Raw genomic sequence first — 114,417 nt, forward strand, 5'->3', positions numbered from 1 at the left:
GGTGTTCGGCACGGCGAGACCATGGGCAGCCCGGTCGCGGTCATGGTCGGCAACACCGAGTGGCCGAAGTGGGAGCAGGTCATGTCGGCCGACCCGGTCGACCCCGAGGTGCTGGCCGGCCTGGCCCGCAACGAGGCGCTCACCCGCCCTCGCCCCGGCCACGCCGACCTGGCCGGCATGCAGAAGTACTCGATCGACGAGGCCCGCCCGATCCTGGAGCGCGCCAGCGCCCGCGAGACGGCCGCCCGGGTCGCGCTCGGCGCCGTCGCCCGCGCGTACCTGAAGGAGACCTGCGGGATCGAGATCGTCAGCCACGTGGTCGAGCTGGCCGCCGCCAAGGCGCCGGCCGGCGTGCTGCCGCTGCCCTCGGACGAGGCGAAGCTGGACGCCGACCCGGTCCGCTGCCTGGACGCGGACGCCTCGAAGGCGATGGTCGCCGAGATCGACCAGGCCCACAAGGACGGCGACACCCTCGGCGGTGTGGTCGAGGTGCTGGCGTACGGCGTGCCGGTGGGCCTCGGCTCGCACGTGCACTGGGACCGCCGGCTGGACGCCCGGCTGGCCGCCGCGCTGATGGGCATCCAGGCGATCAAGGGCGTCGAGGTCGGCGACGGCTTCGAGCTGGCCCGGGTGCCCGGATCCAAGGCGCACGACGAGATCGTCCCGACCCCCGAGGGCGTCAAGCGCACCTCCGGCCGCTCCGGCGGCACCGAGGGCGGGCTGTCCACCGGCGAGGTGCTGCGGGTGCGTGCGGCGATGAAGCCGATCGCCACCGTGCCGCGGGCGCTGCAGACCCTGGACGTGCGCACCGGCGAGCCGGCCAAGGCGCACCACCAGCGCTCGGACGTCTGCGCCGTGCCGGCCGCGGGGATCGTCGCCGAGGCGATGGTCGCGCTGGTGCTGGCCGACGCGGTGAACGAGAAGTTCGGCGGTGACCACGTCTCCGAGACCCGCCGCAACGTGCAGAACTACCTCGACAACCTGATCATCCGATGACTGTTCCGGTCGTTGTGCTGGTCGGTCCGCCCGGCAGTGGCAAGTCCACCGTCGGGCGGGCCCTGGCCGAGCGCCTGGGCGTCGCCTTCCGGGACACCGACGCCGACATCGAGGCGCTGGCCGGCAAGCCCATCCCGGAGATCTTCATCGACGAGGGCGAGCCGCACTTCCGCGAGCTGGAGGTCCGGGCCGTGCGCGCGGGCGCCACGGAGCACGGCGGCGTCCTGGCGCTCGGCGGCGGCGCGGTGATGGCCGAGGCCACCCGCGCGCTGCTGCGCGAGCTGCCGGTGGTCTTCCTGGAGGTCCCGCTGGCGGACGCGGTCAAGCGGGTCGGCCTGGACGCCCCGCGCCCGCTGCTGGCCGTCAACCCGCGGGCCCGCTGGCGCGAGCTGATGGAGGCCCGCCGCCCCCTCTACCTGGAGGTGGCCACCGCCGTCGTCGACACCGCCGGCCGCACCCCGGAGCAGGTCGCGGACGCCGTACTGGAAGCACTGGAGCTGAAGACCCCCCATGACTGACCCCATCGTCAGGATTCACGTCGGCGGCAGCGCCGGCCACGACCCGTACGACGTGCTGATCGGGCACCAGCTGCTCGGCGAGCTGGCGCCGCTCATCGGCACTCGCGCCAAGCGGGTCGCGATCATCCACCCCGAGGCGCTGGCCGCCACCGCCGACGCCATCCGCGAGGACCTGCTCGGCGAGGGCTACGAGGCGATCGCCCTCCAGGTGCCCAACGCCGAGGACGCCAAGAGCGCCGAGGTCGCCGCGTACTGCTGGTCGGTGCTCGGGCAGACCGGGTTCACCCGCAGCGACGTCATCGTCGGCCTGGGCGGCGGCGCCACCACCGACCTGGCCGGCTTCGTGGCCGCCACCTGGCTGCGCGGCGTGCGCTGGATCTCCATGCCCACCACGCTGCTCGGCATGGTCGACGCGGCCGTCGGCGGCAAGACCGGCATCAACATCGCCGAGGGCAAGAACATGGTCGGCGCCTTCCACCCGCCGGTGGGCGTGCTGGCCGACCTCGACACCCTGGCGACCGTGCCCAAGCACGACTACGTCTCCGGCCTCGCCGAGGTCATCAAGTGCGGCTTCATCGCCGACCCGGCCATCCTCGACCTGATCGAGGCCGACCCGGAGGGCGCCAAGACGCCGGACGGCCCGCACACCGTCGAGCTGATCCGCCGCGCCATCCAGGTCAAGGCCGACGTGGTCTCCGGGGACCTCAAGGAATCCGGCCGACGCGAGATCCTCAACTACGGCCACACCCTCGGCCACGCCATCGAGCGCAACGAGCGCTACAAGTGGCGGCACGGCGCCGCGATCTCCATCGGCATGGTCTTCGCCGCTGAACTCGGCCGCCTGGCCGGTCGGTTGGACGACGAGACGGCCGACCGGCACCGCACCGTGCTGGCCTCCGTCGGCCTGCCGCTGCGGTACCAGGCGGACGCCTGGCCGAAGCTGCTGGACGCCATGAAGATCGACAAGAAGTCGCGCGGCGACCTGATCCGCTTCATCGTCCTGGACGGCCTCGGCAAGACCTCCGTCCTGGAGGGCCCCGACCCGTCCCTGCTGGTCGCCGCCTACGCGGAGGTCTCGGCGTGACCCGGGTGATGGTGCTCAACGGCCCCAACCTCGGGCGGCTCGGCAGCCGCGAGCCGGACGTCTACGGCGCCACGTCCTACGCCGGGCTGGTCGAGCGTTGCACCGCGCTCGGCAAGGAGTTCGGCTTCGAGGTCGAGGTCCACGAGACCAACTCCGAGCAGCAGATGGTGGAGTGGCTGCACGAGGCGGCCGACGGCAAGGTGCCCGTGGTGATCAACCCGGGCGCGTTCACGCACTACTCGTACGCCATGCGGGACGCCGCCGCGCAGCGCACCGCGCCGCTGATCGAGGTGCACATCTCCAACCCGTACGCGCGGGAGACCTTCCGGCACACCTCGGTGATCGCCGCGGTGGCCTCCGGCACCATCGCCGGGTTCGGGCTCGGCTCGTACGAGCTGGCCCTGCGCGCCCTGGCCGAACAGCTCACCACGCGCTGACGCCTGGTCAGCGGCCCGGCGGCGGACTGTGCCCGCCGCCGGGCCGCCGTGTAGTGTCCCCGCTGAGAGGTGTCGGGAGGTGACCGTGACGCAGTACGCCGGGGGTGGGCAGATCCCGCCGCGTCCCGTCGCTCCGCCGGGGCCGCAGCCGTCGGGGAGCCGGTCGTCAGGGGCGCAGTCGTCGAGGGTGGTCGGTCCGCCGCCGGCGTCCGCTCCGGTCGCTCCGGCCCCGGTGCCGGCAGCACCGGCGCCCGCTCCGCCCGTGCCCGCGCCGCCCGCGCCCGTCCCTCCGGCCCCCGCGCCGAGCGCGCCCGTCCCCGCCGGGGCCACCGGGCACTTCGTGCTGCCCTCCGGCATGCCCGTCCAGCTCCCCACCCACCCGCCCCAGCGGCACGCGCCCTCCGGACCGATCGCCGTCCTGCTGATCGGACCTGCCGGAGCCGGCAAGACCACCGTCGCCCGGTACTGGGCCGAGCGCCGGCCCACCCCGACCGCGCACATCAGCCTGGACGACGTCCGCGAGTGGGTGCAGTCCGGCTTCGCCAACCCGCAGTCCGGCTGGAACAACGCCTCCGAGGCGCAGTACCGGCTGGCCCGCCGCACCTGCGGCTTCGCCTGCCGCAACTACCTCGCCAACGGCATCTCCTGCATCATCGACGACGCGGTCTTCCCGGACCGCCCGGCGATCGGCCTCGGCGGCTGGAAGCGGCACATCGGCCCCGGCATGATCCCGGTCGTGCTGCTGCCCAGCCTGGACTCCGTGCTGCGCCGCAACGCCCGGCGCGGCGGCACCCGGCGGCTCGGCGACGAGGAGGTGGCGCGGATCCACGGCCGGATGGCCGGCTGGTACAACTCCGGGCTGCCGATCATCGACAACTCCTCCCTGGACGTCGCCGGCACCGCCGCCGAGCTGGACCGCGTCATCCTGGCCCGGCTGATGGGCATGCCGGTCCGCTGACCCGGGGGTGTGTCGGTCCCGGCTGCGATGATGGACGAGTCCTTGGACCCGTCCTGTCGAACCACCCCGGGGGAGCTGACGCCCGTGCCGGAAGGCCACATCATCCACCGCCTCGCCGCCGAGAACCGGAAGGCCTTCGGCGGCCGCCCGGTCGAGGTGTCCAGCCCGCAGGGCCGGTTCGCCGACGAGGCCAAGGTGATCGACGGGCAACTGCTCACCGGAGCCGAGGCCACCGGCAAGCACCTGTTCCTCGGCTTCGAGGAGGGCGCCTGGGTGCACGTCCACCTCGGCCTCTACGGCGGCTTCACCTTCGGCACCGGTCCCACGCCCGAGCCGGTCGGCCTGGTCCGGCTGCGGCTGGCCAACGACGACGGCTACGCCGACCTGCGCGGCCCGAACACCTGCGCGCTGGTGACCGGCGCCGAGAAGGCCGCCGTCGCCGCCCGCCTCGGGCCCGACCCGCTGCGCGCCGACGCCGATCCGGAGGCCGCCTGGCGGCGGATATCGGGGAGTCGGACGACCGTCGCCGCGCTGCTCATGGACCAGAAGGTGCTGGCCGGGGTGGGCAACGTCTACCGGGCCGAGGTGCTGTTCCGGCACGGGATCAACCCGCACCGGGCCGGCCGGGACCTGACCCGGGGCGAGTGGGACGCGATCTGGGCCGACCTGGTCGCCCTGATGCACGAGGGCGTCGGCGCGGGCCGGATCGACACCGTACGCCCCGAGCACACCCCCGAGGCGATGGGCCGCCCACCGCGGGTCGACGACCACGGCGGCGAGGTCTACGTCTACCGCCGCGCCGCGATGCCCTGCCTGGTCTGCGGCACCGACGTCCGCACCGAGCAGCACGCCGCGCGCAACCTCTTCTGGTGCCCGCGCTGCCAGGCGGCCTGAGGCCCTGATCCGCCCTCCGGCCCGGCGCCCAGCCCGTAGGCTGGGGCCGACCGGCCGGAGGGAGCAGACAAGATGGAGCATCACCGGGTGGCCAACACCGTGTCAGGGACGGTGGGCGGCCATGTGGTGCAGGCCGAGAACATCGGGTCGGTGCACATCCACCAGTCCGAGGCGCCGCCGAGACCGCATCAGATCCGCCCGCCGCACGGCCCCTTCGTCAACCGTGAGCCGGAACTCGCCGCACTCCTCTCGGCCTTGGGCCAGGTCGAGGCGGGAGGACTGGGGATCGTGGTGTTCACCGGCCTCGGCGGAGTCGGGAAGACCGAGCTGATCGCCAAGTTCACCGAGGAGCACCGGGCGCGCTTCCCGGGTGGGGATCTCTACGCGGACCTCCAGGCGTACCGGCACCAGGGCGGGGTGGACCTTCCCGAACTGCTGGCCGGCTTCCTGCGCGCCCTCGGTACGGAGCCCCCGGCGGTGGAGGCGGAGCGGTTCACGACGTTCCGGACGGTCACCGCCGAGCGTCGGTGCCTGTTCTTCCTGGACAACGTCGAGCACGCCGCCGAGGTCCGTGCGCTGCTCCCGTCCTGCGGGCTGGTGGTGGTCGCGAGCCGGCGGCGGCTGCCCGCGCTGCGGATGGACGGCGCCGAGGTGCGGCAGCTCGGACCGCTGAGCGCGACGGCCGGTGCCGATCTGGTTCGGGCCTGGCTGGGCTCCGAGCGGGGCACCGACGGGGAGTTGGCGGAGCTGGTCGAGCTGTGCGGCGGGTTGCCGCTCGCGCTCAACGCGGTCGGGAGCCAGCTGCTGGACCGCGACAGCCTGCCGATCGGCCGGGTGGTGGCCGAACTGCACGACCGGGAGGGCAGGTTGGCCGTGCTGCACGACGAGGGGAGCGATCTCGGCCCGACCTACGACCTGGTCTACGAGCGGCTGTCGCCGCAGGGCCGGGCGCTCTACCACCTCGTCGGCGTGCACCCCGGCCCCTTCGTGTCCGCCGAACTGGCGTGCGCGACGGGCGTCGAGCAGGCCGGGACGGCGCTGAAGGAACTGCGCGCCGTCCACCTGCTGGACGAGGTGGTGGACGACGACGGCCTGGAGGCGCGCTTCCGCGCCCACGACGTGGTGCGGCTGCACGCCTACAGCCGCACCCGCGAGCTGCCCGGTCGGCTCGAACTCCTCGCCCGCGTGGTGGCCTACTTCCGGGGCCGGGCCTCGCTGGCCGACCGCGCGATGGGGCCGAGGCTGCGCCTGCAGGAGGCCGGTGGTGCGGGGCTGCCCGGCTTCTCCTCCGGTGCGGCGGCCCTGGAGTGGCTGCACGCCGAACGGGCCAACCTGCGCGCGGTGGTGGAGGAGGCGGCCGGGCGGCAGTGGCACGGTGAGGTGTGGCGGCTCTGCGAGTCGCTCTGGCCGCTGTACCACGGCCGCAAGCTCTACCAGGACTGGATCGCCACCCACCGGCTCGGCGTCGAATCGGCCCAGTGGGACAACCAGCCGGCCGCGGTGGTCCGGATGCGCAACCAGCTCGCCCGCGCCCACTTCGAGCGGAAGGAGTACCCGCTCGCCGCCGAGCAGTTGGCGCTCGCCGCGGAGCAGGTGCCGCTGGTGACCGACCGGCGCGTCGTGGGTGTGCTGTACGAGACGGACGGCCTGCTGTGCCTGGCCGACGGCCGGCCGGGGCGGGCGGTGGAGCGGTTCACGCTGGCCCGGGAGGCCAACCGGGGCGACGCGCACGGCGAGATCGTGCAGGCCTACAACGTGGCGCAGGCGCTCATCGCGGACGCCCGCCCGGAGCAGGCGCTGGCCGTCCTGGACGAGGCCACGGCGCAGGCCGGGCGCACCGGGGACGACGACATGCTGATGAAGCTGCCGTTGGTCCGCGCCCGGGCCCACCGCGCCCTCGGGCAGCTCGACCTCGCCGTCGCCCACGCGAAGGACTGCGCCCGGCGGGCCGAGGAGCGGAAGCAGTACGCGAAGGAGACGCAGGCCCACACCCTGCTCGCCGCCCTCGCGGAGGAGCTGGGCGACTTGGAGCTGGCGGAGCACAGCCGCGAGCGGCTGCGGGAACTACGGGCTTGAGGCCCGGCACGGCCCGGTGGTGAAGGACACCCGGGTGCGGTGGTCGCCGGTGCGGAGGGTGAGGCCGTGCTCGGGGAGGGTGGCCGGGTCGCCGCCGTCGGCGATCCAGCAGGCCACGGCGGAGCCGAGCAGCAGCGGGTCGAGGCTGGGCTCGGGGCAGCTCCAGTCCCGTTCGGCGCAGGCCTCCAACAGCAGGCCGGTGCGCAGCCGGAGCAGGTGGCGGGCCGGGCCGAGGGCGGCCACCGCGACGGCGAGGCCGGGGAGTTCGGCGGCGGAGTCGGCGAGCCAGCGTGCGGCCGGGCGTTCGGCGTGGACCTCGGTCCGGGCCAGCACCTCGGCGGTGTAGCGCAGGGCGTCGCCCGGGTGTTCGTCGGTGAGCGCGTGGAAGCCGCGCGGCGTGTGATCGTCCGGTTCGAAGGGGTAGCGCCGCAGGCTGACCTCGGTGCCCTCGCTCTCGGCCTCGACGTCGTAGGCCGTGGGCCCGTCGGTGGTTCCGGGGCGTGGGACGGGCTTGGGGTAGGGCGGCAGGACCGGTTCGTTCCCGGGTTCGTCCAGCTGCTCCAGGAAGGAGTAGAGCAAAGGGCGCAGCAGCTCGGCGGAGCGGCCGCGCCGGCCGAGTGAGCGGTCGGCGATCCGGCGCAGCGCGGTCGGGTCCTGCTTCCGCAGGATCTGGTCGAGCTGGGCGGCGAGGTCGCCGTCGGGGTCGAGTACGGGCGCGGCCTGGCCGAAGGCGTAGCTGGGGGAGCGCGGGTCGAGTTCGGCGGCGCCGGTGGCGACGAGCGCGGTGGGCCGCTCCAGCGCGGCGCCGTAGACGGACACCGAGCCGTGGTCGCCGATCTGGCAGTCGGCGGCGACCAGGGCGGCCTGCCAGCCCTGGTGGGGCGGGATCAGGCGCAGGCCCATCCGGCGGGCGCTGTCGAGCAGGGCCTCGGGGTCGTGCCGGCTCCAGATGTTGGGGTGCAGGACGACGGCCACCGTGTACTCGTCGGCGGGCAGTCGGCGGACCAGGTGCAGGGGCAGGTCGGGGCGGCAGCCGAATAACGAGTGCTCGCTCCAGGTGGAGTTGACGACGACGAGCCGCCGGCCGTCGACGGCGCCGCGGTAGCCGTCGCGGGAGCGGAGGCTGCGGAGCATCCGGTCGAAGCAGGGGTCGCCGACCACGTGGGCGACGTCCAGCGCCTCCGGGCAGGAGACCCGCAGGCGGTCCAGCTGCTCGGGGTGGGAGAGGCCGAGGACGTCGACGAACACCCGGCCGTGGTGGGTGAGTTCGTTGCGGGAGAGGCCGGCGGAGCTGACCGTGTCGCCGGTGGACTCGGTCACCAGGCGGTTGTAGCCGGCGCCGTGCGGGAGGACGACGAGCCGGGCGTCCAGGCGGTGCATGGAGGCGTGGACGGCGCAGGCGACAGCCAGGTCGAAGTGGCGTCGGACGGCGTCCTCCCAGTCCAGCACGGTGATGCCGGGCAGGTCGTGCAGGTACTCGTCCAGGGCGCGGTCGGCGAAGGCGGATCCGGGGTTGACGGTGAAGTACCGTTCGAGGCCGTCCGGGTGCAGCAGGGTGAGGACGTCCAGGACCCGGGTGGCCGAGGTGAGGGTGCGGGCGACCGCCAGCACGCGGGCCTTGACCGGTCGGGTGTTCCAGCGGTCGGCGGGCCAGGCGTGGGGGTGGGACGGCACACCATGATCGTACTCACCCCCGGTGCCGCTCCGGGGCCGTTTCCCGAGTGTCGGTCAGCCCGAGAGCCGGTCAGCCGGTCGCCGCGGTGGGCTCGTGGTGCTCGGCGGCGGCGCACTCGTCGAGGAGGGGGCGCAGGGTGTCGTCCACGAGCCGGTAGCGCACGACGCGGCCGTCCTTGTCGCCGGTGACGACGCCGGCCGTCCGGAGCAGCCGCAGGGCCTGGGAGACGGCGGGGTCGCGCATGCCGGTGGCGACGGCGAGGTCGGTCACGGCGAGCGGGCCGGCCCGGTGGAGGGCGAGCAGGAGGGCGAGCCGTCCGGGGTCGGCGAGCAGGGAGAACCGCTCGGCCCAGGAGCGGACGTGCGCGGTGTCGCCGATCGCGGCGATGGCCTCGCAGACCCGGTGTCCGTCGATGGTGCGGTGGCCCGCGCGGTCGGCCGGTACGAGATGCATGCGCTCATTGTCGCAGGCGGGGGCGTGTGATCCTGGACACCTGCGCAGGTGCGCAGCCTTGCAAGGGTGGGGCCTGGCCCCTACGGTGTTCCCCGCCGTGGTGCTCGGGAAGACCGGTGACGGATCCTCAGGGGTCCCAGCCCGGAGCGGCCCTCGCCACTGTGATCGGGCCATCGCGATCGTCGTCGATGGAGAGTCGTCCGTACCCACGACGCCACTGGGAGCCTCGCGCGCCTGGGAAGGCGGGTACGGAATCCCCGTAAGCCAGGAGACCGGCCACGGCATCTCACGAACTGTTTCCACGAGGTGCTGGAGCGTGACCCGAAGATGACCGTGCCCGAAACCGCCGCCGCCGAGCCGACGGCGACACCGCCCGCGCTGCCCACGTTCCGCTGGAGGCGCGAGGACACCATCCGTACGGCCGGGCTGATGGGGGTGATCGTGGCCATGCACGTGGTGGCCTTCGGGACGCTCGTCTTCCTGGTGGCGCCGCACAAGTACGAGGTCGGTACCCAGGTCTTCGGGGTGGGCCTGGGGATCACCGCGTACACCCTCGGGATGCGGCACGCCTTCGACGCCGACCACATCGCGGTGATCGACAACACCACCCGCAAGCTGATGGCGGACGGCAAGCGGCCGGTCTCGGTCGGCTTCTGGTTCGCCCTCGGGCACTCCTCGATGGTGGTGATCATGGCGGCCCTGGTGGCGGGCGGCGCGCAGCTGGCCAACACCCTGATGGACGACGAGTCGACCACCCACAAGTGGCTCGGGGTGGTCGGGACGACGGCCTCCGGCGCGTTCCTCTACCTGATCGGCGCGCTCAACCTGGCCGCGCTGCTCGGCATCCTCAAGGTGTTCCGGTCGATGCGGGCCGGGTCGTACGACGAGGCGCAGCTGGAGGAGCACCTCAACTCGCGGGGGTTCATGGCCCGGGTGCTGAACCGGGCGACCCGGTCGATCACCCGGCCCGGGCAGATGTTCCCGGTGGGCATGGTGCTGGGGCTCGGCTTCGACACCGCGACCGAGGTCACCCTGATGGTGATGGCCGGGTCGGGCGCGGCGGCCGGGCTGCCCTGGTACGCGATCGTCTGCCTGCCGCTGCTGTTCGCGGCCGGGATGAGCCTGTTCGACACGCTGGACGGGACGTTCATGAACTTCGCGTACCAGTGGGCCTTCGCCAACCCGGTCCGGAAGGTGTACTACAACCTGACGATCACCGGGCTGTCGATCGCGGTGGCGTTCGTCATCGGCACCATCGAGCTGGTCGGCGTGCTGCACGAGAAGCTCGACCTGACCGACCCGGTCACCGGCTGGATCGCGGACATCTCGCTGGACAACGTCGGCTACGCGATCGCCGGGCTGTTCGTGGTGGTCTGGGCCGCGGCGATCGCGTACTGGAAGCTGGCCCGGGTGGAGAAGCGCTGGGTGGCGGCCGAGTAGGGGCCACCGGTGGTCCGACGGCGCCTCCCCCGCAGGTTCGGGGGGAGGCGCCGTCGCGTTGCCGCGGGTCAGTGCCGGTCGCCGTAGCGCTGACGGAAGCGCTCGACCCGGCCGGCGGTGTCCAGGACGCGCGACTGACCGGTGTAGAAGGGGTGGCTGGCCGAGGAGATCTCGACGTCGATCACCGGATAGGTGGTGCCGTCCTCCCACTCGATCGTGCGGTCGCCGGTGACCGTCGAGCGGGTGAGGAAGGCGAGGCCGCCGACCTTGTCGCGGAAGACGACCGGGCGGTAGGCGGGGTGGATGCCGGGCTTCATGGGTGGGCTCCTTCTCGGACGGGCGGGGGTCAGCGCTCTTCGCGGAAGTCGACGTGCCGGCCCGCGACCGGGTCGTACTTGCGCAGGACCATCCGGTCCGGGTCGTTGCGGCGGTTCTTGCGGGTCACGTACGTGTAGCCGGTGCCGGCGGTGGAGCGGAGCTTGATGACGGGGCGCAGTTCGCTGCGGGCCATGGGTGTCCTCCCGGGTGGGCGGGGTGTTCGGAATCGGGGTGTTCGGGGCCGGGGCGAAACCGTACACCGAAATGGAAGTCATTTTCATCTGGTGTAACGTGAGCTCCGTCCCGCCCATTCCCGGACGCCAGGGAGCATCCATGTCCGCCCACTGCCAACTCACCGGCCGTCGACCCGGCTTCGGCAACGCGATCTCGCACTCGCACCGCCGCACCCGCCGCCGCTTCGACCCCAACATCCAGCACAAGCGCTACTGGCTGCCCGGCGAGGGTCGGTACGTCCGGCTCACGCTCAGTGCCAAGGGCATCCGCACCATCGACACGATCGGCATCGAGGCCGCCGTCGCCCGCATCCGCGCCCGAGGGGGGAAGGTCTGATGGCCAAGCGGAGCAAGATCGCCAGGAACGAGCAGCGGCGCGCCGTCGTGGCGCGCTACGCCGAGCGCCGCGCCGAACTCAAGCGGATCATCGCCCACCCCGGCACCGCCCCCGCCGAGCGAGACGCCGCGCAGGCCGAACTCGCCCGCCAGCCCCGTGACGCCAGCGCCACCCGGATCCGCAACCGCGACGCCGTCGACGGCCGCCCGCGCGGCTACCTGCGCGCCTTCGGCCTCTCCCGGATCAACCTCCGCGCCCACGCCCACGCCGGCCACCTGCCCGGCGTCCGGAAGGCCAGCTGGTGAGCGGCGTCGACGGGCCGGACCGCCTGGCCGGAATCGGCGGCCTGGACGGGATCAAGCTGCCGGTGGTGGTGGTCGCCGGGCTCCACGGCGCCGAACGCCGCCTGGCGGTGAACGAGTTGATGCACGGCGCGGTGGACGCGGTGGTCCTCCACCACGACCTGCGGGAGTCCTCGCACGGCCTCGTCCACCGCGAGCTGCGCGACGGGGGAGGCGGGTTCGACGTCGCCGACGTCCCGCTGGTGAACGACTGCCCCTGCTGCGCCCTGCGCGAGGACCTGTTGCCCCGGCTGGTGCGGATCGCCGACGAAGGCCGGTACGGGCTCGCGATCGTCGAACTGTGGGGCGGCAGCGACCCGCACCCGGCCGTCGAGGTGATCGCCGGGGGAGAGGCGGACGGCCGCCACCTGGGGGACGTCGTCGAACTCGCCGGCGTGGTCACCGCCGTCGACCCGGACCGGCTGATCGGCGAACTCTCGGTGTCCGACGACCTGGTGGAGCACGGCGAGCACACCGCCGCCCAGGACGAGCGGACCCGCGCGGAGGCGCTCGCCCACCAGGTCGAGTACGCCACCACCCTGGCGGTGCCGCGCGCGACGGCGCACGCGCCCGGGCTCGCACTGCTCCGCCAGCTCCACCCCACCGCCCGGGTCGTCCGGCTCGGCACCGGCGCGCTGACCCGGGCCGCCCTCGGCGGCTTCGACGTCGCGGCCGCCCGCGACCGGGTCAACCCGGCGATGGCGCTGCTCCCGCAGGAGAGCGACGAGGCCGGCGTCACCACGCTGGTCTGGGAGCGCCGCCGGCCGCTGCACCCCGAGCGGCTGCACCAGGCGCTGGAACTGCTCGTCCCCGCCGCACAGCGCAGCCGCGGCCGCTTCTGGCTGGCGAACCGGCCCGACCTGATGCTCGCCTGGGACGCGGCCGGGGCCAACCTCGCCGTCGAGGAGTGTGAGCCCTGGCTCACCTCCCTGCCGGACGCCGCCTGGGACCTCTACCCGCCCGCCCGCCGGGCCGCCGCCGCCCTCGACTGGCACCCGCTGCACGGCGACCGGGTGCAGCAGCTCTGTTTCACCGCGGAGGGCCTGGACGTCGACGGCGTCACCGGGCTGCTCGATTCCTGCCTGCTCACCGATGCCGAGCTCGCCGCCGGCGAACCCGGCTGGAAGGCCCTGCCGGACGCCTTCCAGGACCTGCTCGACCCCGTTCACTGAGGAACCATCACTGTGCGTAAACGACCGAACGTGCCCAAGGCCCGGCCCAACCCGCTGCTGGCCGCCGGCATCGAGTACATCGACTACAAGGACACCGACCTGCTGCGGCGGTTCGTCTCCGACCGCGGCAAGATCCGAAGCCGCCGCGTCACCCGCCTCACCGTCCAGCAGCAGCGGGCCACGGCCCGGGCGATCAAGAACGCCCGCGAGATGGCCCTGCTCCCGTACGCCTCCGGCACCACCCGATAGGAGCCCCCGATGGCCGTCCCCAAGCGCAGGACCTCCCGCAGCAACACGCGCCACCGTCGAGCCCGGTGGAAGGCCGAGGCCCCGAAGCTGGTCCCGATCACCCTGAACGGCCGCGAGCTGCTGGTCCCGCAGAACCTGGTCCCCGCCTACCGCCGCGGCTTGCTCGCCCCGGAGGGGGAGTAGGCGCCTCCGGGGGCGGCCGAGCCGAGGGGCGCAGGCGTCGGCTTGGGGCGTGCGAGGGTGCGGGCGCGCCCCGTCGGGGGTGCTCGGCGGGCGGATCGGGGTGCGGGTTCGTAGGCTCGACGCATGTCTGATGCGTACGCGGGTCGGCGGGAGCGGGTGAGGGAGCACTGCAGTGCGGCCGGGGCCGATGCGGCGCTGATCACCCGGGCGGCGAACGTGCGGTATCTGACGGGCTGCGCGCCCTGCGGGGCGACGCTGCTGCTGACCCGGGAGCGGACGTTGCTGGCGCTGCCGGACGACCTGCCGCCGGACGACACCGGGGAGCACCTGATCGCCGCGGACGTCCCCCAGGCGCCGGTGGCGGCCGGGGCGGACACCGCCCTGGCGGCCGCGGCCGCCGCCGCCCGGATGGGGGTGGCGGACCTGGCGGTGGAGGAGCACGACCTGACCGTCGCCCGGCACCGGGCGGTGGCGAGCCTGGCGGAGGGGGCCCGGCTGGCCGACCTGGGGCAGGTGGTCGAGCGGCTGCGGGTGGTCAAGGACGAGCACGAGATCGCCGACCTGCGGATCGCCGCCGAGATCGCCGACCAGGCGCTCGGCGAGCTGCTGGAGTCGATCCTGGTCGGCCGTACCGAGCGGCACCTGGCGATGGAGCTGGAGCGCCGGATGATCGACCACGGCGCGGACCGGGCGGCCTACCCGGTGTCGGTCGGCACCGGCAGTCACTCCGGCCGGCCCGCCCACCAGCCGACCGACCGCCGGGTGGAGGAGGGCGACTTCCTCACCGTGGTGATGGGCGCCCAGTACCGCGGCTACGGCGTCTCCACCGCCCGGACCTTCGTGATCGGCGCCACCCCCGCGCCCTGGCAGGTGGAGCTGCACCGGCTGGTCTTTCGGGCGCAGCGGGCCGGCCGGGAGGCGCTCGGGCCGGGCGTGGAGCAGTACGTGCCCGACCGGGCCGCGCGGCAGATCCTGGAGGCGGCCGGCCACGGCGAGGCGTCCCCGCACCCGGTGGGCCACGGCATCGGGCTGGAGATCCGGGAGGCGCCGCGACTCGGTCCGTCGGACATGGGTAAACTGGACAGCCGCGTGCCGGTCACCGTCGGCCCGGGGGTCCACCTCCCGGGCAAGGGCGGCGTCCGGATCGAGGACACGCTCGTCGTTCGCCCCCTTGAGGAGGGCGGGCCCGAGCTGCTCACCATCACCACCAAGGAGCTCCTCGCCCTGTGACCGCGGCCTATCGACGGCCGTCGGCGACGGGACGCAAGCCTTGGTTCCTTGACAGCTATATCCAGGAGTAAGTGCGCCCGTGGCTTCCACGAACGATCTCAAGAACGGCATGGTCCTCAAGCTGGAGGGCGGCAAGCTCTGGTCCGTCGTCGAGTTCCAGCACGTCAAGCCCGGCAAGGGCCCGGCCTTCGTGCGCACGAAGCTCAAGGAGGTCTTGACGGGCAAGGTCGTCGACAAGACCTTCAACGCCGGCACCAAGGTCGAGACCGCCAACGTCGACAAGCGCGGCATGCAGTTCTCGTACAAGGACGGCGAGAACTTCGTGTTCATGGACACGGACACCTACGACCAGGTGACCGTCGAGCCCGCCGTCGTCGGCGACGCCGCCAAGTACCTGCTGGAGGGCTTCGACGCCCTGGTCGCCATGTACGAGGGCGCCCCGCTGTACATCGAGCTCCCGGCCTCGGTCGAGCTGGAGATCTCCCACACCGAGCCGGGCGTCCAGGGCGACCGTTCCACCGGTGGCTCCAAGCCGGCCACGCTGGAGACCGGCGCCGAGATCGCCGTCCCGCTGTTCATCGTGACCGGCGAGAAGATCAAGGTCGACACCCGCGACGGCAGCTACCTCGGCCGGGTGAAGTAAGTCCGTGTCGGCCGCACGTAGCAAGGCCCGTACCCGGGCCTTCCAGATCCTCTTCGAGGCCGACCACCGCGGGGTCGACCCGCAGGCCGTCCTCGCCGACTGGGTGGCCCGCGCCCGCGAGCCGAAGCCCGACGAGGGCACCCCGCAGGTCGGCGAGTACACCATGGAGCTGATCGAGGGATACGTCCAGCACGCTCGCCGGATCGACGACCTGATCTCGCAGTACGCGGTGGGCTGGACGCTCGACCGGATGCCGATCGTGGACCGCAACGTCCTGCGGCTCGGCGCGTACGAGCTGATCTGGGAGGACGGCGTCCCGGACGCGGTCGTCCTGGACGAGGCCGTCGAGATCGCCAAGGAGTTCTCCACGGACGACTCCCCGGCCTTCGTCAACGGTCTGCTCGCCCGTTTCCTGGAGCTGAAGCCCAGCATCCGCCGGTAGGTCCTGTTCCGCCGGCGGGGTGGCACCCCGCAGAACGGCCGCCGAACCCGGATCCCGGGTCCGGCGGCCGTCGCGCGTTTCACCCGGTCGGCGTAAGGTGGTGCCCTACTCGCCGGTAACTTGGCGTTCGGAACCCCCGCAGTGAAGGGCAGGCCACCCCCCATGACCACCGCGACCCGCAGCGAGTTCGACCAGGGCATCGCCCTGACCAGGCACCCTGACGAGCCCGGCCGCTACGAGGCCGAACTCGGCACCGGCTGGCAGATCGGCGGCGGGGTCAACGGCGGGCTGCTGCTCGCCGTCGCCGGACACGCGCTGTCGCTGGAGCACGGCGACCACCCCGACCCGGTGTCGATCAGTGGTTATTACCTGTCCGCCTCCACCCCAGGCCCGGCCACCGTCCGCACCGAGGTGCTGCGCACCGGCCGCGGGCTCTCCACCGGCACCGCCTCGCTCAGCCAGGACGGCGTGGAGCGGCTGCGCGTGGTGGCCAGCCACGGCGACCTCGCCACCGCGGACGGCGAGGTGCGCACCAGCGCCGAGCCGCCGCGGCTGCCGCCGCCGGACCAGTGCATCGGCGTCGAGCACGCCCCCAGGGAGCTGATCGCCCAGGCCGAGCTGCTGGAGCGCTTCGACCTGCGGCTCGACCCGGCCACCATCGGCTGGGCGCTCGGGCAGCCGTCCGGCAACGGCCGGATCCAGGGCTGGTTCCGGCTCGCCGACGGCCGCGAGCCCGACCCGCTGCTGCTCCTGCTGGTCGCCGACGCGCTGCCGCCGGTCACCTTCGACCTGGGCATGCCCGGCTGGGCCCCGACCGTCGAGCTGACCGTCCACCTGCGGGCGAAGCCGGTCCCGGGCTGGCTGCGGGTCACCCACGCCACCCGCAACCTGGCCGGCGGGTACTTCGAGGAGGACGCCGAGGTCTGGGACGAGGCCGGCCGCCTGGTCGCGCAGTCCCGCCAGCTGGCGCGGGTGCCGCGCGGGGCCTGAAACCAGACGATTTACCGTCGGTTGCATTCCTGTGACACGCCGTACGTGTGCGGCGCGCGGTGTTGGGGAGGAAGACGGTCAGCGGCGAGCCCGCCGCTGACCGTCACCCGCCGATGCCAGGAGCCACGCGTGAGCGAGCGCAGCGAGCGAACCGTCGAAGTGTGGGCGAACGCCCCTGCCGAGCGTGTCGAGGTGGGCGCATGAGTCGACACGGCCGCGCCCGCCGCAACTCCGACTGCACCGCCGGCGGCCCGCGACCCACGGTGCGGGCGCCGCATCAGCGGCAGCGGGTCGAGGGGGCCGAGCAGGCCTTCGTCATCGGTATCCTGACCAGCGCGGCGGACTTCGCCCGGGCCCGCGCCTGGGGCGTGTCGAACGCCGCCGACTTCGAGAGCTACCTGGCCGACACCGCCGAGCTGCTGGCCGACGCGGCGGAGCGCTTCGACGTCGTGCGGGCCCGGATGTTCCACCCGCAGGACTTCGAGGAGTTCTGCGTCCTGCACGGGCTGGACCCGGCCGAGCCGGCCGCCCGCGACCGCTACCTGGTCAACCCGCCGCTGCGGACCCAGCTGTTGGCCTATCAGGGCGAGGAGCTGGCCGGGGACTTCGTGCCGCGCCTGGTCCGGGCCCGGGAGAACGGGCTGACGCTCTGCCACGCCGACCTGCTGCTGGACGGCGGCCTGTACGGGGGCGCGGGCGGGGCCGACGAGGACCACACCCGGTGGGTGCGCGCCGCCCACCAGCGCGGCGGCGAGGTGTTCCGCCGGATGCTGGTCGGTGCGGGTGCCGGGGTGTACGAGCTGCGGCTGCGGGTGGACGCGCCGGGCGGGCGGCTGGCCGCCGCGGCCCGGGTGCTGCAGTGGGAGGACGGCGTCGTACGGATCAACGACGAGGACCTGGAGCTGGTCTGCGCGGTGCTGTGCGCCGGGCTGGCGCTGGAGCTGCCGGGCGTGGCGGTGCTGCACGGCTCGCAGGGCTCGGCGGCGGCCGGCGGGGCCCGCGGCGGAGCCGCCGACGAGCACTTCCGGCCGGCCTCCTGGGCCTGGTCGAGCAGCGGGCAGGACTGGGCGCCGGCGGCCCGGCCGGTACGGCTGGACGGCGTGGCGGCGCAGCCCGGCTACAGCCTGGGGACGGTCTGCTGAGGCGCGCCCTTCGGCACGGCGGTGGTCACCGCACGCGAAACGGCACGGCCCCCGGGATGCGGGGTGCCGCGCCGTGACGTTTCTGCTTGGCCCGGAAGGCGGACCGAGCCGGCGGGGGCCGGTGCGGCGAGCGTCAGCTCGCCTCCTCCTCGCGCACCGCGCGGCGCGCGTCGGGGTTCAGCACGCCCCAGGAGATCAGCTGCTCGGTGAGGATCGACGGCGACTGGTCGTAGATGACCGCCAGGGTGCGCAGGTCGTCCTGGCGGATCGACAGCACCTTGCCGTTGTAGTCGCCGCGCTGGCTCTGGATCGTCGCAGCGTAGCGCTGCAGCGGGCCGGCCTTCTCGGACGGGACCTGGGTCAGTCTCTCCAGGTCGAGGACCAGTCGCGGCGGCGGCTCGGCCGCGCCACCGGGGGTGCCGCCGGGCAGCAGCTCCTGCACCGGGACGCCGTAGAACTCCGCCAGCTCGGCCAGCCGCTGCACGGTGACCGCACGGTCACCGCGCTCGTACGAGCCGACGACGACTGCCTTCCAGCGCCCCTGGGACTTCTCCTCGACACCGTGCAGGGAGAGACCCTGCTGAGTGCGGATCGCTCGGAGCTTGCCTCCGAGTTGCTTCGCGTAGTCGCTGGACATTGATCTCCCCGGACGAGATTGCTTCGCGTTCAGTGGTGGGTTACGGGCGATGGCCGACGCCGTTACCGGTGGGTTCGACGTCCGTCTCGTAACTCACTGTGAGGTTACGTAGAGTGAGGTAGCTGCGTCAAGCCGAATGGGGCAGTCGTGCGAATGGCCCGCATCGGTGACGCGTCCGGGGCGTTAACCCGGTGAAGCGGAATGGTGGGCGTCCGTTTACCTCCCGGCCCGCTGATAGGATGACCCGAAGCCCACGCCAGGTGGCGGGGCTGTCCCAGACATCCTTTAAGACCCGTCCTGTGAGGCGGGGAAGGAGGTCCGCTTCGGCATGACCACACACCAAGATTCGACGCCGCGACCGCCGCACCAGGTGCTGGACGGCACGGACATCGCCCGGGTCGTCACCCGGATAGCGCACGAGATCGTCGAGCGCGCCAAGGGCGCGGAGGACGTCGTGCTGCTCGGCATCCACACCAGGGGCGTCCACCTCGCCCGCCGCCTGCACGGCCGGCTGGCCCAGATCACCGGGCGCGAGATCCCGCTGGGCACCCTGGACATCACCATGTACCGGGACGACCTGCGGCTCAAGCCCGCCCGCGCCCTGGAGCACACCGAGATCCCGCCCGGCGGCATCGACGGCAAGCTCGTCATCCTGGTCGACGACGTGCTCTTCTCCGGCCGCACCATCCGCGCCGCGCTCGACGCGCTGAACGACATCGGCCGCCCGCGCGCCGTCCAGCTCGCCGTCCTGGTCGACCGCGGCCACCGCGAGCTGCCGATCCGGGCCGACTACGTGGGCAAGAACCTCCCCACCTCGCTGCGCGAGGCCGTGCAGGTGCGCCTGTCCGACAGCGACGGCGTGGACGCCGTGCTGGTCGGCGACCGCGACTACACCGCGCGCTCCTCCCAGGCCCTGGCCTCCCGGCCGTCCGAACCGCACCTCCCGGAGTAACCCGCGTGAAGCGCCACCTCGTCTCCGCCGCCGATCTCACCCGCGACGACGCGCTGCTGATCCTGGACACCGCCGAGGAGCTGGCCCAGCTCTCCGGACGGGCCGTGAAGAAGCTGCCCACGCTGCGCGGCCGCACCGTCGTCAACCTCTTCTTCGAGGACTCGACCCGTACCAAGACCTCCTTCGAGGTCGCCGAGAAGCGGCTCTCCGCCGACGTCATCAACTTCTCCGCCAAGGGCTCCTCGGTCTCCAAGGGCGAGAGCCTCAAGGACACCGCGCTCACCCTGCAGGCGATGGGCGCCGACGCGGTCGTCATCCGGCACCACGCCTCGGGCGCGCCGGCCCGCCTCGCCCAGTCCGACTGGCTGCACGGCAGCGTGATCAACGCCGGTGACGGCACCCACGAGCACCCCACCCAGGCGCTGCTCGACGCCTTCACCATGCGCCGCCACCTCAACCCCGGCCTCGGGCAGGACCTGGAGGGCCGCCGGGTGACCATCGTCGGCGACGTCCTGCACAGCCGGGTCGCCCGCTCCAACGTCCACCTGCTGACCACCCTCGGCGCCCAGGTCACCTTCGTCGCCCCGCCGACGCTGCTGCCGATCGGCATCGAGAACTGGCCCTGCGAGATCAGCTACTCCCTGGACAGCGTGCTGCCCAAGACGGACGCGCTGATGATGCTGCGGGTGCAGCGCGAGCGGATGAACGCCGCGTTCTTCCCGACCGAGCGTGAGTACAGCCGCCGCTACGGCCTGGACGGCACCCGGATGGCCCAGCTGCCCGGCCACGCCATCGTGATGCACCCCGGCCCGATGGTGCGCGGCATGGAGATCACCGCCGAGGTCGCGGACTCGCCGCGCTGCACCGTGGTCGAGCAGGTCGCCAACGGCGTCTCGGTCCGGATGGCCGTCCTGTACCTGCTGCTCGGGGGAGCCACCCTCAACGACGCCCGCACCGACTCCGTGGAGACCGCTCAGTGACCACCTACCTGATCCGCAACGCCCAGATCCTCGGCGGTGCCCCGCAGGACCTCCACCTCGCCGACGGCGTGATCAAGGCGATCGGCACCGACCTGGCGGTCGAGGCGGACATCGAGATCGACGCCCGCGGCCTGATCGCGCTGCCCGGCCTGGTCGACCTGCACACCCACCTGCGCGAGCCCGGCCGCGAGGACGCCGAGACCGTGCTCACCGGCACCCAGGCCGCCGCGATGGGCGGCTTCACCGCCGTGCACGCGATGGCCAACACCACCCCGGTGGCCGACACCGCCGGCGTGGTCGAGCAGGTCTGGCGGCTCGGCCAGGAGGCCGGCTACTGCGACGTGCAGCCGGTCGGCGCCGTCACCATCGGCCTGGGCGGCAAGAAGCTCGCCGAGCTGGGCGCGATGCACGAGTCCGCCGCGAACGTGCGGGTCTTCTCCGACGACGGCAAGTGCGTGGACGACGCGGTGCTGATGCGCCGCGCCCTGGAGTACGTCAAGGCCTTCGACGGCGTCGTCGCCCAGCACGCCCAGGAGCCGCGGCTCACCGAGGGCGCCCAGATGAACGAGGGCCAGGTCTCCGGCGAGCTCGGGCTCGGCGGCTGGCCGGCCGTCGCCGAGGAGTCGATCATCGCCCGGGACGTGCTGCTCGCCGCGCACGTCGGCTCCCGGCTGCACGTCTGCCACGTCTCCACCGCCGGATCGGTCGAGATCATCCGCTGGGCCAAGGCCAAGGGCTGGGACGTCACCGCCGAGGTCACCCCGCACCACCTGCTGCTCACCGACGAGCTGGTCCGCTCCTACGACCCGGTGTACAAGGTGAACCCGCCGCTGCGCACCGCCGAGGACGTCCAGGCGCTGCGCAAGGCGCTGGCGGACGGCACCATCGACGCCGTCGCCACCGACCACGCGCCGCACCCGGACGAGGACAAGGACTGCGAGTGGGCCGTCGCCGCGATGGGCATGGTCGGCCTGGAGACCGCGCTGTCGGTCGTGCAGCAGACCATGGTCGACACCGGCCTGCTGAACTGGGAGGGCGTCGCGGACCGGATGTCGCACCGCCCGGCCCGGATCGGCCGTCTCGCCGGACAGGGCCGGCCCGTCTCGGTCGGTGAGCCGGCCAACCTGGTGCTGTTCGATCCCGCGTACCGTGGTGCCGTGAACCCGGACAGCTTCGCCACCCGCAGCCGCAACACTCCCTACAAGGGCCTTGACCTGCCCGGACGGGTGCACGCCACCTTCCTGCGCGGGCGCGCCACCGTGCTGGCCGGCGAGCTCGCCGAGCAGGGCGGCGTGGCGTGACCGGCCTGGCCCGACTCGCCCAGCAACAGGCGAAGGTCACCAACTGGCCCGGGTACATCGGCTGGGCCGTCGGCCTGCTGATCGTGATCGGCCTCGTCTACTGGCTGATGCGGCAGGGCTGGAACTGGCGGCGCACCCTCCAGTCCGGCATCCCGCCGCTGCCCGCCGTGCCGGCCGGCGCCGGACGGAAGATCCTGGAGACCAGCGGGCGGTACCACGGCACCACCACGGCCGGGAACTGGCTCGACCGGGTCGTCGCGCACGGCCTGGGCACCCGCAGCCGCGCCGACCTCACCCTCGGCGAGGACGGCCTGCTGGTGCAGCGCCCCGGCGACGTCGACCTCTGGATCCCGGCCGGGCACCTGACCGGTGCCCGCACCGACTCCGGGATCGCCGGAAAGGTCGTCCCGGCCGGACTGCTCGTCGTCACCTGGGCGCACGAGGGCACCGAGCTGGACTCGGGCTTCCGGGCCGACCACCCCGACGAGCACGCCGCCTGGGTCGAGGCGATCGCTCAACTCGCAACACGTACGAAGACGAAGACGGAAGAGGCCGCTCAATGACCGCACCTGCCCCCACCACGCAGCGCCAACGGCGGGAGCGCATGCCCGCTGTGCTCGTCCTGGAGGACGGCCGGACCTTCCGCGGCCAGGCCTACGGCGCGATCGGCGAGACCTTCGGCGAGGCGGTCTTCAACACCGGCATGTCCGGCTACCAGGAGACCCTGACCGACCCGTCGTACCACCGCCAGGTGGTCGTGATGACCGCCCCGCAGATCGGCAACACCGGCTGGAACGACGAGGACGACGAGTCCAAGCAGATCTGGGTCGCCGGCTACGTCGTGCGCGACCCCGCCCGGGTGGCGTCCAACTGGCGCTCCACCCGCTCGCTGGACGAGGAGCTCGTCCGCCAGGGCGTCGTCGGCATCAGCGGCATCGACACCCGGGCGCTCACCCGGCACCTGCGCGAGCGCGGCGCGATGCGCTGCGGCATCTTCTCCGGCCAGGAGCTGGCCGACCCGGCCACCCTGCTCACCCGGGTGCAGCAGTCGCCCGAGATGAAGGGCGCCGACCTGTGCGCCGAGGTGGCCACCACCGAGGCGTACGTCGTGCCCGCGATCGGCACGAAGCGGTTCACCGTCGCCGCGCTGGACCTCGGTATCAAGGGGATGACCCCGCAGCGGATGGCCGAGCGCGGCATCGAGGTGCACGTGCTGCCGGCCAACTCCACCCTGGAGGACCTCTACGCGGTCAACCCGGACGGCGTCTTCTTCTCCAACGGCCCGGGCGACCCGGCCACCGCTGACCACCAGGTCGCCGTCGCGCAGGGCGTGCTGGAGCGCAGGACCCCGTTCTTCGGGATCTGCTTCGGCAACCAGATCCTCGGCCGCGCGCTGGGCTTCGGCACCTACAAGCTCAAGTACGGCCACCGCGGCATCAACCAGCCGGTGCAGGACCGCACCACCGGCAAGGTCGAGGTGACCGCGCACAACCACGGCTTCGCCGTGAACGCACCGCTGGACAAGGTGAGCGACACCCCCTACGGCCGGGTCCAGGTCTCCCACGTCTGCCTCAACGACGACGTGGTCGAGGGCCTCCAGGCGCTGGACGTCCCCGCCTTCAGCGTGCAGTACCACCCCGAAGCGGCTGCCGGCCCGCACGACGCGGCCTACCTCTTCGACCGTTTCGTTGAGCTCATGGAGGGCAAGCGTGCCTAAGCGCACTGACATCAAGTCCGTCCTGGTGATCGGGTCCGGCCCGATCGTGATCGGCCAGGCCGCCGAGTTCGACTACTCGGGCACGCAGGCCTGCCGCGTCCTCAAGGCAGAGGGCCTGCGGGTCGTCCTGGTCAACTCCAACCCGGCCACGATCATGACCGACCCGGAGATCGCCGACGCCACCTACGTCGAGCCGATCACCCCGGAGTTCGTCGAGCGGATCATCGCCAAGGAGCGCCCCGACGCGCTGCTGCCGACCCTCGGCGGGCAGACCGCGCTCAACACCGCGATCTCGCTGGACGCCAACGGCGTGCTCGCCAAGTACAACGTCGAACTCATCGGCGCCAAGGTCGAGTCGATCCACAAGGGCGAGGACCGCGAGCTCTTCAAGGGCGTCGTCGAGGCCGTCAACGCCAAGATCGGCCACGGCGAGTCCGCCCGCTCGGTCATCTGCCACACCATGGACGAGGTGCTGGCCGGCGTCGACACGCTCGGCGGCTACCCGGTCGTCGTCCGCCCCTCCTTCACCATGGGCGGCGCCGGCTCCGGCTTCGCCCACGACGAGGAGGACCTGCGCCGCATCGCCGGCCAGGGCCTGGCGCTCTCGCCGACCACCGAGGTGCTCCTGGAGGAGTCCATCCTCGGCTGGAAGGAGTACGAGCTGGAGCTGATGCGCGACAAGAGCGACAACGTCGTGGTCGTCTGCTCCATCGAGAACTTCGACCCGATGGGCGTGCACACCGGTGACTCGATCACCGTCGCCCCGGCGATGACGCTCACCGACCGCGAGTACCAGATCCTGCGCGACATCGGCATCGCCGTGATCCGCGAGGTCGGCGTCGACACCGGCGGCTGCAACATCCAGTTCGCCGTCAACCCCGACGACGGCCGGGTCATCGTCATCGAGATGAACCCGCGCGTCTCCCGCTCCTCGGCGCTCGCCTCGAAGGCCACCGGTTTCCCGATCGCCAAGATCGCCGCCAAGCTGGCCGTCGGGTACACCCTGGACGAGATCCCCAACGACATCACCGAGCAGACCCCGGCCTCCTTCGAGCCGACCCTCGACTACGTCGTGGTCAAGGTCCCGCGCTTCGCGTTCGAGAAGTTCCCGAGCGCCGACGCCACGCTGACCACCACCATGAAGTCGGTCGGCGAGGCCATGGCCATGGGCCGCAACTTCCCCGAGGCGCTGCAGAAGGCGCTGCGCTCGCTGGAGAAGAAGGGCTCCCAGTTCTCCTGGACCGGCCCGGTCGGGGACAAGGCCGAGCTGCTGGTCAAGGCGGTCGTGCCGACCGACGGCCGGATCAACACCGTGATGCAGGCCATCCGGGCCGGCGCCACCCCGGAGGAGGTGTTCGAGGCCACCAAGATCGACCCGTGGTTCGTCGACCAGCTCTTCCTGCTCGACGAGATCGCCGGCGAGCTGACCGAGGCCGCCGAGCTCACCCCCGAGCTGCTGCGCCACGCCAAGCGGCACGGCTTCTCCGACCAGCAGATCGGTGAGATCCGCGGCCTGAAGCCGGACGTCGTCCGGGAGGTCCGGCACGCGCTCGGCATCCGCCCGGTGTTCAAGACCGTCGACACCTGCGCCGCCGAGTTCGCCGCCAAGACCCCGTACTTCTACTCGTCCTACGACGAGGAGAACGAGGTCGCCCCGCGCACCAAGCCGGCCGTGATCATCCTCGGCTCCGGCCCGAACCGCATCGGTCAGGGCATCGAGTTCGACTACTCCTGCGTGCACGCCTCCTTCGCGCTGGCCGACGCCGGGTACGAGACCGTGATGGTCAACTGCAACCCGGAGACCGTCTCCACCGACTACGACACCTCCGACCGGCTCTACTTCGAGCCGCTCACCCTGGAGGACGTGCTGGAGATCGTCCACGCCGAGCAGCAGGCCGGCCCGCTCGCCGGCGTGATCGTCCAGCTCGGCGGCCAGACCCCGCTCGGCCTGGCCCAGTCGCTCAAGGACAACGGCGTGCCGATCGTCGGCACCCAGCCCGAGGCGATCGACCTCGCCGAGGAGCGCGGCGCCTTCGGCCGCGTGCTGCGCGACGCCGGCCTGCCCGCCCCCAAGCACGGCACCGCGTTCTCCTTCGCGGAGGCCAAGGCGATCGCCGACGAGATCGGCTACCCGGTGCTCGCCCGCCCGTCGTACGTGCTCGGCGGCCGCGGCATGGAGATCGTCTACGACGAGGCCTCGCTCGCCTCCTACCTGGAGCGCCACGCCGGCCTGATCTCCGAGCACCCGGTGCTCATCGACCGCTTCCTCGACGACGCGGTGGAGATCGACGTCGACGCGCTGTACGACGGCACCGAGCTCTACCTCGGCGGCGTCATGGAGCACATCGAGGAGGCCGGCATCCACTCCGGCGACTCCGCCTGCGCGCTGCCCCCGATCACCCTCGGCGGCTTCGACATCAAGCGTCTGCGCACCTCCACCGAGGCCATCGCGCGCGGTGTCGGCGTCCGCGGCCTGATCAACATCCAGTTCGCGCTGGCCGGGGACATCCTGTACGTGCTGGAGGCCAACCCGCGCGCCTCCCGCACCGTGCCGTTCACCTCCAAGGCGACCGCGGTGCCGCTGGCCAAGGCCGCCGCCCGGATCTCGCTCGGCGCCACCATCGCCGAACTGCGCGCCGAGGGCCTGCTCCCGGCCGAGGGCGACGGCGGCACGCTGCCCGCCGACTGCCCGATCTCGGTCAAGGAGGCCGTGATGCCGTGGAGCCGCTTCCGCGACGTCCACGGCCGCGGCGTGGACACCGTGCTCGGCCCGGAGATGCGCTCGACCGGTGAGGTCATGGGCATCGACAAGGTCTTCGGCACCGCCTACGCGAAGGCCCAGGCCGGTGCGTACGGCGCGCTGCCGACCAGGGGCAAGGTCTTCGTCTCGGTCGCCAACCGGGACAAGCGCAACCTGGTCTTCCCGGCCCGCGCGCTGGTCAGCCTCGGCTTCGAGGTGCTCGCCACCGCCGGCACCGCCGAGGTGCTGCACCGCGGCGGCATCCCGTCCACGCTGGTGCGCAAGCACAGCGAGGGTGAGGGCCCGAACGGCGAGCGGACCATCGTCCAGCTGATCCACGACGGCGAGGTCGACCTCATCATCAACACGCCGTACGGCACCGGCGGGCGCCTCGACGGCTACGAGATCCGCACCGCCGCCGTGTCCCGCGGCGTGCCCTGCCTGACCACCGTCCAGGCGATGGGCGCGGCCGTCCAGGGCATGGACGCGCTGCTGCGCGACGAGGTCGGCGTGATGTCGCTCCAGGAGCACGCCGAACTGATCAACGCCGGCCGCAAGTAGCACCACCGCAGTGGGGGGCACCGACGCCAGACGGGTGCCCCCCACTTCCATGCCCTGGTCCGGGTGCTCACGCTCAGATCCGGGCCCTGATCCGGGAGTTGGGTTTTGTACAAGCTGCTGTTCGATCTCGTCTTCAAGAAGCTGGACCCGGAGAAGGCCCACCACCTCGCCTTCTTCTGGATCCGGCTGGCCTCCTCGGTGCCCGGCCTGCGCACGCTGGTGCGGCTGGTGCTCGCCCCGCGCGACCGGGCGCTGCGCACCAGCGCCCTCGGCCTCGACCTGCCCGGCCCGTTCGGCCTGGCCGCGGGCTTCGACAAGAACGGCGTCGGCATCGACGGCCTGGCGATGCTCGGCTTCGACTACGTCGAGATCGGCACCATCACGGGCGAGCCCCAGCCGGGCAACCCGGCGCCCCGGCTGTTCCGCCTGGTCGAGGACCGCGCGCTGATCAACCGGATGGGCTTCAACAACCAGGGCTCGGCCCGGGTCGCCGCGCGCCTCGCCGCCCGCCCGCACACCAGCTCCACCCCGGTGATCGGCGTCAACATCGGCAAGACCAAGGTGGTCGAGGAGGCGGACGCGGTCGCCGACTACGTCAAGTCCACCGAGCGGCTGGCCAAGTACGCCGACTACCTGGTCGTCAACGTCAGCTCGCCGAACACCCCCGGGCTGCGCAACCTGCAGGCCGTGGACCACCTGCGTCCGCTGCTGGCCGCCGTCCGCGAGGCCGCCGACCGCACCACCGCGCACCGGGTCCCGCTGCTGGTCAAGATCGCCCCCGACCTGGCCGACGAGGACGTCGACGCGGTCGCCGACCTCGCCCTGGAGCTGGGCCTGGACGGCATCATCGCCACCAACACCACGATCGGCCGCGACGGCCTGCTCGCCGACCCCGCCCGGGTCGAGGAGATCGGCATGGGCGGCCTGTCCGGCGCCCCGCTCAAGGCCCGCGCCCTGGAGGTGCTGCAGCGCCTGCGCGCCCGCACCGAGGGCCGGCTGACGCTGGTCTCGGTCGGCGGCGTGGAGACCGCCGAGGACGCCTGGCAGCGGATCATCCACGGCGCGGACCTCGTGCAGGGCTACAGCGCCTTCATCTACGAGGGCCCGTTCTGGTGCCGCCGGATCCACAGGGGCCTCTCCGCCCGGGTCCGGGCCGCGGGCTTCCGCAACCTGGCCGCGGCCGTCGGCAGCGCCGTCGGTGGCACCAGGGCCGCCTCCTGAACCTCCCATCCCACGACCCTTCGGAAAGGACGACATGACCCTCGCCCCGTTCGGCGCCCGGCTGCGCCAGGCCCTCGACACCCGCGGCCAGCTCTGCGTCGGCATCGACCCGCACGCCTCCCTGCTCGCCGCCTGGGGGCTCGGCGACGACCTCGCCGGCCTGGAGACCTTCAGCCGCACCGTCGTCGAGGCGCTGGCCGACCGGGTGGCCGTGCTCAAGCCGCAGGCCGCCTTCTTCGAGCGCTTCGGCAGCAAGGGCGTCGCGGTGCTGGAGAAGTCCGTCGAGGAGGCCCGGGCGGCCGGTGCGCTGGTCCTGATGGACGCCAAGCGCGGCGACATCGGCTCCACCATGGCCGCCTACGCCGAGGCCTTCCTGTCGCCCGGCAGCCCGCTGTTCTCGGACGCCCTCACGGTCAGCCCGTACCTGGGCTTCGGCTCGCTGCGCCCGGCCCTCGACCTGGCCCGCGCGCAGGGCTGCGGCGTGTTCGCGCTGGCGCTCACCTCCAACCCGGAGGGCGGCGAGGTGCAGCGCGCGGTCGGCCCGGACGGCGAATCGGTCGCGGCGGCGGTGCTGCGGCAGCTGGCGGCGGAGAACGCCGATGCCGAGCCGCTGGGCTCCTTCGGTGCGGTCGTCGGCGCGACGCTGGCCGACGCGGGCGTGGAACTGGCCGTCAACGGCCCGCTGCTGGCCCCCGGGATCGGCGCCCAGGGCGCGACCATGGCCGACCTGCCGCGGGTGTTCGGCGCCTCGGTGATCAACGTGGTGCCGAGCGTGAGCCGCGACGTGCTCAAGCACGGCCCCTCGGTGGCGGCCCTGCGCTCGGCGGCCGAGCGGTTCGCCGGCGAGTACGCGGACGCGGTGAAGTAGCGGCGATCGCGGGCGTGAACGCGTAGCGGGGCGATGACCCTGCGCAGTGTGCGCAGCCCGGTGCGGCCTCACCGAGACTCACCGGAGTTGACGTGAGCGCCGTCACATCGGCGGTGTCAAAGTCTCGCAATCGCGGTCATTTTGCCCTGGAAAGTCCTGGTCGGCCTTGGCTGACCAGGACTTTTCGTGTTCTTTTCCTGACGCGGCGCCGCAATCCGGGTAGTGTCCGGCGATAGGTCATCGGCGAGCCGCGAATCTCGTAGCTCCCGCAGGTCAAGGGCCCTGTGGTTCTCCTTGCGGACGGTGTCCTGGGAACCAAACCAGTCATAGCTCAATCCCTTCCTTCCACACCCTGAGGTGAACGGCGTGGCTCTTCCGCCCCTTACCCCTGAACAGCGCACCGCCGCGCTCGCCAAGGCCGCCGAGGCTCGCCGGGAGCGCGCCGAGGTCAAGAACCGGCTCAAGCACTCCGGCGCCTCCCTGCACGAGGTGATCAAGGCCGGAAAGGCCGACAACGACGTCATCGGCAAGATGAAGGTCTCCGCCCTGCTGGAGTCCCTTCCGGGCGTCGGCAAGGTCCGTGCCAAGCAGATCATGGAGCGCCTCGGCATCAGCGAGAGCCGGCGCGTCCGCGGCCTCGGTACGAACCAGATCGCCTCCCTGGAGCGGGAGTTCGGCGGCGGTGCCGCCTGACCGTGCCCCGTGGTCCCGGGATCGTCCGCGATCCGGGATAATCGGTGCATGAGTGAGCGTCCGCGGCTGACCGTGCTCTCCGGCCCTTCGGGGGTCGGCAAGAGCACGGTCGTCGCTCATATGAGGAAGCAGCACCCCGAGGTCTGGCTCTCGGTGTCGGCGACGACCCGCCACCCGAGGCCGGGCGAGCAGAACGGGGTCCAGTACCACTTCGTCGACAACGACGAGTTCGACAAGCTGATCGCCAACGGCGAGTTGCTGGAGTGGGCCGTCTTCGCCGGCAACCGCTACGGCACCCCGCGCTCGGCGGTGCTGGAGAAGCTGGACCGTGGCGAGCCCGTCCTGCTGGAGATCGACCTGCAGGGCGCCCGCCAGGTGCGCGAGTCGATGCCCGAGGCGCAGCTGGTCTTCCTGGCTCCGCCGAGCTGGGACGAGCTGGTCCGCCGGCTGACCGGCCGGGGCACCGAGCCGCAGGACGTGATCGAGAAGCGGCTGGAGGCGGCCAAGGTCGAGCTCGCGGCCGAGACCGAGTTCGACACGACCCTTGTCAACACCTCGGTCGAGCAGGTAGCGGCCGAACTGCTAGCCTTGCTCGGTGTAGCCTGACCTGTCTGTCTTTTCCACCCTTTCGGAAGGTTTTCGCGTGTCCTCTTCCATGACCGCGCCCGAGGGCATCATCAACCCGCCGATCGATGAGCTGCTCGAGGCCACCGACTCCAAGTACAGCCTCGTGATCTACGCCGCCAAGCGCGCGCGCCAGATCAACGCGTACTACTCCCAGCTCGGTGAGGGTCTGCTGGAGTACGTCGGCCCGCTGGTCGACACCCACGTGCACGAGAAGCCGCTGTCGATCGCGCTGCGCGAGATCAACGCCGGCATGCTGACCGCCGAGGCGATCGAGGCCGCCTGAGGCGGTGCGCTGAGATTTCCCGTGGAAGGGCCTGGTGGAATCGTTTCCGCCGGGCCCTTCGGCGTACCCGGGGGCTGTGGGCGCGACCACGGTGCGCGCGACGGCTGAGGGGCCGTAGGGTGTGCACGTCCCAGACGTGGAGGAGAGCGGGAGTATGAGCGCGACTTCGGACCGGAGCGGGGTCGACGCGCCGCGCGTCGCCCTCGGCGTCAGCGGCGGCATCGCCGCCTACAAGGCCTGCGAGCTGCTCCGCCGGTTCACCGAGTCCGGCCACCAGGTCACCGTGGTGCCCACCGCCGCCGCGCTGCACTTCGTCGGCGAGGCCACCTGGGCCGCGCTCTCCGGCCGCCCGGCCGCCACCGAGACCTGGGAGCGCGTGCACGAGGTGCCGCACGTGCGGATCGGCCAGCAGGCCGACCTGGTCGTGGTCGCCCCCGCCACCGCCGACCTGATCGCCAAGGCCGCCCACGGCCTCGCCGACGACCTGCTCACCAACACCCTGCTCACCGCCCGCTGCCCGGTCGTCCTGGCGCCCGCCATGCACACCGAGATGTGGGAGCACCCGGCCACCCGGGACAACGTCGCCACGCTGCGCCGCCGGGGCGTGATCGTGCTGGAGCCGGCCGTCGGGCGGCTCACCGGCAAGGACACCGGCAAGGGGCGGCTGCCCGAGCCGTCCACGATCTTCGACGCCTGTCGGGCCGTGCTGCGCCGGGGCGGGGCCGTGCCGACCGACCTGGCCGGTCGGCACGTGGTGGTCTCGGCCGGCGGCACCCGCGAGCCGCTGGACCCGGTGCGCTTCCTCGGCAACCGTTCCTCCGGCAAGCAGGGCTACGCGCTCGCCGTGACGGCCGCGGCCCGTGGGGCGCGCGTGACGTTGGTCTCGGCCAACGCGGAGCTCGCCGACCCGGCCGGGGTCGACGTGGTGCACGTCTCGACGGCGCTGGAGCTGCGCGAGGCGGCGCTGAAGGCGGCCGAGGACGCGGACGCCGTGGTCATGGCCGCGGCCGTGGCGGACTTCCGGCCCGCCGAGTACGCCACCGGCAAGATCAAGAAGGTCGAGGGGATCGAGCCGGCGCCGGTCGCCCTGGTCCGCAACCCCGACATCCTGGCCGAGCTGTCGGCCCACCGCCCCCGTTCGGGTCAACTCGTCGTGGGTTTCGCGGCGGAGACCGACGACGTGCTCGCCAACGGCCGCGCCAAGCTCGTCCGCAAGGGCTGCGACCTGCTGGTCGTCAACGAGGTGGGCAACGGCAAGGCCTTCGGGACGGACGTCAACGAGGCCGTGGTACTGGGCTCGGACGGCACGGAGACGGCCGTTCCGGTGGGCCCCAAGGAGGCGCTCGCCGACGTGGTCTGGGACTTGGTCGCGAAGCGGCTGGAAACGATCGGTAACTGATCAAGCCCTGCTGGAGAACGGTCGTGATTTCCGGAAGCGGGTGACGCTCGGCGGAAGCAGACCGTTAGACTCCAGGAATCAAGTCTTTCCGGATGTCCCCGGTTCGCCGGGGGCCTTCAGTCAGCAGCCGCTGCAACCCCAGGGAGCGCTGTGTCTCGCCGCCTGTTCACCTCGGAGTCCGTGACCGAGGGTCACCCCGACAAGATCGCTGACCAGATCAGCGACACCATCCTTGACGCTCTCCTGCGAGAGGACCCGACCTCCCGGGTCGCCGTGGAGACGCTCATCACCACCGGCCAGGTGCACGTGGCCGGCGAGGTGACCACCAAGGCGTACGCGCCGATCGCCCAGCTCGTCCGGGACAAGATCCTGGAGATCGGCTACGACAGCTCCAAGAAGGGCTTCGACGGCGCCTCCTGCGGCGTGTCGGTGTCCATCGGCGCGCAGTCGCCCGACATCGCCCAGGGCGTCGACACCGCGTACGAGGCTCGGGTCGAGGGCGACGAGGACGACCTGGACAAGCAGGGTGCCGGCGACCAGGGCCTGATGTTCGGCTACGCGTCCGACGAGACGCCCGAGCTGATGCCGCTGCCGATCACCCTGGCGCACCGCCTCTCCCGGCGCCTGACCGAGGTCCGCAAGAACGGGACCATCCCGTACCTGCGCCCCGACGGCAAGACCCAGGTCACCATCGAGTACGACGGCGACAAGGCCGTCCGCCTCGACACCGTGGTGGTCTCCACCCAGCACGCCAGTGACATCGACCTGGAGTCGCTGCTCACCCCGGACATCCGCGAGTTCGTGGTCGAGCCCGAGCTGAAGGCGCTCGCCGACCAGGGCATCAAGCTGGTCACCGAGGGTTACCGCCTGCTGGTCAACCCGACCGGCCGTTTCGAGATCGGCGGCCCGATGGGCGACGCCGGCCTCACCGGCCGCAAGATCATCATCGACACCTACGGCGGCATGGCCCGCCACGGTGGCGGCGCCTTCTCCGGCAAGGACCCGTCCAAGGTCGACCGCTCGGCCGCGTACGCGATGCGCTGGGTGGCGAAGAACATCGTCGCCGCCGGCCTCGCCCGCCGCGCCGAGGTGCAGGTCGCGTACGCGATCGGCAAGGCCGAGCCGGTCGGCCTCTTCGTGGAGACCTTCGGCACCGAGACCGTTCCGGTGCTGGCCATCCAGAAGGCCGTCACCGACGTCTTCGACCTGCGCCCGGCCGCGATCATCCGCGACCTGGACCTGCTGCGCCCGATCTACTCCCAGACCGCGGCGTACGGCCACTTCGGCCGTGAGCTGCCCGACTTCACCTGGGAGCGCACCGACCGGGTGGAGCAGCTGAAGGCGGCCGTGCAGGACTGACCCCCGCACACGTGCAGGCGGCGCCCGTCCCCGGTGGGGCGGGCGCCGCTCTGTGCGTGGTGTCGGTGTGACCTGGTAGTACTTGGGAGCGATGAGCAGCACAGGGGAGAACGGGGCCGAGCCGGAGCAGCTGGCGTTCATCCGGGACACGGTCAAGCGGGCCAAGCCCCGGACGTGGCGCGGCGCCAAGCGGGCCGAGCACCTGCCGGTGGCCCGGGTCGTGGTGGACAAGGGCGTGCTCACCATCGACAAGTTCTTCGACTACGAGGTGCCGGCCGCGATGGCCGAGGAGGCCCGGCCGGGGGCCCGGGTGCGGGTGCGCTTCGGGGCGCGCGTGGTGAAGGGCCAGCGCGAGGGCGGGGAGCTGCACGACGGGTTCATCGTCGCCAGGCTGGAGAAGAGCGACTTCCCCGGCCCGCTCGCCCCGCTCGCCCAGGTGCTCTCACCCGAGCCCGTGCTCACCCCCCAGCTGCTCCGGCTCTGCCGGACCGTCGCCGACCGCTACGCCGGCACCCTCGCGGACGTCCTCCAGCTGGCCGTACCGCCCCGGCACGCCAAGGCCGAGGCCGAGCCCTCGCCGCCACCGCTCCCGCGCCCGCCGGCCCCCGCTCCCGGCGGCTGGCAGCGCTACCCGGCCGGGCCAGACTTCCTCGCCGCGCTGGCCGGTGGCGGCTCGCCGCGCGCCGTCTGGGCGGCGCTGCCCGGCCCCGGCTGGCCGTACGAGATCGCGCGGGCCGTCGCCGCCACGCTGGCGGGCGGGCGCGGCGCGCTCGTCGTGCTGCCCGAGGGGCGGTCGGTGGCGAGGGTCGACCAGGCGCTGACCGAACTGCTCGGTGCGGGGCTGCACGTCGCCCTGGAGGCCGACCTCGGCCCGCGCGAGCGCTACCGGCACTGGCTGGCGGTGAGTCGCGGTTCGGTGCACGCCGCGATCGGCACCCGCGCCGCCATGTTCGCGCCGGTGCGCGACCTCGGGCTGGTCGTCGTCTGGTCCGACGGCGACAACAGCCACAGCGACCCGCGCGCCCCGCACCCGCACGTGCGCGAGGTCGCGCTGCTGCGCGCCGCCGAGGAGGGCACGGCGGTGCTGCTCGGGGGGCATGCGGTGACGGTGGAGGGCGCGCAACTGGTCAGCACCGGGTGGGCGCGCCCGCTGACCGCCGACCGGGAGACCGTACGACGGGTCGCGCCGAGGGTGCGGACCGTCACCGACCAGGACCAGCACCGCGACGGCGCCGCACAGGCCGCCCGGCTGCCCTCGGTGGCCTGGGAGGCCGCCCGGGAGTCGCTGGCCGCCGGACACCCGGTGCTCATCCAGGTGCCCCGGCGCGGCTACGTGCCCCGGCTGGCCTGCGGGCGCTGCCGGACCCCGGCCCGGTGCCGGCGCTGCGAGGGGCCGCTGGAGGCGCCCTCGGCGGACGCCCTGCTGTGCTGCGGCTGGTGCGGGGAGGCGGAGGCGGACTGGCACTGCCCCGAGTGCGGCTCGTTCCGGCTGCGGGCGCAGGTGGTCGGTGCCCGGCGCACGGCGGAGGAGCTGGGCAAGGCCTTCCCGCGGATCCCGGTGCGGACCTCGGGGCGGGACGCGGTGCTGACCACCGTCCCGGACGAGCCCTCGCTGGTGATCTCCACGCCCGGGGCGGAGCCGGTGGTGGAGGGCGGCTCCGGGTACGGGGCCGCGCTGCTGCTGGACGGCTGGGCGCTGCTCGGCCGGCCGGACCTGCGGGCCGGGGAGGAGACGCTGCGGCTGTGGCTGGCCGCCGCCGCCCTGGTCCGGTCCGCGGAGGAGGGCGGGACGGTGGTCGTGGTCGCCGAGCCCTCGGCGCGCCCGGTGCAGGCGCTGGTCCGCTGGGACCCGCTGGGCCACGCCGGGCTGGAGCGCGACGAGCGGGCGCAGCTGCACTTCCCGCCGGTGTCGCGGATGGCCTCGGTGAGCGGGAGTCCGGCGGCGGTGGCCGACCTGCTGGGGCTGATCCGGCTGCCGGCGGAGGCGGACGTGCTCGGGCCGGTGCCGGCGCCCGCCCTGCGCGGGGAGGAGCAGGAACGGGCGCTGCTGCGGGTGCCGCCCGGGCAGGGGGCGGCGCTGGCGGCGGCGCTCAAGGCGGCGCAGATCGCGCGGATCGCGCTGCGGACGCCGGAGGCGGTGCGGGTACGGATGGATCCGACGGACATCGGGTGAGGTCGGCGGTCGGGTGGAACCGGGGTGGGGTGGGACCGGGGGTCGGGTGACGCCGGTGCGTGCGGCGGGGGCGGGGTGAGTGGGCCACCCCGCCCCGGGGGGCCCGCGACGGTGCTGCGCGGAATCGGCTTCCCTGGTCGGGAGGGCGGTCAGCCGCGCAGCGGGATGCCGGTGCGGTCGACCGGGGTGCGCTCGGAGGTGCCGCGCTCCAGGGTGTTGCGGTCGACCGCGCCGCGCTCCAGGCTGGTGCGTTCGAGGGCGTTGCGCTCCAGGCTGGTGCGGTCCAGGCCGCCCTGGCGGGCCGGCGGGACGGTCGCCGCCAGGCCGCCGGACGGCGCGGCGGGCAGCTCCTCGGAGCGGTCCGGGCGGCTCGGGCCCGGGACGGCGCCGCTGGCGGCGAGGAGTTCGCTGGTCGGGCGGCGCATCCCGTACCGGCGGTGCACCGCCTGCTTGGTGACCCCGAGGGCCGAGCCCACCGAGTCCCAGGAGAAGCCCAGCGCCCGGTCGAACTCGACCGCCGCCGCCACCAGGGTCTCCACGCTCTCCCGCAGCTCCTGCGCCAGGCGCACGGTCGGCGCGGGCGCCCGCCCGTACACCACGAAGCCGGCCGAGGTACTGGGGCGGCGCGGTCGGTAGACGTTGCCCAACTGGGCGGTGAGCGTCCGCAGCGCGTCGACCTGCCGCCTCACCCGCTCGATGTCCCGCACCAGCAGGTGAAGGCTCGCCCGCGCCCGGGCGTCGTGGTTGATCTGCTCGGCCATGGCCTACGTGCCACCTTCCGTACGGTTCAGCTCGGCCGGGGCGCGGTGTCCCGTGCGCCCGGCCCCGGTCAATCTCACTTGACCAACGCCGAAGCGGGGGCCGGGGTAACGCCGCTCGGCAGACTCGGGATTTGCCGGCAGCCGGTGCCGGGCGTGGGGGAGGGGCTTTTCGCCCGGGTGAGGGCATGGGTGAGGGCATGGTCGGTGGCCTCGGTGCGTTGCATAGACTTGCGGGGAAACCAGTAGCCGCCCGCAGCCCCGCACCTTCGACGGACAGGAGCCCGTACCCCGTGGCGATCCAGCCGATCCGGCTCTTCGGAGACCCCGTCCTGCGGTCCACCGCCCGGCCGGTGACCACGTTCGACAAGGAACTGCGCACCCTGGTCCGGGACCTCACCGACACCATGCTCGACGCCCCCGGCGCCGGCCTGGCCGCGCCTCAACTCGGCATCTCGCTGCGGGTGTTCACCTACCACGTGGACGGCGTCACCGGGCACCTGATCAACCCGGACCTGTCGCTGACCGAGGAGGAGCAGGAAGGCCCCGAGGGCTGCCTCTCGCTGCCCGGCCTGCGCTACGACACGAAGCGCGCCTACGGCGTGGTCGCCAAGGGATTCAACATGTACGGGGACCCGGTCACCCTGGAGGGCACCCAGCTGCTCGCCCGCTGCATCCAGCACGAGACCGACCACCTCGACGGCATCATCTTCATCGACCGGCTCGACCGCGAGCAGCGCAAGGCCGCGCTCAAGGCGATCCGCGACACCGACTGGGGCGGCGCGCCCGCGCCGGTCGTCAAGGTCTCGCCGCACAGCACCTTCGGCGCCGCACGCTGACTCTCCCGCTCCCCGACATCCCTCCACCGAAAGGCACTTGATGCGCCTCGTGTTCGCCGGCACCCCCGAGGTCGCCGTTCCCGCCCTGGACGCCCTGCTCGCCTCCGACCGGCACGAGGTCGTCGCGGTGGTCACCCGCCCCGACGCCCCGGCCGGGCGCGGGCGCAAGCTGGTCGCCAGCCCCGTCGCCCAGCGCGCCGAGGAGGCCGGGATCGAGGTCCTCAAGCCGGCGAAGCCCAGCGACCCGGATTTCGTCGCCCGGCTCACCGAACTCGCCCCCGACTGCTGCCCGGTGGTCGCCTACGGCGCGCTGCTGCGCCCCGGCACCCTGGAGATCCCCAAGCACGGCTGGGTGAACCTGCACTTCTCGCTGCTGCCCGCCTGGCGCGGCGCGGCCCCGGTCCAGCACGCGGTGCTGGCCGGCGACGAGGTCACCGGCGCGGCCACCTTCCTGATCGAGCAGGGCCTGGACTCCGGCCCGGTCTACGGCGTGATCACCGAGGAGGTCCGCCCGACCGACACCAGCGGCGAACTGCTCACCCGCCTCTCGGTGTCCGGCGCGCGGCTGCTCGCGGCCACCATGGACGGCATCGAGGACGGCTCCCTGCACGCCGTCCCGCAGCCGGCCGAGGGCGTCACGCTCGCGCCGAAGATCACCGTCGAGGACGCGCGGATCGAGTGGAGCCACCCCGCGCTGCGGATCGACCGCGTGGTGCGCGGCTGCGCCCCGGCTCCGGGCGCGTGGACCGAGTTCCGCGGCGAGCGGCTGAAGATCACCGGGCCCGTGAAGCTGCTGGCCGGGGAGGCCGCACTGGCGCCCGGGGAACTGGCCGTGGTCGGGAAGAACAGCGTGCGGGTCGGCACGGGCAGCCACGAGATCGAACTCGGGGAGGTCCGCCCGCAGGGGAAGAAGGAGATGCGGGCGGCCGACTGGGCGCGCGGGGCGCGGCTGGAGACCGGGGAGCGCTTCGGCTCCACAGGCTGAGACCCGGGGTTGGCGTTACTGTTCGTTTGCATCGTTACTGTTCGTCTGCACTGTTCGTCTGATAACCACCGCAGCACCTTGAGGCACCTGTGACCACCCCCAGCGCCAAGCGCGCCCCCCGCCCGCACCGCCGTCCGAAGAAGGACCCGGCCCGGATCGTCGCGTTCCGGGCGCTGCGCGCCGTCGACGAGCGCGACGCGTACGCCAACCTGATCCTGCCGTCGCTGCTCCGCGAGGCCGAGCAGAAGGGCATGGACCGGCGCGACGCCGCCCTCGCCACCGAACTGGTCTACGGCACCCTGCGCCTGCAGGGCACCTACGACGCGATCATCGCGGCCTGCATCGACCGACCGCTCAGCAAGGTCGACCCGCCGGTGCTGGACGTGCTCTCGCTCGGCGCCCACCAGCTGCTCACCACCCGCATCCCCAGTCACGCGGCCGTCTCGGCGACCGTCGAGCTGGCCCGGGTGGTGCTCGGCGACGGCAAGGCCAAGTTCGTCAACGCCGTCCTGCGCCGGATCAGCGCGCACGACCTGGACGGCTGGATCGAACAGGTCGCCCCGCCGTACGAGAAGGACGCCGAGGACCACCTCGCCGTCGTCCACTCGCACCCGCGCTGGGTCGTCTCCGCGCTCTGGGACTCGCTCGGCCGCTGGCAGCCCGACGCCTCCGGGCGCAGCGCCGTCGAGGACCTGCTGCGCGCCGACAACGCGCGGCCCGAGGTGACCCTCGTCGCGCGCCCCGGCCGGGTCACCGTCGGCGAACTGGCCGACGCGCTGCCCGAGGCCGAGTCCGGCCGGTGGTCCCCGTTCGCGCTGCGGCTCGCCGAAGGCGGCGACCCGGGCTCGCTGGAAGCGGTGCGGGACAACCGGGCGGGCGTGCAGGACGAGGGCAGCCAGCTGGTCGCCCTCGCCCTGGCCGCCGCGCCGCTGGACGGCCCGGACCGGCTCTGGCTGGACGGCTGCGCCGGCCCCGGCGGCAAGGCCGCGCTGCTCGGTGCGCTGGCCGCCGGGCGCGGCGCGGCGCTGGTCGCGAGCGAGAAGCAGCCGCACCGCGCTCGGCTGGTGGCCCGGGCGCTGGAGGGCAACCCCGGCCCGTACACGGTGATCGCCGCCGACGGCACCCGCCCGGCCTGGCGCTCCGGGGGCTTCGACCGGGTGCTGGTCGACGTGCCGTGCTCCGGCCTGGGCGCGCTGCGTCGCCGTCCGGAGGCGCGCTGGCGCCGCCGCCCGGCCGACGTCGCGGCCTTCGGCCCGCTCCAGCGGGACCTGCTGCGGTCGGCGATCGAGGCCACCCGGGTCGGCGGGGTGGTCGGGTACGCGACCTGCTCGCCGCACCTCGCGGAGACCCGGGCCGTGGTGGACGACGTGCTGCGGGCCGAGGGTGGCCGGGTCGAGTGGATCGACGCGCGCCCGCTGCTGCCCGGAGTCCCGGCGCTCGGGGACGGGCCGGACGTGCAGCTCTGGCCGCACCTGCACGGGACGGACGCGATGTACCTGGCGCTGCTGCGGCGGACGGCCTGACCTTCGTGCCGTCGGCCTTGCATCTCCCGTAGGGGGAGACGCCAGGGTGGTGGGCATGAACGGCGATACGCACTCCTGTGATCCGCTCGGCTCGGAACTGCTCGGCTCGGAACTGCTCGGCTCGGAACCGCTCGGGTCCGAACCGCTCGGGTCCGAACCGCTCTACACGATCGGTGAGCTGGCGCGGCGGAGCGGGCTGACGGTCAAGACCGTCCGGTTCTACTCGGACCAGGGGATCGTGTCGCCGGCCGACCGCAACCCGGCCGGCCACCGGCGGTACGGCGTCGACGCGGTCGCGCGCCTGGAGCTGGTACGTACCCTGCGCGAGCTCGGGCTCGGGCTGCCCGCCATCCGGCAGGTGGTGGACCGCGAGCTCGCGCTGCCCGCCGTCGCGGCGGCGCACGCCGAGGCGCTGGACGTCCAGATCCGGGTGCTGCGGCTGCGGCGGGCGGTGCTGGGGACGGTGGCCAGGCGCGGGTCGACACCCGAGGAGCTGACTCTCGTGCACCAGCTGGCCCGCCTGTCGGAGGACGAACGGTACCGCCTGATCGGGGAGTTCCTGGCCGGGGCGTTCGGCGGTCTGCGGGCCGACGGGCGGTTCGCCGCCGTCGTGCGCTCGCTGACGCCGGAGCCGACGGACGACCTGGAACCGGAACAGGTCGAGGCGTGGGTGGAGTTGGCGGAGCTGGCGGCCGACGACGGGTTCCGCGGCCTGCTGCGGCAGCTGGCGGAGGACGAGGCTGCGGAGGCCGGCGCGGACTGGCCGTGCCCCGGACTCGCGTCAGCCGTACGGGAGTCGGCCGGTCCGGCGGTCGCGGCGGGGACGGCTCCGGAGTCGGCCGGGGCGGCCGGGGTGGCGGGTGCGCTGATGGCGCGCTACGCGGGCATGGCGGGTGTCGACGGGGACGCCGCGCTGGTGCGCGAGCGGTTGCTGGAACGGTTGACGGCGATGGCGGATCCACGGCGGGAGCGGTACCTGGCGCTGCTGGCGGTGGTCAACGGGTGGTCGGCGCCGGAGAGTTCGGCGGCGGTGCTGGACTGGGCGGTGCGGGCGGTGCGGGCGGTGCCCGTGGTGGGGGGCGCGGGCTCCGCCGGGTGAGGGGGTTCTCAGGGCTGCGGGGGTGTGGCGCCGGGGAGGTTGGTGAGGAAGGCGTGGGCCTGGGCGCGGAGTCGGTCGACCGGCGGGTCCTCGCAGACCACCTCCAGGCCGAGTCCGGTGGCCTGACCCCGGTGGTAGTAGGACTGGTAGGCGAGGTAGGGGCGGTGGCCGTCGGTGGGGTCGAGCCCGACGGCGAACGTCGCGAAGTGGGTGCGCTCGTTCTCGGTGCGCTCGAACTCCGTCCGGGAGAGCCGCCATTCGAACTCGTACGGCTCGGGATCGGCGGGCAGGTCCAGCAGGGCCTGGGCGAGCCGGCGGACGTCCTCGGGCCCGGCGAACGGGAGCGATTCGGACCAGCGGGGTGCGGCGGCGAGCAGTTCCCAGCGGCCGCCGTTGCGGCTGACGGTCAGTGCCCACTCGCCGTCCTGGTCCTGCCAGCGGCAGCTGAGGATCGGATCCATGGTGGTCAACCTCCCTGTGGTGCTTGGCCGTTCGGCTCCCTTCATCGTGGCACACCGGGCTGCCGAAGGGGGCCGGGCCCGGCCTGGCGCCAAGCCGGGTGGAGCGGCCGGTGGCCGAGCACGGTGACGTCGTGCTCGGGGAGCGGCTCGCGGGCCTCGGGGGAGGTGAGGGACTCGTGGTCGGCTCGGTCGGGCCGGGCCGCAGCGGCGTCGATGCCGGGCGGTGGCGGCGTGGCCGGCGGCGCCGCGTGGTCAGTCGGAGGTCGGGGCGGGGTGCCAGGGCCGGTCGGCGCGGGTCGGGCGGGCGGTGGCGGTGAGGCGCAGGGCGTACACCTCGCGGTCGGTGGCCGGGTGCGGGACCGGGCCGAGGTAGTCGTGACCGGTCAGGTGGCACCAGGCGGGCAGGTCGAGCGGGGCGGCGGGGTCGGTGGTGTGGATGTGCACCACCGCGCCGGCCGGGAGGTCGGCGATCCGGGCGCGCAGGCGCAGCAACAGCTGGACGCAGAGCAGGCCGGTGCCGTCGACGGTCAGGTCGGGGGCGGCCTCGGGGGAGGTGGTCTCGGGGGAGGTGCTCATGGGTGCTGCCCTTCGCGGTGGTGCGGCGGTGCGGTGGTGCGGGCCTCAGCCTAGGCCGTGGGCCGGGGCCGGGGGCTGGGAGGGGGCGGGAACACCGGATGGTGGGCGCGACGGCGTTCGGTAGCTAGGCGCTTGCTGCCGGCCCGTCGGCCGCGGCCTGCGGCCGGCCGGGCCGCTGGTCGGGGGCCGTGCCGCCGAGGCGGGTGAGCAGGGCCCCGAGGCGGCCGAGGTCGTCGGTGCCCCACTGGTCGGCGGCGAAGAGGTCGTCGGCTACCTGCCGGGCCGTGTACAGCATCTCGGCGAGCCGTTCGCGGCCGGTCGGCGTCAGGGTCGCATAGGCGACCCTGGCGTCGCGGGCCGCCGCCTCGCGGTTCACCAGGCCGATCCGTTCCAGGGGTGCCAGCCCACGGGTCACGCCGGAGGCGGTGAGGCCGAGTGCCTCGGCGAGGTCGACCCGGCGCATCCGGCCGCCGGGGGCGTGGCCGAGGTGGAGCAACAGGGTGAAGTCGGACAGGCTCACGCCGTGCAGGCCGCTGAGGCTCGCGTCGAACCGCTTGACCACGGCCGTCTGGGCGCGGACCAGCCGTAGGGCGGTGTCCAGCGGGTCCGGGCGGGGTGGGGCGGCGCGCGGGTCGGAGTGGTGTGCGTCGGGCTTCGGGGCGGGCTGCGGGGATGTCATTGCTACCTCCTTGACTACTCAAGCATATCCGTGCGGCGAGCCGTCAAGGAGGTAGCGGAGGGGGAGGGGGCTAGCCGGCGTTGGCGGCGCGGCGCTGCCGCTTGCCGAGCGGCGCCTGCGAGAGGTCCTCGGCCTGGGAGCGCAGGTTCTTGTAGCCGTAGCCGCGCTCGGCCAGCCAGCCACGCGCCGCCTGCTCGGCCCGCTCGGCGGCCGTCAGGATGTCCTCCTCCGCCTCGCCCGAGTCGAGGAAGCGGAAGGTGAAGGCGGCGCGCGCGGTGAGGTCGTAGCTGAGGTGGCCCTCGGGGGTGAAGGCCGCGCGCAGCACGTCGTGCTCGGCTGCGCGGGCGAGGAGTTCGGCGTGCTGTTCGGCGCTGAGGCCGTCGAAGACGCCGCGCACCATGATGCGGAAGGTTCGAGTGGTCATCCCCCGACGATAGGCAGGACGGGGCATCGACCGCCAACCCGATTTCGGGCGGCGCGGCGCGGTGCCGCGCGGACCGCGGCGGTGGCCGGGGTCCGATGGTGAAGGCCTCGATGGCGGCGGCGATGCCGGGAAGGCCACTCCGCGCGGGGGCCCGAAGGGGTCCCCGCGCGTGAGGTGACGGGCCCGCCGGCTACGGGCGGGTGGTCGGGAGGCGGGTGCAGACGGCGCCGGCCGCCAGGGCGGCGGGTTCGGCGTCGAGGGTGGCGAGGGTGAAGGCGGTGGTGAGCGCGCTGATGTCGCCCGCCTGCCGGATGAGGTAGTGGTTGGCGCCGGGCGCTTCGTAGCGGGCGAGGTCGGGGACGACCGCGCGGGCCCGGAGCGCGTATTCGAGGGACTGGGTGGCGCTGGCGGCGCTGCGGTCGCCGGTGCCGTGGACGATCAGGACGCGCCGCCCGGCGAGGTGGTCGACCGCGTCGCCGCTGGGCAGCCAGGGGGCGATGCCGGCGACGCCGACGACGTTCGGGTGCCCGGCGCACCAGAACGCGGCGCGCCCGCCGAGCGAGTTGCCGATCAGGACGACGGGCACGGGGCCGTAGCGGCGGGCGAGTTCGTCGAGGGCCCAGCGGGTGTCGACGGCGGTGTCGGCGTCGGCGCCGTTCCAGCCGCTGTAGCGGTAGCGCAGCAGGTGCACGGCGACGCCGTGCGGGCGGCCGCGGGCGGTGAGTTCGGCGGCGAGGTCGCGCAGGCCCAGTTCGGCGACCTTCACCGGGCCGCGCCGGCTGCGCAGGAATCCGCCGGGCAGGAGCAGGGCGACGCCCTTGACCTGGTCCGCCCCGCCGTCGCCGGTCCACGGGGTCAGTTGTGCGGTGCGCGGCCGCTGCGCTTGGAACACGCGAAATCCCTCCCTGGGTGCCTACCTGCGGATTCTACGGTTCCGGGGGAGGTTCGCGGTGCGCGAGCAGGGACCACGGGATCCAGCCGGTGACGCGGGTGCGGGCGACCATGACCTTGGCCCAGCGGGCTCCGAGTGGCGAGGTCCAGGTGACGACGACCTCGACGACGTCGCCGGACCGGGCGAGCGCGGTCGGGCGAGCGGCGGTGCGAGCCGGCGGACGGCAGGGGCGGCAACAGCCCTTGGTGGCACAGGAGTTGGGGTCAGGAGCGGCGGCGGCCCGGCTCGTCGCTCTCGGTGGCGCCCCGGTTCCGGCCGGAGAGCAGGTCCTGCATGCTCGGGAGCTTCCGGCGCTGCGAGCCGGCCGTCGAGCCCGTGGTCGGGCCGGTGATCGAGCCCGTCGGGGTGCCGGTGGGCGTGCCGCCGGGCGGGGCGATCTGGCGCCGGGTCTCGGGGGCCGGGCCGAGGCCGGCCTTGGCGGCCGCGTCGGCGAGGAAGTCCGAGGCCTGACGGCGGGCGTTGTCCACCGTGCGGCGCAGACTCTCGGCGTCGCTGCGCAGCTTGTCGGTCTGGCGGCGCAGCAGGTCGGTGCGCTGCTCGGCCTCGGAGAGCTGCCGGAGGCTGGCGGCGGCCCGGGCGGCGGCCTCCCGTTCGATCTCCTCGCCGCGCTGCTGGGCCTCGGCGACGATCTGCTGCGCCCGGGCTTCGGCGTGGGCCCGCCGGTCGGCGAGGTCCTGTTCGAGCTGGCGGCGCCGCTGGGCGATGCTGGTCTCGAACTGCAGCGCGACCTGGGCGGCCTGGTCGCGGGTGCGCTGGAACAGCGCGTCCGCCTCCTGGCGGCGCGCGAGTACGTACGGGTCCTCCTCGGCGGCCGGAACGTCCCGGACGGTGGCGTGGTAGCCGGCCGGGGGCCGCTCGGTCTGCTCGGCGAGGTGGAGCAGACGGTCCGCGACCTGGTCGGCGTGCGGCGGGCGCCGGTTCGGGTCCTTGGCGAGCAGTTCGAGGACGAGGGCGTCGACCTCGGCGGGCAGGCCGGGTCGCAGGGTGCCGGGGGCCGCCGGGTGGACCTCGCCGTGCTGGCGGATGAGTTCGTAGAGGCTGCCGCGGAAGGGGGTGCGGCCAGTGAGGAGTTCGTACAGGAGGCAGCCGAAGGCGTAGAGGTCGGAGCGGGCGTCGAGGCCGCCGCTGTCGAAGCGTTCGGGGGCCATGTAGGCGGGGGTGCCGACGATGACGTTGGTGCTGGTGATGCCGTCGTCGGCGGTGCCGATCCGGGCGATGCCGAAGTCGACGACCTTGACCGCGCCGGAGGACTGGATCATCACGTTGGCCGGTTTGACGTCCCGGTGGACGACGCCGGCCCGGTGGGCGGTGGCGAGGGCCTGGGAGATCTGGACGGCCCAGGTGAGGGCCTGGCGCAGCGGCAGCGGCCCGTCGCCGAGGTGGTGGTTGAGCGGGGCGCCGTCGAGCAGTTCCATGACCAGGAAGTACAGCGGTCGGCCGGCCTCGTCGTGCTGGCCGAAGTCGTGCACGGTGACGATGGACGGGTGGTTGAGCGCGCCCGCGGTGGCCACCTCGCGGACGAACCGGGCGGCGTCCTTGGGGGTGTTGTTGCCGCTCGGGAGCATCACCTTGACGGCGACGAGCCGTTGGATCCGCGCGTCGCGGGCCTTCCAGACCGCGCCGAACGCGCCCTCGCCGATCTGCTCGACCAGCTCGTACCGTCCGTCGAGTATGTCGCCCGGCTGCATCCCCGCCCCTTTCGCGCCCCGGGTGCCGCGCCCCGGCCCCGGTTCAACCTACCCTCCGCGCCGGGCGGTCGGTCACCTGCTCCATCGGGGCTGACCGGTGTGGTGGAGCGGGACGTCGGGCGTGCCGACTTCCCGCTCCACCGGGGCCCGGGGCCAGGGCCGGGGCTACGCGGGCGGTTGGGCGGCGTCCCAGCGGGCGCGGTGGTCGAGGATGGCGTCGTGGTGCTGGAGCGACCAGTCGGCGAGGGTGCGCACCAGGTGGGCGAGGCTGCGCCCGAGGTCGGTCAGCTCGTAGTCGACCCGGGGCGGGACGGTCGGGTGGACGGTCCGCGAGACCATGCCGTCGCGCTCCAGACGGCGGACGGTGAGGGTCAGCATCCGCTGCGAGATGCCGCCCGGCAGGGCCCGTTGCAGCTCGCGGAACCTCCTGACCCCGCGGCTCAGCTCGACCACCACCTGCACCGACCACTTGTCGCCGAGCCGGTCCAGCACGTCGCGGATGCCGCAGTCCTCCCCGCTCTCCGCGAGGTCGAACAGCGCCGTCGTGGTTACCCCGGTGTGCCCGAGTGACATGAAACTGCCTCCTTACCCGATCCGGGTCGATTGTCGAGGATGGACACCGCCCCCCTCGTGAACAGCAAAGGAGCGTCAGATGATCCTCGTCACCGGTGTGTCCGGAGTCCTCGGCGGCCTGGTCCACCGCCGGCTTGCCGACGCCGGCCTGCCCGTGCTGGCCGGCTCGCGGACCCCGCAGGACGGCGGGCGGCGGGTCGACTTCGACGAACCCGCAGGCCTGGCCGGGGCGTTCGCCGGGGTCGAGGTGCTGGTGCTGGTCTCGGCCGGCTACGCGGAGGACGACGTGGTCACCGCCCGGCACGGTGCCGTGGTCGAGGCGGCGGTCCGGGCGGGCGTGCGACATGTGGTCTACACCAGCCTGGCCGTCTCGGGTGAGCGGATGACCATCGCCCCGCCGCACCGCTGGACGGAACGGGCCCTGGCGGCGTCCCCGCTCGGCTGGACCGTCCTGCGCAACGGCCTGTACGCGGAGCTCGCCGGGGGCCTGGCCGCGGCCGGCGCCGAACGCGCCGCGGCGGAGGGCGTGTTCCGGCTGCCGTGGGGAGGCGGGACGCTTCCGGTGGTCGCCCGCGAGGACCTGGCCGACGTCGCGGCGACGGTTGCCCGCGAGGTGCGGGAGGCGCTCGCCGCCGGCCGGCCCGTCCCGCACCTCGGGCGGACGTACGAGCTGGAGGGGGACGCCGTGGTCGGGGGCGCGGAGCTGGCGGGCGCGCTGGCGCGGGCGCTGGGCCGGGAGGTCCGGTACGAGCCGTCGCCGTTGGGGGAGGTCTGGGACGCCCTCCGGGAGGGTGCGGCGCCGTACCAGGTCGGGCACGCCGTCTCGCTGCACTCGAACGTCGCCTCGGGCTTCGCGGTGGCGGGCCCGTCCGACCTGCCCGGGCTGCTGGCGGCCGAGCCGCGTCCGGCGCGGGAGCTGGTCGAGGCGGTGGTACGGGAGTCGGTGCGGCGGGAGGCCGTGGCGGGCTGACGGCGGCCCTAGCGGGGCTGGTCCGGGCGGTCGGGTGACCGCCTGTCGACCGGACCCGCCGCCGGGGCGGGGGCGCGCGGGCCGACGTACGCGGGCCGGCTGCCCGTCCCCGCGACGCGGGCGTAGCCCGGGGCCTCAGGCGTCGCCGGTTCCTCCGGTTCCTCCAGCGCCTCCGGCATCGGGAGGGTGAGGACGTCGTCGGCCAGCGGGAGGAACGCCGGGTCGTGGGTGATCAGGACCGTGGTGCGGCCGGCCATCAGGCGGCGCAGCGGGGGGATGAGCTGCCGGACGGTGCGCGGGTCCAGCCCGGTGGTGGGTTCGTCCAGGACGAGGACCGGGGTGTCGCGCAGGAAGGCGCGGGCGATGGCGACGCGCTGGCTCTGCCCGCCGGAGAGCTGGAAGCCGTCGGCTCCGATGACGGTGCCGTAGCCGTCCGGCAGTGCGGTGATGAAGTCGTGGGCGCCCGCGCTCCGGGCGGCGCGTTCGATGTCGTCCTGGGGGGCGTCGGGCCTGCCGTAGGCGATGTTGTCCCGGATGGTCGCGTGGAAGAGCGGTGCCTGCTGGGGCAGGAGGGTGATCGCCCGGCGCAGCGAGGCGATGGTCAGCTCCCGGATGTCGTCGCCGTCGAGGCGGACGGTGCCGCCCTGGGGGTCCAGGAAGCGGACCAGGAGCTTGCCGAGCGTGGACTTGCCGCTGCCGCTGGGGCCGATGACGGCCAGGACCTTGCCGGGGCTGACGTCGAAGCTGACGTCGGACAGCACCGGGGCGTCGTGGCTGCCGGGGTAGACGGCGCTGACGCCGTCGAAGGAGACCCGGCCACGGACGGCGTCGGTGTCGCGGGCGGTGGGGCTCTCGTGGACCGGGCTGGTCAGGTCGTGGAGTTCCAGGACGCGTTCGCCCGAGGCGCAGGCGGCGCCGGCGAGCGGGATGATCGCGGCGAGCTGCTGGACCGGTTCGAACAGCTGGGCCATGAAGGCCGCGAAGGCGAGCAGACCGCCCAGGGTCAGTCCGCCGTGGATGACCTCCAGTGCGCCGACGCCCACCACGACCAGTCCGGCGAGCATCTGCAGGACGTTGAGGAGCGGCTGGTAGAGGTCCGCCATCCGGGCGGAGGCGAGTTCGGCGTCGAGCAGGGCCTTGCCCTCCCGGTGCACCCGTGCGACGTCGCGGGCCTCCTGGCCGCAGGTGCGGGTGACGACCGCGTTGCGCAGCGACTCCTCCAGCAGGGCCGTGACGCCGCCGGCGCGGCGCTGGACCTGTCTCTCCCGGGTGCGGATGCGCCGCCCGAAGAAGCTGGTGGTGACGATGAACAGCGGCGCGGCGAGGAGCGCGGCCAGGGTGAGGGGCCAGCTCAGGTAGAAGGCCGCGCCGGCGAACAGCACCAGGCTGACCGCGGCCACCGCGCCCTCGACGAGACCGGTCGCGATCATCTGTTCGATCGTCGCGATGTCGGCGGTCATCCGGGCGACCAGGTCACCGCGCCAGCGGGTCTCCAGCGTGTCGGGCGGCAGGCTGTGCAGGTGGGCGAGGGTCCCGGTACGGAGCCGCAGCATGAACCGCTCGGCGGTCCTGGTGCCGGTGTAGGTGCCCGCGAAGATGAGCAGCGCCGCCACCACGGCCGCGCCGAGCATGGTGCCGGCGAGCGGCCAGAAGTCGGCGAAGCGCCGCGGGACGAGGACGTTGTCGATCAGGTCCTTGAACAGCCAGACCGAGACCACCTCGCCGAAGGCGCCGAGGACGAGCAGGGTCGCGCTCAGTGGCAGCCAGCGCGCGTCCGGGCGGACCCAGGGCCAGAACCGCCGGAACAGCTGACGCAGCGTGATGGCGGGCGAGTCGGCCACCGGCCCCTGGTAGGGAGCCTGGTCGGCGGCCCGACCCTGCTGTGCGGGCTGCTCCGCAGCCTGGCCGGTCGGGCCCCCCAAGGGCGTCGCACCGTGCATGGAGGTACCCCGATCAGGATCAAGGGGCCGGCGGTTTTCACCGCCGACCCCACAGATGGTGTTATGCCGGACTGCTCAGGGCAGTCCACACCGTCTTGGCTGTCACCTCTTGACTGTCACCACCAGCCGTAACGACGGCGGCGGTTGCGACCACCACCACGACGGCGGCGATCGCGGTCGCGTCCGTAGCCACGGTCTCTGCGGTTGAAGTAACTCATGACGGCCTTCTTTCGTCGCATTGGCTCACCGCGTAACCGCGATCCGCGCCCAGTGCGCTGATCGGAGGGTTTGCGGCACAGACTGCCGTTGCCGTGGGACAGCCCGAACGACAGGCCAGTCGCGGACCGTTGCCGCGATCCCGTCCCACTCCTCCAGTATCCGCACACCTGCGCCGCGCGCAGCTCAGGAGCCGGAGCGCTCATCCACGCCGGGTGCGGCTCCGGGGTCGGATCCGTGAACGGACCTGGGCGGCCGCAGGGCCGCGGGGCGGGTCCGGGCACCCGGAGCGCGAGGGCTCGGAGCCCTTCCCTGGTGGGCCGTACATGCCTGCACTACAGGTGAGTTGACGATCAGTCAGGATGTGCGCGAGCAGGCGCCGACGGTGGGTGCGGAGGGTGGCCCGGTCCGGGGTGCCGAGGGGGTCCGGCGGGTTTTCCGTTGTCTTTGTTCAGGATGAAGCGAGGCTCTGCGATCATCCGATGATCGTCGCTCGTGCGGTGGGCGACGCTCGATGGGGGAGTGACCGACATGGCCGAGGTGCCCGCGGACAGCGTTACCGGGGCCGGGCGGCCCGGTAGGTCCGTACGGATCGCCATCGACAAGGAGACGCGGATGGTGGTCCTCGGCGGGGTCCTGGGGGCGATGTTCGCGAGCATGGGGCTGGCGGTGCTGATCGGGCGCTCCCACGGGTACGGCGGCGAGAGCCTCGGTTCCATGGGCCTCATCAGCATCCTCGGCCTGATGCCCTGCGGCGCCGGCCTGCTCTGGGCCCTCCTCCACCCCCGGCGCGGATTCCCCTCCGTCGCCGCCGGAATCCTGATCGGGATTGGTCTGTTCGTGTCCTTCGCCGGGACGGGCCTCAACGACGCCTGGGCTGCGCCGCTGGACCGGCCGTCCAGCATCCGCGCGGTCGGCAGCTGGACGAGCGGGGACGTGGTGGTGCGGGTCCGGCCCGACCAGGTGGTCGCGTACCGCGTCGCCACCGGGCAGGTGGCGTGGCGGTGGACGCCGCCGGGGGAGGACTCCGTCTGCGCCATGAGCCGTGGGGTCGGCCGCGGACTCGGACTGCTCGGTCACTCCGAGCACGACCGGCCGTGCGCGGCGGTGACGGCACTGAACCTCGCGAGCGGCACGGTTGCTTGGACCGCCGCCGTGGACGCGCCCGCCCGGGTGGGTGACACGGCGGCGCCCGACCTGCTCGCCGTCGCCGGGGACGAGGCCGTCCTGCAGGAGCGGACCGGCTGGCGCGCGGTGCACCTCGCGGACGGCGGTGCGGCCTGGCGCGGCGACGCGGACGCCGGCTGCTCGCCGTTGCAGGTGGCGGGCGGTGCGACGGAGGCGGTGACGGTCGCGCAGTGCGGCGACGCCGCGCCGGTGCTGCGGTCGCTGGCCCCGGCGGACGGGCGGGAGCGGACGCGCGTGGCCCTCCCGGTCACGGGCGGGTTGAAGGACCTGGCGGTGGTGTCCACCGAGCCGCTGGCGGTCTGGGTCGACGCGCAGGGCGAGCGCGGGACGCACGCCGTGCTCAGCTTCGACGGGGCAGGGCGGCAGCGGGCGTCGATCCCGGTCGCGGGTGACGAGTACGACCTGGACGTGATGCTGGGCGGCGCCCACGCCTACGACGCCTTCGCGGCCCGACCGCTGTTCGGCGGGGTGGTCGTCGGCGACCTGCTGATCATCCCGGGGGAGAAGCCGGACGACGTCCGGATCAGTGGGGGCAAGAACCCCAGCCGCATCGCCACCGGGCGCCTGGTCGCCTACTCGCTCGCCGACGGCGGAAAGCGGTGGACCTCCGGGTTGGACGACCAGGTGACGGGGCTGCTGGTGGACGGGACGTCGGTGTGGGCGCTGACCCGGGACAAGCTGACCCGGGTCGACGCCGCCACCGGGCGCCAGAGCGCCGAACTGGACGTCAACGACACGGAGTCCGTCCACCCGGTGGACCTGTCGGTCTCCGGGCGGAACCGGTTCACGGTGGTCGCGGAGGACGGCACGCGGGACGAGCCACCGGTTCGGGGCATGGGCTGAGGCCGGTGCCGGGTACGAGCGGAAGCAGGGCCGTTCGGGTGAGGCACAGTCGGTCGGGGCTGTCCGGCTGGGTCTGTCCGACCCCCAGCGGCCCGTATCTCGTCACGCCCGGTGACGGCGGGCGCCGAGACGAGCGCACCGATCCGACCGTGCTGAGCGTTCCGAGCGCCTGTGTCAGGCTGGTGGGGGAGCACCGCCGAGATCGGGAGGCTCGTGATGGCCGAGATCAGGGTGAACGGGGTGTCGCTGCACTACGAGGCCCAAGGGGAGGGGCCGGGCGTCGTCCTGGTGCACGGCTCGTGGACCGACGGCGACAGCTGGGCGCGGGTGATGCCGGGCCTGGCCGAGTTCACCACCGTCGTCGCCTACGACCGGCGGGGCCACAGCCGCAGCGAGGACCTGCTCACCCAGGGTTCGGTGTACGAGGACGCGGCCGACCTGGCCGGGCTGATCGACGCGCTCGGACTGGCACCGGCCTACGTCTGCGGGAACTCGTACGGGTCGTTGATCACGCTGCGACTCGCCTCCGCCCGGCCCGACCTGCTGCGGGGGATCGCCGTGCACGAGCCGCCCGGTGCCGGCGTCCTGCTCGCCGATCCCGGGCTCCGGCCGGTCGCCACCGAGCTCGCCGGCCGGATCACCGCCGTCCGGGAGCTGCTGGAACAGGCGGAGTCGGCCGCGGCGGCGGAGCTGTTCGTGGAGACGGTCGCCTTCGGTCCGGGGGCCTGGGCGCAGCTGCCCGCGCCGGTGCGGCACACCTACGTGCGCAACGCGCCGACCTACCTGGACGAGCTGCGCGACCCGGACGCCCTGGACCTCGACCTGACCGCGCTGGCCGGCTTCACCGAGCCCGCCCTGCTCACACAGAGCGACGACAGCCCGTCGATGTACGGCGAGGTGCTGGACATCATCGACCTCACCCTGCCGAGGGTGGAGCGGCACCTGTACAAGGGCGCCGGTCATGCTCCGCATCTGTCGGAGCCGGAGGAGTGGGTGCGGGTGGTGCTGCCGCGCACCTTGGCGTCGTGAGTCGCGGCGCGAAGCCTGTGGCCGGCCCGTTCCGCTGAAACCCGGGGTTCGAGCGTCGAAGATGAACGGGCCGACGGCACAGGTCAGTTGGGCGCCGCACCCCAGCCGTCGTCCGGGAGACCGCGGTCCGGCTCCGGGCAGTCGGTGTGGTCGTAGCCCCACAGCAGGGCCTTGTTCAACACCCAGTCGTCCAGTGGCGGCGCGTCGCGGTCCTCGCGGTCGGTGAGGACGAACGCCACCCGGATCTCCTCGGCCACCGTCACCTCCAGGGTGCGCTGGTCGGGCAGGTTCTCGTACGTCACCGTCTCCCAGCCGCAGCCGGCGGCGGTCAGCGCGGCGACCAGGGCCGACTCGGTGACGTGCGTGTCCAACGTCCGCAACCCGCCACCGGCCAGCGGGAGTTCGAGTTCGCCGTGCCACACGGGCAGCGAGAGCGACTGGAGCCGGCGGCAGTGGCAGAACACCGTCTGCACGTCGCCCCAGCCGAAGCCGTGCGGCCAGCGGGACGTGCGGTGGATGCGTCCGCCGTCCCAGGGGTCGCCGTAGCGGGCGGCGAGTTCGGGCAGCGAAGCGTTGTAGCGCAGGGCGTCCAGGCCGCCGGTGGTCGCCAGCTCGGTGAGCCGCGCGAGGAAGTCCGTCACCCCAGGCACCCGCGCACCGCGTCGATCAGCCGGGTGGCACGGGCGTCGCCGTGGCCGATCATCCGGTTGGCGACGTAGCCGAAGCCGACGCCGAACTCGTCGTCCCCGAAGGCGAACTGGCCGCCCGCGCCGTCGTTGCCGAAGCTGCGCGCGCCCAGCAGTGGGCGGAAGGCGGGGGAGTCGAGCAGCAGGCCCGAGCCCCAGCGGGCGCCCATGTCGAAGCCCAGGAAGCCCGCGCCGGAGGAGACTTCGCGCACCGCATCGGTGACGGTCTCGTGCGAGAGCAGGCGCTCGCCGCCGTCCAGGCCGGTGGCGGCCGCCGCGTACAGCCCCGCCAGCCCGGTGGCGGAGGCGACCGCGCCCGCGCCGGGCAGCTCGATCGCGTGCAGGGCCGGGTCGTTCCAGCCGTGCGGCACGTCCAGGCCGGGGAAGACCAGGGCGCCGTTCATCGTCACGATCCGGGTCAGCAGGTGCTCCGGGCCGGGCAACGGGCGGCGGCCCTCCGCCTCCACCAGCCGGGCCAGATACGGGAGTTCGCTCTCCGGCAGGCCGATCCAGACCGGCAGGCCGAGCGGCTCGGCGATCTCCTTGCGGAGGAACGCGCCCGGCGTGAGCCCGGTGATCCGGCGGATCACCTCGCCGACCGCGAAGCCGAGGACATGGCCGTGGTACTCGTAGGTCGTGCCGGGCTCCCAGAGCGGCTCCTGCTCCTCGATCGCGCGGACGACGGGCGTCCAGGCGGCGATCTCCTCGAAGGAGAGCACCGCGTCCAGGACCGGGATGCCCGCGCGGTGGCCGAGCACCATCCGGGTGGTGATGTCCTGCTTGCCGTGGCGGGCGAACTCGGGCCAGTAGCGCGCGATCGGCGCGTCGAGGTCGAGCCGGCCCTGCTGGGCGAGCAGGTGGGCGCTGATGCTCACCGGGCCCTTGGCGCAGGAGAAGACCGGGACGACGGTGTCCTGCGTCCAGGCCCGCCCGGTGCGTTCGTCGGCCGTCCCGCCCCACAGTTCGACCACCTTGTGGCCGCCGGCGAACACCGTGACGGCGGCGCCGAGTTCGGGGAACTCGGCGAAGTTGCGGGCGAAGACGTCCGCGACGGCCCCGAACCGCTCGTCGGCCCAACCCTGGTACTGCTGCATGGTGTCCAGCCCCGTTCTCTGGTCCTCGTGGAGCCAGCCCTCGTGGAGTCGCTGCCCCAAGATCGTCGACCGGACCACGGTACGGGGTCGGAGCGCTCGGCACGACCCGGTTTCCCACCCGGGCCGGGGCGGCCCTCGTCGGGCGGGGAGCGGGCGTCGGGCATGATGGTCGCCGAGTGAGGGGGGATCGGAGTGGATCGTGAAGCACTGGACGCGCTGACCGCGCTGTGGTCGCAGCGGTGGCCCGGCGGTCCTCCGGTCGGCCATGAGATCGGCGACGCGCACAGAGATGTGTGGGTGCGCTTCCACAGCCTGCCGGAGTCCAAGCGCTACCCCGACGACGAGGGCGAGTACGTCGTCGTGCTGGAGCGTCACAACACGGTCCTGGGCGAGCTGTTCGCCGGTTCGGACGTCTACGTGATCACGCCGACGTGGACGAGCGGGCCGGACGTCCCCGCCGAGCGCCCGGCCGGCGTGCACTGGCAGACCCGGCTGCAGACGGACGACCCGGATCCGGAGTTCCGCACCTACTGCCACGTCTTCGTCGACCGCCGGACGTGGCGGCCCGGCAGCCTCGACGAGCTGCTGCGCCGCGTCGCCGACGAGGAGGTGGCCGGCGTCATCGTCGCGGACACCGCCATGCGTCGGCTCTACCACCCGTACGACGGCGGCGCCGACGTCTACCTCACCTCCTCCGAGGAGCGGGACCGGCTGCGGGAGCGTCACGCCGACTGGCTGTCCCGGCACCCGCAGGGGTGGTGAGTCCCGGCCGGAAGCCCGGCGGCCGGTAGGTCGGGGGCGGCACCACGGGCCTCCCGTGGTGCCGCCGCCCGGGCGGCGGTCGGCCACCCGCCGTCAGCCGCGGCCGGTGACGTAGAGGGGCTTCATGTCGACGACCGTCGTGGTGACGGTGTGTCCCAGGCCCTCGCGGGCGGCGTTGGTGAGCAGGCCGGGGTCGGCCTCGGCGTGCTCGGCGAACAGGCCGCCGAGGCCGCGGGCGCGGGCGTACTCGGCCTTGGCGCGGACGGAGCGCGGGGTGTCGAGGGAGAGGAAGACGCCGGTGGCCGGGTTGTGGAGGTAGTCGGCGTCGGCGGAGATGTCCGTGTGCAGCTCGAAGCCGTTGCGGCCCTCGCCGTTCTCCAGGTCGAGGTAGTTGCGCAGCACGTCGGCGTAGGTGCTCGTGCCGGGCGCGAAGGAGCCGACCGTCTGGCCCGAAGCGGCGTCGTACGTGCCGCGCAGGGGCGAGCTGCGGGTGAGCCGGCACCGCTTGGCGTTGCGGGTGGTCGTGGCGTAGCCGAGGTGGATGCGGTGGGGGTCCACGCCGGTGCGCTCGATCAGGTGGGTGACGGCGCCGTCGACGCAGTCCGTCTGGCTGCTGCTCGGGTCGCGGCGCAGCGACGTGTGGTGCCCGAGCCCGGTGGACCAGGGGCTGCCGAAGAAGTCGAAGGACATCAGGTCCAGGCGGTCGGCGCCGGCCGAGATGAGGAGCGGGACGTTCATCGCGTCCAGTTGGGCGGCGGAGGCCGGTACCGCGACGGCGATGGTGGCGTTCCGGTCGGCGGCGGACAGCGCGGCCTTGGTCTCGCGGATGAGCTCGGCGTAGTTCCCGGCGTCCTCCGGCCCGTACCCGGCCCCCGGGGCGCCGGCCGAGCCGGGCCAGCGCCAGTCCAGGTGCAGGGTGGAGAACATCGGGAAGGCGCGGGAGATCCGTACGACGGACCGGGCGAAGCGCTGCCGTGAGGCGGGCTCCTGCGCGATGGCGTGGAAGGCCTGGCTCAACTCCCAGCCGCCGACGTGCAGGCCGACCGAGAGGTCCGGGTTGCGCTCCTTGAGGCGGCGCGCGGCGCCCAGCAGGCCCTGGGCCTTCTCCTGGGTGAACAGGCCCCGGTAGTCGTCGGCGGCCCAGCCGTCGAACCCGTAGCCGAGGTAGGCGGCCACCGCGCTCCACGGGTCGATGAAGGTCACCGCGCCGTGGTCGGAGGCGGGGATGCCGAAGTCCTGTGCCGCTTGGGCGGTGGTGGCCGCCAGGCTGCCCTGGTCGCCGACGAGGCCGGCGAGGCCGAGGACGAGCTCGTCGAAGGCGCCGTTCGCGGCCGCCAGCCGGGTGAGGTCCGCGCCCGGTCCGCCGGTGGGGCCTCCGCTGTCGTCGGTCAGGCGGCTGTCGTAGGCCCAGGTGGTGTCCAGGAAGCCGGACACGGTCTGGTCGCCGCTGCGCCGGTAGGTGTTGAAGGCGGGCTTGGCGACCCGGCAGGGGGTGAAGGAGAGCTTCGAGTCCTCCCGCGCCGGGTCGAAGCCGTTCATCTGGTACGTGCGTTCGGCCGCGTCGACGGCGCGGCCGTCGAGGCCGGGGTCGGACGGGTACACCAGCTCGCTCAAGACAGTTCTCCCTGCATCGCGCTAGCGGAAAGTGCCCGGTGTGGCGCCGGGTGTGACCGTGCTTGTGCAGGGTAGTGACCGGACCGGGCGGCGCGGGCGGGTTCGGGTGAACTAGTTGACTGATCGTCAGAGTCGTCTTGCGGGTCGCGCAGATGGGCGTGGTGGGGCTATCCCGGAAGTAGGACGGGCGCAGGTCTTGGTGATCACCGAGTTGAGACGCTCTGTGATCACCGAGGACCTGCGCCTGTGCTGCCGGAGGGGTCGGCCTGCCCGGCGACTCGGCCGCCGGGCTGCCACCGCCCACGCATCACGGACGTGGTCGGCGGTCAGTCCGCGTCGGCTTCTGTCCTCCACGTGGAGCGGAGTTGCGCGCCGACGTCGCCGGCCTGGCGAAGACCCGCTTGGTAGGCCGGCTCCCAGGCTGCCAGGTCGCCCAGGTCCGGGCCGAAAGCGCGCACCGACTCCGGATCGGGGCCGATGGTCACTACGGTGTCCGCCCCCACGGCCGCCAGCTGCTGGTTGAGCGGCTCGCGGGGAAACAGGTGGGCCATCGGCTCGACCACGACCAGCGTGCGGGCGCCGGCCGCGAGATCGGCGTTGGTACCCGACCGCAGCGCACCGTCCATGTACCGCCGGCCGTCGACGGCGACGGGCGGCGCGGCCCCGGGGAAGGCGCTGCTCGCCGCCACCGCGTGCACCAGCGGCACGCCGCTGTCGCGGTCCCACACCACGGGCTCACCGGTGGCCGCGTCCACGGCGGTGATCAGCAGCCGCCGCTGCGGCCACACGTCCGCGCCGATCAGGGCGGCGCGCCCCGCGATCAGCGCCTCATCGGCTTCGGGGCCGGTGCTGTCGAGCGCGAGCCGGCCGACGCGATGCCTGGCCTCGCCGGGTTCCAGGCTGCGGTCGCCGAGTACGGCGAACACCTCGCCCATCCGCGCGGGGTCCGCCTTGAGCCGGTGAGCGGGCTGGCGAGCCGACGTCGCGAGCCGCCCCGGGTCCTGGTCGGTGGCGAGTAGCGCGCCCACGATCGCGCCGGCCGACGTGCCGACGATCAGGTCGGCTTCGCCCAGATCCACGCCGTCGCGGCGCAACCCGTAGGCCAGCCCTGCCGTCCAGGCCGTGCCGACATGACTCCCGGGACCCAGGACGAGTGCTCGGTCGAAGGTGCGCAAGGTGGTCTCCCCTCGTTAGTGAAACAGTCGTACCATATACTCGCTAACGCTGTTTCGGTTACGAGTTGCGAGAGGAGATCCACCGTGGGGCGACCCGCAGATCCCGCCCGTCGCGAGCGCACACTGGCGCGGGCGACCGACTACGTGCTGGCGCACGGATTGGCCGGGCTGAGCCTGCGACCACTGGCCGCGGCCCTGGACACCAGCCCACGGATGCTGCTCTACGACTTCGGCAGCAAACAGGAGTTGGTCGCTGCGGTCCTCGCCGAGGCCCGTCGCCGAGGTGCGGTGCGCCTGGCCGAGCGCCTTCCGGTGGCGACGGGCTCCGTGCAGGAGCGGCTGCGTGGCATCTGGGCGTGGATCAGCGCAGACGAACGTGCGCCGTTCGTCCGGCTGTTCTTCGAGGTGCACGCCGACGGCCTGGTCCACCCCGAGAACTACCCCGACCAGGGCGAGGCGATCACGGACTGGTTCGGCACTCTCGGTGCCACCTTCCGCGACGTCTCCACCGGTCCGGACGACACCGTCACGCCCACGGTGGTCATGGCCGTTGTCCGGGGTCTGCTGTTCGATCTCACAGCCACCGGCGACCGTCATCGCACCGATCGTGCGCTGGACCGCTTCGCTGAACTCCTCAAGCATTGAACGCCCTTCGGAGAACGTCGCCGATACGATCTCTACAGGCAGAGAAGGAGGGCACGGAGGCTCGGAGCCTCGGTCATACTGGTGCGCGCGAGGACTCGGGGAGGCGCGCGACCCATGGGGTTCGGAACGGACGAGGTCAGGCGTATCGGCGGCTATACCGTCGAACGCGAACTGGGCGTCGGCGGGATGGGCACCGTCTACCTGGCACGTTCGCGCGGAGGCCGCGCGGTGGCCGTCAAGGTGGCTCGTCCGGAACTTGCCGCCGATCCGCATTTTCGCGAGCGGTTCCGGGCCGAGGTCGCCGCGGACCGTCGGGTCGGCGGGTTTCACACGGCCCGGTCGTGGATGCCGATCCGGAGGCGGAGGCGCCCTGGCTCGCCACGGCGTACGTGCCGAGACCCACACTGTAGGCATCCGCGTCGACGGGCGGAAGTCGCCGAGAAGGGCGCGCAGCCGGACCGGAAGCGGGTCGGAGCCCATCAGTGCGTACACGCCGGTGGCGGTAGCGGTGGCCTGTTCGATCGCTCCCTGCCAGGGCGGGGGTGCAAGTCGGGCGGTCCGCTCGGCGGCGTGGACAGGCCGGCCATGGAGACCGGCATGCTTGCCTGACGGCCGTCTCCCCTCGTGTCAAGACCGTTGACGCGAGGGGAGACGGCCCCCCTTGGGCCTCGGTCTCAGTGTTGCATCGAGGCGACGTCAATCGAGGCCCCCTGACCGCTCTGCGGCGGTTTCCAGGGGCCTCCGGGCTCCGGGGGCGGCGGGGTCAGGCCGTGTAGCGGGCCGTGCGGTAGCCGCCGGCCGCGGTGCGGTCCACCTCGTCGGCGCCCCAGGTGTGGGGCGCCGTCAGGTTCCAGCGGGAGCGGAGCACCGCGTGCTCCGCGCGGGTCTTGGTCACGTACCACTCGCCCATCCGGCACCACGCCAGCGGCTCGTCGGCCTCCGTGGCCACGGCCCGGACGAGTTGTGACGCGTGCCGGGCGACCTCCGACTCCAAGTACTGGTTCATCCGGTAGGTGGCCTGGTCGCCGTGCTGGAACATGGCGTGGTCGGAGCCGATCTGCGTGTGCAGTCGGCCGTCCTCCAGGGCCACCGAACCGCTGCGCTTCACCTGCTCCTGGGAGTTGCGGGCGATCCCGTCGTTGAGCCGGTTGAGCAGCTTGGCCTTCTCCATGGTGGCCTCCGGGATCTGACCGCCGCCCGTGCCGCCCTGCGCGGAGTACACCTCGTGGAGGTCGTAATCTCCGGTGTAGAGGTACTGTTTCCATTTCTGATCGGTCTTCAGGGCCGCCATCGCCGGCCCGCCGTCCGTCTTCCCCATGTCGAGCGGCACGTACGGCTCACGGTTGGCGCCCTTGTGCACGATGTCGGGGGCGAGCGTGTTGGGTGGGTTGTCGATCCGTACGCCGGCCAGGCCCTGGTCGTTCCAGTGGCCGACGAAGCCGCTCAGGTCGTTGGCCTCCAACCAGGCCAGGATGAGCGCCGGGTCGCCCTGCGCCTGACCGGGGCCGGTGCCGTACTTCCTGACGATGGAGGCGGGCTTGATCGACTTCTCCAGGATGGTGTGCGGCTTGGCCTTGGCACCTTCCGCGATGCGCCGGATCGAGTACTCCCCGGTCTCCCGGATCGCGATGGTGTACTTGTGCTTCTTGCACACCGCCGAGATGGCGGCCCAGTGGTTCTCCCACACGACGGTCCGGAGGTCGGCCGCGCGTCGGTCCGGGGTGACGGACTGCCCGTCGAACGCGCCGGCCGCGCAGACGGTCAGCACGTTGTTCTTGTCCAGCTGTCGTTGCACCGGTCGGGAGCCGGCCTGACCGTCCGCCACCCGCTGTATCCCCGGGTCCGCCTGGCGGCGGTCCGCGATCATGCGCGTCGTCGCCGCGTTGCCGACCGTGCGCTGCAGGGCCGTGACGGCCTCCGGGGACATGGCCCCGGCGTCCGGACGCACCCCGCTGCCGGACCGGCGGGCCGGGCCCGCGTCGCGCTGGGAGTGCCCGGGCTTCTCCTGCTGTTTCCTCGCTTGCATGCTGAAACCTCCTCGGCCCCTTCGCCCCCTTTATATAAGGGAGTTGCCCGGAGGTGGAGGGCAGTTCCGGCCTTGCTCGCTCTACGAACGTTCCTCGGGTGAGCGGTAGTTCGGCCGGATGCAGGAGCAACTCCGGGGCGAGGTCGTCGCGTTCAGCCGTACGGGACGACGGCGACCGGGCAGTGGACGTGGTGGATCGCGGCGTGGGCGATCGGCCGGAACAGCGCCTCCCTGTGCTCGGTTAGGAACGCGAACACGCTCCCCACCGGGATCAACTCCCGGCAGGTCTCCCACACATCCAGCCCGACCAGGTCCCCAGCCCATTCCCCCCGCACACCAGCAGTCTGGCCCCATACCCGACCGCGTGAGGCCAGAACCGGGGCGAAAATCTGGCGGCATACGCACCTGTCGGCATGTCAGACTCCCGTCCATGTCGATCCGATACCCGAGCCCCCTGCGCCCCGGTGACCGCGTCGCTGTCACCTCGCCCTCCAGCGGCGTCGCCCCGGACATGCAGGAGCGGCTCAAAGTGGCGATTCGTGCGGTGGAGGCGCGTGGCTACGAGGTGGTGGTCGGCGCGTGCATGGACGGCTCCGGACACCTCAGTGCCCCCGCGGCGGAGCGCGCGGCCGAGCTGACCGCGATGCTGACCGACCCGGCGATCAAGGCCGTGGTGCCGCCGTGGGGCGGAGAGACCGCCATCGACCTGCTGCCGCTGCTCGACTGGGCCGGGCTGTGCGAGGCCGAACCGACGTGGCTGGTGGGCTTCTCCGACATGTCGACCGTCCTCACCCCGCTGACCCTGCTGACGGGCTGGGCCACCGTGCACGGCAACAACCTGATGGACACCCCGTACCGGGTGCCCGAAGGCCTGCTCTCCTGGCTCGACCTGGTCACTCTGCCGACTGGCAGCCGGGTCGCCCAGACCTCGCCGGGCCGGTACCGGGCAAGCGGCTGGGCTGACTACCGGACGTCCCCGGAAGTGGACGACTACCCGTTGGACGGGATTGGCGGCTGGACCAGGCTGGACGACGACGGTGACGTCGAGGTCGAGGGCCGCCTCATCGGCGGCTGCATCGAGACGCTGTGCAATGTCGCGGGCACCCCGTACGGCGACGTCTCGGCCTTCGCCCGCGCTGAGGCTCCCGAGGGTCTGCTGGTCTACGTCGAGGCAGCGGGCGACGACGCATTCACCATCTGCCGCAACCTGCACGGCATGCGGCTGGCCGGCTTCTTCGACGCTGCGAACGCCGTCCTGGTCGGCCGCACCTCCGCCCGGGACACCAGCTCGCTCACCCAGCAGCAGGCCGTGCTCGACGCTCTCGGTCCGCTGGGCGTCCCGATCATCGCCGACGTCGAGTGCGGGCACGTGCCGCCGTACCTGCCTCTGGTGAACGGTGCACGAGCCCGCGTCATGCACAGCACGCAGTGTCAGGAGCTGATCCAGATCCTGGACTGACCCGGCAGGCCGGGCACTCCGAAGAAGACCTAATGGTGGAGGGGGACTGATGAAGATCTCGGTTTTGGCCCCACTGCTTGCACGTCGGGCCGGAACCCAAGATCTTCATCGCCCTTCTAGGCGGTGAAGCGGGGGTCGCGGGCTTCGATGGCCTGGACGAAGGCGGTCCATTCGGCCTGGTCGAAGGCGAGGTGGGGGCGGCCGGGGTTCTTGTCGTCGCCGAGCCAGACGTCGCCGTTGGGGAAGCGGGCGACAACTACGCAGTTGCCGTTACCTTCCCCGGAGAAGGGCGACTTGACCCACTCGGCGTCGGCGGAGTTGTGGTCGTAGGGGTCGTGCTTCTTGCTCACGTCAGCTCTTCCAACTTTTGTTCAAGTGCGGTGATGGTGTCCTCGGGTGACAACGCGAATCGCTTGACGCGAGCGAAGACCCTCTCGGCACGCCGTACGTCGCGGCCCCGTCTGCGTGGGAGCATACCGCCGACGGCTTCGATGAATACGAAGCCATTTTCGAGGTCGTCGGGAAACCGCATGAGCGTGAGTCCGGAGGTGAGGACTCCAGGGCGTCCGGCACTCAGCGGCACCATCTGCAAGGTGACGTTCGGGTACTGCGCCACCTTGATCGCATGCCGGATCTGCTCGGTGAGTACCTGCTGATCGCCGGCGACCAGCAACGCGACCTCACCGAAGAATGCCTCGAAGGTGAGTAGAGGGTCTCTGGTCAGCCGGCGCTGGCGGAGAATGCGGACCTCGGCGCCCGCATCGACCTCCTCCTCGTTGGGTGCGTCGGTTCCGGCGGCGATCATCTCTTTGGCATAGGCCTCGGTCTGGACGAGGCCGGGGAAGCCCGAGAAGAAGTAGTCCACCATGTGCGAAGCGTCGGCTTCGAGCGCGAGGTACTCCGCGAATGCGGGCGTGATGGCGTCGGCGTAGTCGAGACTGCGCCACCACTGCTTCGGAGGGCCACCCCCGAGCAGGTTCTCGTAGTACTCACGGTCGGCGCCGGTGACTCCGTAGCAGTCCAGAAGGGTCGCCAGATCGGCGGCTCCGACAGGCTGCTCGGCGCGCTCCATCTTGCTCAGACGAGCAGCGCTCCACCCTGTCAGCCCCTTCGTGACCTCGACCAGCTTCTTGTTCTGATCCACTCGCAGCGCGCGAAGCTCGTCGCCGAGTCTGATCTGCCGGATGGCGGAGAGGTCAGTGCTCAAGTGGGTTCCCTCCCTACGGATGTTGATTGTCAGTCTGGCTGCTGCGGACGCCCGGACTCAAGCCATTTCAAGATCCACCGATTTTCTAAGGCGTTCAGGTTGCCTTTTCGAATTCCGAGGCTCCACACTCAACGTGACCGCACGAACACGCCACTGAAGGTGTGGGGTGACTCATGTCCACCTTGCGTAACCCGGTCTTCCGAACCTGGGAGACCGCCCTCACCGAGCACGCGACCTCGGTCCGTACCGCCCGCCGCCTGGTCCGTGACCGGCTCACCTCCTGGGGCTGGGACGGTGACCCGGTCGACGACCTCGTCCTCATCGCCTCCGAGTTCGTGACCAACGCCGTCGTCCACGCCTGTCGCGGCCACGGCGAAGTCCGGCTCTACCTCCAGGAGTTCGACGGCGCATGCCGCCTCGAAGTCTGGGACCCCCGCAGCGACCTCCCGCTTCGCGAGCCGCGTCCGCGCCGCTTCGACGAAGGCGGCCGGGGGATCGAACTCGCCCGCCGGCTCGCCGTCGACTTCGGGGTGATCACGCGGTGCGGGGAGGGCAAGCGCGTCTGGGCGCGCGTCCTGCGTGCTGCGAACAGCAACGTTCCCTCGCCCGAAAGTTGAGCACCATCAAGCTCGCCACCACGGCTGCGATCACCGTCGCCAGTCTCGCCCTCGCCTGCTTCGCCTCGGACCTCGTCCCGCCGCGTGAGCCGGCCACCGCCGATGTCGTCTGGTGGACCACCCTGGCCGCCGCCCTGATGACCGGCATCAACCGTCACAACGACGTCGACGACGACGATTGACCCGAGGAGTCCGACCCGTGACCACCATGCATCCCGCCGCCATCGCCTTCCGCGACCCGGAGGCCCTCCGTGCCCGCTGCGACATCGGCGGCGTCCGCAGCCTCCACGACGTGCCCGGCTACGAGAACGGCGCCGTCGTCCCCGCCGGCGACTGGTCCCCGCTCCCCGGGGACCACCCCGAGCGCTTCGCGCCGGGTGTCTTCACCAAGGACAGCGGCCTGGTCGAGTTCTTCCGCCTTCCCGAGACCGTCACCGACGTCCACGCCCTCGCCGCGCTGGTCGGCTTCCTCGGTGACCCGCTGCTCGTCGCCCTCGGCGAGACCGACGACCCGCCCGGCGAGCCGGTCACCCACCGGCTGTCCGAGAGCGGCCTGCGCCCCGGCCTGCACGTCGACGACCACCAGAACCTGCCCTACCCGGACCGCGACACCGCCCGCCGACGCCTCTGCGTCAACCTCGGCCCCGGTAGTCGCCACCTCCTGCTCGCGGACACCGACATCAAGTCCATCTGCCGTACGGTCCACGACCGTTACGAGACCCACCACCCCCACACCGGCGACCTGCGAATGTTCCTCGCCCTGCGCAGGCCGCTCAAGCTGCTGCGCGTCCGCATCGACCCGGGGGAGGGCTGGCTCGCCCCGACCGCCGTGCTGCCGTACGACGAGTCCACGGACGGCCAGGAGCTGCCGTCGCTCACCGCCTCCTGGCTCGTCCACTGGGAGCGCGACCTCTTCGCCCCGCTCATCTGACCGCGCCCTGCTCACTCTCCGTACAGGCCATCCCGGAGGGGGCGGGCGTACCCGGTGCCGTTGCGCAACTTGGAGCGTGACCAGCCCATGGGGCGCGTACGGATCGCTGCGCGCCCCGGTTCGCGCTGCGCCAGACCGCTCCCGCCGACGGGCTTCGCCGGCGCAGCGCACTGGATCGGTCACGCTAAGCCCCGGGCGCCGCGCGGCGGTTCCCGTGCGAACGTGCGGGTCGGCGCGGGGCGGCGCAGGCTGGAAGGGGTTTGATGGCCCGGCCGGGCCGGGCTGGGCCGCCGGTTCGGGAAGTGAGGCTTCCGATGAGCAGGCTGGAAGAACAGATCGAGATCGACGCCCCTGCTGAGCAGGTCTGGGCACAGCTGCACCGGATCGACGAGTATCCACAGTTCGTCGACGGTGTGCGCAGCGCTTTCGCCGAGGGCGACAGCCGGGCGCACTTCGACGTGGGCGCCGGCGGTGAACCACGCGGCTTCGACACCGAGCTCACCGACCGGGGCGGTGAGCAGGTGCTGGCGTGGAAGACGCTCGGCGGCAGCCCGGAGCTGAAGGGCGCCTTCGCCGTGCTGGAGGTGGACGACGGGCACTGCGCGCTGCAGGCGCGCCTGGAGTACGACGGGGCCGAGCTGCGGGAGGCGTTCGGCGGGCCGAAGGGGTTCGCCCAGGTGCGGGCCGTCGAACAGGCGGTGCGAACGGATCTGGAGCACTTCAAGGAGCTGATGGAGAACAGGTAGGGCCGCACGACCGGGAGGGCGGAGTGAAAGTCGGCGCGGCCGACTTTCACTCCGAGGCTTTCGCCCCGCGGCGCGGCGGCTATCGGGCCTCGTGGCTGGGCAGGCTCGGTCGGACACCGACCGAAGGGGGCCCCTTCGGACACCGACCGAAGGGGGCCCCTTCGGACACCGACCGAAGGAGGCCGCACATGGCCGCAGTGCACGAATCCGTACTCGACGCGATCGGCGGGACGCCCCTGTTCCGCCTCGCCCGGCTCGGCGCCGGGTTGCCCGCGCCGATCTACGCCAAGGCCGAGTTCCTCAACATCGGCGGCAGCGTCAAGGACCGCGCCGCGCTGTCCATGGTGCTGGCCGCCGAGCGGGACGGCCTGCTGCGGCCGGGCGGGACGATCGTCGAGGCGACCTCCGGCAACACCGGCATCGGGCTGGCCATCGTCGGGCGGCAGCGCGGCTACCGGGTGATCGCCGGGGTGTCCGACAGGTCCGCGCCCGAGAAGTCGGACATCCTGCGGGCGTACGGCGCGGAGGTGGTGCTCGCCCCGACGGCCGTGCCGGCCGAGGACCCGGCGCACCTGTTCAACGTCGTGCGCCGGCTGGTGGAGGAGATCCCCGGCGCCTGGCTCGCCAACCAGTACGACAACCCGGCCAATCCGGACGCCCATGTGCGCACCACCGGCCCCGAGATCTGGGAGCAGACCGGCGGCCGGGTGACCCACTTCGTCGCGGGCGTCGGCACCGGCGGGACCATCACCGGCAACGGCGGCTACCTCAAGCAGGTGTCCGGCGGCTCGGTGACCGTGGTCGGCGCGGACCCGGAGTCCTCGATGTACGGGGGTGGGGACGGCAGTCCGTGGTTCGTCGAGAGCATCGGGCACTTCCTCCACCCCGACACCGTCGAGGACCGCTGGCCGCAGGCCTACCGGTCGGACGCGGTGGACGCCTTCGAGCGCATCCCGGACCGCGAGTCGCTGCTGACGGCGCGCCGGCTCGCCCGCGAGGAGGGCATCCTGGCCGGGCCCTCCTCGGGCACGGCGGTGGCGGCGGCGCTGCGGGTGGCGCGGCGCCTCGGGCCGGACGACCTGGTCGTGGTGCTGCTGCCGGACTCGGGGCGGTCCTACCTCTCCAAGGTGCACAGCGACGACTGGATGCGGCAGTGGGGCTTCCTGGAGGAGGCGGACGGCCTCCGGCCGCTGCTCGACGGGGTCGGCCCGCTGGTCGCGGTCGACGCCGGCTGGACGGTCGGCGAGGCGCTGGAGGCGCTGCGCGCCGCTCCCGGCGGGGTGGCGCCGGTGGTGCTGGCGCGGTCGGTGAGGCCGTACGGGGTGAGCGCGACGGAGGTGGTCGGCTCGGTGTCGCGGGCGGTGCTGGCGGCGGCGATCTCGGACGGCGGTGCCAAGCCGGGCGATCCGCTGGGCGCGCTGATCGGGCCGGTGCTGCCTGCGGTGGGCGTCGGGCAGTCGCCGGCCGAGGCGCGGGCGGTGCTGGGGGGTGCGCACGAGGCTGCGGTGGTGCTGGTCGACGGGCGGGTGGTGGCGGTGCTGCCGCGGGCGGCGTTCGGGGGGTGAGCAGCGGGTGTCGGCGGGCGCGGCCGGAGGGCCGCGCCCGCTGGCGGGGCGTCGGTTGGTGGGGCGTTCGCTGGCGGGGTGTTCGCTAGCGGGGCGTCGGCGGGGCCAGGATGGCGGTGATCACCCGGTCCAGTGCGCGGTCGAAGGCGGTGTCCGGATCGCCGGGCGGTCCGGACGTCGCGAACGCCTGTGCCAGGTGCGGGTATTCGCCGCTCATGGCGGCCCGGGCGAGGTAACCGACCAGCTCCGTCTGCCACTTGGCGCCCGCAGCCGCCGACTGCTCGTACTGGGCGTACTGGCAGATGAAGCCGTTGAACAGGGCCATGGCCTCCATCCGGGCTCCGCCGCCCAGGCCGGTGGGTGCGGTGACGGCGAGGAAGTGGTCGGTGTAGCGCAACGCGTTGGGCCCGATGCCCGGGCGGGAGATGACCAGGGCGGGCAGCCAGGGGTGGCGGCGGCAGAGGCCGAGCTGCTGGTGGCCGAGGCGGGCTAGGTCGGCACGGCAGTCGCCGGTGGGGGCGAGGGCGGCGTAGTCGTACTCGGCGACGGCCGCGTCGAGCATGAGGTCGAGCAGGTGCTCCTTCTTCGGCACGTAGTTGTAGAGCGACATGGTGCCCGCCCCGAGGGCGGCCGCGACCCGGCGCATGGAGACGGCCTCCAGGCCCTCCGCGTCGGCGATCTCGACGGCCGCGGCCGCGATGGACGTCCGGCTGTGGGCCGGCTTCGGCCCGCGGCCGGTGCGCTCGGGGCGCAGCCAGATCAGTTCGGGCGCCTCGGGGGCGGCCGGGCGCTGGCTGCTGGGGGGCTTGCTGGACGGCACGGAAGATCACCTCGGCCTCCCATTTTAGATACGTACGGCGTACGTAGTACGATGCGCTTGCGCGCGCTTCTACGTACGCTGTACCTAGTGAAGGGGCAGAGCCATGTCCGACACCGCCCGGCCCGCCATCGAGATGGCGGGCGTGGAGAAACGATTCGGGTCCACCGAGGCGCTCCGCGGCCTCGACCTCGCCGTCCCCGCCGGCGCCGTGTGCGGGCTGCTCGGCCCCAACGGCGCCGGCAAGACCACCGCCGTCCGTGTCCTCGCCACCCTGGTCGCCCCCGACCGGGGCACCGCCCGGGTCGCCGGCCACGACGTCGTCCGCGCCGCCGAGGACGTCCGCCGGGCCATCGGCCTCGCCGGGCAGCACGCCGCCGTCGACGAGGGCATCACCGGTCGCGACAACCTCCACCTGCTCGGACGGCTGCACCACCTCGGCGCCCGCCGTGCCCGGGCCCGCGCCGACGAACTGCTCGAACGCTTCGACCTGACCGGGGCCGGCGACCGGCTCGTCCGCACCTACTCCGGCGGCATGCGCCGGCGCCTCGACCTCATCGCCAGCCTGGTCACCAGCCCGCCGGTGCTCTTCCTGGACGAGCCCACCACCGGGCTCGACCCGCGCAGCCGTCAGGAGATCTGGGACACCGTCAAGGAGTTGGCCGACGGCGGCACCACCGTGCTGCTCACCACCCAGTACCTGGAGGAGGCCGACCGGCTCGCCGACGACATCGTGGTCGTCGACCACGGCGCCGCCATCGCCACCGGCCCACCGGCCCGGCTCAAGGCGGCGATCGGCAGCCAGTTGTCCGTCACCCTCGCGGAGCCGGAGCAACTCGCCTCCGCCGCCGTGGTGCTGTCCGCGCTCTCCGGCGGGGACGCCCGGGTGGACCTTGCCGAACGGACCGTCACCGTGCTGACGCGGCCCGGCGTCCCGGTCCTGCTGCCCGCGCTGGTGCGGGAGTTGGACGCCGCCGGGATCACCGCCGAGGACGCCGCCGTACGGGCCCCGTCGCTGGACGACGTGTTCCTCGCTCTCACCCGGGAGTCCGCCACCACCGTAGGGAGGGCCTCCTGATGGCCGCCGTGTACGCACCCGCGCCGATGCCGTCCCGCCCCGCCCGGCTGGCCGCCGACGCCTGGACGTCGATGCTCCGCATCCTCCTCAACTACCGCCATTCGCCGGGCCTGTTGGCCGCCTCGTTGGGCGTCCCGGTGATCATGGTGGTGGTCTTCGGGTACGTCTTCGGCAGCGCGATGCGGATCCCGGGCGGCGGCGACTACCGCGAGTTCCTGATGCCCGGCCTGTTCGCCATGGTCGCCACCAACGGCATCATGCCCACCATGGTCGGCGCCGCCCGTGACGTCGGACGCGGTGTCACCGACCGGCTGCGTTCCATGCCCGTCTCCCGCACCGGTCTGCTGCTCGGGCAGACCCTCGCCGACCTGCTGGTCAGCGTCGTCGTGCTGGCCCTGCTGGCCCTCGTCGGGCTCGCCGCCGGCTGGCGCGTCCGGGGCGGTGCCGCCGACGCGGCGGGCGCGTTCGCACTGCTGCTGCTCTTCCGCTTCGTGATGACCTGGGTCGGTACCTGCCTCGGCCTGGCGGTCGGCAAGGAGGAGGCCGCCGGCCAACTCTCCGTCGCCGTCTTCCCGGTGGCGATGGTCACCAACGCCTACGTGCCCACCGGCGGCATGCCCGGCTGGCTGCGGGTCGTCGCCGACTGGAACCCGGTCAGCTCCGTCGTCCAGGCCTGCCGCGAACTCTTCGGCAACCCCTCCGCGGCGGGCGACGCCTGGCCCATGCAGCACGCCGTCCTGGCCGGCCTGCTCTGGAGCGCCCTGCTGCTCGCGCTCTGCGGGCCGCTCGCCGTACGGAAGTTCGCCACGCACGGGCGCTGAGCGGGCCGGAATCCGGCGATCCCGTCCGACTCGGTTCGGCTGACGGAATGTGCTGGACATCGACGCCGGTGCGACCGAAGGTGGGCGCCATGGAGTTCACCCACCTCGGCCGCACCGGCCTGACCGTCTCCCGACTCTGCCTGGGCACCATGAACTTCGGCCCCCACACCGAGGAGTCCGAGGCCCACCGCATCATGGACACCGCCCACGAGCGGGGCATCAACTTCTTCGACACCGCCAACGCCTACGGCCGCGACAGCGAGGGCAACCTCAAGGGCCGCACCGAGGAGATCATCGGCCGCTGGTTCGCCCAGGGCGGCGGCCGCCGCGAACGCACCGTCCTCGCCACCAAGGTCTACGGGGCGATGGGCGACTGGCCCAACGAGGGCAAGCTCTCCGCGCTCGCCATCCGCAGGGCCGTCGAGGCCAGCCTGCGGCGCCTGAACACCGACCACATCGACCTCTACCAGATGCACCACATCGACCGGGACACGCCCTGGGAGGAGATCTGGCAGGCGATGGAGGTCCTGGTCGCCCAGGGCAAGATCATCTACGTCGGCTCCAGCAACTTCGCCGGCTGGCACATCGCCCAGGCCCAGGAGACCGCCCGCTCCCGCCACTTCCTCGGCCTGGTGAGCGAGCAGTCCCTCTACAACCTGCTCGACCGCACCATCGAACTGGAGGTCATCCCCGCCCTCCAGCACTACGGGCTCGGCCTGCTGCCGTGGTCCCCGCTGCGCAGCGGCCTCCTCGGCGGCATCCTCCGCAAGGAACGCGAAGGCACCCGCGTCCGCGGCGCCCTGCCCCAGACCGACGGCCTCCTCGCCACCCACCGCGACCGCATCCAGGCCTACGAGGACCTCGCCGCCGACCTCGGCACCGACCCCGCCGACCTCGGCCTCGCCTGGCTCCTCACCCGCCCCGCCGTCACCGCCCCCATCATCGGCCCGCGCACCCCCGCCCACCTCGACGCGGCCGTCGCCGCACTCGACCTGAAGCTCGACCAGAAGACCCTCGACCGCCTCGACGAACTCTTCCCCGGCCACCAACCGGCCCCCGAGGACTACGCCTGGTAACCGCACCCCCGGCCGGGCACCGGGTGGGCCACCGCCCCCGGTGCCCGGCCCACCCGCTCAGAGACCAACGTCATGATCGACGTCAGAGGCGAGTAAAGACGAAGATCAAAACGGAACCGACAGCCCGGCCTCGCGCAGCTGGGACAGCGCGGCGGACATGCATTGCTGCACGGTCCTCCCGTCAGCACGCATGCCATGCTCCAAGGGACCGCCGCCGGCGGCGAATGTCCACGCCGGCGCGTTGTCGGCCACCCTCTCGGCGTCCACCCTGATCATGGCTTCACGCCCTGTTCGCCCAGCCATTCCAGGATGAGGAGCGTCACGTCCTCGATGCCACGATCCTGGTCGATCTTTGACCAGCGGCCTCGGTTCCCTGTCATTGCCCAGACTCTACCGAGGGTCCTGCAGCTGTCGGTGCGCCCGCCGGTCAGGGAGCGTCTGCTCGGCCACGGGCTGGCTGTCACGCTGAACCTCCGGCGGGTGGCCGATCACGCCGGGACGAGGGCTGCCTGGGCCGGCCGGGTGGACTTCACCGACTTCGACGCCTTCGAGCACGAGCACGCCGCCTTCGCCTCGCCGCTCTTCGGTCTGCCGAACGCCCTGCTGACCCCACATGTCGCCGGGATGACCAGGAACGCCATGGCCACGGCGGCCCTTCGCTGCGCGGACCACATCGCGGCCCTGCTCGCCGACCGCCCGGACGGCGTACCCGCGGTGACCGTGTGACGGTCACCGTCAACGCGATGAGGCCCGCCGCCCCGCAGTGTCGGGCGACCGACTGCCAGTCTGCGTCCGCCGCGTGGGTCATCGGATGCGGGGGCTTGGTGGGCGGGTGTCCCAAGCGTTTGATGCGATATAGCCGTCGGCGGACAGCTGGTCGAGTTCGAGGCCGATCATCCGGTCATAGCAGGCGAGGACGAGCAGGCGCAGGGTCTCCATCGCGCCGACGGCGATCCATTCGTCGCGTCGACGGCGCAGGGTGGTGGCGGAGCAGGAACTGTCGGCCACCCGCTCGTATCCGCAGCCGAAGACCAGGACCTGCACCAGACGGTCGAAGACCACCGCGTCACTGATGCGCGGGTTGTGGCAGCCCCACGGACGGCGGTCCTCCCGCACCGGCAACAACGCGAGGAACCGGTCATGAATCGGGTCCAGAATGCATGATGGGACGGCAAGCACGGATCCCCCGGTGATCATGAAGCGTAGAGACCTCCATGATTGGGCGAACCGTTCCTGCCCTGCTACCGCCACTCACTTCAGCGCCTACTGGCGGAGCCTCTTAAACCGCCCGCCGGCGCGGCGGCGCCCGCCGCCACAGGGCATCCCCGCGACTGTGACCGGGGATGCCGCGTGGCGGCCTCAGACCTGAGCCATGCCGCCGTCGACGCTCAGGTCCATGCCCGCACAGAAGCTGCTCTCATCGGATGCGAGGAAGAGGGCGGCCGCGGCGACCTCCTCGGGTCGTCCCATGCGTCCGAGGGGGATGAGTGATGTGAAGGCTGCTCTGATCGCGTCCGCGCCTTCCTTCGAGTCTGCTTGGCTGTCCATAATCGGAGTGTCGATCGGGCCGGGGCTGAGGGTGTTGACCCGGATGCCGCGGTTCCCCAGCTCCTTGGTCCAGGTGCGGGCGTAGGAGCGCACGGCGGCCTTGGTGGCGCTGTAGGTGGTGTACCCCTTGAAGCCGGTGTAGGCGGCGATCGATCCGACGAGGATGATCGAGCCGCCGTCCTTCATCAGCGGCAGCGCTTCCTGGGCGGTGAAGAGCGTGCCACGGGCGTTGAGGTCGAAGGTGCGGTCGAAGCCCTCTTCGGTGATCCGGCCGAACTCCTGCGGGGCGACCAGGCCCGAGTTGGCGACGACGACGTCGATCTTCCCCTTCTCCTTCTCGATGGTCCGGAAGAGTCGGCCGAGGTCGGCGGGGACGGTGACGTCGCCCCGAACCGCCGTGACGTTCCTGCCGATCCCGTCCTTTGCCCGGTCCAGTTCGGGCTGGCGCCGCCCGGTGATGAACACGTAGGCCCCTTCCTCCACGAACCTCCGTGCGATCGCGAGTCCGATACCGCTGCTGCCGCCGGTGACGAGGGCGACCTTGCCGTCCAGCCTGTTCATGGTCGTGACCTTTCATGTGTGAGTCGCGGGAGATCCGGTTCCGGTCCCTGTGGGCCTTTCGCCAACCCCCGATCCCACCGGCGCCTGCTCACCACAGGGCGTTCACGCCGTGCGGGTGCCCGTGCGGGCGATCAGAGATGCTGTGCCACGAAATTGGCCACCTGCTTGCCGAGTTGCTGACCGGCACTGTTGTCGATGGAGGTGTGCTGGCCGGACCAGATCCGGCTGAGCCACGCTTCGGTGGCGGCGTCCTGGAAGCCGGCGAAGGTTCGGGTGACGCCCTTCGAGGTCACCGTGAGCTGGTGCTGTGCGCCGTAGAATCCGGCGAGCGTCGTCGCCGCGGCCTGGCTGAGAGCGCCGTGGGCGCCGGGGTAGGACGGGTCCGGGGCGGTCGGCAGGAGGGGAGTCCAGTTGGGATCGCCGACGATGCCCGGGTTGTAGTGCGTGTCGCCGAGCTGGATGGCGGTGACCGGCCGCCACACGTGGTAGGCGTACTTGGCGTCGTACATCGCGATCGCGGTGTCGGCGAGCGACAGGTCGAGCCGGGCGAAGACCTTCACCGCCTGCTCCAGGCTCGCGTTCTGGGAGGTGACGAGGTCCTGCGCGACCTGGTTCCAGACGTTCCAGACGGGTGCTGCCGCCCAGAACGTCGCGGCCGCGGTCTGATCGGCGGTGCGGGTGGTACTGGTCTTGCTCCCCAGGATCTTGACCTCGTTCAGGGCGGCGGCGTACTCGGGGGTGCCCACGGCCGGCGGCGCGGCCGGGCGGAACTGGCTTCCGCTCGTCAGCACGAACGGTTTGACCGAGCCCCAGTTGGTGAACACCGGTGCGGGGAAGTCGGGCGGTGTGAGCCGGTAGTCGCCGGGGGCGGTTCCCGGGGTGAACGGCGGTGGCGTGGCCGAGGACCCGTCATCGGACCGCAGGCTGATCAGTTTGCCGGCGACGGCTGCTCCCACGGTGACGCCCGCCTGTTTGTCGGCGCCGTCGGTGATCGCGGACAGCTGGCTGCTCAGCTGCTGGTCCACGCTCGCGCGCTCGGCCGGGTACAGCGCGACCAGTACGTCGTGGGCTGCCTGGTCGGCTGCGACGTCCGCACGGGCGCCTTGCGGCGCCGGCACCGAGAACAGGTAGGCGGGATCGGTCCGGGTGATCGATGCCACCGCGTCGTACTCGGCGGCCTGGAGGAGCGCGAAGCTGCGCGTGGGGTGGACGGTGGGCGGCTGGGCCTTGGGATCGCTCAGGATGGTGATGAGCGCGCGGTTCCAGTCCACGACCGACGTCCCGGTCCCCGCAGCGGTGGCGCTCGCGGTCGGTGACTGAGCAGCGGGGGAGGCGGCCCCGAAGGCCGGGCTGGTGAGTCCGGCCGCCAGCACGGTTCCCGTCAGGATGGCGAGTGTCTTCTGCTTTCCGTTCATGTTCGGTGGCTCCTTCTCGCTGGTGGCAGGCTGTGGCAACCGGTGGTCATGTCGGATGCTCGGACCATTCGGGTGCATCACTTGGGCCACTGCGGACCAGGTGGTCAGCGGAGAGCGGATCGAGAGGAGAGTCCGTGGCACGTGCCGCCGAGAGGACATCTGCCGCGGAGTCCGAGGGGGACTGCGAGGCGACGACGGGGACTGCGAAGCCGGTCTCTCTTCGCGTCATCATGGCCGCGTACCAGATAAACAGCCTGCGGGTACTCGATCCACGTCGCAACTCCAACCCGACTTGCGGGGCGAACCGATCCGTGCCAGTGCTGGGACAGCAAGGGCGCCACCCCACCGCTCGGGAACCCGGCCCCGGGACGGCTGACGTTCGGCGCCGCGTGCGACAGTCAAGAGCTTCGGTCAACCTTGGTGGAGGCGCACACCACTGGAGGAGCGTGGTCGATGACCGACGAACTGCTCGACCTGGCCATCGCCACGGCCGGCGGCCACGAACTGTGGAACACCGTGCGCGGACTGAAGGTCGACATCTCGATCGGGGGCCCGATCTGGGCATCGAAGGGCTGGCCGAGATCGCCACCCACAATCCCGACCAGGTGTTCTACTTCGACACCCTCGGCATGCGACGACGCACGGACTACGTCGTCGAAATCAACGGCAGCACACTGGTCGGCCGCTACACCAGCCGCCACAGGTCCTTCGACGGCCTGCTGGTGGCGACCCGTCGGCGAGTCTTCCGCCGCAATCCCGCCGACAGCGTGAACCTCAACCTGCCGTCCATCACCCTCGACATCCACAACGTGGAACTGGTCCGCTCCGGCACGGAGGAGGCACAGCCATGACCACGCACACCACGAGCGTCGACCACCCCGCACGGCGCCTCGTCGTGGCGCTCCCACAGCCGTACGACACGGCCCGCGAGCAGTACGAGACCCTGGTCCCGGAGGTCGATCAGGCCCGCTTCTTCCAGATGGACTCCTGGCGAGCCACGCTCGAACTCGCCGAGATCAACGCCCCGTACGGGTTCATGCGCTACCACCGCGGCGACCTCACCGCCCTGATGGCCGGATCGCCCTCCCCCTGGAAGGCCACGCAGTACCTGATGGGCAACCACACCATCGCCGAACGCATGTTCCGCCACGACCCGTCGGTCATGCTGCACGCGCCGCTGCGCACTCTCCTCTACGCCGACCCCGACGGCGACACGAAACTGGCGGTCGACCAGCCGAGCCTGCTGTTCGACAGCTACCACGACGGGCGGATCTCCGACGTCGGTCGCGAACTCGACGCTCTGCTCGCCCAGTTGATCGGCCTACTCGGAGGCGAAATGCCCCCGCAGCTGGCAGCCGGGTAAGACCGATCCCCGCGCCAACGTCGGCTCGATGCTCCTCGCGGCGAAGCTGGGGTTCACCGAGGTGGAGCGGTTCGAGGCCTGGGGCGCCGAGCAGTGGCTCGGCATGTGGCCCCCGGTCACACCGTCCAGTTGAGTTTGCGACGGGACCGCCGGGGAGTATCAGCCCTCCCGCGCGCGGGCGGCCTGCAACCGCGACTTGCCCGCGCGCATGCCGGGCCAGCCAAGGAAGGCGGCACATCGGCAAGGTTGCCGATATCAGCCCACACCAACGCCGTTGACGTCCGAGTCACGGGACCATGGCAAGCAGAGTGGCCGCCACCCCCAGAGCGAACCAGTGCAGGGCCTGGCCTGCGACATGCATCCCGTGTGGCTATTGATCAGCTGGGCGCCGACGACACGGTTCGCGGCCGTCTCGACGGGGCGTGTTGCATTCGAGGAGCCAGTGAGTGATGGACGTCACGTGGCCCGGCTGATGATCGGTCAGGCTTCGGAGAGGAGCATTGGCAGCCTGCGCATGTCGTCGAACACCACGGTGTTCGGGCCTTCGAGCCACTGGGCGGGCGTCAGGCCGCCGGCATAGCCGAGCGACCGCATACCGGCCGCGCGGGCGGCTTGGACCCCGTACGTGCTGTCTTCGACGACGATGCAGGCTGAGGGTTCGACACCCATCCGCTGAGCCGCGTGGAGGAAGAGATCAGGGGCGGGCTTGCCGTGCGCGACCTCGCCGGCACTGAAGATGCGGCCCTCGAAGTACTGGTAGATCCCGGTGTGGCCAAGGGTGTGGCGCATCTTGTCGTGACTGCCGCTTGACGCCACGCAGGTGGGAAGCGCGATGGCGTCGAGCGCTTCGCGAATGCCGTCGACCGGGGTGAGTTCGGCATCGACGGCCTCGCGATGGAGTTGCTCGAACCTCTCCTGCCAGGCAGCAGCCCGACTCGCTCCCAGGCGGGTGGCGATCTGCTCGCCGATGGACGAGCTTGACCGGCCGATGAACTTTTCCAGGACTTCGGCTTCCGTCAGCGGCCACCCCAACTCGGCACCCACCGCGACCTGCACGCGCACGGCGATTCGTTCGCTGTCGACGAGCACGCCGTCGCAGTCGAATATGACGAGTTCAATCGGAGTGATCATCTGGACAGGATAGGCAGGGGCTCGGAAGGGGTCGGCTGCAGGATCCGATGGTGGTGCCACGGGAGGTGGGGGATGGGGGTCGGGGTGGGCACGGGCATGGGCATGGGCATGGGGCTCCGATCGGTGGGTGACGGTGTCCTGGTGGGGCGGTCTGCTGTGGTAGCAAGGCAGGCATGACGGAACGGCCTGGCGAGCGCAGCTCGTACCATCACGGATCCCTGCCGGAGGCGCTGGTCGAGGCGGCGTGCGAGCTGCTGGACGAGTGCGGGCAGGAGAAGGTGAGTATGCGGGAGGTGGCGCGGCGGGCCGGGGTGTCGGCGGGGGCGCCGTTTCGTCATTTCGCGGACCGGCAGGCGCTGTTGACGGCGGTGGCGGACCGGGTGCTGGCCGACTTCGCGCGGTGGCAGGAGGGCGAGGCGGCGGCGGTGGAGCCGGCCGAGGGGTCGGTGATGCGGGCGATCGGGCTCGGCTTCGTCCGGTACGCGCTGCACCACCCGTACCGGTTCGAGTTGTTGCGTTCGCGGGTGTTCACGGCCTCCCGGGAGCCGGAGTTGCGGGAGCAACTGGACGGTATGGACCGGGCGTTCACCGGCCTGATCGTGGCGGATCAGGAGGCCGGCCGGCTGCGTCCGGGGGATCCGGTGCTGGTGGGGCTGGCCGGGCAGGCGCTGGTGTACGGCCTGGCGCAGATGATCGTGGACGGTTATCTGCCGGGGGAGCGGGCGGAGGAGTTGGCCGGGAAGGTGCTGGACACCTTCGGTCAGGGTGTGGCCGGCAGATCCGCCAACCACCCGTCGCAGTAACCGATTTGTGCGCGTCAGGAGCCTTGACCGGGTTTCCCGGCCCTGATGTAATCACCGCTTACATGGGATGGGTGTGGGAGGCCGAGATGTCCAGGGGAACGACGTTCGTCCGATCGATGTTCGCCAAGCCGACGCCGGGCTACACCACCGCGGGCGCCACCGGCGACACCGTGGTGCTGCTGATCGGCATGCGGATCAACCGCTTCTGGGCCGTCCACCACTGGGGCCCGGTGATGTACGCGATGTTCCGGATGCTGTACGAACTCGGGCGCAGCCCCGAACGCGGCCTGCGCGGGCGGATCCTGCTCACCGCCTCGCCGCGCACGTACTACGTCGTGCAGTACTGGGAGTCGAAGGAGAAGCTGTACGGCTACGCGAGCGCGCCGGACGGCTTCCACCACACCGTGTGGGGCATCGCCAACCGCAAGATGCGGGAGGGGAAGATCCGCCAGCACGTCGGGCTGTGGCACGAGACGTACGTCGTGCCGGAGGGCGGCTACGAGTCGATCTACTTCGACATGCCGCCGTTCGGCCTCGCCGGCGCCACCGGCTCCCTGCCGATCGAGGCGCGCGGGCGGCACGCGGCGGCGCGGCTGGCCTACCGGTCCACCGGGACGGGCGGCGCGGGCGCGGAGACCGCGGCGGAGAAGCGCGTGGGGGACGGCGTGGCGGAGGATGCCGTGGCGGGGAAGCGGGTGGGGGACGGCGCGGTGGGCGAATAGGCGCTGGCCGGCGAATAGGGCGCTGGTGGGCGGCGCGCCCACCGGGGGCGGCGGCCCGGGCGGGCACCCGAGTGCGGGTACTCAGGGAGTGTCGTGAGTCGGCCGGGTGCCGCGGCGTGAGAGCGTCGGGGGATGGCGGAGCAGCATGGCGGGGTGCCGACGGGCGGGCCGACGGGCGGGCCGGTGGTGCACGAGGTGCCGTACCACGCGCAGTGGGAGTCGGCGGAGCTGGTGCGGGCGATCATCGACGGGCAGGTCGACGCGGCCGAGGACCCGCGGTGGGGGCAGTCCGGCGCGGGCACCCCGGAGGAGTACGCGTGGTGGTCGTGGCGCCTGTGCGGGGTGGCCTGCCTGCGGATGGCGCTCGACCACTGGTGGGGCCTGGCGCCGCCGGCGCTCACGCTCGCCGGGGAGTGCGTGGCGGCCGGGGCGTACGTCCGGGACGGCGAGAGCCTGCGCGGGCTGATCCACACGCCGTTCGCCGCCTACGTCCGGCAGCGGTGGGGGCTGGCCGCGCAGGCCCAGGAGTTGGCGCCCGTGGAGCTTGCGGCCGAGGTGGTCAGCGGGGGGCTGGTGATGGTGTCGGTGCATCCCGCGATCCGGGAGCCGACGGGGCCGGCGCCGGTCCGGCGGGGCGGGCACCTGGTGCTGGCGGTGGGCGCCACGGACACGGCGGTGGTGATCCACAACCCGTCCGGTTTCCCGGGGGAGTCGCAGTCCTTCGCGCACGTGCCGTGGCGGTCGTTCGAGCGTTTCTACGCCGGCCGGGGGATCGTCCTCGGTCCGCCGGGTGCGTAGCGGCTGAGCGGAGGCCGTCAGAGGCAGGAGCCGTCGGAGGCCGACAGGAGCCGTCGGAGGCCGGCAGGAGCTGTCAGGGGTTGTCCGGCAGGCCGACCGGGTTGACCGGGAGCTCGCTGCGACAGAGTGCCGAGATCGGCTTCAACGCGGCGGCCAGACGGTCGAGTTCGGCGCGCGGGTAGTCCTCCCAGACGCGTGCGGCGGCCAGGTCGGTGGCGGCCTCCAGCGACTGGTGCCGGATCCGGCCGAGTTCGGTCACCGAGCCCTCCGCCGTCAGCCAGCCCCGCTCGACCAGGCGCCCCGCGGCCGCCTCCCACTCCTCGTCCGTCCACCCGCGCATCGGCTGGAGCAGGTCGCGCCGGACGTCCATCGCGCACCGGACCACCAGCGCCTCGCACCCGTCCAGCCCGGCCGCCACTAGCGCGGCCACATGGCCGTCCCCGCGGTGCTCGCGCATCACCGTGGCGGCCTGCCACAGCCGCTCGTACAGCCCGGTGGGCCGGGGGAGCGCGGCGTTGGCGGCGGCCAGCACCCGGCCGACGCAGTCGAGTCGGCCCGCGGCCCGCTCCAGGGCCTCCACCGCCAGCTCGACCTGTCCCGGATCCACGTGCTCCAGCAGCCGGGCCAGCGCGGCCGACGCGCCCTTCAGTCGGGCGGCCAGCGCCTCGTCGGGGCTGGCGTGGGTCCACACCTCCGGCAGGGCGCGCTCGACCATCGCCGGGGAGAAGCTGAAGAACGCGGCGATCACCGGCGGCGCGTCCACCGCGCCCAGCGGCGCGGAGCGGCTGGCGAAGTAGCCGCGCCAGCCGCCGCGCAGCCCGGCCGCCTCGAAGGCCTCGCGGCTCTCGGGCAGGAAGTAGGTGACGGCGTGCACCGGTTCGAAGAGCCACCACAGCGCACGGGCGGGATGGACGAGATCGGCCATCGAAGGACCTTCCTCGGAAGAGGGGCGGGGGAACCCGGCCTGGACGGGGCGGCCCGACCGGCGCCGACGGGTCGGGCGCGCGGGCCGCTCCAGTGCTGATGACCACGGCGACGGTCGCGGTAACCCCGCACCGGGTGTGATGACGGTCACGCGGTGGTCACGGTGTGCGCCCGGCGGGGCGGCGGCGCGAGATGATGGGACGAGGTGCCCGACCCCGCGGCGCCGCAGCCCTCGTGTGAACCCTCGTGTGAAGGTAGTCGGTAATGGCGCAGATCAACCCCAGCATCCTGTCCGCGAACTTCGCCCGGCTCGCCGAGGAGGCGGAGGCCGTCAGGGGCTCGGACTGGCTGCACGTCGACGTGATGGACAACCACTTCGTGCCCAACCTGACGCTGGGCGTCCCGGTCGTCGAGTCGCTCGCCCGCGCCACCGACATCCCGCTCGACTGCCACCTGATGATCGAGGACCCGGACCGCTGGGCCCCCCAGTTCGTCGAGGCCGGCGCCGGCTCCGTCACCTTCCACGTCGAGGCCGCCGCCGCGCCCGTCCGGCTCGCCCGCGAGATCCGCGCCAAGGGCGCCCGCGCCTCCATGGCCCTCAAGCCGGGCACACCGATCGAGCCGTACGAGGACCTGCTGCCCGAGCTCGACATGCTGCTGATCATGACCGTCGAGCCCGGCTTCGGCGGCCAGGCGTTCCTCGACATCATGCTGCCGAAGATCCGCCGCACCCGGGAGCTGATCGCCAAGCACGACCTGGAACTGTGGCTCCAGGTCGACGGCGGCGTCTCCGCGAGCACCATCGAGCGCTGCGCCGAGGCCGGCGCCGACGTGTTCGTGGCCGGCTCGGCGGTGTACGGGGCCGAGGACCCGGCCGAGGCCGTGCGCAACCTGCGGGAGCTCGCGGCCAAGGCCACGTCGGACGCCTGGTGGGCCTGCGAGCACTGAGCCCACCGGGGGCTTCCGGTTGGGGTGTCCCCGGGGAGGGGCTTCCGGCCTCCCGGGGAGGGGCATCCCCGGCGAGGGGCGTTCCGGGGAAGGGCTTCGCGGCGAGGTGTGGAGGATCCGCCGATCGTCATGGATGATCAGTGGCGAACTCCCCTCGCCCGGCCCCCTCTCCGCACGGTGGTGGAACCGCACATGAGCAACCTCGACCGCAAGCCCTCCCCGACCAGCTGCGGCCACGAGGCCGCGACCGGACCGGTGAAGGAGCTGCTGGCCGGACGTCAAGTCCAGCTCGGCGAAAGCACGATGGTCCGCCGGCTGCTCCCCAACCTGGGCCGCCGGATGGTCGGAGCCTGGTGCTTCGTCGACCACTACGGCCCCGACGACATCGCCGACGAGCCCGGCATGCAGGTCCCGCCCCACCCCCACATGGGTCTCCAGACGGTCAGCTGGCTGCACCAGGGCGAGGTGCTGCACCGCGACAGCCTCGGCAGCCTGCAGACCGTCCGCCCGTACGAACTGGGCCTGATGACCTCCGGCCGGGCGATCTCGCACTCCGAGGAGTCCCCGCAGCCGCACGCCCGCTACCTGCACGGCGCCCAGCTCTGGGTCGCCCTGCCGGACGCCCACCGGCACACCGCCCCCACCTTCGAGCACCACGCCGACCTGCCCGTCGTCACCGCCCCCGGCCTGCGCGGCACCGTCATCCTGGGCACCCTCGACACCGCCACCTCCCCCGGCACCGCCTACACCCCACTCGTCGGCGCCGACCTCGCCCTCACCGAGGGCGCCGACCTCAAGCTCCCCCTCGTCCCCGACTTCGAGTACGCCGTCCTCTCGATGTCCGGCAGCATCGACGTCGACGGCGTCCGCGTCGAACCCGGCTCCATGCTCTACCTCGGCTGCGGCCGCCCCGAACTCCCCCTCCTCGCCCGCACCGACGCCGCCGTCCTCCTCCTCGGCGGCGAACCCTTCGACGAGAAGATCCTCATGTGGTGGAACTTCATCGGGCGCACCGGCGAGGAGATCACCCAGGCGCGCGACGACTGGATGGCCACCTCCCGCTTCGGTGACGTGCACGGCTACGACGGCGCCCGCCTGCCCGCCCCCGATCTCCCCACCACGCCACTGAAGGCGCGGGGGCGCCGGCGCTGAGGGGAGCGGTCAACCGCGTAGCAGCAGGTTCGGACTCACAGGTGCGAGTACCGGCGGCTCGACGTTCCCCTCGTAGCCGAAGTGCAGTTCCTGCCGGGCTCGGGTTGCCAACACGTAGTACGTCATGCGCAGTGCTGTGGAGCTGGGGTCGGTGGCGTTGTCGGTGTGGGTGTCGGGGACGACGACGGTATCGAAGCCGAGCCCCTTGGCGCTGGCGCGGTTGACGATGACGATGCCTGGGCGGGTGAGGTCGACTGTGCGGTAACGACCCTGGGTGGCCTGGGAGGTGTAGAGCTGGGGGCGCAGTCGGGGGGCTTTGCGTTCCAGGCGGGTCAGCAGGTCGGACTGGGCCCGGGTGGAGCCGAGAATGACGCCGATGCTGTACCGGGGGTGGTGTGTGGCGAGGGCGATGAGTAGATCGGTTACGGCATCGGGACGGCCGAGGCGGTGCAGGCGGGAATTCGGGCCGGGTCGGTCGGGAAGTGGCGGTGCGGTGGCGCCGGTGTGGAAGTGGGCGGCGAGCTCGGCGATTTGGCGGGTGTTGCGGTGGTTTCCTGCGAGTTCGTGGTGGGTGCAGCCGCCGAGGCTGCTGGAGATCTCGGAGATCGTGGAGTTGGTGGCGGTGAGGCGCTGGCACTCGTCGGCGTACACCGTTGTACGGCTGCCGAGAATGCGGCAGAGCCGGTAGAACCCGATCGGGAGGTCCTGTCCCTCGTCGACCACGAGGGTGGGGGCGGGCCCGTGGTCGGTGACGGCCGCACGCTCATAGAAGCTGGCCCAGTCGAACCAGCCGTCGTCGGTCCGTGGTGCATCGCCACCGAACCAGTGGGTGAGCCAGGCGTGGGCCGTGGCAACGCGTACACCGTGGTCCTCGGCGCCGAGGGCGGAAACGACCGGGGCGAGTGTTTGGCGCAGCAAGTTGGAACGGGTGAGGAGTACGGTCGGCGTGCCGGTGAGTGCGAGCATGAGGGCGCGCTGGGCTGCAAGAAGGCTCTTCCCGCTGCCGGGCGGGCCGCTGACCAGATGGTTGCCCTCGAACGGCAGGGTGTCCAGGGAGGCCCGCTGAGCAGGGCTGAGGTCGAGATAGGTGAGCGTCATGGCAGGGTGCCTACTCCAGTGCGGCGGCCGCGGTAGTGCGTGCGGCGGAGACGACGGATTCGAAGTAGCCGGGAACCTGTTCGCCCCCGACGAGGAGCGCTCGGTCGAGGAGGGTGTTGCCGCTCTCGCAGCTGGTCTCCGGGAGTAGGGAACAGGCGTGACAGGCAGCTCGGTTGAGGTTGCCGAAGCCCTGGCCGGTGTGTTCGGCGCAGAGCGGGTCTGCGGAGCACCAGGCGGCGGCCTCGATCATTCGTAGCAGGGTCTCGGCGAGGTGCGGCGCCTCTCCTTGCTGGACGAGCCCGCCAAGGGTGCCCTCGGCGTCGCCTGCTCCGGTGTAGACGAGGATCCCGTGCTGGTCGTGCTCGGGCCGTGCGTACACACGTTCACGCAGGCTTGCCGTCGTGTATCCGGACTCGAAGGCGAGCTGGCGGACGAGCAGGTGGGCGAGCGTGTGCAGGAGCACGAAGCGGGGTGACAGGTCGGTTCCGGTCAGTCCGGCCAGCTGCTCCTTGCGGAAGGATCCGTCCAGGTCCGCACTCATCCCGGCGACCCGTCGGCGGACCTCTTCGTTCTGCTCCCACTCCGTGAGGCAGGCTTTGTCGAGGGTGAGGAAGACGCCCTCACCGAAGACCTCGACGGCGGGCAGCCATTTGAGCCGCCGCGCGGTGTCGGCGGGTACGAAGGCCGCGTCCGGTGACACCCGGCTGAACCCGGAAAGGGCGCGGACCTCGCGCAACCGGTCCGCGAGCACGACTCGCCCGATCCGCTGGTGGAGTTCGGCCCAGGGCCCGCCCGTCTCGTGTGCGAGGCCGAGGGTGGTGTCGCGGATCGTGAAGTCGCGGGTGGCAGGGCGCGCCGGGGAATTGAACGCGGCCCATTCCTCCTGGCTGAGGTCCGGGCGCGCAGAGGTGCCGGAACCTTCACCGAACAGGGGCGGGGCGGCGCCCATCTCCTCCGCCAGGAGGGCGTCCAGGAGTGCGTCGTCGGCGCCGGTGTCCTCCTTGATCATCTCGCGGAACACTCCGGCCTTCGACCCCTCGGAAGCCCGGCACAGCGGGATCCACAGATCGTTCGCCAGCACCTTGGCGGTGAGGTCCTGGTCGGTCACGGCCGCGGTGTCGCCCTCCGGGATGTCGAGGGCTGAGTGCGTGACGGGGTAGTAGAGGTTGCCTGCCGTGCGCTGCACGATCTGCACGGGCTTCACGCAGGAGGTGGCCTCGCCGATCCGCTGCCACGGGTTGCGCCCCGAACAGCGCAGGCCGTGGGTGCCGAGGACGTCCAGGAGGTCCCGGGAAGCGCCACAATCCTTCGCCCGGCACTCGACCGAGAGCGCTTCCAGACCGGCCGCCCGCTCGGAGACCCGGAACCGCAGCTGCTCGTGGGAGGCGCAGGCCTGACGCCTGGCGGCGTCGAGCCGTGAGTGGGCCCAGAACCACCAGTCGACGTCTCCCAGATGGCCGGCGGCGCAGATCTGCACGAAACGCATCGGTGTGAGCTGCCGCACCGGCGAACACGAGGGACAGCGTGGTGGGACGCCATGCTTCTCGTCGGCGATGCGCCAGCGCACCATGCGTCGGCACGACCCGCAGAACAGCCAGGCCGGGAAGCGGATGAAGGGTGCGCCCGCCGCGTCCTGCCGGTCGTAGCGGTCGTCCGTCGCGGCGGGGGCCGCGTAGAAGCCGGTGACGCCGAGTTTGGCGGCGAGCCGCGGGGACTCGACGGGTTGCCGGAGCCGTGGCCAGTCCCCGATGCCGGTGGCGACGAACGACTCGCCCTGGATGTCCAGGACGGCGCCGACTCCGAACGGAAGTACGGTCTGTGCTTGGCGGACCCTCAGTCGTCGGCTCACTGGTCGCTTCCCTTCACCGTCACTTGGCACTCCCGGTCGACGTTGCGCATCGAGTTCGGGGTCTCCCAGAGACCGCCGTACTGCTCGAACCCCTTCAGCAGGTTCACCTGCCCCTTGCCCTGGCTGCGGTAGTGGAGATCCTTGCCGTCCGCGGAGGCCTCCCGAGCAGCGTTGGTCCAGTCGTTGAGCAGCTGGGCGATCTCCGTCCGGATGCTGTCGGCCGCGCGTGGATCGCTCGCGACGGCCCGGGTCACCAGCTCCTCGGCGAGGGCCTCGGCGGCCGGCAGCACGTCGGGGAGACGGCCGGCCTGGTTCTCCTCGGACAGACCGAGGCGGTGGCGGACCAGGATGACCAGTGCGGCGTGGAGGGCGCGGCGTCGTGCGGGCACCGACCACGGGGTCACACTGGTCGGCTCGACGTGCCGGTACAGCGACCGGTGGTAAGTGCCGAAGGTCTCGTAGTGGGAGCGGTCGCGCGGCCGGGTCGCGTTGAAGAACGCGACCACGAGGCCGGGCACGGTGTGGCGACCTACCCGACTGGTGGCCTGGATGTACTCGGCGGTCGTCTTCGGCTGCCCCTGCATGAGCATTAGTGCGAGCCGCTTCACGTCCACACCGACGGACAGCATGTTCGTGCACGGCAGGAAGGACACTGCCTGCGGGTCGTCCCAGGGCCGCTCCAACCGGTCGAGCAGGACGGGCTGTTCGGTTCGCGGCAGGTTACTGGTCAGTTCCTGCACCTGGCGGTCGGTCAACTCGCGTGTACCGCTTCCGCCGTCCAGGCCGGCGAGCTGTGCCGGAATGTCGTCGGCCGCCGCAGTGACCGTGCGGCCCAGCTCACGCAGGCTGTGGTGGTAGGCGACAAGGGTCCAGTAGTCGTCCCGGTGTTCCTCCGGAAGCTCCCAGGCGCCCTGGAGCATGGCGGCGGTGGTGGTCACGGCTGCACGACCTGCGGTGTGGCCCTGGGCCATCACGCCGACGTAGCAGCGGCCGGGCCGTGACGTGTCGGGCTCGGCGAAGTACGAGTGGCGGGCGTCGAGGCCCGCCGGGGGGAAGAGCTGTACATCGCCCCCGTAGAGTGCGCGGACCTGCGGGCCGGAGCGGCGGATGGTGGCGGTGGAGGCCACTACCTTGGGACCCGTCCCGTCGGCCGTGGTGCACAGGCCGAGCACGGCCGCCTCGTAGAGTCCGACCGTCGTGCCGAGCGGCCCGGTCAGCAGGTGCAGCTCGTCCTGGATGATCAGCGACGGAGGGAGGTTGCCGGTGTCGGCCCCGAAGAGCCGACCCGCTCGCGGCTCCCAGGCGAGGCGGGCGAATTTGTCGACGGTGCCGAGGACGAAGGTCGGCGGCCGGTCGTACAGCTGTTGGTCCACCACGGCTACCGGGAGTGCGTCGTGAAAGGCGCACTCCTCGCGCGGGCAGAAGAAGGTGAATGAGTCACCTGTGGCGCGCACCCCGTAGTCGCCGATGTCGGACGATTTGTGGGATGGGAGGATGCGGGTGCCGCACCACGGGCACCGGTCGAGGATGAACACGTCCTCGGGGCGAGCGGCTGCGCGGACCTCGTCGAAGAGGTTCTCGGCTGCGGCATAGGAATTCGGTGACGTTGCTTCTCCGACCCAGAGGCCGATCGAGAACGGTTCGCTGCCGAGGGTGTCCGGGGCTGAGCGACGCAGGGTCTCCAGGGCGCACAGGGTGGTCGCGGCACGCTGGAACTGCTGGGTGGTGAGCAGGCTCAAGGTGTAGCGACTCAGTACGGCGGTTCCGCCGCCGTTCGGCGCGCCGCGGCGCAGCAGCATCGCGAAGGAGGCGAGGAGGAGGTACGCCTCTGTCTTGCCACCGCCCGTGGGGAACCAGATCAGATCGGTCACCCCGCGGTCGGGGTGACCGGGATCGACGGTTCCGTCGAGCGCGAGCAGGAAGAAGGCGAGCTGGAACGGGCGCCAGTGCTCGCCGGCGTCGGGTGCGGGATCGAGTAGCACGGGCTCGTTCCGGCTGCGGCGTTCTCCGGCCTGGTCGGAGCGGATGTGTCGCATCTGGAGGGCCATGGCGTGATTGGCGGTACGGAACGCCTGGAGCAGCTCGGGCCGGGACGGATCGCAGAGCGTGCGGACGCCGTCTTCCATCCGGCGGACGGCCGAGCCGATGCGTTCAAGAATGCGGTCTGCGGCTTCGCGACCCCAGGTGGGAATCTCCGTCCGGGACTGCTCCTCGTACCACGAACGGTAGTCGGCGGTGAACAGCGCGAGCTCGGAGCGGAGCCGGTCCACGGGCAGCTCGGGATCGGCGAGGTGCAGGAGGTTCAGTACCGGTGCGTCGACCAGCCCGGCCGCGCGGGTGGCCGGCACTTCGGCTTCCGGCATCACGGCCGCCCGCAGGACGGTGATCCGGCCGCTGCCGTCCGACTCCTCCTCGACGGCGCAGCCGTGGCCGACGGCGTGGGTGCGGACGTGCCGGTACTGGAGCCGGAGTTCCTGCTCCTCCGGGTCCCGGCTGGCCAGGCGTACGCTCGGGTATTGGAGGACCGAACCGTCCAGCGGTCGTGCGGTCAGGCCCACCTGGAACAGCATGCGGTCCCACTGCGCGACGCGGCCGAGTGTCTGGCCGGCACGGGCCGTGTTGACCAGAGCGATGGTGACCAGGTGCCCGGGGCCGAAGCCACGTCGTCGCACCCGGATCTCGGCGCGGCCGTCGAGAACGGTGATCTTTTTCTGCCCGGGTCCGATGATGCGTGGCTCGTCCGCCAGCGGAGTTCGTTTCCACTGGCGGCCGTGCTCACCGTGGAGCGTGGCGTACCGGGCCCCGGAGCAATGGACCTCGATGGTCGACGCATCGGTGTAGAAGCTGAGTCCGAGGGAAGACGGCAGCCACGAGTTGGATTCGGGGACGGGATCGGAGGAGGGGTTGGTGTCGCTCGCGGCGGACTCCGTGCCGGGGCCTTCCAAGGTCTCGGCGGCGATGGCGAGCCGTTGTTGGAGGTCGGCGTCCTGCGGGTAGAGCGTTCCCATCAGGTACTGGCGGTCGGGTGGAGCCTCGATGACTTCCTCCGGTCCGTGGGCGGGGCCGACGAGCTGGCGCCGGAGGTAGCTAACGAGTTCGTCCCTGGGTTCCACGCTGTCGTCCGTTCTATCGCTCGGTGTCCGGTGCTGAGGGGTGGCCGAGGCACGGTGCCGGGGCCGGCGGTGTCGGGCGGGGAAGCGGCCGTCCCCGGGTGGGCGGGGCCGGCGGCTGCCACCACCGAACGCCCAGTGACTCCAGGACGATCCGGCGGTGGGTCGGCAGCCCGGCCCCGTCGGGGCCGCCGTTCTCGTACTGCTCATCGACCCACTGGCCCAGCCGGAAGTCCCCCTCCTGGTGGTCGGGCTCGGGAAGCCGGCTTCCTTCGCGCTGGCGGAACGCCTGTAGGGCGTTCACGCCGGCACACCAGTCCCGGTTGGCACGGTCCTTCGTGATCGCCTGAACCGCGTTGGACGACGCGGCGGTGACCTGCCTGTCGGTGAGCATCCGGCGCAGGGTGAGGTACGGAACACCGGCGGGGTCCGTGAAGGCGAGTTCCAGGACGGGCCGGACCTTCACCTCCAACTGGCGGACTCGTTCTCGGGTGATCCCGAGGTCTTTCCCGAGCTCGTCCAGGGTGGCCGGATCCTCTCCGTCAAGCCCGTACCGCCGGGTGACGATGTGGGCGTACCGCTCGGGCAGCGCGGCGATGGCCGCGCGCAGCTCCGTTTCGGTCAGGGCGTCGACGACCGCGCCCTCCACTCCCGGGATCGCGGTACGGGCTTCGATGAGATCGCCGAGGTGGACGCCGTCGCCGATGATCCGGTCCAGTGAGTCGGTTCGGCGGCTGAGCCGTCGGGCCTTGTCGACCGTGGTCACCGGGAGGTCGCAGGCCACTGCCACGTCGGCAGCCCGGGTGGGGAGTCCTCGGGAGAGCAGGGCACGTTCGGCGCGAGCCACCTTCTGCATGACCTCGTGCATGTGCACCGGGACGCGGATGGCACTGCCCTCGTCGGCGATGGCCCGGCCGATCATCTGGCGGACCCATGTGGTGGCGTAGGTGGAGAATTTGTTGCCCATACTCGGGTCGAACTTCCGGGCGGCCCGCATCAGCCCGAGCGTGCCGCTCTGGACGAGGTCCTCGTACTCCAGCCCCTGCTCGGTGAACTGCCGTGCGAGGGAGTGGACGAGGCCCAGGTTGTGCAGGATCAGACAGTCCCGGGCCCGTCGTCGTTCGTCCGCCGGTGGGAGCCTGGCCAGGTCCTCATCGGCCGGTTCGATGCCCACGTTTCGCACCCCGCCGCGCAGGAGCACGGTCAGGCCTACCTCCTCGTCCGCGCCGAGGATGCGCTTGGCCGGACGGAGGAGGAAGCGGTCATCGATCAGTACGCGGCGGGCCGCGGTGACGGCGCGCTCCAGGCTGCCCTCAGCGGCCGGCGCCGTCGAGGCGGGGACCGACTGCGAAGTTCCCCCGACGGTATCGCGCGGATCCGGGACGGGCGTGTTGCTGCCAGGCGGTGGGATCACCTGGACACCGGACCGGAGCTCCTTGGCCTCGGCCATGGAGAGGCCGGCCAGACGGGCGACGCCCTCCAACGCCCGGGCGTCGACCATTCCTGCGGTGTCGGCGAACCGCTCCAGTAACCGGCGTGCCGTCTCCGTGCGCGGGGAAGCGGCCCGCTGCTGTACAGGTGCCTGGTCGGCTTCCGGGCGGGGTGGTTCGCCGATCGGGAGTTTCATCGCTGTGAGGGCAGTGGCGAGCCGACCGCGCGCCTCCTCGCTCAGTCCGAGTGCTTCGGTCTCGCTGCGGAAGACCTGGTAGGGCACGACTCCGCGTATCTGTTTCGTCTGAAGGTCGGCGTACAGCCTGCCGAGGGCGGCCTTCAGGCTTGGGACCTGGTGGTTCAACTTTTCCACCCCTTCACACGGAGGTGAGGCACAGCGGCCCCAGGAAGCGCAACGACGTGGGCCGCCGGCCCGGCGTACACGCAGAGGTTAGCTAGTGCCTGTTAGCACTGTCAACGAGCAAATGTGCGGTGTACGTCTGCCGGGGAATCGTGTACGGTTTCTCTTGGCGCTGCCCTGTCTCGTCGGCCCGCGACCTTCGTCGGCTTGCGGGAGTGGCGCGCGGCGTGGCGCTTCCGAAATCAGGGGTGTGGAGGAGTGGCAGTGGGCCTGGAGCTGATCGGTGGCCGGTTCCGTCTCTTGGGGGCGATCGGTGCCGGCAACATGGGGGAAGTTCACAAGGCCGAGGACTCGATGTCGCCCGAGGGTGGCCTGGACCGCGTGGTCGCCGTCAAGACGATCCTTCGCCGGCGTTCCGGTGCTGCTGTCGACACCTACGGGGATGCCAAGGCGGTCGAGCGCTTCGCTCGCGAGGTGCGCATCATGCGCCGCCTGGAGCACCCCCACCTCAGCCGCCTCATCGACGGCGGCGTGGACGAGGAGCACGGCGGCTTGCCCTACCTCGCGATGGAGTACCTCGATGGTGAGGTCCTGCGCGACCTGATCGCGGAGGAAGAGCAGCTCCCCGTCGCCTGGGTCGCCGCGATCGGTGCCCAGATCGCCGACGGACTCTCCGCTGCGCATGCGGCCGGCATCGTGCACCGCGATCTCAAGCCTGCCAATGTGATGCTCACCAGGGGCGGCGTGGTCAAGGTCCTCGACTTCGGCATGGGTCGGATCGTCGACGACCCCGAGGATGCCAAGCTCACCAGCACCGGCGTCGCGGTCGGCACCGCCCGGTACATGGCACCCGAGCAGTTCAAGGCCGAGCAGGTGACGCAGGCCGCCGACCTCTACGCCCTGGGCTGTCTGCTCTTCGAAATGCTCACCGGCGTCGCTCCGTTCGTCGGCGAGGCGGCCTACGAGCTGATGCGCAAGCACATCGAGGACAGCCCGACTCCTGTGCGCCTGATCCGGCAGGACGTGCCTGCGGAGCTGGCCCGCCTGGTCGACCGTCTCCTGGCGAAGCAGCCCGTTGACCGCCCTGCCGACGCCGTCGCCGTCCGCGACGCCCTCCTCCCGCTCGTCGACCGGGACGGTGATGCCCCGCTGCTCCCCACCTGGAGCGCGTTCGATCCCGTCTCAGCCCTGCGTGCCGCACAGCCCGCACAGGCCGCGCCACCCGCTGCAGAGGCGCCCGCAACTCCCGCGACCACCACGGGTATGGACGTCTTCGGCGTCCACCGCGAGCTCATCAAGGATTATCGCTCCTTCACCGAGGGCGGGACGGTCATTCGCGACGATCGGATCGCCGCATTCGTCGAGGACGACCTGGACGCCAAGTCCCAGTGGCCGGACCCGTGGCTGTCCTTGAACCCCTTCTTCGCCGGCGGTGGCACTGTTCTGGAGCTCGCGGGTCAGGACGTGTTGGACAAGGAGTGCGCGCGGATCTTCCAGGCGAACAAGACGAAGGGCGGGACGGTCTGCGATGGCCGCCCGCTGACTTTGCATCAGCATCAGCGCGAGGCAATCGACGCGGCGCAGTCGCGCGCCTCGTACGTGCTGACCACCGGGACCGGCTCCGGGAAGTCGCTCGGATACATCGTGCCGATCGTCGACAGGGTCTTGAAGGACCGTAAGGCTGAGGGCCCGGCGGCCGTCAAGCGAGTCCGCGCGATCATCGTCTACCCGATGAACGCCCTGGCCAACAGCCAGCTCAAGGAGCTGGAGAAGTACCTCCGCGACGGCTACGGCGAGGGGCGGGAACCCGTCACCTTCGCCCGCTACACCGGCCAGGAGGACGATGCGGCTCGCAAGGAGATCCGCGACAACCCGCCGGACATCCTGCTCACCAACTACGTGATGCTGGAGCTGATGCTCACTCGGCCCGACGATCGGAAGAGCCTCGTCAAGATGGCTCGCGGGCTGGAGTTCCTGGTCTTCGACGAACTGCACACCTACCGCGGCCGCCAGGGCGCGGATGTGGCCCTGCTGATCCGCCGGGTCCGTGAGGCGTGCCAGGCCGGCCGGCTCCAGTGCGTTGGTACCTCCGCGACGATGTCGACGGAGGGCACGGTCGAGGATCAGCGGAAGGTCGTTGCGAATGTCGCCTCGACTCTCTTCGGTGTCAAGGTCGACCCCCGGCACGTCATCGGCGAGACCCTGGTGCGGGCCACCGCCGAGGCGCCGGCGACCGTCTCGCCCGAGCGCCTCAGGGCCCCGGCTGCACCGAGGGCCTACGGCGATCTTGTCCGCGACCCCCTTGCGCGCTGGATCGAGACCCGTTTCGGACTCGCCACCGATCCGGCCGACAACCGTCTCGTCCGCCAGAAACCCGCGAAGATCGAGGAAGCCGCGGCGGAGCTGGCCGAGCAGAGCGGTGTGCCCGTCGAACAGTGCGCCGCCGCGATCAGGGCCGCGTTGGAAGCGGGCTCACAGGCTCACCACCCCGTCACCGAGCGGCCGCTGTTCGCCTTCCGCCTGCACCAGTTCCTCTCCAAGGGCGACACCGTCTACACCACTCTGGAGGGCAAGCTCAGTCGACACCTCACCCGCGGCTACCAGCTTGAACAGCCTGACTCCGGTGGGAAGTTGCTGATGCCGCTCGCCTTCTGCCGCGAGTGCGGCCAGGAGTACCTGACGGTGTGGCGCACCGAGAAGGACGGCGAGGTCCGGTACGAGGCGCGCCGCGACACCTCGGCGACCGGCGGCCGTCACGGCGACGGCTACCTGTACGTCGACCACGACCGTCCCTGGCCCCACGACACCGAGGCCGCGATCGCGGACCGCAGGCTCCCCGAATCCTGGCTGGAGATCGACGACCGGGGCCAGGAGGTCGTCCGCAAGTCTCACCGCGACCGCGTGCCGCAAGCCGTCACCATCGATCCGTACGGCACCGAGGGGTACGGTGACCTGAAGGCCGCGTTCATCCCCTCCCCGTTCCTCTTCTGCGTGCACTGCGGCGTCTCCTACGAGCAGACCCGCGGCCGGGACTTCGCCAAGCTCGCCACCCTCGGCCAGGAGGGACGCTCCTCGGCAACCTCGCTGATCTCCGCTTCCGTGGTCCGCTCGTTGAAGTCGGTGCCGGAGGAGGCCCTGGACAAGGAAGCGCGCAAGCTTCTCACCTTCGTCGACAACCGGCAGGACGCTTCCCTGCAGGCCGGTCACTTCAACGACTTCGTGCAGATCACCCAGGTGCGCGGTGCCCTCTACCGGGCCGCCGTCGAGGCCGGCGAGGAGGGTATCCACCACGAGGACCTGGCGTCGGCGGTCGCCAACGCCCTCGCGCTGGCCCCGATCGACTACGCCGGCGACGCGGCCGACCTGCCGCCCGCCCTCGCCCGCAGCGCGGCGAAGACCTTGCGTGACGTGATCGCTTTCCGGCTCTACCTGGATCTCGAACGCGGCTGGCGCATCACCATGCCCAACCTGGAGCAGACCGGCCTGCTGGAGATCGACTACCAGGACCTCCAGTGGGTCGCCGAGCGCCAGGAGCGGTGGGACGGCGCGCACCAGGCGCTGCGCGACGCGGACCCGGCCCTGCGCGCGGAGATCACCAAGGCGCTCCTCGACGAGATGCGTCGCGCCCTCGCCATCGACGTGCAGTACTTCCGGGACGATTTCGACTCCCTCCAGCGGGCCAGCGAGGAACGTCTCATCGACCCGTGGGTGCTGACGAAGTCCGACAGCCCCAAGGTCGGCACCGCCTACCCCCAGCCCTCCCGCCCCGGCCTGGACCGCTCCGGCCTGTTCCTGTCCGCCGCGGGCAAGTTCGGCAAGTACCTGCGCCGGACGGACAAGGCCTTCCGAGAGCTGGACAAGGGCGACCTCCAGCTCGTCATCGAGCAGCTGCTGAAGGTGCTGACCAAGGCCGGTCTGGTCCGCGAGGTCTCGCAGGCCCCGCAGCGCTCCGGCCGCTTCCGTCACTCCGCCGGGCCGGCCGTCACCGGCTACCGGGTGGCCGCGCAGACCCTGGTCTGGCGCGCCGGCAAGGGCGAGCGGGGCGCCCACGACCCGCTCACCCGCACCTACGCCAGCGGTGACGGCCCCCGGGTCAACACCTTCTTCCGCGACCTCTACCGCAACGCGGCCACCGAGCTGGCCGGGCTCTTCGCCCGCGAGCACACCGCCCAGGTCGATCCGACCGAGCGCGAGAACCGCGAAGAAGCCTTCCGCAAGGCAGAGTTGAAGCTGCTCTACTGCTCGCCGACGATGGAACTGGGCGTCGACATCTCCTCGCTCAACGCCGTCATGATGCGCAACGTCCCGCCGACGCCCGCCAACTACGCGCAGCGCTCCGGGCGGGCAGGCCGCAGCGGGCAGCCCGCCCTGGTCACCACGTACTGCTCCACCGGGAACAGCCATGACCAGTACTACTTCCGCCACTCCGACCGCATGGTGGCGGGCGCCGTGGCGCCGCCGCGCCTCGATCTCGCCAACGAGGACCTCGTCCTCTCTCACGTCCAGGGCATCTGGCTGGCCGAGGCCGGCCTGAAGCTCGGCCGGGCCATCACCGAGGTCCTCGACATCTCCCACCCCGACACCGGCGACCGCCCCGAACCGGCCCTCGAACTGCACCCCGACCTCCATGCCGCCTCGCGGGACGCCAACGCCCAGACTCGTACCGTCGTCGCCGCCTACCAGGTGCTCGGCCCCCTGCTGCCCGAGTTCGCCCGGACCACCTGGTGGGACGAGCGCTGGATCGAGGACCGGGTGCGTACCGTCGCCGAGCGGTTCGACCGCGCCTTCGACCGCTGGCGCGAGCTCTACCGGGCGGCGCTGGACGACCAGTACGTCCAGAACAAGCGGGTCCTCGACCACAGCCTCACCGAGGGCGACCGCAGGCGCGCGGTCGGCCGGCGGCGGGAGGCCGAGACCCAGCTCAACCTGCTGAAGAACGAGAGCGCGGAGAGCAAGTCCGTCCTCTCCGACTTCAACCCCTACCGGTACCTGGCGTCCGAGGGCTTCCTGCCGGGGTACTCCTTCCCCCGCCTGCCGCTCGCCGCGTACATCCCCACCACCGGCCGCCGCCGGGGCGAGGGCGACTACCTGCAGCGCCCCCGCTTCCTCGCCATCCGCGAGTTCGGACCCGGGGCGCTGATCTACCACGAGGGCGCTCGCTACCAGGTCACCCGTATCCAGCTCCCGCCGGACGCCTCCGGGGACATCACCACCAGCGAGGCCCGCCGCTGCGACCACTGCGGCTACCACCACGACCCGCGCGAGCGTGCGGACCGCTGCCAGATGTGCGACGAGCCGCTCGGCGCGGCCACCTACGGCCTGCTCCAGCTGCACACCGTCTACACCCAGCGCCGCGAACGCATCTCCTCGGACGAGGAGGAGCGGCGCCGGGCCGGCTACAAGCTGGAGACCTCCTACGCGTTCCAGGACCACGGCACCCGCAAGGGCCGCCAGGACGCCAGGGTCACCGATGGCTCCGGTCCGCTCGCGGCGGTGGCCTACGGCGACTCCGCGACCGTCCGGATCACCAACGTGGGCCGGCTGCGCGCCAAGAAGGACGACCCGGCGGGCTACTGGCTCGACGTCGCGGACGGCCGCTGGATGAACGACCGCGACGCGGCCGACGCCTCCGGTGACTCCAGCGAGCTGCCGGTCGTCGACTCCGACGGCAACGAGAAGCGCCGCAAGAAGCGCGTCATCCCGTACGTCGAGGACCGCCGCAACATCCTCGTCCTCACCCTCGACGAGCCGCTGCCCGAGCCGATCGCGCTGACGCTGATGTACGCCCTGGAGCGCGGCATCGAGGCTGCCTTCGAACTGGAGGATTCCGAGCTCAACAGCGAACTCCTGCCGCCGAACGACGGCCCGCGCAACCGCTTCCTGTTCACGGAGGCGGCCGAGGGTGGGGCCGGTGTGCTCCGTCGCCTGCAGTCCGAGAAGGACGCGCTCGCCAAGGCCGCCCGCCAGGCGCTGGAGATCTGCCACTTCGATGAGGACGGGGTCGACCAGGGCGGCCCCCACCCGGACCGCAAGTGCGCGCGCGGCTGCTACGAGTGCCTTCTCACCTACGGCAACCAGCTCAACCACGCGCTCATCGACCGCCGCACGATTGCTGCCCTGCTGCTGCGGTTCGCCTCCGCCGCCGCGAAGCGCGACGAGCGCGGCGAATCCCGCAGCGAGCAGTTCCGCCGGCTGGTTGCTGAGCCGAGCCTGGAGCCTGAGGACGGGCCGGGCGAGGTGGCGGAGTCCGTGGACGTGCTGACTCCGTTCGAGCGCGACTTCGTGACGTGGCTGAAGGATCGCGGCCTGCGCCTTCCCGACGAGACCCAGACCCTGATCACCGAGGCCAACGCGATGGCGGACTTCGTCTACCGGATCCCCGGGGTCAACCTCGCAGTCTTCGTCGACGACCACGACACCGAGACCACGGCCCTGCGCGACGAAGACGCCGAGGAACGCCTCTACGACGCCACCTGGGACGTGATCCGCTTCCCCGCCGACGGGGACTGGGATGCCATCGTCGCGCGGCACCCCCGGTACTTTGGCACCGCCCACCCGACGCGCTGATCAACGGAACCGACGAACCACTCGACGAGGATCCACCTGATGACACCCACCTACTCCACCGGTTCCCTGGTCACCGCCCGCGGCCGCGAATGGGTCGTGCTGCCCGAGAGCGCCGCCGACATGCTCGTGCTGCGCCCCCTTGGTGGCTCCGACGACGACATCGCAGCCGTCTTCCCGGCCTTCGAGGACGTCAAGGGCGCCGAGTTCGCTCCCCCCTTGCCCGACGACCTCGGCGACCAGCGCGCCGCCGGCCTGCTCCGCTCCGCCCTGCGGATCGGCTTCCGGTCAGGTGCCGGCCCGTTCCGGTCGCTGGCCGGCATTGCCGTCGAGCCGCGTGCGTACCAGCTCGTTCCGCTGTTGATGGCCCTGCGCCAGCAGACCGTCCGGCTGTTGATCTCCGACGATGTCGGTATCGGAAAGACTGTCGAGGCGGGCCTGATCGCTAGCGAGTTGCTCGCCCAGGGGGAGGCAAAGGGGCTGGCCGTGCTCTGCTCGCCTGCGCTGGCCGAGCAGTGGCAGGCCGAGCTGCGCAGCAAGTTCGGCATCGATGCCGAACTCGTGCTCTCCTCCACGGTTTCGCGCCTTGAGCGGGGTCTGGACCTCGGACAGTCGATCTTCGACCGATACCCGAACGTTGTCGTCTCCACCGACTTCATCAAGTCCCCGCGCCACCGAGACGACTTCGTCCGGCACTGCCCGGACCTGGTCATCGTTGACGAGGCCCACACGTGCGTCGCCGCCGATGACGCTTCGGGTCCCGGCGGCCGCTCCTCGCAGAATCAGCTGCGGTACGAGCTGCTGCGCCGGGTGGCGGAGAAGGTCGACACCCACCTGCTGCTGGTGACCGCCACCCCGCACAGCGGAAAGGAGTCCGCCTTCCGCAACCTCCTTGGTTTGGTGAAGCCAGAGCTGGCCACCGTCGACCTGGACAGCAAGCGCGGGCGCGAACTGCTCGCCCGGCACTTCGTCCAGCGCAAGCGTGCCGACATCAGGCAGTACCTGACCAAGGAGGACGGCCTCAGCGACGACAGCCTCGCCGAGAAGACCGCCTTCCCGGCGGACCGGTACTTCAAGGACGAGACCTACAAGCTCTCCCCGGCCTACCGTGCCCTCCTCGACGACGCCATCGCCTACGCGAGCGACCGCGTCGAGGCGGCCGGGGTGAAGGGCAAGCGCGAGGCCCGCATCGCCTGGTGGTCCGCGATCGCCCTGCTGCGCTCACTGGTCTCCTCGCCGCGTGCCGCCTCCCAGACCCTGACCACCCGCTCCGCCACCGCCGTCGCCGCGAGCGCGGAGGAGGCGGACAGGCTCGGCGCGCCGCTCACCAGCGACTCCGCCGACAGCGACACCCTGGAGGGCCTGGACGTCGCCCCCGGCGCCGAGACGGATGACGCGGGCGCCCGGCTGGCGGCGCTCGCGGAGCGGGCCGCGGGGCTGGAGGGCACGGAGCACGACCTCAAGCTCAAGGCCCTGATCAAGCACCTGAAGGCGCTGCTGGCCGACGGCTACAACCCGATCGTCTTCTGCCGCTACATCCCGACGGCGGAGTACGTCGCCGAGGCGCTCCAGGGGAAGGGAGGTGTCAAGGCCACGGTGGCCGCCGTCACCGGCACCCTCTCGCCGCAGCAGCGCATCGAGCGCATCGAGAAGCTCGCGGAGGAGGCGGGGGACAGCCTGGCGGCGCGCCGGGTGCTGATCGCCACCGACTGCCTCTCGGAGGGCGTCAACCTCCAGCACCACTTCGACGCGGTCGTCCACTACGACCTCGCGTGGAACCCGACCAGGCATGACCAGCGCGAAGGGCGCGTCGACCGGTACGGGCAGAAGCGCGACGAGGTCCGCGTCATAACGCTCTACGGTGCCGACAACGGCATCGACGGCAAGGTGCTCGAAGTCCTCATCAAGAAGTACCGGCAGATCAGGAAGGACCTGGGCATCTCGGTGTCCGTACCGGACGAGACCTCGGCAGGGGTGACGGACGCGATCGTCGAGTGGCTGCTGCTGCGGGGGAGGGAAGGGCAGCAGGAGGGGCTGTTCGCGGTCGATGACCTGGTCGACGCGAAGGCCGCGGAGCTGGAGAAGGACTGGAACTCGGCCGCCGAGCGGGAGAAGACCTCGCGGTCGCGATTCGCCCAGCGCTCCATCCACCCGCAGGACGTGGCGCGCGAGGTCGCGGCGATCCGTGACGCCCTGGGGAGCGCGGGGGAGATCCGCACCTTCGTGCGGGACTCCCTCAACGCGCTCGGCGCCGTCCTTCGGGACACCGAGGACGGGGACTTCACGGTGGAGGTCTCCGGTGCTCCGGCTGGGCTGCGCGACGCCCTGGCACCGGTCGTGGGTGGGAACGCGGTCGAGACCGGGCGTCCGATCCCGTTCCGCACCGACCCGGCGGTCGGTCGCGGTGAGGCTGCGCTCGTCCGCACCGACCCGGTCGTGGGAGCCCTTGCCGGCCACGTCCTCAACGCCGCCCTCGACACGCTGGCCGAGGGCAGCCGACCGGCCCGTCGCTGCGGCGTCGTGACGACGGACGCGGTGTCGGTGCGGACGACACTGCTGCTGGTCCGCTACCGGTTCCACCTGACGCTGCCCTCGCGGAGCGGGGACAAGCAGATCGTCGCCGAGGACGCCCGGCTGCTCGCCTTCCAGGGCGCGCCGAAGAACGCCGTCTGGCTGCCTGATGGCGACGCTCTCGCCCTGCTCGGGGCCCAGGCCACCCTCAACACCGACGTGCACTTCGGGGAACGGACGATGACCCGCATCCTGGGTCAACTCCCCGACGTCCAGGGCTACCTGGAGGCACACGGCGAACAGCTCGCCGCCGACCTCGACGCCTCCCACCGCCGCGTCCGCGAGGCCACCGGCGAGATCGTCCGAGGCCTGCGCGTGCGTGCGCAGCAGCCCGCCGACGTACTCGGCGCCTACGCCTACCTGCCCGCGAACACGTCGACCGGAGAGAGCGCCTGATGTCCGCCACCACCCGCAACCAGGTCTTCTCCGCCGTCCACACGGTGGGCGGGCTGCTGCCTGCCGACATACTGGTTCGCATCGCTGAGGGCAAGGACGTCTCCGGCGCCAAGCCCGGCGACTACGGCGTCATCGGCTCTCGGTCGGTGCGTGATGACGCCGAACGCCACTGGGACTACCTCAAGGGCGTCTGGCGTGAGCTTCGGAAGCGCCTCCCCGAGGATGCCGAGACGGGCGCTCCGGCTGCCGACCCGACGGGACTCGCGGTCGCGCAGTGGCTGGAGCCGCTGTTCGCGGAGCTGGGCTTCGGGCGGCTGACGGCGGTTGGTGCTGCCGGTATCACCGCCGACAGTGACGCGGCGAAGACCTTCGACGTCAGCCACCGCTGGCAGCACGCGTTGATCCACCTCACGCCCTGGAACACCGACCTCGACAAGCGCCCCGGCGGCGCCGGCACCGTCCCGCCGCAGTCGATGCTTCAGGAATGCCTCAACCGTACTGAGGCGCACCTGTGGGGTGTGCTCTCCAACGGCCGCCGGCTCCGGTTGCTGCGCGACTCCAGCGCGCTGGCGACGGCGTCGTACGTGGAGTTCGACCTTGAGGCGATCTTCGACGGGGAGCTGTTCAGCGAGTTCGTGCTGCTGTACAGGCTCCTCCACGTCTCGCGGTTCGAGGTGGCGGAAGGCGCGGCGGCTTCGGCGTGTCGACTGGAGAAGTGGCGCACGGAGGCCATCGCCTCCGGGACTCGAGCCCTGGACCAGCTCCGCAAGGGCGTCCAGGACGCCATCACAACCCTGGGTACGGGCTTCCTCCGCCACCCCGACAACGCTGCTCTGCGCGAGAACCTCAAGGCCCAGGACCTGCACAACGCGTTGCTGCGTCTGGCCTATCGGCTGCTCTTTCTCTTCGTCGCCGAGGACCGTGACGTTCTCCATGCTCCCGATGCGGGGGAGCAGGAGCGTGAGCGGTATGCCACCTACTTCTCCTCAGCCCGGCTCCGCGAACACGCTCGACGGCGACGCGGGACCGCACACGGGGATCGGTGGCAGTCCCTGTTGGTCGTCCTCGACGCGCTGGGTGACGAGAACGGCCGCCCGGAACTCGGACTGCCGGGCCTCGGTGGCATCTTCGATGCCAAGCCTGCGGATGCCCCGCTGGACGGTTTGTCCCTGTCGAATGAGTACCTTCTGACGGCAGTACGGCACCTGTCCCAGGTACGGGATGCGGGATCGAAGCGCTGGCGCGCGGTCGACTACCGGCACTTGGATGCCGAGGAACTGGGCTCCATTTACGAGTCCCTGCTCGAACTCGTCCCGCAGTACAGTGCAGTGGACCGCACCTTCGAGCTCGTCGAGCTAGCTGGCAATACCCGAAAGACCACGGGTTCCTACTACACCCCGTCCTCGCTGATCGACTGCCTCCTCGACTCAGCGCTCGACCCGGTCATTGACGACGCGGTGAAGCGTGGCGAACAGGCGGCCTCGGCGGCTGGCGAATCCGACCCCTCCGACGCCATCGTTCGCGAGCTGCTGTCCCTGACGGTCTGCGACCCTGCTTGCGGCTCCGGCCACTTCCTGGTGGCAGCGGCTCGCCGGATCGCCAAGCGGGTGGCGGCGGTTCGCGAGCGCAACCCGGAACCTACACTGGGGTCAGTCCGCAGTGCCCTTCATGAGGTTGTCGCCCGCTGTATCTACGGCGTGGACCTCAACCCGATGGCCGTGGAACTGGCGAAGGTGTCGCTGTGGCTGGAGGCTCTGGAGCCAGGCAAGGCCCTGAGTTTCCTTGACGCCCACGTGAAGCACGGCAATGCGCTGATCGGTGCGACGCCGAAGTTGCTACGGGGAGGCGTCCCCGATGAGGCGTTCACCGCTACGGAGGGCGACGACAAGAAGCACGCCAAGGTCCTGGAGAAGATCAACGCCGAAGAACGACGCGGCCAGGTTAGCCTCTTCGACCTTGAGGATGAGGGCGTGAAGGTCGCCAACACGACCCTCGCTGCCAGCGTCCGCCGGATCACCCATGCTCCCTCGGACCACCTGCGGGCCGTACACGGCCAAGAAGCGGCTTACGCGGAATGGGAGAAATCCTCGGAGTACGTCAACGCTCTGCATTTGGCTGACGCCTGGTGCGCCGCATTCATGTGGCTCAAGACGCCGGAGGCCCCAAGGGCGGTGACGCATGGCGTCTTCCGTTCCTTGGAGGACCCGAACGCGTCGAGCACATCGAAGGCTACGCACGACGAGGTCGTGCGTTTGCGGAGGCAGTACCACTTCTTTCACTGGCACTTGGAGTTCCCAGAGGTGTTCACGGTCACGGAGGGCGACGATGCGGGGACAGTGGACGAGGCGACGGGCTGGGGCGGTGGCTTCGACTGCGTGCTGGGAAACCCGCCTTGGGACAGCGTGGAGTTGAAGGAGCAAGAGTTCTTCGCGCAGCGCGCACCGGAGATCGCCGCAGTTTCCAATGCGAGCGTCCGCAAGAAGCGGATCGCCGCGCTCCAGGGTGACCCGGACACGCTGGAACTATATGAGGAATACGCGGCGGCGAAGCGTGCCGTCTATGTTGAGAGCCACTTCCTTCGCAGGTCGAAGCGAGTGCCGCTGACGGGACAGGGGAACCTGAACATGTACGCGGTGTTTGCAGAGACAGATCGCGTGCTGGCGGGGGAACGAGGGCGGGTAGGAATTATTGTGCCGACTGGTGTCGCTACTGACGCCAGAACGCAGTACTTCTTTAAAGACTTGGTCGAATGCGGTTCGATTGCAGTACTTTATGATTTTGAAAATTCGGCGCCGATATTCCCGGAGGTGCATCGATCTTTCAAATTCAGCATCGTTTCACTTGTTGGCCGCAAGCTCCGTGAACCTGCCGCCAAGTTTGCTTTCTTCCTGCGTGACCCGTCGGAACTTGACGATGCCGGCAAGGCGTTCAACCTGACACCTGAGGAGATTGAGCTCCTAAATCCCAACACCGGCACTTGTCCGGTATTTCGATCGCGCCGAGATGCTGAGATTACCCTGAATATCTATCGTCATGCTCCCGTGTTGATTAAGGGCGGCGATCCAAAGGGTAACCCGTGGGGCGTGTCATTCCTGAGGATGTTCGATATGTCCCACGACTCGCACCTCTTGCACACCCGCGAGGATCTGGAAGCCGATGGCTGGCATCTTCAGGGGAACGCCCTTGTTAGGGATGGAAGCAGGATGCTGCCACTCTATGAAGGCCGGATGGGGCATCAGTTTTCCCATCGTTTCTCTGACTCGACGGGATCCCATGAATCCTCGGTTCGGGAACTTGATGATGCGGATTACGTTGTGCAGCCGCAGTACTGGATGTCTGAGGTGGATACCGAGTCCCGTCAAGCGCGGCGCCGATTCGATTGCGTGACTGCATTGCTTGGGCATCGAAGGGTGGCCCGAAACAATGACGAACGCACGTGCATTTCGACCTTGATTCCTTGGGGTGCAGCTTCTTATGGCTGGATTCTCTCGACTGGCCCGAAGGCCAGCTGGCTGGCTCTTTTGGTAGCAGCCTTCAACTCATTCCCATATGACTATGCTTTGCGCAATAGTTTTAGTCAGCCGAGCATTCCGCAGAGCACGTCGGAGCAGGTTCCTGTGCCAGTTCCAAGCACTCTCGAGAATTATGCAAACTTCATCGTGCCGCGGGTGCTTGAGCTTACATATACTGCGCACGATATGAAGCCCTACGCTAGTGACCTAGGGGATGGCGATGCTCCGTTCCGGTGGGATGAAGGACGTCGCTCTGTAATCCGTGCTGAGCTGGACGCGCTATTCTTTCACCTCTACGGGATCAACCGTGACAACGTTGACTACATTCTTGACACCTTCCCCATCGTGAAGCGAAAGGACGAGGCCAAGTACGGCACCTATCGCACCAAGGAGCTTATTCTCGCCATTTACGACCGGATGGCCGCTGCTGGCGGCAGGCTCGCCAACCCCGTTGTGGATGGCGAGAATTTCACCTCTACCCTTACTCCGCCTCCCGGCCATGGCCCCCGCCACCCGGACTTCGCCGCCGAGGGAGCGCGTTGACCAGCAGCATGGCCGCGACCCCTGTCGGCACGGTCCGTGCCGAGCGGCGGCGGCTCGTCCGAGCGGTGGCCGCGCATTGGCGGCTGATCGCGGGGCGGCCAGCGTTCGAGCGGGCGGATCTGCGGCGGCGGAACCGGGAGGCGCGGGAGCGTACCGGCGCAGCAAAAGCATGGTTCGGGGATCCGGCGTTCCGACGGGGCCAACCGGCGGGCAGAGGAGTCCTGTGCCCGCCGGTTGGTGGCGCTCGACGGCAGCCGTGACAGCCGGGAACGGGAGGCGCTCGCGGCCTTGCGCCGGCAGTTCATCGATCGGGCGGTCGCCAAATCGCCGTTGGGTCCGGAGGAGGTCAACGGCATTGGTGACGGGCTTGTCCGCGATCTGGCCGCGCAGGGCATCCGCACGGCCTCCGACTTCACCCGCATCAGCTACGAGAAGGCGCCCAACGGCCGTGGTGGGACGGTGGTGTGGATCCACCGAACCAGTGGAGGAAAGGTCCACATCAACGGCATCGGCGAGCACCGGGCCCGGACGCTGATGGAATGGCGGGACGCGACCATGGCCCGGGCCGAGGCCCGGGCGCCGCAGCAGCTTCCTGCGGACGAGCGCATGCGCGTGGATCAGATCATCGCCGAGGAGCGGCTGCACCTCCAGCACGAGAAGGAGGAAGCCGAACGGGCGGCGAACGCGGCCCGGGCCGAGGCCGGGCAGTTGCTCGCCGAGGCCACATCCCACCTTGCTGCGGCCGAGGTGGAGGCGGAGGCGGCTGCGGTTCTCCGGCGTTCCGAGTTCGACGAGATGGCGGAGCGTCTTCTCGTCCTCCAGGCGGAACTCCGGCTCCACATGGACCAGCACGACAGCGTCCGGCCGGGCTTCCGGCTGCGCCGGGCGCAGGCCCGGGTGCTGCGGCCGGTGCCGCAGCACCCGGTGCTGCGGAGCGCCCGTTCGTCCCGCCTCAGCGTGCGTCGATGTCCTCGGCGCCGCAGGACCTCGGAGCGGCTGCTGCTGCGGGAGACGTCTCTCCTGAGCCGCGGGCCCGGTTGATCTGGCTGCTGCCGATCAGCTGGTTCACGCTGACGGCGTTCCTGGGATTCGGCGAGAGGTTCACGGGCCAGCTGTGGGTGGAGGTAGCCGTCCTGCTGGTGGCCTTGGCGATGGTGGTGTGGCTGTTGCGCCTCTGGGTTCCCCGGCGGCGGATGGGTACGGCACAGCCCATGCCGCCCGGCTCCGCCCTGACGACCTGGGGCGTGTTCGTGGGGCTGGTCGCGTTTTGAGGGTTCCTCGACCCGGCCGGCGTCGGTTCTGGCATCGGCTGGTTCGGGACTGTCCTCTCGGTGCTCTTGCTGATCACGAGCCTCGGCCGGCGGGAGGACTGACCGGGCGAGTCACTTGATGAGGTGGTCGAACTCCCCTGCCTTCACGCCGCAGAGGAACGCCTTGAGCTTGTCGGGGGTGGTGGTGATGATCGTGTCAGGGTCGTCGCTCTCTCGGATCTTGACGGCGCCGTCAGGGCCTCCTGCGAGGTAGATGCAGTTGGCGGTGTCGCCGCTGAACGAGGACTTCTGCCTGAACGGCCATCATTGTTCCCGTCTCAAGTGCTCTGGGAGATGCGGCGAATGAGGTCGCGCGACGCGTCAGGCTTGAGCGCGCTCGCTTCCAGCCGATCCAATACGGCTCGATACTTGATCAGCTGCGGCTCGGTGTCAATGAACTCGAATCGATCCCCATCGACCTGGACGCTGTCCAACCGTGAGACCTCGGCGGCGAAGTACACGATTCCGGCGCCGGAACTGGGGTAGCTGCCGGTGCCGAACGGAATCACCCGCAGGTCAACGTGAGGGTGCTCGCTCATGGTCAGCAGGTATTCCAGCTGACCACGGGCAACCTCCGGACCACCGAAGCCCATGCGCAAGGCGGTCTCATGGACGATTGCCGACAGCGGGATCGGCTGCTCGCGGAAGAGTAAAGCCTGTCGCTTGATGCGATGAGAAACAAGGTGTTCCACTTCGGGTGGCGACAAGGGTGGGACTACATCCCGGAAGAGCGCACGTGCGTGCTCAGGAGTTTGTAGGAGGCCGGGGACGTGAACCACTGAGGCGATCCGCATCCACTTCGCATGGTGCTCGACTTCCGCGAGGTCGAGTGCTCCGGCCGGGAGGATCTCGCGGTACTCCTCCCACCAGCCTCGGGTGCGGCCGCCGGTCATTCGGGTCAGCGCCTCGATCAAGGCATCGTCCGCGCAGCCGTAGAGACGGGCGAGGGCCCGCACCCGGTCCGCGCTCACCGGGTATCCCCCGGATTCGATGTTGCTGATGCGGGATTGCTGGGTGCCGTGGAGTTCCCCGGCTCGTGTGACCGACAACCCTGCCTTCTCGCGCAATCGACGCAACTCTGTGCCGAGTCGCCGCTGCCGGATGCTCGGCGGGATCTTGCTGGGCGGCATTCACTGTCTCCTTCCCTTCGCCCGCTGTGGCCGACGCCCCTCACTCGGTGGAGTGGTAGTGGAATGGATCCCCCAGGGCAATGGACTACATACCACCGAATGGCTACCTTTGATTGAGCGTCAGGACAGCACGCTACCTGGGGTGGTGCGGCGTCCAACTCTCCTTTGGATAGGAGACTTCCATGGCTGCTGCGCCCTCGCAAAACCCTCGCTCGCTGTTCGACCAGGAGCTGTGCGGGCTCGTGCTCGACACCGCGCCCAGGCTGTTCGCCGTGGTCCAGGTGTGTGGCGACGGTCGTGAGGACTCCGACGGGTGGGTCGTGGCCTGGGGGTTCCTCGACAGCAACGGGCCGACACGCGTCTTCGGTATCGATGGGCGAACGTGGATGACTCTCGCGTCGCCCGAGCGTGCCGTGCGCCATTTCGCCCGGCGTCCCGGGATCGCCGCGCGGCTGGTCTGGCTCGCGCAGCCAGGTGTCGCCGTACTCGACCGGGGTGAAGCCGCCTGAGCTTGCCAGTGCGCGACGTCGCTGGTCCGTCAGGGCTTGCTGCCGCGACCGTCGTTGTCGGTGGGTGGCGATAGCATCCGGTGCGGCAGGGCGTGGTTGACGATACACCAGGAAAGCGGGTCCGCTGTGGGATTCCCTTCGAGTGACATGCTTGCAGCGATGGGGAATCTCCTCATGTACGAGGCGCTCGGCAGGAGGTTCCGCACGCGCCATCCCGATCTCGCTGAGCGTCTTCAGGTGCCGCAATCGCCGACGCCGCACCTGTCGGTGCCGTTGAACGGGGGGCGTTCCGTAGTCCTCGCCCAGATGCGTTTCGCCAAGCCGTACGACTACACCCCGGTCTGGGCGGTCGTGGGTCCGAAGGTCTCCGAGCCGCCTCGCATCTGGTACGGCACCACGGACATGGACGTCCTCGTAGACGCTCTCCATGCCCGGGCCGTGGCCGAGCTCGAAAGCGAGGAAGAGCAGACCCCGTGGAGGTGGGATGAGCCCGCGATCGGAGAGATCGTGGCGCTCGCGGACGACCTGGCGACCCACGGAGCGGACGTGCTCATGGCCGTGGCGCAGAACAGGTGTCGCGCGGTGGAGGCTGACCGTGGCACCAAGGCCGAGTACTTCGGGAGTGACCAGGGGGACTTCGTCGTCGTCCAGGGCCTGGGGTGCTTGATTAGGGTGTCCCGCAAGCCGTTGTCGGGGTGGAGTGCCAGCGTCCGGGCCGACGGGGGAGGGGTCTGGCAGCCGCTCGACCTGGGCGGTCTCCTGTTCGGTGAGCCGTCAGTCGTTCCGGGGGTGGAGCCCGACCGCGTTGACCGGGCGAAGTTGGCAGAACTCATTGCGGATCTGGTCCGCCTGCCCCGTGTGGTCACCGGGGAGGACCGGGCCCTCAGCCGGGACGGCCTGCCCGAGCAGCGGTCGCAGGCGACCGACAGGCCAGCGCGTTCGGTGCTGGTCGAAGGCGCGGCACGGGAGTTGGCCCGGCGGGGATTCGCGGACGTCGTACCGGACGACACGTGCAGCCGACTTGAGTCGGGAACCTTCCACATCGAGTGGTGGAACCGTTCGAAGAGCATGGGCCTCGGGGACGTGCAGCGGCTTTACGGCGCGGCCGCTGTGCAAGGCCGACGTCTGATGGTGCTGTCGGAGAGCTCTGCCACGAAGCCTGCTTGCGCCTTCGCGGACCAGGCGAAGGCCTTCATCTTCACGGTCGATCCCGAGGGGCGCGGTCTCCACTCCTGCAACGACCTCGCCAGGGAGGTCATCCTCGACAAGTCGAGCTGGAGCCCGGCGTGAGGCCTGCTGGGCGGCCAGCCGTGGTGAGGGCGGAAGTCGTCCGGCCTCCTGGCCCACAGGCCTGTTTGTCAGAGGCAGGGCCTATTGTGCGTGCAGGATCTCTGAGAACGAGGGGTGGGAGCGGTCCGTGCAGGACGAGTACCAGGAGTTTCGGCTGCGTTTGCCCAACGGCGGGCCTGTGGCGCGGGGGCGGCTGCTATCGGAGAAGGGCAGTAACGGGAGTCAGAAGTTCCTGGTGTACGCGGGGGCGCCGGCCCGGGGAAAAGTGGTTCCATCCTTCTCGGTTCGGAACGTGTCCTCGAATCGCCTTCGGACACAGCTGATCAACGACGGGAAGCTGCGGCCCTCCGAACGCTGGCCTGGGCACCTTGAACTGGTCGAGGACGTGGAGTGTGGCTCGCCGTCCGCCGCCGCCGAGATCCTGATGGGCCGCGCGGCCAACGGGTGGTCGCGGTGGCGGACGGAGGACGACAGGCCGCTGTCGGAGTTCATGCCGGGCGTCTGGGTCGGCCCCAATCGCGCCTGGCTGGTTCGCGGCTCCAACGTCTCCGGCCTCGACCTCGTCCAGCGGCTCTGGCTGCCGGAGGGCCTGGTCACCCTCGCGGCGTCCCGGCTGCGGCAGGGCGTCGGGCAGGGCACGAGCAAGGAGCAGCTGCGCGCGTTCGTCCAGGAGGACTACGAGTCCACAGCGACGTACAGCCAGAAGCAGGATCTCGTCGAGGCGCTGCACGCCTTCCTCTCCCGGATCAAGCCCGGCGACACTGTGTGCACCATCTCCGGTGGCCGGCTCTACGTGGGCGAGGTGACCGGACCGGCGGAGCAGACGGCCTCGGACGATGACCGGTCCAACCTGCGCCGGCCCGTCGAGTGGCAGAGCGAGGGGTACGCGTACTCCGACCTGCCCGAGGAGCTCCAGCAGAAGCTCTCCGTGCAGCACGACGTCGTCGACCTTACCTCCGTGCAGGCCCTGATCAAGGGGCTCGGGGTGAGCGACCAGGAGCTGGAGGAGGAAGCCGAGGCCATAGAGCGCGACCCGAGTACGGAGATCCTCATCGCCCGGCGCGAACTGGCACTGCCCGAGCCGACCCCCGAGCTTGCCGAGGAACTGCTCGTCCACGACGTGGAGTGGCTCCAGGAGGTCCACGATCTCCTCTGGGACGAGCGTCAGTTGGTGCTCTACGGGCCGCCCGGCACGGGCAAGACCTATCTCGCGCAGAAGCTCGCGGAGTTCCTGGGCGGCGGCCCCGAGCAGGTCAAGCTCGTCCAGTTCCACCCCTCATACGCCTACGAGGACTTCTTCGAGGGCTTCCGTCCCAAGGAGGACCCGGAGACCCGCGAGGTCGCCTTCCGTCTCACCGCCGGCCCGCTTCGCGAACTCGCGGACCTCGCTTCCCGCGAGGGCAACCGGCACGTGCCGCACTTCCTGATCATCGACGAGATCAACCGGGCCAACCTGGCGAAGGTCTTCGGGGAGCTCTACTTCCTCCTGGAGTACCGCAACAAGGCCGTCCGGCTCACCTACTCCGGTGACGACTTCGCCCTCCCGCCGAACCTCTTCATCATCGGGACCATGAACACCGCCGACCGTTCCATCGCCCTGGTCGACGCGGCGATGCGGCGGCGGTTCGCGTTCGTCGAGCTGTCGCCGCGGACGGAGCCGACCAGCGGTCTGCTGCGGCGCTGGCTCGCGGCGCAGGAGCGCGACGACGAACCGGCCGATTTGCTGGACGCGCTCAACGCCCGAATCGACGACGCGGACTTCCGGATCGGGCCCTCGTACCTGATGAAGTCGGGTGTCTATCGCGATGGCGGGCTGGACCGCACCTGGCGGACCAAGATTCTTCCCTTGCTGGAGGAGCACCACTACGGCGAGGGCGTCGACATCGAGAAGCGCTACGGCCTCGACGCGCTGCAAGCCGAAGTGGCCTCGAAGCGCTCAAGGTTCGTCATGCAGCCCGGCGACATCGTCTGGGAGGACCAGCCCGAGCCCGGCGCAGAGTCGTGACCGTCGTCCACCTGACCGAGCACGCCCAAGCGGTGTCCGTTCCGCTCCCGGACGCCGCCGGCCGGGCCATTGCCGCCTCCCGCATCCTCGATACGGCCGCCCCCGATCCGTACCGGACGGGCCACTGGACACTGCGGGCCGGCAGCAAGGTCGGCGCGGTGAGCCTGGCGGTCCCGGGCGGCGATTCCGTCGCCCTGCGGATCACTCCCAAGGTGCCGATCGCCCGCCTCTTCTTCCTGATCGGCTACAGCCTCGACCCGCGCGGCTGGCGGGACGGGGACGTCGAGGTCGGCGACCACGACGAACTCCTGCCGGCCCTCGCTCACGCCGTGGAGCGTCAGGTGGACCGGGCGCTGCGACAGGGCCTCCTCCAGGGCTACCGCACGGTCGAGGACAGCGCCCTTGTAGTCCGAGGCCGGATCCGTGAGGCCGAGCAGATACGTCGCCGGTTCGGCGCCGCCCTGCCCGTGGAGATCGCGTACGACGAGTTCACCACCGACATCGCGGAGAACCGCCTCCTGCGCGCCGCGGTCGAACGCTTGCTCCGCCTGCCCGGCGTACCCCAGGACGTGCGCCGCCGCCTGCTGCACCAGCGGGTGCGCCTCGCCGACGTCACCCCGCTGGTGCGCGGCCAGGACCTTCCCGTCTGGCACGCCACCCGCCTCAACGCCCGCTACCACCACGCGCTCCATCTCGCCCGTGCTGTCCTCGGCGATTCGTCACCCGAGCACACCGCCGGCGAACTGCGCATGGACGGCTTCCTGTTCAACATGAACAAGCTCTTCGAGGACTTCGTGACGGTCGCCCTGCGCGAGGCGTTCCGGGGCACGGACCGCACCTGCCGGCTCCAGGACCCACACCACCTCGACGAGGCCGGTGAGATCCGCATGAAGCCCGACTTCGTCCTGTACGGCTCGGAGGGGGCACCGCAGGCCGTGGCCGACGCCAAGTACAAGGCCGAGAAGTCCGGCGGCTTCCCGGACGGCGACCTCTACCAGATGCTGGCCTACTGCACCGCCCTCGGCCTGCCGGACGGGCACCTCGTCTACGCCAAGGGCAACGCCCCGCACGCCGCCCATCGAGTGCGGCACGCGGGCATCGTCATCCACCAGCACGCGCTGGATCTCGACCGGGGGCCGGCCGATCTTCTCGGTGAAATCCGTTCCCTGGCCTGGCAGATGACCCCGGGGGCGACGGTATGATCACGATCGGAACAGCCGCCAGGGGGTAGGGAGTCCGTCGGTGCCGCAGCTCGCGTTCGCGAACAGCTTCTGGGAGAGCTACGACGTCCTGGAGAAGCCCGTCAAGGCCGGCGTCCGGAAGGCGATGCAGAAGTTCCAGCAGCTCACCGTGCCCGAGCTGCACGCGGACAAGGGCCTGCACCTGGAGTCCGTGGACAAGGCGCGCGATCCGCGGATGCGCACGATCAGGATCAGCGACTTCTGGCGCGGCGTCGTTCTCGCCCCCGACGACGGCAGTGACGTCTTCCTGCTCATCAACGTCGTTCCGCACGACGACGCGTACACCTGGGCGGCCAAGCGGCTCTACACCGTCAACACGGCCACTCGCGCCCTGGAGGTCCGCAACGTCGTCGCCATCGAGCAGCTGACCCCGGCTCTTGAGAAGGCGGCGACGACCGCGCCGACGCTGCTGTTCGCAGAGCACTCCGACACGGTGCTGCGGGACCTCGGCATCGACGACCAGGTACTGCGGGCGGTGCGGACCGTGGTCGACCGGCCGCAGCTGGAGGCGTTCGGGACGCTGTTGCCCGAGGACCAGTTCGAGGTCCTGCAGTTCCTGGTGGAGGGTTACACGCCGGAGGAGGTGTACCGGGACGTCGTGGTCGAACGGCGCGCGGCGGCCCCCGTCCCGGAGTCCGAACAGAGTCTGGCCGCGGCCATCGCCAACACCGCCAGCCGCATCACCCTCGTCTCCGGCCCCGGCGAGCTGGCCGACATCCTAGAGAAGCCGTTCGCCGCGTGGCGGGTCTTCCTGCACCCCTCGCAGCGACGGGTCGCCTATCGGGCTTCCTACCGCGGCCCCGTCCAGGTCACCGGGGGCCCCGGCACGGGCAAGACGGTCGTGGCCCTGCACCGAGTCAAGCACCTGCTGTCCAGGTCGCCCGACACGCGCGTCCTGCTCACGACCTACACCAATGCGCTGGCCGCGACCCTGCGGGAGAACCTGGCCCTGCTCCTCGACGGCGACGACGAGCAGCTCGCCCGGGTGGATGTCACGACGGTGAACGCCCTCGCGCACCGAACGCTCACCGAGCACGTGGGACGCGTGCCCGCGATCATCGGGGACCAGGAGGAGCGGCTCGTCTGGCAACGGATCAGCAAGCGGCTGGACCTCCCGTGGACCGAGCAGTTCCTGGCGCAGGAGTACCGGCACGTGGTCCTGGCCCACGACCTGCGCACCCTCGACGACTACCTCGCCTCCGACCGTCCGGGGCGCGGCAGGTCGCTGCTGACGGGGAGACGCAAGCTGCTGTGGCCGGCCATCGAGCTCTTCGAGGCCACGCTGAAGGCGCGGGGCTCGGTCACACACCTCCAGGTCTGCGCGCAGGCGGCCCGGGCGCTCGACGGCGCGGCGGCGCGCTACGACCACGTCGTCGTCGACGAGGCGCAGGACCTCCACCCTGCACAGTGGCGGGTGCTGCGGGCGGCTGTCGCATCCGGCCCGGACGACTTGTTCATCACCGGTGACCCGCACCAGCGGATCTACGACTCGCGGGTGTCGCTGGGCTCGCTGGGGATCCAGGTGAAGGGCCGCACCAGCCGGCTGCGCATCAACTACCGCAGCACGGAGGAGATCCTCGCCTGGTCGACCGGGATCATCGGCTCCGCCGCGGTCGAGGACCTGGGCGGCGAGGGCGCGGACAGTCTCGCGGGATATCGCTCGCTGCTCCACGGCCGCAGGCCTCATGTGGAGGGCCACGGCTCCGAGCAAGCGGAGGTTGCCGCGCTCGTGCAGCGGGTCGAGAGGTGGACAGCCCAGGGAATCCGTTCGGCTGACATCGGTGTCTCCAGCCGCTTCAACGTGTTGCTCGACAAGGCCTACGACAGGCTGGCCGCTGCTGGTGTGCCCGTGGTGCGGGTCAAGGACGGTCCGGCGCCGGACACCGACGGTGTGCGGCTGGCCACCATGCACGCCATGAAGGGACTTGAGTTCCGCGCGGTGGCAGTCCTCGGGGTGAGTGCGAGCGCCGTGCCGTTCGCACGGGAGATCACCCCGGTAGAGGTGGACGAGTCGCAGCACGAGACGGACATGCTGCGCGAGCGGTGTCTGCTCTTCGTGGCCTGCACCCGCGCGAGGGAGGCACTCGCCGTCTCGTGGAGTGGGTCTCCGAGTGTCTTCCTGCCCTCGTTGGGCTGAAGGAGGGGGTCAGTCGTCCTCGGCGGAAGGGTTCAGAGCACCGTTCGTGAGGCCCTCACGAGCGAGGTCGGTCGCCTGCTGACTGAGCTGCGCGAGTCGGCGGGTGCACGCTTCGACCTCCTCAAGCGCGCGGAAGGCTGCGCCGTATTGGCGTTGGGCCTCGATTCCCATCTGGGGGATGCGGGAGCCGCGGGTGTCGGTGCGGAAAGTGCCGCTGCTGCTGGTGGAACGGCGCTTGTTGGCAGGGCTGACCAGGAACCCGTGCAGATAGTCGGTGTCCAGGTGTTCGCTGACGGAGACCGGCTCGCCCGCGGCGTACTCGACGAGTCCGGCGCGAGCGAGGTCGGCGACGCTGACCGATGCGGTGTCGAGCGTGCCCGGTCCGCCTCCCGGGGCGAGTCGGGGCAGCAGGGCGTCCAGGGCGTGGAGTTGTTCCTGCAACTGGTCGCGGAGAGCCGTGTATTCGACGAGGTGGTCTCGGTTGACGCTGCCGATGTGGGTGGCTGGGGTGAGATCTACGGTGTCGTCCAGCAGGTCGATGAGGGGGACGTCGACGACCTGGCCGGGTTCGGGGGAGAGGGGCCCGTCCGGCGCGTTGGCTGTGAGGTCCACCATGCGCACCGTTCGGGCGGCGTGACCGTCGGGGCGGACGAGGACCCACAGGTGGACAGGAAGGGTGTGTGCGGTCGCGCTTCCGGCGGGCAGGGCCACGACCTGGGTCAGGATGCCCCGACGGACGAGTTCCGCGCGGATGCGACGGCCGGCCTTCCGATAGGCGACGGAGGCCGGCATCACCATGACGGTCCTGCCGCCGGGAGCCGTGTGGGCGTACGCGTGCTGGAGCCAGGCGAGCTCGCTCTCGGCACGTGAGGGTGTGCCGAGTTCCCAGCGCGCGTCGAGGAGGAGGTCTTCACGCCCCCAGTCGGGCGAGGCCACCGGCGGATCACAGACGACGAGGTCCGCCTTGAGCCCCGGCCACTTGTCGTTGCGCAGCGAGTCTCCTGCCCGGATCTCGGTGTGCGTACGTCCGCTCAGCCCTGCGCGGAGCCGGGCGAACTCGGCCGTCGAGGCGTCGATCTCCTGACCGTACCGGGCCGGGCCGACCGCCGGGCCGGCGGAGAAGAGCAGAGTGCCGATTCCGCAAGCCGGGTCCAGGATGGTCGCGGTGTCCGAGACCGGGCCGGCGAAGTGCCGCACCGCCCGGACGATCCGTGGGGAGGACATCTGCTCGGAGCCGGCCCGGCGGGTGAGGTCGAGGAAGCGCTCCGTGAGGGCGTCGATCAGCTCGGCTCCGGAAGTGTCCTGCGCGATGTCGAGGGCCTGCCGGGAGATCTCCGGGCCGAGGCGAGGTGCCTGTGTACCGTCCGTGAGCAGCCTGGCGACCGCCACCAGCCCCTGGACGATGTCGTCGCCGAACTCGCCGCGCAGGGATTGCCACAGTCGCACCTCGTCGGACACGTCGTGTCCCTTGCGTTGTTTCGCCAGCCAGGCGTTTACGTCGGTGAGCTTGAAGAGAGGACTGGTCGGTCCGCCCCCGGCCGGTGCCGGAAAGTCGTTGTAGCGGCGCCGCCAGTTGGAAACCGCGGCCCGTGTGACGCCGGCCAGCCGGGC

The 114,417-nt window shown here is 71.5% G+C and carries 101 protein-coding genes, 4 pseudogenes and 1 riboswitch (2 of these 106 cut by a window edge); of the genes and pseudogenes, 70 read left to right on the forward strand and 35 right to left on the reverse strand.

Annotated elements, in window-relative coordinates; all coding sequences use genetic code 11:
* The 7 genes from aroC to ACIO5E_RS13260 all read left to right on the forward strand — a co-directional run.
* A protein-coding gene (gene aroC, locus ACIO5E_RS13230) for a chorismate synthase (protein WP_280682908.1) crosses the window boundary here: on the forward strand, nt 1–996 show its 3' portion. Its footprint begins 189 nt before the window's first position; only the last 996 of its 1,185 coding nucleotides appear in the window; the start codon falls outside the window, past its left edge; its stop codon occupies nt 994–996.
* Nucleotides 993–1,514, forward strand: a complete 522-nt coding sequence (locus ACIO5E_RS13235) for a shikimate kinase (RefSeq protein ID WP_400666773.1) — start codon at nt 993–995, stop codon at nt 1,512–1,514. The genes aroC and ACIO5E_RS13235 overlap by 4 nt, the downstream gene beginning before the upstream one ends.
* Nucleotides 1,507–2,598 carry a 3-dehydroquinate synthase gene (gene aroB / locus ACIO5E_RS13240; protein WP_400666775.1) on the forward strand — a complete coding sequence of 364 codons (1,092 nt, stop codon included), beginning with the start codon at nt 1,507–1,509 and terminating at the stop codon, nt 2,596–2,598. The genes ACIO5E_RS13235 and aroB overlap by 8 nt, the downstream gene beginning before the upstream one ends.
* An 8-nt stretch (nt 2,599–2,606) precedes the next feature.
* Nucleotides 2,607–3,035, forward strand: a complete 429-nt coding sequence (gene aroQ / locus ACIO5E_RS13245; protein WP_218200358.1) for a type II 3-dehydroquinate dehydratase — start codon at nt 2,607–2,609, stop codon at nt 3,033–3,035.
* An 85-nt stretch (nt 3,036–3,120) separates the two neighbouring features.
* Nucleotides 3,121–3,993, forward strand: coding sequence for an AAA family ATPase (locus tag ACIO5E_RS13250; protein WP_400667083.1), 873 nt, complete (start codon nt 3,121–3,123; stop codon nt 3,991–3,993).
* 84 nt (nt 3,994–4,077) lie between these two features.
* On the forward strand, nt 4,078–4,887 hold the full coding sequence (locus ACIO5E_RS13255; protein ID WP_400666777.1) for an Fpg/Nei family DNA glycosylase: 810 nt from the start codon (nt 4,078–4,080) through the stop codon (nt 4,885–4,887).
* Nucleotides 4,888–4,959: 72 nt separating this feature from the next.
* On the forward strand, nt 4,960–6,963 hold the full coding sequence (locus tag ACIO5E_RS13260) for an AAA family ATPase (protein WP_400666779.1): 2,004 nt from the start codon (nt 4,960–4,962) through the stop codon (nt 6,961–6,963).
* On the opposite strand, the gene ACIO5E_RS13265 is transcribed toward ACIO5E_RS13260, so the two are convergent.
* Both ACIO5E_RS13265 and ACIO5E_RS13270 read right to left on the reverse strand, forming a co-directional pair.
* Complete coding sequence (locus ACIO5E_RS13265) at nt 6,952–8,637, reverse strand: hypothetical protein (protein ID WP_400666781.1); 1,686 nt, start codon at nt 8,635–8,637, stop codon at nt 6,952–6,954. The genes ACIO5E_RS13260 and ACIO5E_RS13265 overlap by 12 nt on opposite strands.
* A gap of 70 nt (nt 8,638–8,707) precedes the next feature.
* Nucleotides 8,708–9,091, reverse strand: coding sequence for an ArsR/SmtB family transcription factor (locus tag ACIO5E_RS13270; protein WP_400666784.1), 384 nt, complete (start codon nt 9,089–9,091; stop codon nt 8,708–8,710).
* 81 nt (nt 9,092–9,172) lie between these two features.
* A riboswitch (cobalamin riboswitch) is annotated at nt 9,173–9,387 on the forward strand.
* A 31-nt stretch (nt 9,388–9,418) separates the two neighbouring features.
* Between ACIO5E_RS13270 and ACIO5E_RS13275 the strand changes: the two genes are divergently transcribed.
* A complete protein-coding gene (locus tag ACIO5E_RS13275) occupies nt 9,419–10,531 on the forward strand; it encodes a HoxN/HupN/NixA family nickel/cobalt transporter (RefSeq protein WP_400666786.1) in 1,113 nt (370 codons plus the stop codon).
* A gap of 68 nt (nt 10,532–10,599) precedes the next feature.
* Here ACIO5E_RS13275 and ACIO5E_RS13280 read toward each other — a convergent pair whose 3' ends face one another.
* Nucleotides 10,600–10,848: a type B 50S ribosomal protein L31 gene (locus ACIO5E_RS13280; RefSeq protein ID WP_400666788.1), complete on the reverse strand. Its 249-nt coding sequence runs from the start codon at nt 10,846–10,848 to the stop codon at nt 10,600–10,602.
* Between the two features lie 29 nt (nt 10,849–10,877).
* Nucleotides 10,878–11,042: a 50S ribosomal protein L33 gene (gene rpmG, locus ACIO5E_RS13285; RefSeq protein ID WP_350508653.1), complete on the reverse strand. Its 165-nt coding sequence runs from the start codon at nt 11,040–11,042 to the stop codon at nt 10,878–10,880.
* 140 nt (nt 11,043–11,182) lie between these two features.
* Here rpmG and rpmB point away from each other — a divergent pair, with 140 nt between their 5' ends.
* From rpmB to ACIO5E_RS13335, 10 genes are all read left to right on the forward strand, one after another.
* Nucleotides 11,183–11,419, forward strand: a complete 237-nt coding sequence (gene rpmB / locus ACIO5E_RS13290) for a 50S ribosomal protein L28 (protein ID WP_350877850.1) — start codon at nt 11,183–11,185, stop codon at nt 11,417–11,419.
* Nucleotides 11,419–11,724 (forward strand): 30S ribosomal protein S14, encoded by a 306-nt coding sequence (gene rpsN, locus ACIO5E_RS13295; RefSeq protein WP_400666791.1) that lies wholly within the window; start codon nt 11,419–11,421, stop codon nt 11,722–11,724. The genes rpmB and rpsN overlap by 1 nt, the downstream gene beginning before the upstream one ends.
* On the forward strand, nt 11,721–12,932 hold the full coding sequence (locus tag ACIO5E_RS13300; RefSeq protein WP_400666793.1) for a CobW family GTP-binding protein: 1,212 nt from the start codon (nt 11,721–11,723) through the stop codon (nt 12,930–12,932). The genes rpsN and ACIO5E_RS13300 overlap by 4 nt, the downstream gene beginning before the upstream one ends.
* Nucleotides 12,933–12,944: 12 nt before the next feature.
* Entirely contained in the window at nt 12,945–13,181 is a 237-nt protein-coding gene (gene rpsR / locus ACIO5E_RS13305; protein ID WP_400666795.1) for a 30S ribosomal protein S18, read from the forward strand.
* Nucleotides 13,182–13,190: 9 nt separating this feature from the next.
* The gene (gene rpmF / locus ACIO5E_RS13310; protein ID WP_400666797.1) at nt 13,191–13,364 is read left to right on the forward strand and encodes a 50S ribosomal protein L32; all 174 of its coding nucleotides are present in this window, start codon (nt 13,191–13,193) and stop codon (nt 13,362–13,364) included.
* 123 nt (nt 13,365–13,487) lie between these two features.
* A complete protein-coding gene (locus ACIO5E_RS13315; RefSeq protein WP_400666800.1) occupies nt 13,488–14,594 on the forward strand; it encodes a M24 family metallopeptidase in 1,107 nt (368 codons plus the stop codon).
* Between the two features lie 79 nt (nt 14,595–14,673).
* Nucleotides 14,674–15,237 carry an elongation factor P gene (gene efp, locus ACIO5E_RS13320; protein ID WP_280682879.1) on the forward strand — a complete coding sequence of 188 codons (564 nt, stop codon included), beginning with the start codon at nt 14,674–14,676 and terminating at the stop codon, nt 15,235–15,237.
* A 4-nt stretch (nt 15,238–15,241) separates the two neighbouring features.
* Nucleotides 15,242–15,679, forward strand: coding sequence for a transcription antitermination factor NusB (nusB, locus tag ACIO5E_RS13325; RefSeq protein WP_280682877.1), 438 nt, complete (start codon nt 15,242–15,244; stop codon nt 15,677–15,679).
* A 162-nt stretch (nt 15,680–15,841) separates the two neighbouring features.
* Nucleotides 15,842–16,669: a thioesterase family protein gene (locus ACIO5E_RS13330; protein ID WP_400666803.1), complete on the forward strand. Its 828-nt coding sequence runs from the start codon at nt 15,842–15,844 to the stop codon at nt 16,667–16,669.
* A 200-nt stretch (nt 16,670–16,869) separates the two neighbouring features.
* Nucleotides 16,870–17,811, forward strand: coding sequence for a hypothetical protein (locus ACIO5E_RS13335; RefSeq protein WP_400666805.1), 942 nt, complete (start codon nt 16,870–16,872; stop codon nt 17,809–17,811).
* A gap of 133 nt (nt 17,812–17,944) precedes the next feature.
* Here the strand turns inward: ACIO5E_RS13335 and ACIO5E_RS13340 are convergent, their stop codons facing one another.
* The gene (locus ACIO5E_RS13340) at nt 17,945–18,448 is read right to left on the reverse strand and encodes a transcriptional regulator (protein WP_031072501.1); all 504 of its coding nucleotides are present in this window, start codon (nt 18,446–18,448) and stop codon (nt 17,945–17,947) included.
* A 328-nt stretch (nt 18,449–18,776) separates the two neighbouring features.
* On the opposite strand from ACIO5E_RS13340, the gene pyrR reads away from it, so the two are divergent.
* The 14 genes from pyrR to ACIO5E_RS13410 all read left to right on the forward strand — a co-directional run bounded on the left by pyrR (nt 18,777) and on the right by ACIO5E_RS13410 (nt 35,322).
* Nucleotides 18,777–19,400 carry a bifunctional pyr operon transcriptional regulator/uracil phosphoribosyltransferase PyrR gene (pyrR, locus tag ACIO5E_RS13345; RefSeq protein ID WP_400666807.1) on the forward strand — a complete coding sequence of 208 codons (624 nt, stop codon included), beginning with the start codon at nt 18,777–18,779 and terminating at the stop codon, nt 19,398–19,400.
* Between the two features lie 5 nt (nt 19,401–19,405).
* Nucleotides 19,406–20,380 carry an aspartate carbamoyltransferase catalytic subunit gene (locus ACIO5E_RS13350; protein ID WP_400666809.1) on the forward strand — a complete coding sequence of 325 codons (975 nt, stop codon included), beginning with the start codon at nt 19,406–19,408 and terminating at the stop codon, nt 20,378–20,380.
* Nucleotides 20,377–21,681 carry a dihydroorotase gene (locus ACIO5E_RS13355; RefSeq protein ID WP_400666811.1) on the forward strand — a complete coding sequence of 435 codons (1,305 nt, stop codon included), beginning with the start codon at nt 20,377–20,379 and terminating at the stop codon, nt 21,679–21,681. The genes ACIO5E_RS13350 and ACIO5E_RS13355 overlap by 4 nt, the downstream gene beginning before the upstream one ends.
* Nucleotides 21,678–22,244 carry a hypothetical protein gene (locus tag ACIO5E_RS13360; protein ID WP_400666813.1) on the forward strand — a complete coding sequence of 189 codons (567 nt, stop codon included), beginning with the start codon at nt 21,678–21,680 and terminating at the stop codon, nt 22,242–22,244. The genes ACIO5E_RS13355 and ACIO5E_RS13360 overlap by 4 nt, the downstream gene beginning before the upstream one ends.
* Entirely contained in the window at nt 22,241–23,398 is a 1,158-nt protein-coding gene (gene carA / locus ACIO5E_RS13365) for a glutamine-hydrolyzing carbamoyl-phosphate synthase small subunit (protein WP_400666815.1), read from the forward strand. The genes ACIO5E_RS13360 and carA overlap by 4 nt, the downstream gene beginning before the upstream one ends.
* The gene (gene carB, locus ACIO5E_RS13370) at nt 23,391–26,699 is read left to right on the forward strand and encodes a carbamoyl-phosphate synthase large subunit (RefSeq protein ID WP_400666818.1); all 3,309 of its coding nucleotides are present in this window, start codon (nt 23,391–23,393) and stop codon (nt 26,697–26,699) included. The genes carA and carB overlap by 8 nt, the downstream gene beginning before the upstream one ends.
* Nucleotides 26,700–26,804: 105 nt before the next feature.
* Complete coding sequence (locus tag ACIO5E_RS13375) at nt 26,805–27,920, forward strand: quinone-dependent dihydroorotate dehydrogenase (protein WP_400666820.1); 1,116 nt, start codon at nt 26,805–26,807, stop codon at nt 27,918–27,920.
* Between the two features lie 34 nt (nt 27,921–27,954).
* Entirely contained in the window at nt 27,955–28,788 is an 834-nt protein-coding gene (gene pyrF, locus ACIO5E_RS13380) for an orotidine-5'-phosphate decarboxylase (RefSeq protein ID WP_400666822.1), read from the forward strand.
* Nucleotides 28,789–29,154: 366 nt separating this feature from the next.
* Entirely contained in the window at nt 29,155–29,481 is a 327-nt protein-coding gene (gene mihF, locus ACIO5E_RS13385) for an integration host factor, actinobacterial type (protein WP_030056187.1), read from the forward strand.
* Nucleotides 29,482–29,529: 48 nt separating this feature from the next.
* Nucleotides 29,530–30,087 carry a guanylate kinase gene (gene gmk / locus ACIO5E_RS13390; RefSeq protein ID WP_280682845.1) on the forward strand — a complete coding sequence of 186 codons (558 nt, stop codon included), beginning with the start codon at nt 29,530–29,532 and terminating at the stop codon, nt 30,085–30,087.
* Between the two features lie 37 nt (nt 30,088–30,124).
* Nucleotides 30,125–30,391, forward strand: coding sequence for a DNA-directed RNA polymerase subunit omega (gene rpoZ / locus ACIO5E_RS13395; protein WP_030240625.1), 267 nt, complete (start codon nt 30,125–30,127; stop codon nt 30,389–30,391).
* Nucleotides 30,392–30,545: 154 nt separating this feature from the next.
* Complete coding sequence (gene coaBC / locus ACIO5E_RS13400) at nt 30,546–31,790, forward strand: bifunctional phosphopantothenoylcysteine decarboxylase/phosphopantothenate--cysteine ligase CoaBC (protein ID WP_400666825.1); 1,245 nt, start codon at nt 30,546–30,548, stop codon at nt 31,788–31,790.
* Nucleotides 31,791–31,940: 150 nt separating this feature from the next.
* Entirely contained in the window at nt 31,941–33,149 is a 1,209-nt protein-coding gene (gene metK, locus ACIO5E_RS13405) for a methionine adenosyltransferase (RefSeq protein ID WP_400666828.1), read from the forward strand.
* Between the two features lie 91 nt (nt 33,150–33,240).
* A complete protein-coding gene (locus tag ACIO5E_RS13410) occupies nt 33,241–35,322 on the forward strand; it encodes a primosomal protein N' (RefSeq protein WP_400666830.1) in 2,082 nt (693 codons plus the stop codon).
* Nucleotides 35,323–35,471: 149 nt separating this feature from the next.
* Here ACIO5E_RS13410 and ACIO5E_RS13415 read toward each other — a convergent pair whose 3' ends face one another.
* A complete protein-coding gene (locus ACIO5E_RS13415; protein ID WP_400666832.1) occupies nt 35,472–36,083 on the reverse strand; it encodes a hypothetical protein in 612 nt (203 codons plus the stop codon).
* A gap of 290 nt (nt 36,084–36,373) precedes the next feature.
* Between ACIO5E_RS13415 and def the strand changes: the two genes are divergently transcribed.
* The 4 genes from def to ACIO5E_RS13435 all read left to right on the forward strand — a co-directional run bounded on the left by def (nt 36,374) and on the right by ACIO5E_RS13435 (nt 40,526).
* The gene (gene def, locus ACIO5E_RS13420; RefSeq protein ID WP_280682833.1) at nt 36,374–36,919 is read left to right on the forward strand and encodes a peptide deformylase; all 546 of its coding nucleotides are present in this window, start codon (nt 36,374–36,376) and stop codon (nt 36,917–36,919) included.
* A 40-nt stretch (nt 36,920–36,959) separates the two neighbouring features.
* Nucleotides 36,960–37,904 (forward strand): methionyl-tRNA formyltransferase, encoded by a 945-nt coding sequence (gene fmt / locus ACIO5E_RS13425; RefSeq protein ID WP_400666835.1) that lies wholly within the window; start codon nt 36,960–36,962, stop codon nt 37,902–37,904.
* 89 nt (nt 37,905–37,993) lie between these two features.
* A complete protein-coding gene (locus ACIO5E_RS13430; RefSeq protein WP_400666837.1) occupies nt 37,994–39,427 on the forward strand; it encodes an RsmB/NOP family class I SAM-dependent RNA methyltransferase in 1,434 nt (477 codons plus the stop codon).
* Between the two features lie 55 nt (nt 39,428–39,482).
* Nucleotides 39,483–40,526, forward strand: coding sequence for a MerR family transcriptional regulator (locus tag ACIO5E_RS13435; RefSeq protein ID WP_400666839.1), 1,044 nt, complete (start codon nt 39,483–39,485; stop codon nt 40,524–40,526).
* A gap of 8 nt (nt 40,527–40,534) precedes the next feature.
* On the opposite strand, the gene ACIO5E_RS13440 is transcribed toward ACIO5E_RS13435, so the two are convergent.
* The 7 genes from ACIO5E_RS13440 to ACIO5E_RS13470 form a co-directional block, all read right to left on the reverse strand.
* Nucleotides 40,535–40,987, reverse strand: a complete 453-nt coding sequence (locus tag ACIO5E_RS13440) for a hypothetical protein (protein ID WP_400666841.1) — start codon at nt 40,985–40,987, stop codon at nt 40,535–40,537.
* Nucleotides 40,988–41,239: 252 nt separating this feature from the next.
* A complete protein-coding gene (locus ACIO5E_RS13445; RefSeq protein ID WP_400666843.1) occupies nt 41,240–41,563 on the reverse strand; it encodes a sulfurtransferase TusA family protein in 324 nt (107 codons plus the stop codon).
* 124 nt (nt 41,564–41,687) lie between these two features.
* Nucleotides 41,688–42,242 (reverse strand): MarR family winged helix-turn-helix transcriptional regulator, encoded by a 555-nt coding sequence (locus ACIO5E_RS13450; RefSeq protein WP_400666845.1) that lies wholly within the window; start codon nt 42,240–42,242, stop codon nt 41,688–41,690.
* 70 nt (nt 42,243–42,312) lie between these two features.
* The gene (locus tag ACIO5E_RS13455) at nt 42,313–42,666 is read right to left on the reverse strand and encodes a DUF6204 family protein (RefSeq protein ID WP_400666847.1); all 354 of its coding nucleotides are present in this window, start codon (nt 42,664–42,666) and stop codon (nt 42,313–42,315) included.
* Nucleotides 42,667–42,856: 190 nt separating this feature from the next.
* Nucleotides 42,857–43,558, reverse strand: a complete 702-nt coding sequence (locus tag ACIO5E_RS13460) for an alpha/beta hydrolase (RefSeq protein ID WP_400666849.1) — start codon at nt 43,556–43,558, stop codon at nt 42,857–42,859.
* A 263-nt stretch (nt 43,559–43,821) separates the two neighbouring features.
* Nucleotides 43,822–45,306: a protein kinase gene (locus tag ACIO5E_RS13465; protein ID WP_400666851.1), complete on the reverse strand. Its 1,485-nt coding sequence runs from the start codon at nt 45,304–45,306 to the stop codon at nt 43,822–43,824.
* Between the two features lie 165 nt (nt 45,307–45,471).
* A complete protein-coding gene (locus ACIO5E_RS13470; RefSeq protein ID WP_400666853.1) occupies nt 45,472–45,879 on the reverse strand; it encodes a winged helix-turn-helix transcriptional regulator in 408 nt (135 codons plus the stop codon).
* A 79-nt stretch (nt 45,880–45,958) separates the two neighbouring features.
* Here ACIO5E_RS13470 and ACIO5E_RS13475 point away from each other — a divergent pair, with 79 nt between their 5' ends.
* On the forward strand, nt 45,959–46,849 hold the full coding sequence (locus tag ACIO5E_RS13475) for an NmrA family NAD(P)-binding protein (protein ID WP_400666855.1): 891 nt from the start codon (nt 45,959–45,961) through the stop codon (nt 46,847–46,849).
* A gap of 8 nt (nt 46,850–46,857) precedes the next feature.
* Here ACIO5E_RS13475 and ACIO5E_RS13480 read toward each other — a convergent pair whose 3' ends face one another.
* Complete coding sequence (locus ACIO5E_RS13480) at nt 46,858–48,771, reverse strand: ABC transporter ATP-binding protein (RefSeq protein WP_400666858.1); 1,914 nt, start codon at nt 48,769–48,771, stop codon at nt 46,858–46,860.
* Nucleotides 48,772–49,536: 765 nt separating this feature from the next.
* Here ACIO5E_RS13480 and ACIO5E_RS13485 point away from each other — a divergent pair.
* Complete coding sequence (locus tag ACIO5E_RS13485; RefSeq protein ID WP_400666860.1) at nt 49,537–51,036, forward strand: PQQ-binding-like beta-propeller repeat protein; 1,500 nt, start codon at nt 49,537–49,539, stop codon at nt 51,034–51,036.
* Nucleotides 51,037–51,252: 216 nt separating this feature from the next.
* Nucleotides 51,253–52,065: an alpha/beta fold hydrolase gene (locus ACIO5E_RS13490; RefSeq protein ID WP_400666862.1), complete on the forward strand. Its 813-nt coding sequence runs from the start codon at nt 51,253–51,255 to the stop codon at nt 52,063–52,065.
* 83 nt (nt 52,066–52,148) lie between these two features.
* Here the strand turns inward: ACIO5E_RS13490 and ACIO5E_RS13495 are convergent, their stop codons facing one another.
* A complete protein-coding gene (locus ACIO5E_RS13495) occupies nt 52,149–52,706 on the reverse strand; it encodes a hypothetical protein (RefSeq protein WP_400666864.1) in 558 nt (185 codons plus the stop codon).
* A complete protein-coding gene (locus tag ACIO5E_RS13500; protein WP_400667085.1) occupies nt 52,703–53,845 on the reverse strand; it encodes a serine hydrolase domain-containing protein in 1,143 nt (380 codons plus the stop codon). The genes ACIO5E_RS13495 and ACIO5E_RS13500 overlap by 4 nt, the downstream gene beginning before the upstream one ends.
* 192 nt (nt 53,846–54,037) lie before the next feature.
* Between ACIO5E_RS13500 and ACIO5E_RS13505 the strand changes: the two genes are divergently transcribed.
* Complete coding sequence (locus tag ACIO5E_RS13505; protein ID WP_400666866.1) at nt 54,038–54,607, forward strand: hypothetical protein; 570 nt, start codon at nt 54,038–54,040, stop codon at nt 54,605–54,607.
* Nucleotides 54,608–54,700: 93 nt separating this feature from the next.
* On the opposite strand, the gene ACIO5E_RS13510 is transcribed toward ACIO5E_RS13505, so the two are convergent.
* Together ACIO5E_RS13510 and ACIO5E_RS13515 are read right to left on the reverse strand one after the other, a co-directional pair.
* Nucleotides 54,701–56,221 carry a glycosyl hydrolase family 18 protein gene (locus ACIO5E_RS13510; RefSeq protein ID WP_400666868.1) on the reverse strand — a complete coding sequence of 507 codons (1,521 nt, stop codon included), beginning with the start codon at nt 56,219–56,221 and terminating at the stop codon, nt 54,701–54,703.
* Nucleotides 56,222–56,547: 326 nt separating this feature from the next.
* Nucleotides 56,548–57,396, reverse strand: a complete 849-nt coding sequence (locus ACIO5E_RS13515) for a patatin-like phospholipase family protein (protein WP_400666869.1) — start codon at nt 57,394–57,396, stop codon at nt 56,548–56,550.
* A gap of 84 nt (nt 57,397–57,480) precedes the next feature.
* Here ACIO5E_RS13515 and ACIO5E_RS13520 point away from each other — a divergent pair, with 84 nt between their 5' ends.
* Nucleotides 57,481–58,041, forward strand: a complete 561-nt coding sequence (locus tag ACIO5E_RS13520) for a TetR family transcriptional regulator (protein WP_400666870.1) — start codon at nt 57,481–57,483, stop codon at nt 58,039–58,041.
* Nucleotides 58,042–58,155: 114 nt separating this feature from the next.
* Nucleotides 58,156–58,448, forward strand: a pseudogene (locus ACIO5E_RS13525) (serine/threonine protein kinase); the annotation flags it as partial.
* A gap of 356 nt (nt 58,449–58,804) precedes the next feature.
* On the opposite strand, the gene ACIO5E_RS13530 reads toward ACIO5E_RS13525, so the two are convergent.
* Nucleotides 58,805–60,067, reverse strand: coding sequence for a hypothetical protein (locus ACIO5E_RS13530; protein WP_400666872.1), 1,263 nt, complete (start codon nt 60,065–60,067; stop codon nt 58,805–58,807).
* Nucleotides 60,068–60,497: 430 nt separating this feature from the next.
* Between ACIO5E_RS13530 and ACIO5E_RS13535 the strand changes: the two genes are divergently transcribed.
* Nucleotides 60,498–61,526, forward strand: a complete 1,029-nt coding sequence (locus tag ACIO5E_RS13535) for a S66 peptidase family protein (protein ID WP_400666873.1) — start codon at nt 60,498–60,500, stop codon at nt 61,524–61,526.
* 116 nt (nt 61,527–61,642) lie between these two features.
* Here ACIO5E_RS13535 and ACIO5E_RS13540 read toward each other — a convergent pair whose 3' ends face one another.
* Together ACIO5E_RS13540 and ACIO5E_RS13545 are read right to left on the reverse strand one after the other, a co-directional pair.
* On the reverse strand, nt 61,643–61,876 hold the full coding sequence (locus ACIO5E_RS13540) for a DUF397 domain-containing protein (RefSeq protein ID WP_400666874.1): 234 nt from the start codon (nt 61,874–61,876) through the stop codon (nt 61,643–61,645).
* Nucleotides 61,873–62,733, reverse strand: a complete 861-nt coding sequence (locus ACIO5E_RS13545; RefSeq protein ID WP_400666875.1) for a helix-turn-helix domain-containing protein — start codon at nt 62,731–62,733, stop codon at nt 61,873–61,875. Before ACIO5E_RS13545 ends, ACIO5E_RS13540 begins: the two co-directional genes overlap by 4 nt.
* A gap of 173 nt (nt 62,734–62,906) precedes the next feature.
* On the opposite strand from ACIO5E_RS13545, the gene ACIO5E_RS13550 reads away from it, so the two are divergent.
* From ACIO5E_RS13550 to ACIO5E_RS13570, 5 genes are all read left to right on the forward strand, one after another.
* On the forward strand, nt 62,907–63,350 hold the full coding sequence (locus ACIO5E_RS13550) for an ATP-binding protein (protein WP_400666877.1): 444 nt from the start codon (nt 62,907–62,909) through the stop codon (nt 63,348–63,350).
* Entirely contained in the window at nt 63,347–63,532 is a 186-nt protein-coding gene (locus ACIO5E_RS13555) for a hypothetical protein (RefSeq protein ID WP_400666879.1), read from the forward strand. Before ACIO5E_RS13550 ends, ACIO5E_RS13555 begins: the two co-directional genes overlap by 4 nt.
* A 17-nt stretch (nt 63,533–63,549) precedes the next feature.
* Nucleotides 63,550–64,281 carry a hypothetical protein gene (locus tag ACIO5E_RS13560; RefSeq protein WP_400666881.1) on the forward strand — a complete coding sequence of 244 codons (732 nt, stop codon included), beginning with the start codon at nt 63,550–63,552 and terminating at the stop codon, nt 64,279–64,281.
* Between the two features lie 314 nt (nt 64,282–64,595).
* Nucleotides 64,596–65,027, forward strand: coding sequence for an SRPBCC family protein (locus ACIO5E_RS13565; RefSeq protein WP_400666883.1), 432 nt, complete (start codon nt 64,596–64,598; stop codon nt 65,025–65,027).
* A 188-nt stretch (nt 65,028–65,215) separates the two neighbouring features.
* On the forward strand, nt 65,216–66,592 hold the full coding sequence (locus ACIO5E_RS13570; RefSeq protein WP_400666885.1) for a pyridoxal-phosphate dependent enzyme: 1,377 nt from the start codon (nt 65,216–65,218) through the stop codon (nt 66,590–66,592).
* Between the two features lie 85 nt (nt 66,593–66,677).
* Here the strand turns inward: ACIO5E_RS13570 and ACIO5E_RS13575 are convergent, their stop codons facing one another.
* Complete coding sequence (locus ACIO5E_RS13575; protein WP_400666887.1) at nt 66,678–67,412, reverse strand: TetR/AcrR family transcriptional regulator; 735 nt, start codon at nt 67,410–67,412, stop codon at nt 66,678–66,680.
* A gap of 103 nt (nt 67,413–67,515) precedes the next feature.
* Here ACIO5E_RS13575 and ACIO5E_RS13580 point away from each other — a divergent pair, with 103 nt between their 5' ends.
* From ACIO5E_RS13580 to ACIO5E_RS13590, 3 genes are all read left to right on the forward strand, one after another.
* Nucleotides 67,516–68,487 (forward strand): ATP-binding cassette domain-containing protein, encoded by a 972-nt coding sequence (locus tag ACIO5E_RS13580; protein WP_400666889.1) that lies wholly within the window; start codon nt 67,516–67,518, stop codon nt 68,485–68,487.
* On the forward strand, nt 68,487–69,308 hold the full coding sequence (locus tag ACIO5E_RS13585; protein WP_400666891.1) for an ABC transporter permease: 822 nt from the start codon (nt 68,487–68,489) through the stop codon (nt 69,306–69,308). The genes ACIO5E_RS13580 and ACIO5E_RS13585 overlap by 1 nt, the downstream gene beginning before the upstream one ends.
* An 89-nt stretch (nt 69,309–69,397) precedes the next feature.
* Nucleotides 69,398–70,384, forward strand: coding sequence for an aldo/keto reductase (locus ACIO5E_RS13590; RefSeq protein ID WP_400666893.1), 987 nt, complete (start codon nt 69,398–69,400; stop codon nt 70,382–70,384).
* A gap of 105 nt (nt 70,385–70,489) precedes the next feature.
* Here ACIO5E_RS13590 and ACIO5E_RS13595 read toward each other — a convergent pair whose 3' ends face one another.
* A complete protein-coding gene (locus ACIO5E_RS13595) occupies nt 70,490–70,660 on the reverse strand; it encodes a hypothetical protein (RefSeq protein ID WP_400666895.1) in 171 nt (56 codons plus the stop codon).
* Between the two features lie 204 nt (nt 70,661–70,864).
* On the opposite strand from ACIO5E_RS13595, the gene ACIO5E_RS13600 reads away from it, so the two are divergent.
* A complete protein-coding gene (locus ACIO5E_RS13600; protein WP_400666897.1) occupies nt 70,865–71,110 on the forward strand; it encodes a hypothetical protein in 246 nt (81 codons plus the stop codon).
* A gap of 132 nt (nt 71,111–71,242) precedes the next feature.
* Here ACIO5E_RS13600 and ACIO5E_RS13605 read toward each other — a convergent pair.
* From ACIO5E_RS13605 to ACIO5E_RS13615, 3 genes and pseudogenes are all read right to left on the reverse strand, one after another.
* A pseudogene (locus tag ACIO5E_RS13605) lies at nt 71,243–71,563 on the reverse strand (IS5/IS1182 family transposase); the annotation flags it as partial.
* A 180-nt stretch (nt 71,564–71,743) separates the two neighbouring features.
* Nucleotides 71,744–72,493, reverse strand: coding sequence for an SDR family NAD(P)-dependent oxidoreductase (locus ACIO5E_RS13610; RefSeq protein ID WP_400666899.1), 750 nt, complete (start codon nt 72,491–72,493; stop codon nt 71,744–71,746).
* Nucleotides 72,494–72,624: 131 nt separating this feature from the next.
* Nucleotides 72,625–73,908, reverse strand: a complete 1,284-nt coding sequence (locus ACIO5E_RS13615) for a vanadium-dependent haloperoxidase (protein WP_400666901.1) — start codon at nt 73,906–73,908, stop codon at nt 72,625–72,627.
* Between the two features lie 506 nt (nt 73,909–74,414).
* Between ACIO5E_RS13615 and ACIO5E_RS13620 the strand changes: the two genes are divergently transcribed.
* The 3 genes and pseudogenes from ACIO5E_RS13620 to ACIO5E_RS13630 all read left to right on the forward strand — a co-directional run.
* Nucleotides 74,415–74,759: a hypothetical protein gene (locus ACIO5E_RS13620; protein ID WP_400666903.1), complete on the forward strand. Its 345-nt coding sequence runs from the start codon at nt 74,415–74,417 to the stop codon at nt 74,757–74,759.
* Nucleotides 74,756–75,271: a DUF302 domain-containing protein gene (locus ACIO5E_RS13625; RefSeq protein WP_400666905.1), complete on the forward strand. Its 516-nt coding sequence runs from the start codon at nt 74,756–74,758 to the stop codon at nt 75,269–75,271. The genes ACIO5E_RS13620 and ACIO5E_RS13625 overlap by 4 nt, the downstream gene beginning before the upstream one ends.
* Nucleotide 75,272: 1 nt before the next feature.
* Nucleotides 75,273–75,404: pseudogene (locus tag ACIO5E_RS13630) on the forward strand (GNAT family N-acetyltransferase); the annotation flags it as partial.
* 347 nt (nt 75,405–75,751) lie between these two features.
* Here the strand turns inward: ACIO5E_RS13630 and ACIO5E_RS13635 are convergent.
* Entirely contained in the window at nt 75,752–76,402 is a 651-nt protein-coding gene (locus ACIO5E_RS13635; protein WP_400666908.1) for an HAD family hydrolase, read from the reverse strand.
* 173 nt (nt 76,403–76,575) lie between these two features.
* On the opposite strand from ACIO5E_RS13635, the gene ACIO5E_RS13640 reads away from it, so the two are divergent.
* The 3 genes from ACIO5E_RS13640 (at nt 76,576) to ACIO5E_RS13650 (ending at nt 78,725) form a co-directional block, all read left to right on the forward strand.
* A complete protein-coding gene (locus tag ACIO5E_RS13640) occupies nt 76,576–77,205 on the forward strand; it encodes a TetR/AcrR family transcriptional regulator (RefSeq protein WP_400666910.1) in 630 nt (209 codons plus the stop codon).
* A gap of 116 nt (nt 77,206–77,321) precedes the next feature.
* Complete coding sequence (locus ACIO5E_RS13645) at nt 77,322–77,927, forward strand: DUF4188 domain-containing protein (protein ID WP_400667087.1); 606 nt, start codon at nt 77,322–77,324, stop codon at nt 77,925–77,927.
* Between the two features lie 132 nt (nt 77,928–78,059).
* A complete protein-coding gene (locus tag ACIO5E_RS13650) occupies nt 78,060–78,725 on the forward strand; it encodes a C39 family peptidase (protein WP_400666912.1) in 666 nt (221 codons plus the stop codon).
* 73 nt (nt 78,726–78,798) lie between these two features.
* Here the strand turns inward: ACIO5E_RS13650 and ACIO5E_RS13655 are convergent, their stop codons facing one another.
* The gene (locus ACIO5E_RS13655; RefSeq protein WP_400666915.1) at nt 78,799–79,650 is read right to left on the reverse strand and encodes a hypothetical protein; all 852 of its coding nucleotides are present in this window, start codon (nt 79,648–79,650) and stop codon (nt 78,799–78,801) included.
* 263 nt (nt 79,651–79,913) lie between these two features.
* Here ACIO5E_RS13655 and rpe point away from each other — a divergent pair, with 263 nt between their 5' ends.
* Both rpe and ACIO5E_RS13665 read left to right on the forward strand, forming a co-directional pair.
* Nucleotides 79,914–80,597, forward strand: coding sequence for a ribulose-phosphate 3-epimerase (gene rpe, locus ACIO5E_RS13660; protein WP_400666918.1), 684 nt, complete (start codon nt 79,914–79,916; stop codon nt 80,595–80,597).
* 192 nt (nt 80,598–80,789) lie between these two features.
* Nucleotides 80,790–81,749: a pirin family protein gene (locus tag ACIO5E_RS13665; RefSeq protein ID WP_400666920.1), complete on the forward strand. Its 960-nt coding sequence runs from the start codon at nt 80,790–80,792 to the stop codon at nt 81,747–81,749.
* Between the two features lie 9 nt (nt 81,750–81,758).
* Here ACIO5E_RS13665 and ACIO5E_RS13670 read toward each other — a convergent pair whose 3' ends face one another.
* From ACIO5E_RS13670 to ACIO5E_RS13685, 4 genes are read right to left on the reverse strand one after another with little or no spacing between them, the layout of a single operon-like run.
* Complete coding sequence (locus ACIO5E_RS13670; protein WP_400666922.1) at nt 81,759–82,847, reverse strand: DNA helicase; 1,089 nt, start codon at nt 82,845–82,847, stop codon at nt 81,759–81,761.
* Nucleotides 82,848–82,857: 10 nt separating this feature from the next.
* Entirely contained in the window at nt 82,858–84,696 is a 1,839-nt protein-coding gene (gene drmB, locus ACIO5E_RS13675; RefSeq protein WP_400666924.1) for a DrmB family protein, read from the reverse strand.
* A complete protein-coding gene (locus ACIO5E_RS13680) occupies nt 84,693–87,809 on the reverse strand; it encodes a helicase-related protein (RefSeq protein WP_400666926.1) in 3,117 nt (1,038 codons plus the stop codon). Before ACIO5E_RS13680 ends, drmB begins: the two co-directional genes overlap by 4 nt.
* A gap of 13 nt (nt 87,810–87,822) precedes the next feature.
* A complete protein-coding gene (locus tag ACIO5E_RS13685; protein WP_400666928.1) occupies nt 87,823–89,601 on the reverse strand; it encodes a sigma-70 family RNA polymerase sigma factor in 1,779 nt (592 codons plus the stop codon).
* Between the two features lie 321 nt (nt 89,602–89,922).
* Between ACIO5E_RS13685 and ACIO5E_RS13690 the strand changes: the two genes are divergently transcribed.
* The 5 genes from ACIO5E_RS13690 (at nt 89,923) to ACIO5E_RS13710 (ending at nt 104,455) form a co-directional block, all read left to right on the forward strand.
* On the forward strand, nt 89,923–96,165 hold the full coding sequence (locus ACIO5E_RS13690; RefSeq protein ID WP_400666930.1) for a protein kinase: 6,243 nt from the start codon (nt 89,923–89,925) through the stop codon (nt 96,163–96,165).
* A gap of 39 nt (nt 96,166–96,204) precedes the next feature.
* Nucleotides 96,205–99,129 carry a DEAD/DEAH box helicase gene (locus ACIO5E_RS13695; RefSeq protein ID WP_400666932.1) on the forward strand — a complete coding sequence of 975 codons (2,925 nt, stop codon included), beginning with the start codon at nt 96,205–96,207 and terminating at the stop codon, nt 99,127–99,129.
* Nucleotides 99,129–103,184 (forward strand): Eco57I restriction-modification methylase domain-containing protein, encoded by a 4,056-nt coding sequence (locus ACIO5E_RS13700; RefSeq protein ID WP_400666934.1) that lies wholly within the window; start codon nt 99,129–99,131, stop codon nt 103,182–103,184. Before ACIO5E_RS13695 ends, ACIO5E_RS13700 begins: the two co-directional genes overlap by 1 nt.
* A gap of 237 nt (nt 103,185–103,421) precedes the next feature.
* Nucleotides 103,422–104,225 carry a hypothetical protein gene (locus ACIO5E_RS13705; protein WP_400666936.1) on the forward strand — a complete coding sequence of 268 codons (804 nt, stop codon included), beginning with the start codon at nt 103,422–103,424 and terminating at the stop codon, nt 104,223–104,225.
* Nucleotides 104,222–104,455, forward strand: a complete 234-nt coding sequence (locus ACIO5E_RS13710; RefSeq protein WP_400666938.1) for a hypothetical protein — start codon at nt 104,222–104,224, stop codon at nt 104,453–104,455. Before ACIO5E_RS13705 ends, ACIO5E_RS13710 begins: the two co-directional genes overlap by 4 nt.
* A 111-nt stretch (nt 104,456–104,566) precedes the next feature.
* Here the strand turns inward: ACIO5E_RS13710 and ACIO5E_RS13715 are convergent.
* Nucleotides 104,567–104,734, reverse strand: a pseudogene (locus tag ACIO5E_RS13715) (DUF397 domain-containing protein); the annotation flags it as partial.
* 38 nt (nt 104,735–104,772) lie between these two features.
* Nucleotides 104,773–105,624: a helix-turn-helix domain-containing protein gene (locus ACIO5E_RS13720; protein ID WP_400666940.1), complete on the reverse strand. Its 852-nt coding sequence runs from the start codon at nt 105,622–105,624 to the stop codon at nt 104,773–104,775.
* Between the two features lie 182 nt (nt 105,625–105,806).
* Here ACIO5E_RS13720 and ACIO5E_RS13725 point away from each other — a divergent pair, with 182 nt between their 5' ends.
* The 5 genes from ACIO5E_RS13725 to ACIO5E_RS13745 all read left to right on the forward strand — a co-directional run bounded on the left by ACIO5E_RS13725 (nt 105,807) and on the right by ACIO5E_RS13745 (nt 112,806).
* Nucleotides 105,807–106,133 (forward strand): hypothetical protein, encoded by a 327-nt coding sequence (locus ACIO5E_RS13725; RefSeq protein ID WP_400666942.1) that lies wholly within the window; start codon nt 105,807–105,809, stop codon nt 106,131–106,133.
* A gap of 159 nt (nt 106,134–106,292) precedes the next feature.
* Nucleotides 106,293–107,423 carry a hypothetical protein gene (locus ACIO5E_RS13730; protein ID WP_400666944.1) on the forward strand — a complete coding sequence of 377 codons (1,131 nt, stop codon included), beginning with the start codon at nt 106,293–106,295 and terminating at the stop codon, nt 107,421–107,423.
* A gap of 127 nt (nt 107,424–107,550) precedes the next feature.
* Nucleotides 107,551–109,428: a DUF4357 domain-containing protein gene (locus ACIO5E_RS13735; RefSeq protein ID WP_400666946.1), complete on the forward strand. Its 1,878-nt coding sequence runs from the start codon at nt 107,551–107,553 to the stop codon at nt 109,426–109,428.
* A complete protein-coding gene (locus ACIO5E_RS13740; RefSeq protein WP_400666948.1) occupies nt 109,425–110,630 on the forward strand; it encodes an McrC family protein in 1,206 nt (401 codons plus the stop codon). The genes ACIO5E_RS13735 and ACIO5E_RS13740 overlap by 4 nt, the downstream gene beginning before the upstream one ends.
* 40 nt (nt 110,631–110,670) lie before the next feature.
* Entirely contained in the window at nt 110,671–112,806 is a 2,136-nt protein-coding gene (locus ACIO5E_RS13745) for a UvrD-helicase domain-containing protein (protein ID WP_400666950.1), read from the forward strand.
* A 9-nt stretch (nt 112,807–112,815) separates the two neighbouring features.
* On the opposite strand, the gene ACIO5E_RS13750 is transcribed toward ACIO5E_RS13745, so the two are convergent.
* Nucleotides 112,816–114,417, reverse strand: the 3' portion of a protein-coding gene (locus ACIO5E_RS13750) for an N-6 DNA methylase (RefSeq protein WP_400666952.1). 54 nt of this gene lie beyond the right edge of the window; only the last 1,602 of its 1,656 coding nucleotides appear in the window; its start codon lies beyond the right edge, outside the window; the stop codon is at nt 112,816–112,818.

It is taken from the genome of Kitasatospora sp. NPDC087314 (assembly GCF_044744365.1).
In the GTDB taxonomy this organism is placed as follows: domain Bacteria; phylum Actinomycetota; class Actinomycetes; order Streptomycetales; family Streptomycetaceae; genus Kitasatospora.

Coding starts and splice junctions, on each gene's coding strand:
- ACIO5E_RS13440 (WP_400666841.1), bottom strand. CDS start 40,987: ATGGATCCGATCCTCAGCTGCCGCTGGCAGGACCAGGACGGCGAGTGG.
- ACIO5E_RS13490 (WP_400666862.1), top strand. CDS start 51,253: ATGGCCGAGATCAGGGTGAACGGGGTGTCGCTGCACTACGAGGCCCAA.
- ACIO5E_RS13530 (WP_400666872.1), bottom strand. CDS start 60,067: ATGCAAGCGAGGAAACAGCAGGAGAAGCCCGGGCACTCCCAGCGCGAC.
- ACIO5E_RS13340 (WP_031072501.1), bottom strand. CDS start 18,448: ATGTCCAGCGACTACGCGAAGCAACTCGGAGGCAAGCTCCGAGCGATC.
- ACIO5E_RS13260 (WP_400666779.1), top strand. CDS start 4,960: ATGGAGCATCACCGGGTGGCCAACACCGTGTCAGGGACGGTGGGCGGC.
- ACIO5E_RS13645 (WP_400667087.1), top strand. CDS start 77,322: ATGTTCGCCAAGCCGACGCCGGGCTACACCACCGCGGGCGCCACCGGC.
- ACIO5E_RS13690 (WP_400666930.1), top strand. CDS start 89,923: ATGGGGGAAGTTCACAAGGCCGAGGACTCGATGTCGCCCGAGGGTGGC.
- ACIO5E_RS13500 (WP_400667085.1), bottom strand. CDS start 53,845: ATGCAGCAGTACCAGGGTTGGGCCGACGAGCGGTTCGGGGCCGTCGCG.
- ACIO5E_RS13475 (WP_400666855.1), top strand. CDS start 45,959: ATGATCCTCGTCACCGGTGTGTCCGGAGTCCTCGGCGGCCTGGTCCAC.
- ACIO5E_RS13640 (WP_400666910.1), top strand. CDS start 76,576: ATGACGGAACGGCCTGGCGAGCGCAGCTCGTACCATCACGGATCCCTG.
- ACIO5E_RS13585 (WP_400666891.1), top strand. CDS start 68,487: ATGGCCGCCGTGTACGCACCCGCGCCGATGCCGTCCCGCCCCGCCCGG.
- ACIO5E_RS13415 (WP_400666832.1), bottom strand. CDS start 36,083: ATGGCCGAGCAGATCAACCACGACGCCCGGGCGCGGGCGAGCCTTCAC.
- coaBC (WP_400666825.1), top strand. CDS start 30,546: ATGAGCGCGACTTCGGACCGGAGCGGGGTCGACGCGCCGCGCGTCGCC.
- ACIO5E_RS13615 (WP_400666901.1), bottom strand. CDS start 73,908: ATGAACGGAAAGCAGAAGACACTCGCCATCCTGACGGGAACCGTGCTG.
- ACIO5E_RS13730 (WP_400666944.1), top strand. CDS start 106,293: ATGGGGAATCTCCTCATGTACGAGGCGCTCGGCAGGAGGTTCCGCACG.
- ACIO5E_RS13595 (WP_400666895.1), bottom strand. CDS start 70,660: ATGATCAGGGTGGACGCCGAGAGGGTGGCCGACAACGCGCCGGCGTGG.
- aroQ (WP_218200358.1), top strand. CDS start 2,607: ATGGTGCTCAACGGCCCCAACCTCGGGCGGCTCGGCAGCCGCGAGCCG.
- pyrF (WP_400666822.1), top strand. CDS start 27,955: ATGACCCTCGCCCCGTTCGGCGCCCGGCTGCGCCAGGCCCTCGACACC.
- ACIO5E_RS13455 (WP_400666847.1), bottom strand. CDS start 42,666: ATGACCACTCGAACCTTCCGCATCATGGTGCGCGGCGTCTTCGACGGC.
- ACIO5E_RS13700 (WP_400666934.1), top strand. CDS start 99,129: ATGTCCGCCACCACCCGCAACCAGGTCTTCTCCGCCGTCCACACGGTG.
- ACIO5E_RS13485 (WP_400666860.1), top strand. CDS start 49,537: ATGGCCGAGGTGCCCGCGGACAGCGTTACCGGGGCCGGGCGGCCCGGT.
- ACIO5E_RS13635 (WP_400666908.1), bottom strand. CDS start 76,402: ATGATCACTCCGATTGAACTCGTCATATTCGACTGCGACGGCGTGCTC.
- ACIO5E_RS13315 (WP_400666800.1), top strand. CDS start 13,488: ATGTCTGATGCGTACGCGGGTCGGCGGGAGCGGGTGAGGGAGCACTGC.
- ACIO5E_RS13550 (WP_400666877.1), top strand. CDS start 62,907: ATGTCCACCTTGCGTAACCCGGTCTTCCGAACCTGGGAGACCGCCCTC.
- ACIO5E_RS13565 (WP_400666883.1), top strand. CDS start 64,596: ATGAGCAGGCTGGAAGAACAGATCGAGATCGACGCCCCTGCTGAGCAG.
- gmk (WP_280682845.1), top strand. CDS start 29,530: ATGAGTGAGCGTCCGCGGCTGACCGTGCTCTCCGGCCCTTCGGGGGTC.
- pyrR (WP_400666807.1), top strand. CDS start 18,777: ATGACCACACACCAAGATTCGACGCCGCGACCGCCGCACCAGGTGCTG.
- fmt (WP_400666835.1), top strand. CDS start 36,960: ATGCGCCTCGTGTTCGCCGGCACCCCCGAGGTCGCCGTTCCCGCCCTG.
- ACIO5E_RS13590 (WP_400666893.1), top strand. CDS start 69,398: ATGGAGTTCACCCACCTCGGCCGCACCGGCCTGACCGTCTCCCGACTC.
- ACIO5E_RS13435 (WP_400666839.1), top strand. CDS start 39,483: ATGAACGGCGATACGCACTCCTGTGATCCGCTCGGCTCGGAACTGCTC.
- ACIO5E_RS13275 (WP_400666786.1), top strand. CDS start 9,419: ATGACCGTGCCCGAAACCGCCGCCGCCGAGCCGACGGCGACACCGCCC.
- ACIO5E_RS13280 (WP_400666788.1), bottom strand. CDS start 10,848: ATGAAGCCCGGCATCCACCCCGCCTACCGCCCGGTCGTCTTCCGCGAC.
- aroB (WP_400666775.1), top strand. CDS start 1,507: ATGACTGACCCCATCGTCAGGATTCACGTCGGCGGCAGCGCCGGCCAC.
- ACIO5E_RS13725 (WP_400666942.1), top strand. CDS start 105,807: ATGGCTGCTGCGCCCTCGCAAAACCCTCGCTCGCTGTTCGACCAGGAG.
- ACIO5E_RS13625 (WP_400666905.1), top strand. CDS start 74,756: ATGACCACGCACACCACGAGCGTCGACCACCCCGCACGGCGCCTCGTC.
- rpsN (WP_400666791.1), top strand. CDS start 11,419: ATGGCCAAGCGGAGCAAGATCGCCAGGAACGAGCAGCGGCGCGCCGTC.
- rpe (WP_400666918.1), top strand. CDS start 79,914: ATGGCGCAGATCAACCCCAGCATCCTGTCCGCGAACTTCGCCCGGCTC.
- ACIO5E_RS13235 (WP_400666773.1), top strand. CDS start 993: ATGACTGTTCCGGTCGTTGTGCTGGTCGGTCCGCCCGGCAGTGGCAAG.
- ACIO5E_RS13410 (WP_400666830.1), top strand. CDS start 33,241: ATGAGCAGCACAGGGGAGAACGGGGCCGAGCCGGAGCAGCTGGCGTTC.
- ACIO5E_RS13465 (WP_400666851.1), bottom strand. CDS start 45,306: ATGCAGCCGGGCGACATACTCGACGGACGGTACGAGCTGGTCGAGCAG.
- ACIO5E_RS13670 (WP_400666922.1), bottom strand. CDS start 82,847: ATGACGCTCACCTATCTCGACCTCAGCCCTGCTCAGCGGGCCTCCCTG.
- ACIO5E_RS13665 (WP_400666920.1), top strand. CDS start 80,790: ATGAGCAACCTCGACCGCAAGCCCTCCCCGACCAGCTGCGGCCACGAG.
- ACIO5E_RS13720 (WP_400666940.1), bottom strand. CDS start 105,624: ATGCCGCCCAGCAAGATCCCGCCGAGCATCCGGCAGCGGCGACTCGGC.
- ACIO5E_RS13535 (WP_400666873.1), top strand. CDS start 60,498: ATGTCGATCCGATACCCGAGCCCCCTGCGCCCCGGTGACCGCGTCGCT.
- ACIO5E_RS13580 (WP_400666889.1), top strand. CDS start 67,516: ATGTCCGACACCGCCCGGCCCGCCATCGAGATGGCGGGCGTGGAGAAA.
- rpmG (WP_350508653.1), bottom strand. CDS start 11,042: ATGGCCCGCAGCGAACTGCGCCCCGTCATCAAGCTCCGCTCCACCGCC.
- ACIO5E_RS13470 (WP_400666853.1), bottom strand. CDS start 45,879: ATGTCACTCGGGCACACCGGGGTAACCACGACGGCGCTGTTCGACCTC.
- ACIO5E_RS13695 (WP_400666932.1), top strand. CDS start 96,205: ATGACACCCACCTACTCCACCGGTTCCCTGGTCACCGCCCGCGGCCGC.
- ACIO5E_RS13445 (WP_400666843.1), bottom strand. CDS start 41,563: ATGAGCACCTCCCCCGAGACCACCTCCCCCGAGGCCGCCCCCGACCTG.
- ACIO5E_RS13655 (WP_400666915.1), bottom strand. CDS start 79,650: ATGGCCGATCTCGTCCATCCCGCCCGTGCGCTGTGGTGGCTCTTCGAA.
- rpmF (WP_400666797.1), top strand. CDS start 13,191: ATGGCCGTCCCCAAGCGCAGGACCTCCCGCAGCAACACGCGCCACCGT.
- ACIO5E_RS13610 (WP_400666899.1), bottom strand. CDS start 72,493: ATGAACAGGCTGGACGGCAAGGTCGCCCTCGTCACCGGCGGCAGCAGC.
- ACIO5E_RS13570 (WP_400666885.1), top strand. CDS start 65,216: ATGGCCGCAGTGCACGAATCCGTACTCGACGCGATCGGCGGGACGCCC.
- rpmB (WP_350877850.1), top strand. CDS start 11,183: ATGTCCGCCCACTGCCAACTCACCGGCCGTCGACCCGGCTTCGGCAAC.
- carA (WP_400666815.1), top strand. CDS start 22,241: ATGACCGCACCTGCCCCCACCACGCAGCGCCAACGGCGGGAGCGCATG.
- ACIO5E_RS13335 (WP_400666805.1), top strand. CDS start 16,870: ATGAGTCGACACGGCCGCGCCCGCCGCAACTCCGACTGCACCGCCGGC.
- ACIO5E_RS13270 (WP_400666784.1), bottom strand. CDS start 9,091: ATGCATCTCGTACCGGCCGACCGCGCGGGCCACCGCACCATCGACGGA.
- ACIO5E_RS13450 (WP_400666845.1), bottom strand. CDS start 42,242: ATGACATCCCCGCAGCCCGCCCCGAAGCCCGACGCACACCACTCCGAC.
- ACIO5E_RS13330 (WP_400666803.1), top strand. CDS start 15,842: ATGACCACCGCGACCCGCAGCGAGTTCGACCAGGGCATCGCCCTGACC.
- ACIO5E_RS13650 (WP_400666912.1), top strand. CDS start 78,060: ATGGCGGAGCAGCATGGCGGGGTGCCGACGGGCGGGCCGACGGGCGGG.